This window comes from Gelidibacter japonicus (assembly GCF_010725055.1).
Lineage (GTDB): Bacteria > Bacteroidota > Bacteroidia > Flavobacteriales > Flavobacteriaceae > Gelidibacter > Gelidibacter japonicus.
Map to the genome: position 1 here is coordinate 173,015 of NZ_BJKB01000005.1, position 114,726 is coordinate 287,740.

General features: G+C 39.1%; 99 protein-coding genes (1 of these 99 running past the window's edge). 61 read left to right on the top strand and 38 right to left on the bottom strand.

All coding sequences use genetic code 11. The features are described from left to right. Window positions 1-606 carry the 5' portion of a WD40/YVTN/BNR-like repeat-containing protein gene (locus G6N06_RS07325; protein WP_163515413.1) on the bottom strand. Its footprint begins 441 nt before the window's first position, so the window shows 606 of its 1,047 coding nt (coding positions 1-606); it begins with the start codon at window positions 604-606; its stop codon lies off the left edge, out of view. 154 nt (window positions 607-760) lie between these two features. Here G6N06_RS07325 and G6N06_RS07330 point away from each other — a divergent pair, with 154 nt between their 5' ends. The 3 genes from G6N06_RS07330 to G6N06_RS07340 all read left to right on the top strand — a co-directional run bounded on the left by G6N06_RS07330 (window position 761) and on the right by G6N06_RS07340 (window position 7,817). Beyond that, a complete protein-coding gene (locus G6N06_RS07330) occupies window positions 761-1,972 on the top strand; it encodes an RsmB/NOP family class I SAM-dependent RNA methyltransferase (RefSeq protein ID WP_163515414.1) in 1,212 nt (403 codons plus the stop codon). A 233-nt stretch (window positions 1,973-2,205) separates the two neighbouring features. Next, complete coding sequence (gene purL, locus G6N06_RS07335) at window positions 2,206-5,922, top strand: phosphoribosylformylglycinamidine synthase (RefSeq protein ID WP_163515415.1); 3,717 nt, start codon at window positions 2,206-2,208, stop codon at window positions 5,920-5,922. Between the two features lie 122 nt (window positions 5,923-6,044). Beyond that, window positions 6,045-7,817 (top strand): AMP-dependent synthetase/ligase, encoded by a 1,773-nt coding sequence (locus G6N06_RS07340; protein WP_163515416.1) that lies wholly within the window; start codon window positions 6,045-6,047, stop codon window positions 7,815-7,817. Between the two features lie 31 nt (window positions 7,818-7,848). Here the strand turns inward: G6N06_RS07340 and G6N06_RS07345 are convergent, their stop codons facing one another. Further along, window positions 7,849-9,783, bottom strand: a complete 1,935-nt coding sequence (locus G6N06_RS07345) for an LTA synthase family protein (RefSeq protein ID WP_163515418.1) — start codon at window positions 9,781-9,783, stop codon at window positions 7,849-7,851. A gap of 185 nt (window positions 9,784-9,968) precedes the next feature. Here G6N06_RS07345 and G6N06_RS07350 point away from each other — a divergent pair, with 185 nt between their 5' ends. The 10 genes from G6N06_RS07350 (at window position 9,969) to G6N06_RS07395 (ending at window position 21,954) form a co-directional block, all read left to right on the top strand. After that, entirely contained in the window at window positions 9,969-10,421 is a 453-nt protein-coding gene (locus tag G6N06_RS07350) for a MarR family winged helix-turn-helix transcriptional regulator (RefSeq protein WP_163515419.1), read from the top strand. Between the two features lie 4 nt (window positions 10,422-10,425). Beyond that, on the top strand, window positions 10,426-12,819 hold the full coding sequence (locus G6N06_RS07355) for a 3-hydroxyacyl-CoA dehydrogenase/enoyl-CoA hydratase family protein (protein ID WP_163515421.1): 2,394 nt from the start codon (window positions 10,426-10,428) through the stop codon (window positions 12,817-12,819). A gap of 113 nt (window positions 12,820-12,932) precedes the next feature. Then, window positions 12,933-13,289, top strand: coding sequence for a four helix bundle protein (locus G6N06_RS07360; protein WP_163515422.1), 357 nt, complete (start codon window positions 12,933-12,935; stop codon window positions 13,287-13,289). A gap of 30 nt (window positions 13,290-13,319) precedes the next feature. Next, on the top strand, window positions 13,320-14,513 hold the full coding sequence (locus G6N06_RS07365) for an acetyl-CoA C-acyltransferase (RefSeq protein WP_163515423.1): 1,194 nt from the start codon (window positions 13,320-13,322) through the stop codon (window positions 14,511-14,513). Between the two features lie 81 nt (window positions 14,514-14,594). After that, window positions 14,595-14,918 (top strand): four helix bundle protein, encoded by a 324-nt coding sequence (locus G6N06_RS07370; RefSeq protein ID WP_308469748.1) that lies wholly within the window; start codon window positions 14,595-14,597, stop codon window positions 14,916-14,918. Window positions 14,919-14,971: 53 nt separating this feature from the next. Next, the gene (locus tag G6N06_RS07375) at window positions 14,972-16,777 is read left to right on the top strand and encodes an acyl-CoA dehydrogenase FadE (RefSeq protein ID WP_163515425.1); all 1,806 of its coding nucleotides are present in this window, start codon (window positions 14,972-14,974) and stop codon (window positions 16,775-16,777) included. Window positions 16,778-17,075: 298 nt separating this feature from the next. Next, the gene (locus G6N06_RS07380; RefSeq protein ID WP_163515426.1) at window positions 17,076-18,377 is read left to right on the top strand and encodes a DUF6265 family protein; all 1,302 of its coding nucleotides are present in this window, start codon (window positions 17,076-17,078) and stop codon (window positions 18,375-18,377) included. 39 nt (window positions 18,378-18,416) lie between these two features. Continuing rightward, window positions 18,417-19,754 carry a M28 family peptidase gene (locus tag G6N06_RS07385; RefSeq protein WP_163515427.1) on the top strand — a complete coding sequence of 446 codons (1,338 nt, stop codon included), beginning with the start codon at window positions 18,417-18,419 and terminating at the stop codon, window positions 19,752-19,754. Between the two features lie 3 nt (window positions 19,755-19,757). Further along, window positions 19,758-21,380, top strand: coding sequence for a M1 family metallopeptidase (locus G6N06_RS07390; RefSeq protein WP_163515428.1), 1,623 nt, complete (start codon window positions 19,758-19,760; stop codon window positions 21,378-21,380). Window position 21,381: 1 nt separating this feature from the next. Further along, the gene (locus G6N06_RS07395) at window positions 21,382-21,954 is read left to right on the top strand and encodes a YdeI/OmpD-associated family protein (RefSeq protein ID WP_163515430.1); all 573 of its coding nucleotides are present in this window, start codon (window positions 21,382-21,384) and stop codon (window positions 21,952-21,954) included. A 118-nt stretch (window positions 21,955-22,072) separates the two neighbouring features. On the opposite strand, the gene G6N06_RS07400 is transcribed toward G6N06_RS07395, so the two are convergent. Next, complete coding sequence (locus G6N06_RS07400) at window positions 22,073-23,539, bottom strand: magnesium chelatase (protein WP_163515432.1); 1,467 nt, start codon at window positions 23,537-23,539, stop codon at window positions 22,073-22,075. A 143-nt stretch (window positions 23,540-23,682) separates the two neighbouring features. Continuing rightward, on the bottom strand, window positions 23,683-24,810 hold the full coding sequence (locus G6N06_RS07405) for a vWA domain-containing protein (protein WP_163515434.1): 1,128 nt from the start codon (window positions 24,808-24,810) through the stop codon (window positions 23,683-23,685). A 163-nt stretch (window positions 24,811-24,973) separates the two neighbouring features. On the opposite strand from G6N06_RS07405, the gene G6N06_RS07410 reads away from it, so the two are divergent. Next, window positions 24,974-26,920 carry a S9 family peptidase gene (locus G6N06_RS07410; protein ID WP_163515436.1) on the top strand — a complete coding sequence of 649 codons (1,947 nt, stop codon included), beginning with the start codon at window positions 24,974-24,976 and terminating at the stop codon, window positions 26,918-26,920. 121 nt (window positions 26,921-27,041) lie between these two features. Here G6N06_RS07410 and G6N06_RS07415 read toward each other — a convergent pair whose 3' ends face one another. Continuing rightward, entirely contained in the window at window positions 27,042-27,677 is a 636-nt protein-coding gene (locus G6N06_RS07415; RefSeq protein ID WP_240338004.1) for a Crp/Fnr family transcriptional regulator, read from the bottom strand. A 145-nt stretch (window positions 27,678-27,822) separates the two neighbouring features. Between G6N06_RS07415 and G6N06_RS07420 the strand changes: the two genes are divergently transcribed. The 12 genes from G6N06_RS07420 to G6N06_RS07475 all read left to right on the top strand — a co-directional run bounded on the left by G6N06_RS07420 (window position 27,823) and on the right by G6N06_RS07475 (window position 40,008). Beyond that, window positions 27,823-30,198 carry a heavy metal translocating P-type ATPase gene (locus G6N06_RS07420; protein ID WP_163515440.1) on the top strand — a complete coding sequence of 792 codons (2,376 nt, stop codon included), beginning with the start codon at window positions 27,823-27,825 and terminating at the stop codon, window positions 30,196-30,198. A gap of 357 nt (window positions 30,199-30,555) precedes the next feature. Beyond that, window positions 30,556-30,741, top strand: coding sequence for a cbb3-type cytochrome oxidase assembly protein CcoS (gene ccoS, locus G6N06_RS07425; protein WP_163515443.1), 186 nt, complete (start codon window positions 30,556-30,558; stop codon window positions 30,739-30,741). 19 nt (window positions 30,742-30,760) lie between these two features. Next, window positions 30,761-32,944: a cytochrome-c oxidase, cbb3-type subunit I gene (gene ccoN, locus G6N06_RS07430; protein ID WP_163515445.1), complete on the top strand. Its 2,184-nt coding sequence runs from the start codon at window positions 30,761-30,763 to the stop codon at window positions 32,942-32,944. 5 nt (window positions 32,945-32,949) lie between these two features. Continuing rightward, window positions 32,950-33,135: a CcoQ/FixQ family Cbb3-type cytochrome c oxidase assembly chaperone gene (locus G6N06_RS07435; protein WP_163515447.1), complete on the top strand. Its 186-nt coding sequence runs from the start codon at window positions 32,950-32,952 to the stop codon at window positions 33,133-33,135. Next, the gene (locus G6N06_RS07440) at window positions 33,132-34,010 is read left to right on the top strand and encodes a cbb3-type cytochrome c oxidase N-terminal domain-containing protein (RefSeq protein ID WP_163515449.1); all 879 of its coding nucleotides are present in this window, start codon (window positions 33,132-33,134) and stop codon (window positions 34,008-34,010) included. Before G6N06_RS07435 ends, G6N06_RS07440 begins: the two co-directional genes overlap by 4 nt. 64 nt (window positions 34,011-34,074) lie before the next feature. Further along, window positions 34,075-35,499 (top strand): cytochrome c oxidase accessory protein CcoG, encoded by a 1,425-nt coding sequence (gene ccoG / locus G6N06_RS07445; protein WP_163515450.1) that lies wholly within the window; start codon window positions 34,075-34,077, stop codon window positions 35,497-35,499. A gap of 121 nt (window positions 35,500-35,620) precedes the next feature. Continuing rightward, window positions 35,621-36,067 carry a FixH family protein gene (locus G6N06_RS07450; RefSeq protein ID WP_163515452.1) on the top strand — a complete coding sequence of 149 codons (447 nt, stop codon included), beginning with the start codon at window positions 35,621-35,623 and terminating at the stop codon, window positions 36,065-36,067. Next, entirely contained in the window at window positions 36,068-36,769 is a 702-nt protein-coding gene (locus G6N06_RS07455) for a sulfite exporter TauE/SafE family protein (RefSeq protein ID WP_163515454.1), read from the top strand. A 77-nt stretch (window positions 36,770-36,846) separates the two neighbouring features. Then, window positions 36,847-37,281, top strand: a complete 435-nt coding sequence (locus G6N06_RS07460) for an RrF2 family transcriptional regulator (RefSeq protein WP_163515456.1) — start codon at window positions 36,847-36,849, stop codon at window positions 37,279-37,281. 102 nt (window positions 37,282-37,383) lie between these two features. Further along, window positions 37,384-38,115 (top strand): iron-sulfur cluster repair di-iron protein, encoded by a 732-nt coding sequence (gene ric / locus G6N06_RS07465; RefSeq protein ID WP_163515458.1) that lies wholly within the window; start codon window positions 37,384-37,386, stop codon window positions 38,113-38,115. Between the two features lie 251 nt (window positions 38,116-38,366). Further along, complete coding sequence (locus tag G6N06_RS07470) at window positions 38,367-39,575, top strand: hypothetical protein (RefSeq protein ID WP_163515460.1); 1,209 nt, start codon at window positions 38,367-38,369, stop codon at window positions 39,573-39,575. Further along, complete coding sequence (locus G6N06_RS07475; protein ID WP_163515462.1) at window positions 39,547-40,008, top strand: hemerythrin domain-containing protein; 462 nt, start codon at window positions 39,547-39,549, stop codon at window positions 40,006-40,008. The genes G6N06_RS07470 and G6N06_RS07475 overlap by 29 nt, the downstream gene beginning before the upstream one ends. A gap of 1 nt (window position 40,009) precedes the next feature. On the opposite strand, the gene G6N06_RS07480 is transcribed toward G6N06_RS07475, so the two are convergent. From G6N06_RS07480 to hemN, 17 genes are all read right to left on the bottom strand, one after another. After that, entirely contained in the window at window positions 40,010-42,007 is a 1,998-nt protein-coding gene (locus tag G6N06_RS07480; RefSeq protein ID WP_163515464.1) for a TonB-dependent receptor plug domain-containing protein, read from the bottom strand. Between the two features lie 130 nt (window positions 42,008-42,137). Continuing rightward, window positions 42,138-42,983, bottom strand: a complete 846-nt coding sequence (locus tag G6N06_RS07485) for a hypothetical protein (protein ID WP_163515466.1) — start codon at window positions 42,981-42,983, stop codon at window positions 42,138-42,140. A gap of 98 nt (window positions 42,984-43,081) precedes the next feature. Beyond that, complete coding sequence (locus tag G6N06_RS07490) at window positions 43,082-43,477, bottom strand: hypothetical protein (RefSeq protein ID WP_163515467.1); 396 nt, start codon at window positions 43,475-43,477, stop codon at window positions 43,082-43,084. A gap of 71 nt (window positions 43,478-43,548) precedes the next feature. Next, the gene (locus G6N06_RS07495; RefSeq protein WP_163515469.1) at window positions 43,549-44,331 is read right to left on the bottom strand and encodes an ABC transporter permease; all 783 of its coding nucleotides are present in this window, start codon (window positions 44,329-44,331) and stop codon (window positions 43,549-43,551) included. Next, window positions 44,324-45,031 (bottom strand): ABC transporter ATP-binding protein, encoded by a 708-nt coding sequence (locus G6N06_RS07500; protein ID WP_163515471.1) that lies wholly within the window; start codon window positions 45,029-45,031, stop codon window positions 44,324-44,326. The genes G6N06_RS07495 and G6N06_RS07500 overlap by 8 nt, the downstream gene beginning before the upstream one ends. After that, complete coding sequence (locus G6N06_RS07505; protein ID WP_163515593.1) at window positions 45,018-46,232, bottom strand: nitrous oxide reductase family maturation protein NosD; 1,215 nt, start codon at window positions 46,230-46,232, stop codon at window positions 45,018-45,020. Before G6N06_RS07505 ends, G6N06_RS07500 begins: the two co-directional genes overlap by 14 nt. Before the next feature lie 189 nt (window positions 46,233-46,421). Further along, window positions 46,422-46,862, bottom strand: a complete 441-nt coding sequence (locus G6N06_RS07510) for a nitrous oxide reductase accessory protein NosL (RefSeq protein ID WP_163515472.1) — start codon at window positions 46,860-46,862, stop codon at window positions 46,422-46,424. A 110-nt stretch (window positions 46,863-46,972) separates the two neighbouring features. Then, on the bottom strand, window positions 46,973-47,587 hold the full coding sequence (locus G6N06_RS07515; RefSeq protein WP_163515474.1) for a hypothetical protein: 615 nt from the start codon (window positions 47,585-47,587) through the stop codon (window positions 46,973-46,975). Between the two features lie 141 nt (window positions 47,588-47,728). Then, window positions 47,729-49,696 carry a Sec-dependent nitrous-oxide reductase gene (gene nosZ / locus G6N06_RS07520; protein ID WP_163515475.1) on the bottom strand — a complete coding sequence of 656 codons (1,968 nt, stop codon included), beginning with the start codon at window positions 49,694-49,696 and terminating at the stop codon, window positions 47,729-47,731. 33 nt (window positions 49,697-49,729) lie between these two features. Further along, the gene (locus G6N06_RS07525; RefSeq protein WP_163515477.1) at window positions 49,730-50,299 is read right to left on the bottom strand and encodes a fasciclin domain-containing protein; all 570 of its coding nucleotides are present in this window, start codon (window positions 50,297-50,299) and stop codon (window positions 49,730-49,732) included. Between the two features lie 65 nt (window positions 50,300-50,364). After that, window positions 50,365-50,853 (bottom strand): c-type cytochrome, encoded by a 489-nt coding sequence (locus G6N06_RS07530; RefSeq protein ID WP_163515479.1) that lies wholly within the window; start codon window positions 50,851-50,853, stop codon window positions 50,365-50,367. Between the two features lie 351 nt (window positions 50,854-51,204). Next, a complete protein-coding gene (locus G6N06_RS07535) occupies window positions 51,205-52,464 on the bottom strand; it encodes an alginate export family protein (protein ID WP_163515481.1) in 1,260 nt (419 codons plus the stop codon). 57 nt (window positions 52,465-52,521) lie between these two features. Further along, entirely contained in the window at window positions 52,522-53,244 is a 723-nt protein-coding gene (locus G6N06_RS07540) for an SCO family protein (protein ID WP_163515483.1), read from the bottom strand. 5 nt (window positions 53,245-53,249) lie between these two features. Next, complete coding sequence (locus G6N06_RS07545; RefSeq protein ID WP_163515486.1) at window positions 53,250-54,026, bottom strand: formylglycine-generating enzyme family protein; 777 nt, start codon at window positions 54,024-54,026, stop codon at window positions 53,250-53,252. A 128-nt stretch (window positions 54,027-54,154) separates the two neighbouring features. Further along, on the bottom strand, window positions 54,155-55,600 hold the full coding sequence (gene nirK / locus G6N06_RS07550; RefSeq protein ID WP_163515488.1) for a copper-containing nitrite reductase: 1,446 nt from the start codon (window positions 55,598-55,600) through the stop codon (window positions 54,155-54,157). A gap of 181 nt (window positions 55,601-55,781) precedes the next feature. Further along, entirely contained in the window at window positions 55,782-56,612 is an 831-nt protein-coding gene (locus G6N06_RS07555; RefSeq protein ID WP_163515490.1) for a universal stress protein, read from the bottom strand. A gap of 107 nt (window positions 56,613-56,719) precedes the next feature. Continuing rightward, complete coding sequence (gene hemN / locus G6N06_RS07560) at window positions 56,720-58,084, bottom strand: oxygen-independent coproporphyrinogen III oxidase (protein ID WP_163515492.1); 1,365 nt, start codon at window positions 58,082-58,084, stop codon at window positions 56,720-56,722. A gap of 233 nt (window positions 58,085-58,317) precedes the next feature. Between hemN and G6N06_RS07565 the strand changes: the two genes are divergently transcribed. From G6N06_RS07565 to G6N06_RS07595, 7 genes are all read left to right on the top strand, one after another. Further along, on the top strand, window positions 58,318-58,899 hold the full coding sequence (locus G6N06_RS07565) for a superoxide dismutase family protein (protein WP_163515494.1): 582 nt from the start codon (window positions 58,318-58,320) through the stop codon (window positions 58,897-58,899). Between the two features lie 88 nt (window positions 58,900-58,987). After that, window positions 58,988-59,518 carry an RNA polymerase sigma factor gene (locus tag G6N06_RS07570; protein ID WP_163515496.1) on the top strand — a complete coding sequence of 177 codons (531 nt, stop codon included), beginning with the start codon at window positions 58,988-58,990 and terminating at the stop codon, window positions 59,516-59,518. Between the two features lies 1 nt (window position 59,519). Then, a complete protein-coding gene (locus G6N06_RS07575) occupies window positions 59,520-60,335 on the top strand; it encodes an anti-sigma factor (RefSeq protein WP_163515498.1) in 816 nt (271 codons plus the stop codon). 300 nt (window positions 60,336-60,635) lie between these two features. Continuing rightward, window positions 60,636-60,875: a hypothetical protein gene (locus G6N06_RS07580; RefSeq protein ID WP_163515500.1), complete on the top strand. Its 240-nt coding sequence runs from the start codon at window positions 60,636-60,638 to the stop codon at window positions 60,873-60,875. A 689-nt stretch (window positions 60,876-61,564) separates the two neighbouring features. Continuing rightward, the gene (locus G6N06_RS07585; RefSeq protein ID WP_240338005.1) at window positions 61,565-62,860 is read left to right on the top strand and encodes an alkaline phosphatase family protein; all 1,296 of its coding nucleotides are present in this window, start codon (window positions 61,565-61,567) and stop codon (window positions 62,858-62,860) included. Window positions 62,861-62,931: 71 nt separating this feature from the next. After that, on the top strand, window positions 62,932-63,225 hold the full coding sequence (locus tag G6N06_RS07590) for a cupin domain-containing protein (protein ID WP_240338006.1): 294 nt from the start codon (window positions 62,932-62,934) through the stop codon (window positions 63,223-63,225). A gap of 47 nt (window positions 63,226-63,272) precedes the next feature. After that, complete coding sequence (locus G6N06_RS07595) at window positions 63,273-63,725, top strand: nucleoside deaminase (protein ID WP_163515502.1); 453 nt, start codon at window positions 63,273-63,275, stop codon at window positions 63,723-63,725. A 102-nt stretch (window positions 63,726-63,827) separates the two neighbouring features. Here the strand turns inward: G6N06_RS07595 and G6N06_RS07600 are convergent, their stop codons facing one another. After that, window positions 63,828-65,387, bottom strand: a complete 1,560-nt coding sequence (locus tag G6N06_RS07600) for a serine hydrolase (RefSeq protein WP_163515504.1) — start codon at window positions 65,385-65,387, stop codon at window positions 63,828-63,830. A gap of 169 nt (window positions 65,388-65,556) precedes the next feature. Here G6N06_RS07600 and tnpA point away from each other — a divergent pair, with 169 nt between their 5' ends. Next, on the top strand, window positions 65,557-66,009 hold the full coding sequence (gene tnpA / locus G6N06_RS07605; RefSeq protein WP_163515506.1) for an IS200/IS605 family transposase: 453 nt from the start codon (window positions 65,557-65,559) through the stop codon (window positions 66,007-66,009). An 844-nt stretch (window positions 66,010-66,853) separates the two neighbouring features. Here the strand turns inward: tnpA and G6N06_RS07610 are convergent. From G6N06_RS07610 to G6N06_RS07620, 3 genes are all read right to left on the bottom strand, one after another. After that, entirely contained in the window at window positions 66,854-68,182 is a 1,329-nt protein-coding gene (locus tag G6N06_RS07610) for a DUF4374 domain-containing protein (protein ID WP_163515508.1), read from the bottom strand. A 4-nt stretch (window positions 68,183-68,186) separates the two neighbouring features. Further along, window positions 68,187-70,526: a TonB-dependent receptor gene (locus G6N06_RS07615; protein WP_163515510.1), complete on the bottom strand. Its 2,340-nt coding sequence runs from the start codon at window positions 70,524-70,526 to the stop codon at window positions 68,187-68,189. A gap of 199 nt (window positions 70,527-70,725) precedes the next feature. Beyond that, window positions 70,726-71,268 (bottom strand): hypothetical protein, encoded by a 543-nt coding sequence (locus G6N06_RS07620; protein WP_163515511.1) that lies wholly within the window; start codon window positions 71,266-71,268, stop codon window positions 70,726-70,728. A gap of 249 nt (window positions 71,269-71,517) precedes the next feature. Here G6N06_RS07620 and G6N06_RS07625 point away from each other — a divergent pair, with 249 nt between their 5' ends. The 8 genes from G6N06_RS07625 (at window position 71,518) to G6N06_RS07655 (ending at window position 79,485) form a co-directional block, all read left to right on the top strand. Beyond that, complete coding sequence (locus G6N06_RS07625) at window positions 71,518-72,537, top strand: cytochrome-c peroxidase (RefSeq protein ID WP_163515513.1); 1,020 nt, start codon at window positions 71,518-71,520, stop codon at window positions 72,535-72,537. Window positions 72,538-72,828: 291 nt separating this feature from the next. Continuing rightward, on the top strand, window positions 72,829-74,310 hold the full coding sequence (locus G6N06_RS07630; protein WP_163515515.1) for a potassium/proton antiporter: 1,482 nt from the start codon (window positions 72,829-72,831) through the stop codon (window positions 74,308-74,310). Window positions 74,311-74,730: 420 nt separating this feature from the next. Continuing rightward, on the top strand, window positions 74,731-75,441 hold the full coding sequence (locus G6N06_RS07635) for a DUF4488 domain-containing protein (protein ID WP_163515517.1): 711 nt from the start codon (window positions 74,731-74,733) through the stop codon (window positions 75,439-75,441). Window positions 75,442-76,183: 742 nt separating this feature from the next. Further along, entirely contained in the window at window positions 76,184-76,867 is a 684-nt protein-coding gene (locus G6N06_RS07640; RefSeq protein ID WP_262890104.1) for a PDDEXK nuclease domain-containing protein, read from the top strand. A gap of 16 nt (window positions 76,868-76,883) precedes the next feature. Next, window positions 76,884-77,180, top strand: a complete 297-nt coding sequence (locus tag G6N06_RS20015) for a PDDEXK nuclease domain-containing protein (RefSeq protein ID WP_262890105.1) — start codon at window positions 76,884-76,886, stop codon at window positions 77,178-77,180. Then, complete coding sequence (locus G6N06_RS07645; protein WP_163515519.1) at window positions 77,173-77,736, top strand: GIY-YIG nuclease family protein; 564 nt, start codon at window positions 77,173-77,175, stop codon at window positions 77,734-77,736. Before G6N06_RS20015 ends, G6N06_RS07645 begins: the two co-directional genes overlap by 8 nt. Before the next feature lie 486 nt (window positions 77,737-78,222). Further along, a complete protein-coding gene (locus G6N06_RS07650; RefSeq protein ID WP_163515521.1) occupies window positions 78,223-78,609 on the top strand; it encodes a hypothetical protein in 387 nt (128 codons plus the stop codon). Window positions 78,610-78,636: 27 nt separating this feature from the next. After that, the gene (locus G6N06_RS07655; protein WP_163515523.1) at window positions 78,637-79,485 is read left to right on the top strand and encodes an SMP-30/gluconolactonase/LRE family protein; all 849 of its coding nucleotides are present in this window, start codon (window positions 78,637-78,639) and stop codon (window positions 79,483-79,485) included. A 236-nt stretch (window positions 79,486-79,721) separates the two neighbouring features. Here the strand turns inward: G6N06_RS07655 and G6N06_RS07660 are convergent, their stop codons facing one another. The 4 genes from G6N06_RS07660 to G6N06_RS07675 all read right to left on the bottom strand — a co-directional run bounded on the left by G6N06_RS07660 (window position 79,722) and on the right by G6N06_RS07675 (window position 84,563). Then, window positions 79,722-81,956 carry a TonB-dependent receptor gene (locus G6N06_RS07660; protein ID WP_205334739.1) on the bottom strand — a complete coding sequence of 745 codons (2,235 nt, stop codon included), beginning with the start codon at window positions 81,954-81,956 and terminating at the stop codon, window positions 79,722-79,724. A gap of 12 nt (window positions 81,957-81,968) precedes the next feature. Beyond that, window positions 81,969-83,258, bottom strand: a complete 1,290-nt coding sequence (locus G6N06_RS07665) for a tetratricopeptide repeat protein (protein ID WP_163515525.1) — start codon at window positions 83,256-83,258, stop codon at window positions 81,969-81,971. An 87-nt stretch (window positions 83,259-83,345) separates the two neighbouring features. Then, window positions 83,346-83,894, bottom strand: a complete 549-nt coding sequence (locus G6N06_RS07670) for a DUF4331 family protein (RefSeq protein ID WP_163515527.1) — start codon at window positions 83,892-83,894, stop codon at window positions 83,346-83,348. Window positions 83,895-83,912: 18 nt separating this feature from the next. Next, window positions 83,913-84,563: a DUF4331 family protein gene (locus G6N06_RS07675; RefSeq protein ID WP_163515529.1), complete on the bottom strand. Its 651-nt coding sequence runs from the start codon at window positions 84,561-84,563 to the stop codon at window positions 83,913-83,915. A 215-nt stretch (window positions 84,564-84,778) separates the two neighbouring features. Here G6N06_RS07675 and G6N06_RS07680 point away from each other — a divergent pair, with 215 nt between their 5' ends. After that, window positions 84,779-85,951, top strand: a complete 1,173-nt coding sequence (locus G6N06_RS07680; RefSeq protein WP_163515531.1) for an LETM1-related biofilm-associated protein — start codon at window positions 84,779-84,781, stop codon at window positions 85,949-85,951. Here G6N06_RS07680 and G6N06_RS07685 read toward each other — a convergent pair whose 3' ends face one another. From G6N06_RS07685 to G6N06_RS07700, 4 genes are all read right to left on the bottom strand, one after another. Continuing rightward, window positions 85,952-86,707 (bottom strand): LytR/AlgR family response regulator transcription factor, encoded by a 756-nt coding sequence (locus G6N06_RS07685; protein WP_163515533.1) that lies wholly within the window; start codon window positions 86,705-86,707, stop codon window positions 85,952-85,954. A 152-nt stretch (window positions 86,708-86,859) separates the two neighbouring features. Further along, window positions 86,860-87,174, bottom strand: coding sequence for a 2TM domain-containing protein (locus tag G6N06_RS07690; RefSeq protein WP_163515535.1), 315 nt, complete (start codon window positions 87,172-87,174; stop codon window positions 86,860-86,862). Continuing rightward, window positions 87,174-88,493 (bottom strand): 2TM domain-containing protein, encoded by a 1,320-nt coding sequence (locus G6N06_RS07695; RefSeq protein WP_240338008.1) that lies wholly within the window; start codon window positions 88,491-88,493, stop codon window positions 87,174-87,176. The genes G6N06_RS07690 and G6N06_RS07695 overlap by 1 nt, the downstream gene beginning before the upstream one ends. Before the next feature lie 34 nt (window positions 88,494-88,527). Further along, on the bottom strand, window positions 88,528-89,151 hold the full coding sequence (locus G6N06_RS07700) for a tetratricopeptide repeat protein (RefSeq protein WP_163515537.1): 624 nt from the start codon (window positions 89,149-89,151) through the stop codon (window positions 88,528-88,530). Window positions 89,152-89,543: 392 nt separating this feature from the next. On the opposite strand from G6N06_RS07700, the gene G6N06_RS07705 reads away from it, so the two are divergent. From G6N06_RS07705 to G6N06_RS07725, 5 genes are all read left to right on the top strand, one after another. After that, window positions 89,544-90,248 (top strand): esterase family protein, encoded by a 705-nt coding sequence (locus G6N06_RS07705; protein ID WP_163515538.1) that lies wholly within the window; start codon window positions 89,544-89,546, stop codon window positions 90,246-90,248. Between the two features lie 73 nt (window positions 90,249-90,321). Then, window positions 90,322-91,284: an ATP-grasp domain-containing protein gene (locus G6N06_RS07710; RefSeq protein WP_163515540.1), complete on the top strand. Its 963-nt coding sequence runs from the start codon at window positions 90,322-90,324 to the stop codon at window positions 91,282-91,284. 66 nt (window positions 91,285-91,350) lie between these two features. After that, window positions 91,351-92,445: a carboxylate-amine ligase gene (locus G6N06_RS07715; protein WP_163515542.1), complete on the top strand. Its 1,095-nt coding sequence runs from the start codon at window positions 91,351-91,353 to the stop codon at window positions 92,443-92,445. Between the two features lie 10 nt (window positions 92,446-92,455). Further along, complete coding sequence (locus G6N06_RS07720; protein WP_163515544.1) at window positions 92,456-93,274, top strand: type 1 glutamine amidotransferase; 819 nt, start codon at window positions 92,456-92,458, stop codon at window positions 93,272-93,274. 6 nt (window positions 93,275-93,280) lie between these two features. After that, complete coding sequence (locus G6N06_RS07725) at window positions 93,281-94,480, top strand: hypothetical protein (RefSeq protein ID WP_163515545.1); 1,200 nt, start codon at window positions 93,281-93,283, stop codon at window positions 94,478-94,480. Between the two features lie 298 nt (window positions 94,481-94,778). On the opposite strand, the gene G6N06_RS07730 is transcribed toward G6N06_RS07725, so the two are convergent. From G6N06_RS07730 to G6N06_RS07740, 3 genes are all read right to left on the bottom strand, one after another. After that, window positions 94,779-95,981 carry an ATP-grasp domain-containing protein gene (locus G6N06_RS07730; RefSeq protein ID WP_163515547.1) on the bottom strand — a complete coding sequence of 401 codons (1,203 nt, stop codon included), beginning with the start codon at window positions 95,979-95,981 and terminating at the stop codon, window positions 94,779-94,781. 124 nt (window positions 95,982-96,105) lie between these two features. Then, window positions 96,106-97,518 (bottom strand): leucyl aminopeptidase family protein, encoded by a 1,413-nt coding sequence (locus G6N06_RS07735; RefSeq protein ID WP_163515550.1) that lies wholly within the window; start codon window positions 97,516-97,518, stop codon window positions 96,106-96,108. Between the two features lie 5 nt (window positions 97,519-97,523). Further along, complete coding sequence (locus G6N06_RS07740; RefSeq protein WP_163515552.1) at window positions 97,524-98,294, bottom strand: alpha/beta hydrolase; 771 nt, start codon at window positions 98,292-98,294, stop codon at window positions 97,524-97,526. A gap of 231 nt (window positions 98,295-98,525) precedes the next feature. On the opposite strand from G6N06_RS07740, the gene G6N06_RS07745 reads away from it, so the two are divergent. The 13 genes from G6N06_RS07745 (at window position 98,526) to G6N06_RS07805 (ending at window position 113,095) form a co-directional block, all read left to right on the top strand. After that, entirely contained in the window at window positions 98,526-99,500 is a 975-nt protein-coding gene (locus tag G6N06_RS07745) for an NAD(P)H-quinone oxidoreductase (RefSeq protein ID WP_163515554.1), read from the top strand. Between the two features lie 62 nt (window positions 99,501-99,562). Beyond that, the gene (locus G6N06_RS07750) at window positions 99,563-99,985 is read left to right on the top strand and encodes a PH domain-containing protein (RefSeq protein WP_163515556.1); all 423 of its coding nucleotides are present in this window, start codon (window positions 99,563-99,565) and stop codon (window positions 99,983-99,985) included. A gap of 184 nt (window positions 99,986-100,169) precedes the next feature. Further along, window positions 100,170-102,404, top strand: a complete 2,235-nt coding sequence (locus G6N06_RS07755) for a S41 family peptidase (protein ID WP_163515558.1) — start codon at window positions 100,170-100,172, stop codon at window positions 102,402-102,404. Between the two features lie 200 nt (window positions 102,405-102,604). Then, on the top strand, window positions 102,605-103,153 hold the full coding sequence (locus G6N06_RS07760; protein ID WP_163515560.1) for a DUF5655 domain-containing protein: 549 nt from the start codon (window positions 102,605-102,607) through the stop codon (window positions 103,151-103,153). 7 nt (window positions 103,154-103,160) lie between these two features. Then, the gene (locus G6N06_RS07765) at window positions 103,161-103,649 is read left to right on the top strand and encodes a DUF4199 domain-containing protein (RefSeq protein WP_163515562.1); all 489 of its coding nucleotides are present in this window, start codon (window positions 103,161-103,163) and stop codon (window positions 103,647-103,649) included. A gap of 15 nt (window positions 103,650-103,664) precedes the next feature. Then, a complete protein-coding gene (locus tag G6N06_RS07770) occupies window positions 103,665-103,997 on the top strand; it encodes a hypothetical protein (protein WP_163515564.1) in 333 nt (110 codons plus the stop codon). Between the two features lie 113 nt (window positions 103,998-104,110). Then, window positions 104,111-104,566 (top strand): DUF420 domain-containing protein, encoded by a 456-nt coding sequence (locus tag G6N06_RS07775; RefSeq protein ID WP_163515566.1) that lies wholly within the window; start codon window positions 104,111-104,113, stop codon window positions 104,564-104,566. A gap of 95 nt (window positions 104,567-104,661) precedes the next feature. Beyond that, window positions 104,662-105,282 (top strand): arsenate-mycothiol transferase ArsC, encoded by a 621-nt coding sequence (locus G6N06_RS07780; protein ID WP_163515568.1) that lies wholly within the window; start codon window positions 104,662-104,664, stop codon window positions 105,280-105,282. Between the two features lie 51 nt (window positions 105,283-105,333). Continuing rightward, on the top strand, window positions 105,334-106,383 hold the full coding sequence (locus G6N06_RS07785; RefSeq protein WP_205334740.1) for an ArsO family NAD(P)H-dependent flavin-containing monooxygenase: 1,050 nt from the start codon (window positions 105,334-105,336) through the stop codon (window positions 106,381-106,383). 518 nt (window positions 106,384-106,901) lie between these two features. Further along, window positions 106,902-107,099, top strand: coding sequence for a helix-turn-helix domain-containing protein (locus G6N06_RS07790; RefSeq protein ID WP_163515569.1), 198 nt, complete (start codon window positions 106,902-106,904; stop codon window positions 107,097-107,099). Window positions 107,100-107,103: 4 nt separating this feature from the next. Next, window positions 107,104-108,120: a restriction endonuclease subunit M gene (locus G6N06_RS07795; protein ID WP_163515571.1), complete on the top strand. Its 1,017-nt coding sequence runs from the start codon at window positions 107,104-107,106 to the stop codon at window positions 108,118-108,120. Further along, complete coding sequence (locus tag G6N06_RS07800) at window positions 108,117-112,088, top strand: Eco57I restriction-modification methylase domain-containing protein (RefSeq protein WP_163515572.1); 3,972 nt, start codon at window positions 108,117-108,119, stop codon at window positions 112,086-112,088. Before G6N06_RS07795 ends, G6N06_RS07800 begins: the two co-directional genes overlap by 4 nt. Before the next feature lie 11 nt (window positions 112,089-112,099). Continuing rightward, window positions 112,100-113,095 carry a DUF3644 domain-containing protein gene (locus tag G6N06_RS07805; protein WP_163515574.1) on the top strand — a complete coding sequence of 332 codons (996 nt, stop codon included), beginning with the start codon at window positions 112,100-112,102 and terminating at the stop codon, window positions 113,093-113,095. A gap of 169 nt (window positions 113,096-113,264) precedes the next feature. Here G6N06_RS07805 and ltrA read toward each other — a convergent pair. Continuing rightward, window positions 113,265-114,726: group II intron reverse transcriptase/maturase (gene ltrA / locus G6N06_RS07810; protein WP_443093408.1), on the bottom strand; the 1,462-nt coding region annotated here is incomplete at its 5' end.

A 114,726-nucleotide genomic window follows, 5' to 3' on the forward strand; every position in this document is an offset into this window, starting at 1 on the left:
CCCACCAGTAGCTACCCAAGTCTTGTTGCCTACGATAGCAATATTGGTATTGCTTGCTGCAAACGCAGCCTCACCTTCCATGCTTTTCGGCAAGACTTCACAAGGAAGTTTATTCCAAGTTTCGCCACCATCTCGGGTGATGATGATACTCATACATCCATCAATAGGGTCTCCTATGGCAATACCCTCTTCTGAATTCCAAAAGCTCAAGGCATCATAAAACACCTTTTCATGTTCCTCTTTATATACCACTTCCATTTCACCGTTCTCGCCTGTCTTAAATAATAATGCAGGATTCTCTACACTTAGCATGAAAAAATCATTGGATGTCCTTGCCACCGCTCTAAATTGCAGATTTAAAGTGTCATAATTTTGGGTTGCCGTTGCCCATTCTTCTGTTTGAGGGTTATACAATCCAAAAACGCCGTTGTTAGCGGCAAAAGCCAAACTTTTGTCCGAAGCAACATCAATCGCTCTGATACTTAAGATACTGTCTTTAAAAATCTCTTCAATCTCAACTGAGGAGATATCAGGCTTTATAGGTGTTTCTTTTTGTTTACAAGATAAAATTGTTGTTAACAATAATAGACTGGTCAATATTCGCATGGTCTCATTTTTTGCCGAAAGATAATCGATTTAGAATCAAAAATATAAAATAGTCGCGCAGTCGTAGCATTTTAACGTAACTTTGCAGTCGCAATTTTTATAGAAAAGCTTGCAGTCGTTCAATCTAACGACAAACAATTAACAAAATTAAACAATGAGATTACACAGAAATATATCTTTTGCAGTTATAGATGGACTGATGTTGATATTTAATGAGGGCCAATATGCGGATAAGGTCATCCAGCAACTTTTAAAACGTGACAAACGTTGGGGTGCCCGGGATCGCGCCTTTGTTGCAGAAACCACTTATGACATTGTAAGATGGAAGCGTTTATATGCCGAAATAGCAGAAGTGAAGGAACCTTTTGATAGAGATAATATTTGGAGATTGTTTGCCGTTTGGGCAACCCTAAGAGGAATTAAACTTCCTGATTGGCCTTATTTTGAGAACACGCCTACCAGAAAAATAAAGGGACGGTTTGATGAACTTTCCAAAATCAGAAAGTTCAAGGAATCCATTCCCGATTGGTTGGACGAAATGGGCGAAAAAGAATTGGGCAACGACCTATGGACCAAGGAAATCAGTGCTTTAAACGAACAGGCAGATGTCATTTTAAGAGTCAACACCCTAAAAACGACCAAAGAAGCGTTACAGGCCGTATTGTTTGATTTGGACATTGAAACCGATTTTATTCCAAACTATCCCGATGCCTTAAAATTAAAAGAACGCGCCAACGTGTTTCAAACGGAGGCTTTTAAAGATGGACATTTTGAAGTTCAGGATGCCTCATCACAATTGGTAGCAAAGTTTTTAAACGTAGAACCCGGAATGCGCGTGGTGGATGCCTGTGCAGGTGCCGGAGGAAAAGCATTGCACATTGCCGCTTTAATGGAAAATAAGGGTCAGGTAATTGCACTCGACATTTACAATAACAAACTCAACGAACTCAAAAGAAGAGCCAAACGTAACGGTGTATTTAATGTAGAAACAAGAGTTATCGATTCGACCAAAGTCATCAAGAAGCTTTATGACACAGCCGATCGTGTGCTGATAGACGCACCCTGTTCAGGTTTGGGCGTATTGAGAAGAAATCCGGATGCCAAATGGAAACTGCAACCTGAGTTCATTGATCAAATTAAGATAACCCAACAGGAGATCCTACAACAATATTCAAGAATGGTCAAATCGGGCGGGCAAATGGTCTATGCAACCTGTTCCATATTGCCTTCTGAAAACCAGGATCAGGTGAAAGCCTTTTTAGCTTCAGAAGCCGGACAGGATTTTACGTTTGTAAAAGAAGAAAAACTATTGGCACACACCTCTGGCTTTGATGGTTTCTATATGGCGCTCTTACAAAAGAAATAAAAATAAAAAGAGTTAAGGGTCTTTGGCAAAATCATAACGCAAATTGCTATGACTCTGATATTTGATTTGAAGAATAGACCTGAGACTAATCGTGGGATTTTATTATTTCTATACGTAGTAAAAGTCTCTTATATTTATATCTGATTATTAAATAATTTCCTTAAAAAAGATTAATTTTGCACTTTCAAAATACAAACTGTCTGCCCAAAAAGTCAGGCATAAACTAAGACATAATGATTCATTTCTTCGGAAACCAAAACAGCAAGGTATTTGCTGTTCAAGCCACAAAAGAATTAACAACAGAAACCATCGATAAATTGGTGTGGTTATTTGGCAACCAGCCTAAAATTGAACAAGCATCTCTCGATGCTTTTTTTGTTGGCCCCCGTGCTGCCATGATCACTCCCTGGAGTACGAATGCTGTTGAAATCACGCAGAACATGGGTATTTCCGACATCATCCGTATTGAAGAATTTCAGTCTGTAACCGAAGATTTCACAGACTTTGACCCAATGATCTCTGAAAAATATAAAGGGATTGACCAGAAGTCATTCACCATTCATATCCAACCGGAGCCTATCATCGATATCGATGATATTTCGGCGTACAACCAACAAGAAGGCTTGGCTTTGAATGATGAAGAAATCGACTATTTAGAAGGGATTTCAAAAAAGATCGGCAGAAAGCTGACCGACTCGGAAGTCTTCGGATTCTCACAAGTCAATAGCGAACATTGTCGCCATAAGATTTTCAATGGCACTTTTGTGATTGATGGCGATGAAAAGGAGCACTCCCTATTCAAGATGATTCGTGAAACTTCGAATAGAAACCCGAATACGATTGTTTCAGCCTACAAAGACAACGTCGCTTTTGTAAAAGGTCCGGTCGTTGAACAATTTGCACCAAAAACTGCTGACAAACCTGATTTTTATAAAACCTCAGACTTTGAATCCGTTATTTCCTTAAAAGCAGAAACGCATAATTTTCCAACTACGGTAGAGCCTTTTAACGGGGCTGCTACAGGTTCAGGGGGAGAAATCAGGGATCGATTGGCTGGTGGGAAAGGCTCTTTGCCATTAGCGGGAACTGCGGTTTATATGACGGCTTATTCACGATTGGAGGCAGATCGCTCTTGGGAACAAAAAATGAAAGCCCGTCCGTGGTTGTACCAAACCCCAATGGATATTTTAATTAAGGCCAGTAACGGCGCTTCAGACTTTGGCAACAAATTTGGCCAACCGTTGATTTGTGGTTCCGTATTGACTTTTGAACATGATGAAAGTTCAGATGTCACAATGGGTGCAGTCGAAGGATCACCACGTAAACTGGGTTATGATAAAGTCATCATGCAAGCTGGAGGTATAGGTTACGGAAAAGCAGATCAAGCCTTAAAAGACATACCCAAAATTGGTGATAAAGTCGTCATCCTTGGTGGTGAAAATTACCGAATTGGGATGGGTGGTGCTGCCGTATCATCCGCTGATACCGGCGAATTCTCAACAGGTATCGAATTAAATGCCGTACAACGTTCCAATCCGGAAATGCAAAAGCGTGCCGCCAATGCCGTGCGTGGCATGGTTGAAAGTGAAGAAAACTTTATCGTTTCCATTCATGATCATGGTGCAGGTGGTCATTTAAATTGTTTAAGTGAACTGGTTGAAGATACTGGCGGACTGATCGATTTAGATAAATTACCAGTTGGTGACCCAACACTTTCTGCAAAGGAAATTATCGGCAATGAATCCCAAGAACGCATGGGCTTGGTCATTGCTGAAAAACATCTGGAAACACTTCAAAAAATAGCCGACCGCGAGCGTTCACCAATGTACACGGTTGGAGATGTTACCGGAAACCACCGTTTTACTTTTGAATCCAAAACCACAGGCCAAAAACCAATGGACTTGGAAATTAATGACATGTTTGGAAGCTCTCCAAAAACAATCATGACGGATAAAACGATCCACAGAAATTACGACGCGATCACTTATAAAAAGGATAAATTTTACGATTATTTAGACCAATTATTACAATTGGAAGCCGTTGCCTGTAAAGATTGGTTGACCAATAAAGTGGACCGTTGCGTGGGTGGTAAGGTTGCCAAACAACAGTGTGCCGGACCGCTTCAATTACCACTTAATAATGTTGCTGTTATGGCCTTGGATTATCAAGGAAAAGAAGGCGTCGCCACTTCCGTAGGTCATTCCCCTATTTCGGGCTTGATCGATCCAATCGCAGGAAGCAGAAATGGGATTACTGAAGCACTTACAAATATAATTTGGGCACCATTGAAGGATGGCCTGCAAAGTGTTTCACTTTCAGCCAACTGGATGTGGCCTTGTAAAAATGAAGGTGAGGATGCCCGACTTTACACCGCAGTAAAAGCCGTTTCTGAATTTTCCATTGACTTGGGCATCAATGTTCCTACAGGAAAGGATTCACTTTCCATGAAGCAGAAATATCCAAAAGAAGAAGTGATTTCTCCTGGCACCGTCATTATTTCGGCAGCTGCACACTGTAACGACATTAATAAGGTTGTCGAACCTGTCTTAAGGAGAAATTCAGGAAACATCTATTATATCAACCTGTCTCAAGATGGATTTAAATTGGGCGGTAGCTCTTTTGCGCAAATCCTGAATAAAATTGGTAACGAAACTCCAACGGTACAGAATGCAACTTATGTGAAAACTGTTTTCAATACGATTCAAGCCTTAATTAAGGATGAACACATTACTGCAGGACATGATGTGGCTTCTGGAGGATTGGTTACCACCTTATTGGAAATGTGTTTTGCCGATAACAATTTAGGGGCAGAATATGATCTGACTGACATCGGAGAAAAGGATTCTTTCAAATTACTTTTTGCTGAAAATGCAGGAATCGTTTTTCAGACCAAACCAGATACCGATCGTTATGCAGAAAAGATATTAACCGATGCAGATATTGAATTTTTCAAGATTGGAAAGGTTGTGGAAGGCGATTTCCTAAATATTATCAATGGAAGCGATGTGTTTAGCATGACGATATCGAAGTTGCGTGATATGTGGTACAAAACCTCTTTCCTACTCGATCAAAAGCAAACCGCAAACGGATTGGCAGAAGCTCGCTTTGATAATTATAAGAATCAGCCATTACGTTATAAATTTCCAGAGCATTTCACAGGAAAATTGGAAGGTACTGTCAAGTCGCGACTTGATCCTGCTACACGCCCCAAAGCAGCCATTTTAAGAGAAAAAGGCTCCAACTCAGAGCGTGAGATGGCAAACGCCATGTACCTGGCAGGATTTGATGTCAAAGACGTGCATATGACCGATTTGATTTCGGGACGTGAAACCTTGGAAGACATTCAGTTTATTGGTGCCGTTGGAGGATTTTCAAACTCGGATGTTTTAGGTTCTGCGAAGGGATGGGCCGGTGCATTTTTATACAACGAAAAAGCCAATCTCGCCTTAAAGAATTTCTTCAGAAGAGAAGACACGCTGTCAGTAGGCATTTGCAATGGCGCACAGTTATGGATGGAATTGGGCTTGGTAAATCCAGAACATGAAACTCATGGAAAACTGACCTATAATACCTCCAATAAACATGAAAGCAGTTTTGGATCTGTGAAAATACAAGAAAACAATTCGGTGATGCTGTCCAGTCTGGCCGGGAGCACCCTTGGTGTTTGGATTTCACACGGCGAAGGCAAATTCAAGCTTCCGCTCTCCGAAGAACACTATAACATCGTGGCCAAATATGGTTATGAGGCCTATCCAGCCAATCCAAATGGTTCCGATTTTAATACCGCAATGATGTGCGATAAAACTGGACGCCATTTAGTGACCATGCCGCATATTGAGCGTTCAATATTTCAATGGAACTGGCCGTATTATCCTGAATACCGAAAAGATGAAGCCTCTCCATGGTTGGAAGCTTTTGTCAATGCACGAAAATGGATTGAAAATCAATAGAAATCAGTTGTCACATTATGAATATAAAGGGGGTTCTCTTATTAAAAGCCCCTTTTTTTATGTCCTCATTTGAATATCCTATTTATTTTCATACTTTGCATATCCTAAACTTAGTAAGACTAATGACTGACGTTACGAGAATTTTTGATTTTCCTAGATATCAATTAAAACACTATAACCTTGAGAAGGCGTTTACAACAAAGTACGACGGCTTATGGACCTCAATTTCCACTCAAGAATATATTGAACAAGCCAATGCCATAAGTAGAGGCTTGTTGCGCTTAGGGGTTCAGCCTAATGATAAAATAGCGGTTATCTCCTCCAATAATAGAACAGAATGGAACGTAATGGATATTGGTATTTTGCAAATAGGGGCGCAAAACACACCTATTTATCCTACAATTTCTGAATCCGATTACGAATATATCCTCAACCATTCCGGATCAATAATCTGTTTTGTTTCAGATGAAGAAGTGTTGGCAAAAATCAATGCCATTAAATCAAAAACCAAACTGAAAGCTGTTTACACCTTCGATGATATCAAAGCTGAAAAAAGTTGGAAAGAGATCTTAGAATTAGGTAAAGACGAGAGCAATCAACGTGAGGTGGAAGCACGAATGGAGGCAGTGAAACCACACGATTTAGCCACTTTAATCTATACTTCCGGAACAACGGGAAAACCAAAGGGGGTTATGCTTTCGCACAACAACTTGGTCTCAAATGTGTTGGACAGCAAGAAACGCGTCCCTTTTGAATACGGAAAATCGAAGGCTTTAAGTTTTTTGCCTGTTTGCCATGTGTTTGAACGTATGATTTTATACCTGTACCAATACTGTGGCGTGGAAATATATTTTGCTGAATCCATTGAGAAAATGAGTGAAAACCTTCAAGAAGTCAAACCGAATGTTATGACAGCGGTACCGCGACTTTATGAAAAGGTCTATGATAAAATTGTTGCCAAAGGAGGTGAATTGACCGGCATCAAAAAGAAATTATTTTTCTGGGCCATTGATCTCGGACTCAAATATGAGCCTTATGGCGCTAACGGATGGTGGTATGAATTGCAACTCAAACTTGCAAGAAAACTTATTTTCAGCAAATGGAAAGAGGGTCTTGGAGGTCAATTGGATATGATGGTTTCTGGAAGTGCAGCATTGCAACCTCGATTGACACGAACTTTTGCCGCTGCCGAAATGCCAATCATGGAAGGTTACGGATTGACAGAAACCTCCCCGGTAATTTCAGTAAACGACATGAGAAACAAGGGTTTTAAAGTAGGTACAGTTGGAAAAATCATCGATAATGTGGAGGTGAAAATTGCAGAGGACGGAGAAATTCTGGTGAAAGGTCCAAACATCATGTTGGGCTATTATAACGAACCTGAGCAAACGAAATCTGTCATGTCCGGCGATTATTTCCACACTGGTGACATTGGTGAAATTGATGAAGACGGCTTTTTGAAAATTACAGATCGAAAGAAAGAAATGTTCAAAACCTCGGGAGGAAAATATGTGGCTCCTGCCCTATTGGAAAACGAATTAAAGCAATCGCGATTTATTGAACAGATCATGATTATAGGTGAAGGTGAAAAAATGCCGGCTGCACTGATCCAGCCAAATTTTGAATTTATTAAAGAGTGGATCAAGCATAAAGATAAAAATGTTCCATTGGATAATAAATCCATAATAAAATCAGAAGTCGTTTTGGCGCGAATCCAAAAGGAAATTGATAATGCCAATGAGCATTTTGGGAAATGGGAACAAATTAAGAAATTTGAACTGACTCCTGATATATGGTCCATTGAAGGAGGTCAACTAACTCCAACCATGAAAATGAAACGAAAAGTGATCAAGGAAATGTACAAAGATCTAATTGAGAAAATATATAGACCGTAAACCAAGGAGCTTCTTAAAACGAAGCTCTTTTTTATTGCTCCAAGCTCAACTTCTTATCCACAATACGTTCAAAATAGTCTTCCAAAAATGCTTTGCAGGCTTTCTCGGTTTCATCCATTTCAGGTGTTCTATTGGCAATCAAATTGTTTTCGAGACTTTTATCGTTAATATCATAAAACCCTGTAGCATTCTTGCCGTTAAAAGTACAGATGTAGTTGCCTCTTAACATGTGGTATTGCGATGCATTATGGTTAATCGCAAAAGGCACAACACCATCGTCAGAAACGAGGCTCCTTCCCCAACTTCTAAAAGGCTTATCGTAGCCTATGAGATCCATTAAGGTGGGATAAATATCTATTTGTTGCGCCAATTCATTATCTACACCTATTAAACTACCATCCGATTTATAAAACAGAATCGGTACCGCACGCCTATTGATGACCTTGTTATACTCATCATAATACACTTGGTTAGGATGATCGGCAGTAATGACAAATATGGTATTGTCAAACCACGGCTCCTTCTTAGCAGCATTGAAAAATTGCTTGAACGCATAATCTGTATAGCCAACAGGTTCGTGCATTTTAATATGTCCCTTTGGAAATTTACCATCATATTTTTTAGGAATTTTAAAAGGTTCATGTGACGATACTGTAAAAACGGTGCTAAAAAATGGCTGCTGTTTATGATCTAAAGTAGATTTCATGTACTGCAAAAAGGGTTCATCCCAAATGCCCCAACTGCCATCAAAATCATCATCGTTGCCGTACTCTTCCATCCCATAATAATGATCGAATCCCAAAATATTACTAAAGCCTAAAAATCCCATCGACCCGTTGGGTGCACCATGAAAAAAAGATGTATCATAATCCAAATCGTTCAAAACAGAGACCAAACTCTGAATCTTTTGATTGGAATAACTTGAAGATGTAAACGCATCAACAAATGATGGAATCCCGGATAAAACAGAGGACATTCCATGAATGGACTTTGCACCATTGGCAAAGGCATTCGGAAAAATAAGACTGTGTTGCGCCAAAGAATCTAAAAATGGCGTGTAGCTTACATAGTTTTCCACTCCGATGTCCTTATTAAAAGCTCCCAAATATTCCCTACCCATACTTTCTGTGATGATCACGACAATATTCGGTTTTGTGGGCGGATTATTTTTATAGTGCTTAATAGGCTTAATATAAAATTGAATTTCTTCATCGGAAATATCATAATCTACTTTCTTAAAGCTATTGTTACCAAAGGTCCTGATAAATGCAAATGTGGTATTGAGCACCAAATCTGCCTGTTCCATTTTTTTGACATGCTTACTGGCATCCACCAAATTGATGGGACGCGTGCTTTTTTTGAAATCGCCTCCTCTGATACCGCCCACAATCAAAGTAGCAATGACCACAAAGCCAATCAAAGAAGACATATAATAAGTTACGGTTGACAATCGGTGGGCCGATGGTTTCATTTTGACGCGTTTATATAGATAGATCCATAACATGCTCACTAAAACAAAAAGGAGATACACGTGCCAATAACTCACCATAAACCTGAAAAACATTGCCGTTTTATTGGCTTCATTTTCTACGACCTCCAACACCGACAAGGTCGTTCTGGCGAAATTAAATTTATAGTAAATAAAATCCACATAATTGAAGGCATAACCAATCAAATTGGTAACAAAATAAACATAGAACAATAATTTTTGATACCAGGAAGAAACGGTTAAACGAAGTGGTAAAAGTGACAGTACAATAAACAGACTATTGACATACAATATAGCCGCCGTATCAAATGCCAAGCCATAATAAGACAGTTTAAAAAACTCGCCAACAGAATGGACTTCCAAAACATCGTAGTTATAGAAGAAGAACAAGACCCTTGCAATAAAATAAAAGACATAAGCTAAAAACAGACGGTAAAGTAGAATTATATATTCTTGTTTCCTAAAGAACAACTTCATGCAAAACAAATGTAATGTTAATAATTGCGCAAAAGTACAAATAACTGTTTAACCAAGTTCGATTCGGAAGATTTAAAAGACTTCATAAATGAATTGGAATCTGATATTTAATTCATAAAAAATATTTTTAATTTATTATGCGTGCATAGTAAATTTTTGTATATTTGGAATCCTTATGAATTACAATGAAAGATAAAACCATTGATTATGTTCTTAGAACCACTTGGTTAGCGGTTACTAAAATGTACAACGAAGAAGCTTCAAAGTTTGACAGTACAATGGCGACAGGCTTCGCACTACTAAGCATCGATCCAGAAAAAGGAACGCCTTCAACCGCCATGGGTCCGAAAATGGGCATGGAAGCCACAAGCCTATCCAGAACCTTAAAGTCGATGGAAGCTCGTGGTTTGATTGAGCGGCGTCCCAATCCTGATGACGGACGTGGTGTTCTGATTTTTCTAACCGATTTTGGAAAGAAAAAACGAGCTTACTCTAAAGAAAAAGTACTGACTTTTAATGAGGCCATACGTAAAAACACCTCAGAAGAACAGTTGCAGCATTTTTATGAGGTGGCTGAAATCATCAATAATATGATCTCCAATAAAAATATATACAACCAAAAAGAAAATAGTTTATAATAATATGAGCAAACGTAGAATAAAAAAAGTAGCCATTATAGGCTCTGGGATTATGGGAAGCGGTATTGCATGTCACTTTGCCAATATAGGTGTTGACGTATTACTTCTTGATATTGTTCCTAGAGAATTGAATGATGCTGAAAAAGCTAAAGGACTGACCTTAGAGGACAAAGCCGTTAGAAACAGAATTGTTAACGATTCTTTGACTGCTTCCCTAAAATCGAAGCCCTCTCCTATTTATCATCAATCGTTCGCCAGCAGGATTACGACTGGTAACCTTGAGGATGACATTGCCAAAGTAAAAGATGTCGATTGGATCATGGAGGTTGTTGTTGAGCGCTTGGACATTAAGAAACAGGTCTTTGAAAAACTTGAAAATCACAGGACTCCTGGAACTTTGATTACCTCAAACACCTCAGGGATTCCGATTCATTTTATGAGTGAAGGCCGAAGTGAAGATTTCCAAAAGCATTTCTGTGGAACTCACTTTTTTAATCCTGCACGCTACTTGAAATTATTTGAAATTATTCCTGGACCAAAAACATCTCAAGAAGTATTGGATTTCTTGAATAATTATGGTGAAAAATTCCTTGGAAAAACTTCAGTTATCGCAAAAGATACGCCGGCCTTTATCGGAAATCGTATTGGGATTTTTGGAATCCAAAGCCTCTTCCACCAAGTTAAGGAAATGGATTTGACGGTTGAAGAAGTTGATAAGTTGACTGGGCCTGTTATTGGACGTCCTAAATCGGCCACCTTCAGGACCGTTGACGTCGTTGGTTTGGATACTTTGGTACATGTTGCCAATGGTATTTATGAAAACTGTCCTGATGATGAAGCTCACGAGCTTTTTAAACTTCCAGATTTTATCAATAAAATGGTGGAAAACAAATGGTTTGGAAGTAAAACCGGACAAGGCTTTTATAAAAAGGAAGGGAAGGACATTAGGACCTTGGATTTAAACACCCTTGAATATAGAGATCGAAAATCGGCACGATTTGCCACCTTAGAGTTGACTAAAACCGTTGACAAGGTCATTGATCGTTTTCCGATTTTAATTTCAGGAAAAGATAAAGCCGGAGAGTTTTACAGAAAGAATTTTGCAGCGATGTTTGCTTATGTTTCTAACAGAATTCCAGAAATAACAGACGAGCTTTATAAAATAGATGATGCCATGAAAGCCGGATTTGGCTGGGAACATGGTCCTTTTCAAATTTGGGACGCCGTTGGTGTCGAAAAAGGTATCGAATTGATGAAAGCCGAAGGTTTAAAACCTGCTGCTTGGGTGAATGAGATGTTGGAATCTGGAAACAAATCGTTTTACACTGTTAAAGAAGGAAATACGTTCTTTTACGATATTCCATCCAAAAAACAAGAAAAAGTACCAGGACAAGATGCGTTTATCATCTTGGATAACATACGTAAGTCCAAAGAAGTTTACAAGAACTCAGGTGTTGTTGTTGAAGATTTAGGAGACGGTATCTTGAATGTCGAATTCCAATCTAAAATGAACACGATTGGTGGCGATGTGCTTTCTGGGTTGAACAAAGCGATTGACCTTGCTGAAAAAGATTTCGCAGGATTGGTAGTAGGAAATCAAGCGGCAAACTTCTCGGTTGGTGCCAATATTGGCATGATTTTCATGATGGCAGCCGAACAAGAGTACGACGAGCTTAATACGGCCATCAAATATTTCCAGGATACGATGATGCGCATGCGTTATTCGGCAATCCCAACGGTTGCTGCACCTCACGGGATGGCTCTTGGTGGTGGTTGTGAATTATCCATGCACGCAGATAAAGTAGTTGCTGCTGCCGAAACCTATATCGGACTGGTAGAGTTTGGTGTTGGGGTGATTCCCGGTGGAGGCGGCTCTAAAGAAATGGCGCTCCGTGCCCAAGATACGTTTAGAAAAGGTGATGTTGAGTTGAACACACTTCAAGAGTATTTCTTGACTGTTGCGATGGCCAAAGTATCCACTTCTGCTTATGAAGCTTTCGACTTAGGAATTCTTCAAAAAGGAAAAGATATTGTCGTTGTGAATAAAGACAGACAATTGGCGACTGCCAAAGCACACGCTCAACTTATGGCCGATGCTGGGTATACACAACCTGTTAAACGAAACGATATTAAAGTGCTTGGCAAACAAGCCTTAGGGATGTTTATGGTTGGAACAGACGCCATGGAAGACAGCAATTACATCAGTGAACACGATCGAAAAATCGCAAATAAATTAGCTTATGTCATGGCTGGAGGCGATTTATCAGAACCAACGTTGGTCAATGAGCAATATTTATTGGATTTGGAACGTGAAGCATTTTTGTCACTTTGTACAGAGAGAAAAACTTTGGAAAGAATTCAACATATGTTGAAGACGGGCAAACCTTTACGGAATTAAGTACAAAGTATTAAGTACAAAGACGGTTAATCATGACATATGGTTTATGGAATACCTAATGCATTTAAATAGAACTAAATTCACTTAATACTAACATCTTAATACCAATAAACATGCACAGATTCGAAGAGCTAAAAATATGGCAAAAAGCAATGGATATTACTGAAAACTGCTATCGAGCCACTGAGAATTTCCCTGAAGAAGAGAAATATGGATTGACTTCTCAGCTTAGAAAAAGTGCAATTTCTATTCCTTCAAATATCGCTGAAGGAGCAGGAAGAAACACAAATGGAGAATTTATGCAGTTTCTTGGAATTGCTAATGGATCATCATTTGAATTACTAACACAATTATACTTGTCTAAAAGATTAGATTTAATAACAGAAGATAAAGTAAGACCAATTATTAATGAGGTACTTGAAGTTAGTAAAATGAATTATTCTCTTCAAAGAACACTCAAAAAGTCTTAATACTTAATACTTAAAATCTTAATACAAATTATGAGCAAACAAGCTTACATAGTAAAAGCATACAGAACCGCAGTTGGGAAAGCACCTAAAGGCGTGTTCCGATTTAAAAGAGCCGATGAATTGGGTGCTGAAACCATTCAGCACATGATGAAAGATTTACCAAATCTTGATGTGAAACGAATAGATGACGTCATGGTGGGCAACGCCATGCCAGAAGGCTCGCAAGGCTTGAACATGGCACGTTTTATTTCGTTGATTGGCTTGGACAGTGTTGATGTACCGGGAGTGACGGTCAATCGATTTTGTTCTTCGGGATTAGAAACCATTGCCATGGCGACTGCAAAAATTCAATCTGGAATGGCCGAATGTATCATTGCAGGAGGTGCTGAAAGTATGAGTTCGGTTCCAATGACCGGATTCAAACCAGAACTGAACTATGACATCGTTAAATCTGGTCATGAAAGCTATTACTGGGGCATGGGAAATACGGCAGAAGCAGTCGCCAAACAGTTTAAAGTATCTCGTGAAGACCAAGATGAATTCGCCTACCATTCACATATGAAGGCTTTAAAAGCACAGGCAGAAAATCGTTTTCAGGATCAGATTGTACCTATCACGGTGGATCAGACTTACGTAGATCCTAACGGTAAAAAAGCAACCAAATCTTACACAGTCACAAAAGATGAAGGTCCAAGGGCAGGAACGAGCATAGAAGTGCTGGCAAAGTTACGTCCGGTATTTGCTGCAAACGGCAGTGTTACGGCAGGGAACTCATCACAAATGAGTGACGGTGCAGCCTTCGTAATGATTATGAGCGAAGCAATGGTCAAGGAATTGAATCTTGAGCCAATTGCGCGCTTAGTCAATTATGCCGCTGTGGGTGTCGAACCTCGCATTATGGGTATCGGTCCGGTAAAAGCCATTCCAAAAGCATTAAAATTGGCAGGTTTGGAGCAGAAAGATTTGGAATTGATCGAATTAAACGAGGCTTTTGCATCGCAATCCATAGCAGTGATCAGAGAACTCAATTTGAATCCAGACATCGTCAATGTCAACGGTGGCGCCATCGCCTTGGGCCATCCACTAGGATGTACTGGTGCAAAATTATCGGTGCAGCTGTTTGATGAGATGCGCAAACGCAATATGCAAGGCAAATATGGAGCAGTCACGATGTGCGTTGGTACAGGACAAGGGGCTTGTGGGGTGTTTGAATTCCTCCATTGATGAGATAATAGAATATAGAAAAGAGAAAATAGATTACAGAATTTCAGAATGGGGTTTAGAAAACGTCATAATTATAAAAACTTGAAAATTTGGCTATTAGCTTTAGAGATAGCAAATGATATTTCTGATTTATTGATAGAGTTCCCAAAACATGAACGTTATGATCTAACTTCTCAATTGAGTAGGTGCTCCGTATCAATACCAAGCAATATTGCCGAAGGCTCTGCGAAAACTGATAAATCATTTAGCAATTATCTCGATATTTCCTTAGGGTCTTCCTTTGAATTAGGAACTCAATTATTGATAGCAAAACACAGAAAATATATAAACGAACAAAATTTAAAAATGCTCGAAGAAAAAATAGAAGAATTCCAAAGAATGACAATGGATTCCAAAATGGACTAAATAAATAGTCTATTTTCTATACTCTATTTTCTCTCTTCTTAAACAAGAAAAATATGGAAACACAACAAGAAAAAGAAATACTAAGAGGTGGACAGTTCATCGTCAAGGAAACCAAATGCGAAGATGTCTTCACACCAGAAGATTTTAATGAAGAGCAAAAAATGATGCGTGACTCCGTCAAGGAGTTTAATGATCGAGAGATTATTCCGCATAAAGATCGTTTTGAAGCCAAGGATTATGCCTTGACTGAAGAAGTCATGCGTAAGGCAGGTGAAATGGGCTTTTTGAGCGTGTCAGTTCCTGAAGCTTATGGCGGAATGGGAATGAGCTTTGTCTCAACCATGATTGTTTGTGAATACATTTCCAGTGGAACAGGATCTTTCAGTACGGCTTTCGGAGCACATACAGGAATTGGAACGATGCCAATTACCCTTTATGGAACGGAAGAGCAAAAACAGAAATACGTTCCTAAATTAGCGAGCGGCGAATGGTTTGGAGCTTATGCACTTACTGAGCCGGGCGCTGGTTCTGATGCCAATTCAGGTAAAACTACAGCGACACTTTCTGAAGATGGTAAATCTTACAAAATCAACGGACAAAAAATGTGGATCTCCAACGCGGGGTTCTGTAGCTTGTTCATTGTTTTTGCTCGTATAGAAAATGATAAAAATATCACAGGTTTTATAGTTGAACAAGATCCTTCTAATGGCATTACCTTAGGTGAGGAGGAAAATAAATTAGGAATCCACGCCTCTTCAACAAGACAAGTGTTTTTTAACGACACGGTTGTCCCTGTAGAAAACATGTTGGCTGGTCGTGGTGAAGGCTTTAAAATCGCCATGAATGCCTTAAATATTGGACGTATCAAATTGGCTGCAGCCTGTTTGGATTCACAAAGAAGAATTACAACAACTGCTGTTGAATACGCCAATGAACGCAAACAATTCAACACTCGAATCTCAGACTTTGGTGCCATTAAAATGAAGTTGGCCGAAATGGCTACCAGTACTTATGCTGGTGAATCAGCTTCATACCGAGCTGCCAAAAACATAGAAGACCGCATTGCCATGCGTCAAGCAGCTGGCAACTCTCATCAGGAAGCCGAATTGAAAGGTGTTGAAGAATATGCTATTGAATGTTCTATTTTAAAGGTTGCTGTTTCTGAAGATCTTCAAAACTGTGCTGACGAAGGCATCCAAATTTTTGGTGGGATGGGCTTCTCTAAAGACACGCCTATGGAAGCTGCCTGGAGAGATGCACGTATCGCGAGAATCTATGAGGGAACCAACGAAATCAACAGAATGCTTTCTGTGGGTATGTTGGTCAAAAAAGCAATGAAAGGTCACGTGGACTTATTGGGCCCAGCTCAAGCTGTCGCTGACGAACTATTGGGTATCCCTTCTTTTGACACCCCCGATTACTCTGAGTTGTTTGCAGAAGAAAAAGAAATGATTGCCAAACTCAAGAAGGTTTTCTTGATGGTGGCAGGAGCCGCCGTTCAAAAATTTGGTCCGGATTTAGAAGGTCACCAACAATTATTGTTGGCTGCTTCAGACATTCTTATTGAGATTTACATGGCTGAATCGACTATTTTAAGAGCTGAGAAAAACGCTAAACGTTTTGGTGAAAAAGATCAAGAAATTCAAATCGCCATGGCGAAATTGTATTTGTACAATGCGGTGTCTATTGTTGAGAAAAATGGAAAAGAAAGCATCATTTCATTTGCAGAAGGCGATGAGCAACGTATGCTGTTGATGGGCTTGAGACGTTTTGTAAAATACACCAACTACCCAGATATTGTAGATTTGCGTAACACCATTGCGGAAAAAGTTAAAGCGGAGAACAAGTATAATTTATAATTAACTTTCCAGATTGCAAACTGAGACATCAGTGCGGAACGGCCCGATACACATATTGTTTCTGAAATTTTGACTAACTCAAATTTGATTAACAAAGAAAAGCCAATTCATTAATTTGAATTGGCTTTTTGATTTCCACCCATCAGTGGGTTTTAATACCTCGAAGTTATCGATTGATAATCATCTCATTTTGACTGTTCTTCCTTTTCTTCATTAAACTTATAGGAAACACGAATGGCCTGAAAATTTAATACCCAATTTACATTCAAAAATTATATCTTTATAAAAATAAGCCTCTATGAAATCGAGATTTTCAATCCTGTTCGCGTTAAGTACATTTTTAAGCTTTGCACAACCCAACACTGACGTTTTTTTATTTGACTTGAATACTGAAAAAGACGGATTTAAATTATCCAACTTTGAAAACATTTCAAATAATGAGGGCTACGACAATCAACCGTCCTTTATGGATAATGAAACGATTTTATACGCTGGAACGCGGAATGCACAAACTGACATCGTCAAATACGACCTCAAATATGGTTCAAAAACTTGGATTTGCTTTACGGAAGGCGGCGAATATTCCCCATTAAAAATCCCTAACCAAAATGCCGTTTCCGCCATCCGATTGGATCCTGACGGTAAACAACGCCTCTATAGGTATGATTTAAAAAACAGTACGAATACTGTTTTGTTAGATACTTTAGTGGTTGGCTACCACCTTTGGTTTGACAAAAACACTATTATTTCTTCTGTTTTAGAGTCAGGTTTTCTGTCTCTATATAGCTCTGACTTAAAAACAGGCCAAAACAAACGGATTACGACACATGTAGGCAGATCTTTACATCATATTCCAAATTCGGACTTGATCAGTTTTATTTCTAAAAACACAGATGGTACTTCAGAAATCAAATCTTTAAATCCCAAAACTGGCGTCATAAAATACATAGCTCCCACCCTTTCTGGCGTTGAAGATATGTGTTGGTTGGCAGATGGGAGTGTTATCATGGCCAAAGGAGATGTACTTTTCAAATTGAATCCCAATAATAAATTAGGCTGGATTGAAATAGTTTCTTTAAAATCCTATGGTATTAACAATCTCAGCCGTTTAACAGTAAGTCCTAATGGAAACAAATTAGCCATTGTTGGAGAGTTTACAACCTCAGCCACAAACCCATTAAATAATACATCTGCAATACTGGAACCCAAACTTGAGAACATCAAATGGATTGCTGGCAATTGGAAAGGAGAAGCTTTTGGTGGACAAACGGAAGAAAACTGGAGCGAACCTTCTGCCGGTTCAATGATGGCCACCTTTAAATTGATTGATAAAGACAAAGTAGTTTTTTATGAGATTGAAATCATTCGTGAGGTAGAAAACACGCTCATCCTACAACTCAAACATTTTGGGAGCGATCTTAAAGGTTGGGAGGAAAAGGATAAAACTATCGATTTTTCACTTAAGGAAATCACGGAAAATAAAGTCGTCTTTGAAGGCATGATTTTTGAAAAAATAAGTGCCAATGAAATGAATATCTATGTCGATATCAAACAAGACAATGACAGCGTGGAAACTGTAAAATTTAATTATAAAAAATAAAGTCAATTATCTTAGTTAATCATCAGAAAATAAAATGCCATGAAGACGTTACTAAAACCCATAATTCTATTCTTTTTTTGTTATCATCTTTCAGCACAAACCGACCAGAAAATATATGACATTATCGATGCCGTATCTGCCGACCGGATTAAAAATGACGTGCAAACTCTCGTCAATTTTGGCACCAGAAACACGTTTAGTGACACCGTTTCTGATACTCGTGGGATTGGAGCCGCCAGACGTTGGATTAAACGAGAGTTTGAAACCATTTCCAAAGATTGTAATAACTGTTTGAACGTGTTCTATCAAAAAGATTTTGTCACCAAAGAAGGCAATAATCGCGTGCCTCATGATGCTTGGGTGGTCAATGTGGTTGCCGTTCAAAAAGGAACCAAATATCCAAACCGATACATTATAATGAGTGGTGATATCGATTCACGCGGCAGTGACACCATGGATTTTACCGTAGATGCTCCGGGGGCCAACGACAATGCTTCGGGAATGGCAGGGGCCATTGAGGCGGCTCGTGTACTTTCCAAATATAAATTTGAAAGCAGCATTGTTTATGTTGGGCTTTCAGGTGAAGAACAAGGTCTTTTTGGTGGTGCAGGATTGGCCGCATATGCCAAGGAAAAAGGCTGGGAAATTATTGGTGTGCTTAATAATGATATGATAGGAAATATTGAAGGTGTTGATGGTGTGATTGACAACCGAACCTTTAGAATATTTTCAGAGCCTGTGCCTCCAACCGAAACCGACCGGGAACGTCAAATGCGTCGTTTTTACGGTGGTGAAGTCGATGGAATTTCACGCCAATTGGCACGTTATGTCCACAAAACCACCAAAACCTATATGCCAGAAATGAATCCGATGATGGTGTACAGGCTCGACCGTTTTGGTCGTGGTGGCCATCATCGTCCGTTCAACGATTTAGGATTTCCTGGCATCCGGATCATGGAAGCTCATGAGAATTACACCCAGCAACATCAAGATATCCGCACCGAAAACGGCGTCAATTATGGCGACACCTTTGAACACGTCAATTTCCCGTACGCCGCTAAATTGACCGCAGTCAATGCCATCAATATGGCCAGTTTGGCGTCTGCTCCACCTCCACCTAAATCCGTGGCCATTGGTGGGATTGTAGAAGCTTCGGCAAAATTAAAATGGGACAAAGTGGAAGGCGCCAAAGGCTATAAAATTTACTGGAGAGATACAACCTCACCAACTTGGGACCATTCCAGATATGTTGGAGATATTGACGAGTTTACACTGAAAGGCATTGTCATTGACAATTCGTATTTTGGTGTTGCTTCAGTAGGAAAAGATGGTTATGAAAGCGTGGTGGTTTTTCCAAACTCAATCTTAAGAAATTAGTCAATGAACAAATCCCTTTTTTTCCTTTTAATTATTGTATCATTTCAAACCCTAAACGGTCAGAACAATAGCTTCACAAAGCAAGACAGTCTAAGAGGCTCCATAACTCCTGAACGTGCCTGGTGGGATTTGACCTATTATCATTTGGACATTTCTGTTGATCCGAGTACCAAATCCATAAAAGGAAAAAACTCGGTGCATTATAAGGTATTAAAACCCAATTCCGTGCTCCAAATCGACTTACAAGCACCATTAATGATCACCAAAGTAACTCAAAACGGAGAAGAGTTAAGCGTAGATCATCAAGGCAACGCGCACTTTATCAAACTAAAGAGTGATCAAAAAAAGGGTAGCCTCCAAAGTTTAGATGTTTATTATGAAGGGCAACCCAAAGAAGCCAAAAGAGCTCCTTGGGACGGCGGATTTTCTTGGAAAAAGGATGACAACGGTAATGATTTTGTGGCCACCTCTTGTCAAGGACTTGGCGCAAGCGTTTGGTGGCCCAACAAAGACCATATGTATGATGAAGTAGACAGTATGCTCATCAGTGTTAGGGTTCCAAAGGCTTTGATGGAGGTTTCCAACGGACAATTGCGCGGCGTTGAAGACCATAAAGATGGCACAAATACCTATCATTGGTTTGTCAACAATCCGATCAATAATTACGGTGTCAATGTCAATATTGGTGATTATGTCCATTTTTCTGAAGATTATAATGGTGAAAAGGGCATCTTGAAAATGGATTATTATGTCCTGAAATACAATCTCGAAAAAGCCAAGCAACAATTTAAGGACGCCCCAAGAATGATGGAAGCCTTTGAACATTGGTTTGGGCCCTATCCGTTTTATGAAGATGGATATAAGTTAGTGGAAGTCCCCTATTTGGGAATGGAGCACCAAAGTTCCGTCACTTACGGCAACGGATTTGAAAATGGCTATTTAGGTCGGGATCTCTCTGGCACGGGATGGGGTTTGAAATTCGATTTTATCATCATCCACGAATCCGCCCACGAGTGGTTTGCCAATAACATCACTTACAAGGATATTGCCGATATGTGGATCCACGAGAGTTTTACGGCCTATGCCGAAAGTATATTTGTAGAGTATTTTTATGGGAAAAAGGCTGGGGCAGAATATGTCATCGGTACACGACGCGGGATTCAAAACGATGCGCCCATTATTGGCCCGTATGATGTCAATCAATCAGGTTCTGGAGACATGTATTACAAAGGTGCGAATATGTTGCATACTTTAAGGCAATGGATCAACAATGATGACCAATGGCAACAAATTTTAAGAGGTCTGAACGAAACGTTTTATCATCAAACGGTCACTACAGAACAAATCGAAAATTATATCTCCAAAACTTCTGGAATTGATCTGTCTGCTTTTTTTAATCAATATTTGAGGGATGTCAGAATCCCAACATTGGAATATCGGATAAAAGACCAACAATTGAAATACCGATGGATCAATACCGTCTCAGGTTTTAATATGCCAGTTCACGTTGCCATTAACGGTAAAGACTTGTGGTTAGCCCCAACAACAGATTGGTCTGCGGCACAAATAGAAGGAAATGAACTTCAAATTGATGTTGATTTTTATGTGAAATCCAAAAAACTGTAACTTGAACTTCGAGGAACTTTATTTTAAATCAGACCACGAATGGCGGGAATGGCTCCATGAAAATCACTCTTCCTGTAAAGGTGTATATCTAATTTTCTACAAGGTAGACCATGAAAATGGTTCCATGCGTTGGGAAGAAGCTGTAAAAGTGGCGCTGTGCTATGGTTGGATTGACTCCACCGCAAAGAGTTTGGGAAATGGCAAACGCCGTCAGTATTTTACACAACGAAATGCTAAAAGCGTTTGGAGTGCCTTAAACAAAAGGCATATTAAAGAATTGATAGCCCATAATTTAATGCATGACAGTGGATTGAAGAGCATCGAAATTGCAAAACAAAACGGTAGTTGGACCGCGTTGGATGCGGTTGAAAATGGCATTATTCCTGAGGATCTTCAGGATGCATTTAACAAAAACGCCAAAGCTTTTCAGAACTATCAAAACTTTGCACCTTCTTACCGAAAAAACTATTTGTATTGGTTAAATCAGGCGAAAAGAGAAACCACTCGCAAAGCAAGAATAATTGAAATTATTAATCTATCCGAAAAGAACGTAAAATCCAGAGGAACGCGCTGAATCCCTTCCATTAAAAACAAAAAAAACACGCATCAAAACTCTGATTTGATGCGCGTTATATTCGGTATTAAAGTATTAAAAACGACCTTATCCGATGTTCAAAAGTGACAGACTCCTTTTAAATCCCACTTATAAAACTCCCATAAGGATCCTTGAATTGCATCCCTTCTGAAAATCGGAATTTATTTAATTGTTTGAATTCTACTAAGGCCCAAAGCACAAATTCCTTTACAAAATAACTTTCCCCCTTGGTTAAGTTGGGTTGATGTTCAATCAACAACTCATCCAATGGTGTAATGGCATCTAAACGACTTTTGTAGTCTTTATCACTTAAATCATCCAAAAGTTCAAATCCGTCCTTTTGATTGAAAAACCAAGAGACAATCTCATCATAAGGAGTTTCAGCATCCTCTTTCTTAAGTTTTTCAATTTTTGGGAAAAACTCCTCGAACAAACTTCTAACGCCCTCGCCAATTAAATTATAAGCGACAACGGCAGCACCTTCCTGTTCACCTTCATAAACCAATTCTATCTTACCGGTTATCGAAGGAATGATCCCTACAAAATCACTTAAGCGCACCATTGTTTTGCCGTCACCCGCTAATAAAGCGCGACGTTCTGCTGTACTCATTAAATTCTCTAAAGCGGTAATACTCAAACGGGCACTCACCCCACTTTTAGAATCAATAAAATCACTTTCCCGAGCCTCAAAAACAATCTGCTCCAATAGATCCCGAGCTAAATCAGGAATTGCAACCATATCATTCTGCCCTTCTACTACTTTCGCTTCTTGCTCAGTAATCAATCGGGCCGTTTCTATATCTATTGGGTAATGGGTCAAGATTTGTGAGCCAATTCTATCTTTTAAAGGTGTTACAATACTTCCTCTATTGGTATAGTCTTCAGGGTTTGCAGTAAACAAAAACTGAATATCCAAAGGCAATCTCAACTTAAAGCCTCTAATTTGGATATCGCCTTCCTGCAAAATATTGAATAGAGCCACTTGTATCCTTGCCTGTAAATCGGGCAATTCGTTAATCACAAAAATACAACGGTTGGCGCGCGGAATCATTCCGTAGTGGATCACGCGATCATCGGCATAACTCAATTTTAAATTCGCCGCCTTGATTGGGTCCACGTCACCAATAAGATCGGCGACCGTCACGTCAGGCGTTGCCAGTTTCTCGGCAAATCGTTCACTTCTGTGTAACCATCCGATAGGTGTATCATCGCCTTTTTCCTTGATCAATTCCTTGGCATATCGAGAAATGGGATGTAAAGGGTCATCATTAATTTCAGAACCTTCCACCACAGGAATATAGTCATCCAAGAGGTTTAGCATCAAACGCGCCAACCTAGTTTTAGCTTGTCCGCGCAATCCTAATAGGTTAATATTATGACGTGAAAGTATGGCACGTTCCAATTCTGGAATCACCGTATTCTCATAGCCATGGACGCCTTCAAATGTGGTTTCCTTATTCTTAATTTTCTGAATTAAATTATCACGCAATTCGTCTTTAATCGATTTGCTTTGGTAATTGGCTTTTTTCAATTCGCCTAATGTTGTTATAGTGTCTATTTTCATATATATTCTTCTCCTTAAAAAAGTTCTTATTTTCAATATTTTAGAACTGTTATATCATAATTATTACCTTTCAAACCTACACGGTTTTAGAAACCTTGCAGGTTGAGGGTTGCTTGTGCTTCGGGCTACCAACTTCCCACTTTCTATCCTCTAATCCGCTTTTTCCTGTTGGTTTCATAATCCTCAAAAATCATCTCACCCAATCCTTTCAGTCCGGTGTAAAACGCTTTTCCTTGGTTGGCTTTTGTAAATTCCGTTACAAAACGCATCAGATAAGGATCTTGTGCAATCATGAATGTGGTGATTGGAATATGCAATCTTCTGGCCTGTTGCGCCATGGCATAACATTTATTCATGATATACGGATTTAATCCCGCACTATCCTTGTAATACTGACCATCTGGAAGTCGCAAACAACTTGGTTTTCCATCGGTAATCATAAAGATCTGCTTATTGGTATTTCGCTTTCTTCGCAATAAATCCATTGCCAATTGTAATCCGGCAACAGTATTGGTATGATAAGGTCCCACTTTCAAATACGGTAAGTCCTTAATTTCTATTTGCCATGCATCATTGCCAAAAACCAAGATATCTAGAGTATCTTTTGGATATCGGGTGGTAATCAATTCGGCTAAAGCCATTGCTACCTTTTTTGCAGGTGTGATCCGGTCTTCACCATATAATATCATACTGTGACTGATATCAATCATCAATACCGTACTCATTTGCGATTTGTGCAATGTATCCTCTACCACTAAATCATCTTCGGTTAAATGGAAATCACCCAATCCATGATTGATCTGCGCATTTTTTAAACTTTCGGTTATCGATACCTTATCCAAAGAATCACCAAATTGATAATCCCTGAAGTCGCCCGTATGCTCATCACCTATTCCAGGGCTTTTACTTTTATGGTTGCCCTGTCCGCTACGTTTGATCTGTCCGAAAATATGATCAAGTGCTTGCTGCCTGATGGCGCGTTCTGTTTTTGAGGTAATGGCCATCCCGCCATTTCCGTCCGGATCGATTTCTTCTCTTATATAACCTTTCCTCTTAAGGTCTTCGATAAAATCATCAATGGTATATTCTGGCGTGGTCAGCTTATATTCTTTATCCAATTCTCTCAACCAATCAATGGCCTCATCAAAATCTCCAGAAGTATGGGTAATCAATTCTTTGAAAATCTCGAAAAGCTTATCAAAAGGTGATTGAAAAGGCGCTTCATAGGTCTTGAAGACGAAACCTTTGCGTATTGGGTTTGTATTTGTCATAGCATGATAAAAATACGATATTTTAATCGACTGATAAATCTATTAACATCTATTTTATGAATCAACTTATGCCTTTTTATTATCTTTAAACCAACGCGTTGAAACAGCGATGTAAATTCTGATAACAGGTGTATTCGCTACAACCAACTAAAACACTAAAATCATGAAACATTTAATTTTTGCAATTACCCTTCTTCTCTGCATTTCATGCAAAGATCAAAAAGAGGAGAAAAAAGAAGATACTGCCATCAAAGTTGAGCAGTACACCATTGAACAATTTATGGATAACGAAGCCGTAACTGGTGGCAGTTTTTCTTTTGACAATTCCAAGCTCCTGATTTCAAGTAACCAATCGGGAATCTTCAATGTTTACACGGTGCCCATCACAGGAGGCAACTACACTCCGATCACTGCTTCCGACAGCACGTCCTATTTTGCAGAATCATTTTTTCCCCATGATGACCGCATGTTACTGTCCGCAGACGGCAATGGCGATGAAATCGACCATATTTATTTACGCGATACTACAGGAACCATTAAAGATCTGACCCCTGAGAAAGGTGCAAAATCGCAATTCTATGGTTGGGCGGATGACGGTAAATCCTTTTACTATGGATCCAACAAAATGAATCCAAAATTTTTCGATGTCTATGAAATGGATGTTTCTAATTTCAACTCTAAAATGATCTATCAAAATAATGATGGCTTGAATTTTAATGGCATTTCAAAAGATAAAAATTATATCGCCTTGGCGCAATCCTTAAACACCAATGACAGCGATTTATATGTCTATAATGTAAAAACAAGACAAAAAACGAAGGTCAACAGCAATCAAAGCGGCAATTCTGCACAGGATTTCTTAAATGATAATCTTTATTATACTACCGATGATGGAGGAGAATTTTCCTATTTGATGAAATATGATCTTAGAACCGAGGAGAAATCTAAGGTTCTTGAAAAATCATGGGATATTGCGGGTGCAGGTTTCACCAAAAACGGCACCTATATGGTCGTTTATGTGAATGAAGATGGGAAAAATGTCATTGAAGTAATAGATGTCGCTACAAACACGCCAATCGATTTACCTGATTTTGGAGATCAAAGTATAACCAGCGTTGGTTTCAGTGATGACGAACAATGGATGCGTTTGTATGTTGGAGGCTCCAATATGCCATCCAATCTCTATACCTATAATTTTAAAACAAAAGAACAATATCAACTGACCAATGTCCTTAACGATGAGATTCATCCAGAAGATTTAGTGACCGCCAAGGTTATTCGCTATAAATCTTTTGATGGTGTAGAGATTCCCGCAATTTATTACCTTCCTCATCAAGCTTCAAAGGACAACAAGGTTCCTGCAATGGTTTGGGTGCACGGAGGACCAGGAGGGCAGTCACGACAAGGATTCAATTCGTTTATTCAATATATGGTCAATCATGGTTATGCGGTTTTAGCCGTCAATAATCGTGGCAGCAGCGGGTACGGTAAAACTTTTTATCAAATGGACGACTTGAATCACGGTGAAAAGGATTTACAGGACTGTGTGGAAGGCAAGAACTGGCTGGCCAGCCAACCGGAAATTGATGGTGATAAAATTGGAATTATTGGAGGGTCTTACGGTGGTTATATGACCATGGCAGCATTGACCTACGCTCCAGAAGAGTTTGATGTAGGCGTCAATTTATTTGGGGTGACCAATTGGATCAGGACTTTAAAAAGCATTCCACCTTATTGGGAATCTATGAGAAAATCACTGTACTTAGAATTAGGTGATCCATTTACAGAAGATTCTGTGCGGCTCAAACGTATTTCGCCATTATTCCATACAGATAAAGTCACCAAGCCATTGATTGTGTTGCAGGGCGCTCAAGACCCGAGGGTATTACAGGTAGAATCTGATGAAATTGTCGCAGGAGTCCGAAAAAATGGGGTTCCAGTGGAATACGTTCTCTTTGAGGATGAAGGACACGGTTTTATCAAAAAAGAAAATCAAATTGAAGCTTATAGTAGGGTACTTCAGTTTTTAGATAAATATTTGAAGAATGCCAATGCGCTTCTCGATGGCGAAATGAAAGCTACTGAAATTAAAGCTAAAAACGCGTCTTAGTGATACGGAACATTTAGAAATTTTCAAAACAGCCCTAAAGCATTCGAAAGCTTTGGGGTTTGTTTTTTAAACCAATTAAGTCCATTGGTCAAATGATCCTAAAAAACAATGAGAGTCTACCTCATTCAACACGCTCCAACTCCTTGAGTTTTTCAATTTTAATTCTTTTGCCTGAAGTAGAAATCAGACCTTCTTTTTTAAATTGGGATAAAATCCGGATGGCAGATTCAGTTGCTGTTCCGACGATGCTCGCATAGTCTTCACGGGATAGCTTGACATTCAAATAGCCGTCTTCAGTCTCACCGAAGGTTTTGCTTACATAAGTCAAAGCCTCGGCCAAACGTTGCCTGACCGACTTTTGGGCCATATTGATAAGGTCCCCTTCGGCTTCCCTTAAATCCTGGGCCAAATTCTGCAACACATTAAATGAAAATTCTTGGTTGGATTTAATATTGCCCAGTATCTGATCCTTTGGGACATAGCAAAGTTCTACATCATTAAGAGCCACCGCACTCAAATGGGTGCGTTCTTCACTGATAACTGAACGCTGGCCAATTAACTTGCCCTTACCCATCAATTTGACAGTATGATCCTTGCCATTGGCACTCAACTTGATCATTTTACAGATGCCCTCTCTCACACAATATACACCTGAGAGCAATTCGTTTTCGCCAAAAATGACTTCACCCTTCTTAAAATACAGTGTTCTCTTGCATGCAGCCACATCTCTGAGTTCTTCTTTTGTCAAAGTTTTCATCGAATTCAATTGACGTGCAATGCATTGCTCGCATCTACTCATACCTAAATTTATTGACCCCCAAAATTAAGAAAAACATGACAATTATCATAGTTTAAATGATAATCATTTCCGACCTTTGCAAAAGGTATAAATGAGCATAATTATGGAATCTTCAACTTGTTTCCACTGTGGAGATCTTTCTGATTCTTCCACAATTTTTTTTGACGACAAATCATTCTGTTGCCAAGGTTGCAAGACGGTTTATGAAATCTTCTCTGAAAATGATCTCACCTGTTACTATGACCTGCAATCTGCTCCCGGGACCACGCCAAAAGACATTCAGGGAAAATATGACTTTCTTTCCCAACAGAACATTATTGACAAATTGGTGGAGTTTGATGACGGCAAGTCACAAATAGCCACACTTTATATTCCACAAATCCATTGTAGTTCCTGCATTTGGATTCTTGAAAATCTAAATAAGCTCAATAGTCATATTTCATCTTCGCAGGTTGACTTTGGCAAGAAAACGGTGCGACTTCAATTCAACTCTCAAAATTACAGCTTAAAAGAAGCGGTCATTTTGCTAAGTTCCATCGGATATGAGCCTTATATTAGCCTGGAGGATTTCTCAACAGGAAAAAGCCAGGTGAACCGCTCCTTAATATACAAACTAGGGATCGCAGGATTTGCATTTGGCAATGTCATGTTTCTATCATTTCCTGAGTATTTTGAAGTGAAAGAGTTTTGGCTCGACCAATACAAGCCTTTTTTTAGATGGTTGATGTTTGCCTTTTCCCTTCCAGTGGTTTTTTATTCTTCACAAGATTATTATATCTCTGCCTACAAAGGCTTGCGCGCCAAAGTTTTGAATATTGACGTCCCCATTGCACTGGGAATCATCGTGCTTTTTTTACGAAGCACTTGGGATATTGTTTTTGATTTGGGCTCAGGCTTTTTTGATAGTTTAACCGGCTTGTTGTTTTTCTTATTGCTGGGTAAATTCTTTCAACAAAAAACCTATTCGTTCCTTTCTTTTGAACGCGACTATAAATCCTATTTCCCAATTGCCATTACCAAGATTTCTAAAAATGGTGAGGAACATCCCATTCAAGTGTATGATATCAAAAAGGGCGACCGATTATTGATTAGAAACGAAGAATTGATACCGGTAGATGGTGTACTCATCAAAGGAAAAGCAAAAATAGATTATAGTTTCGTTACAGGAGAATCGGACCCTGTGAGCAAGGTCTCGGGAGACAAACTTTTTGCCGGTGGCAAACAGGCTTCCGGAAGTATAGAAATGGAAGCTTTAAAAAGTGTTGAACAGAGTTATTTGACACAGTTGTGGGGCAATGATGTGTTCAATAAGGACAAAGCCGACGGATTTACAACCTTGACCAACTTAATCAGTAAACGATTTACCATTGTCGTTCTGAGCATCGCCTTTATTTCTACGGCATTCTGGCTGTTTGTTGATGCCAGCAAAGCCTTGAATGTGTTTACCTCTGTTTTGATTATTGCCTGTCCTTGTGCCATAGCCTTGGCAGCACCATTTACACTTGGCAATATACTTCGCATTTTTGGCAAGCATAAATTCTACCTAAAAAATGCCACCGTTATTGAACAGTTGGCAGCGATAGACACCATCATATTTGATAAAACCGGTACTATTACTTCCAATAAGCAAAGCACGGCGACTTATGAAGGAGATGCACTTTCTTCGTCCGAAGAGGTATTATTAAAAAACACGTTAAGAGGGTCCAACCATCCCTTGAGCCGAACACTTTACGACCTATTGGAAGAAAATGACATTATCATGCTCGATCAATTTGAAGAGCATGTGGGACAAGGTATTCAAGGGGTACACCAACAGGACAGTATCAAAATTGGGTCTGCAAATTTTGTTGGAAAGACCAACGATACTGCGGTTCTTAACACTTCAGTCCATATCAGTACCAACGACGCCTATAAAGGAAAGTTCACCTTTTACAATAGCTACCGAAAAGGATTGTCGCAATTGTTCAACAAACTCAAAAAAAATTACGATTTAGCAATACTCTCCGGTGACAACGAGGGCGAAATGGAAAATTTAAAAAAACTGCTTCCAGCAAGGACCAAATTGCTTTTCAACCAAAAACCAGATGATAAATTAGAATACATTAAGCACCATCAGAGTGAAGGGGCCAAAGTCTTAATGATTGGCGATGGACTGAATGATTCCGGCGCGCTGGCCCAAAGCAATGTAGGCATTGCGATTTCAGAAAATGTCAATGTCTTCTCTCCTGCATGTGATGCTATTTTGGATGCAGTCAAATTCAATAATCTTAGCGATTTTATTAACTTGTCAAAATCGGCCATCAAAATCGTAAAGTGGAGCTTTGTGTTGTCATTTATGTACAACGTGGTAGGGGTCTCTTTTGCCGTAACCGGACGACTAGAACCTGTTGTTGCAGCCATATTGATGCCTTTAAGTTCCATAAGTATCGTGGTTTATACGACAATCGCTACAAATGTAACGGCGCGGAGATTAAAATAAATAACAACACAGGAATCCATTTTCTTGTCTATGAATAAAAACTTTAGGTCTTAAATGATTAAACAAAAAAGTCCACCTACATAATAGGGAAGTACACAAAAAAGTAGTTTTACGCCCGGCAGGTTAAGCTTTGGTCTATCTCAATTCCGATGTCAATCGTTACAATCACCAAAACCTTATGCACTTGGCCTTTAATTTTCGGATGTTATCAATAAACTGTGTGAATTAACAAGGTGATAAAAATAGAAAGTTTATAAAAATATTCCGATATTCGTATTTCAAATCATTAAAACATGATAATTATCATAAAATAACAAAATGGTCAAATGTATTTTTGAACCATAACTTCTATAAGGTATGAGCGTTATATATTTATTACTGAGTCTTAGTATTTTAGTAGCCGTCATCTTTTTTGTTGCCTTCATTTTCGCCGTAAAAAACGGACAGTATGATGATAGCTACACACCATCCGTACGTATGCTTTTTGAAGATGAATTAGTAAAAGAAAAACCAAAAACATTAAAAAAATCAAAAACTAACTAACCAAGAATAATTTTTTACTATGGAAATGCAACAATTCTATTACGATAACAAAGTCGTTAAGAAATTCCTCTATGCCACCTTGTTCTGGGGTCTTATTGGTATGATCGTCGGACTCTTTTTAGCTTTTCTATTCCTTTTTCCAAATCTGACCGATGGCATTTCATGGCTGAGTTTTGGACGGTTAAGACCATTACATACCAATGCGGTTATTTTCGCCTTTGTAGGTAATGCTATTTTTGCTGGGGTGTATTACTCATCACAAAGGTTACTAAAAGCCAGGATGTTCAGTGATGCCTTAAGCAATATTAACTTTTGGGGCTGGCAATTAATCATTGCTGCAGCGGCAATTACTTTGCCTTTGGGTTTTTCCACCTCAAAAGAATACGCAGAATTGGAATGGCCAATTGATATTGCCATTGCTTTTGTATGGGTTGTTTTTGGCTGGAACCTTATTGGGACGATACTAAAAAGAAGACAACGCCATTTGTATGTAGCCATTTGGTTCTATATTGCCACTTTTGTTACAGTTGCCGTACTCCATATATTCAATAGCTTGGAACTGCCTGTCAGTGCTTTCAAAAGTTACTCTGTTTATGCCGGTGTTCAGGATGCCTTGGTACAGTGGTGGTATGGGCATAACGCTGTAGCATTTTTCTTGACCACACCGTTTTTGGGACTTATGTACTATTTCGTTCCAAAGGCAGCCAACAGGCCTGTTTATTCCTATAGACTTTCCATAGTCCACTTCTGGTCCCTGATATTTATTTATATCTGGGCAGGACCGCATCACTTATTATATACAGCGTTACCTGAATGGGCTCAGAACTTAGGTGTGGCGTTCTCAGTCATGTTGTTAATGCCTTCTTGGGGAGGGATGATCAACGGACTCTTAACATTGCGAGGAGCCTGGGACAAGGTAAGAACGGATCCTGTTCTTAAATTCATGGTTGTTGCCATTACCGGATATGGGATGGCCACCTTTGAAGGTCCGATGTTATCACTCAAAAACGTAAATGCCATTGCTCATTATACAGATTGGATTATTGCCCATGTCCACGTAGGTGCTTTGGCCTGGAATGGATTCTTAGCCTTTGGAATGGTCTATTGGCTGATCCCTCGCTTGACCAAATCGAAACTATATTCCACTGGAATGGCGAATCTTCATTTCTGGATCGGGACCCTAGGAATCATCATGTATGCTTTGCCATTGTACGTAGCCGGGTTTACCCAGGCGAGTATGTGGAAACAATTTAATCCTGATGGTAGTTTGGTTTACGGTAACTTCCTGGAAACCGTTACTGAAATTATGCCAATGTATTGGATGCGTGCCATTGGGGGTACTTTATACCTGACCGGAATGATCGTCATGATCTATAATATTGTTCAAACGGTTAGAAAAGGTAGTGCTGTTACGGACGAGTTGGCAGAAGCTCCTGCACTACAACGTGTCTCCAAGGGAATGGTTGCTGGTGAACATTGGCACAGCTGGTTAGAGCGTAGACCAATACAGTTGACAATTGGTGCGACAATAGCGATTTTAATTGGTGGTATTGTGCAAATCATACCAACCATTATGATAGATTCCAACATCCCAACCATTACCAGTGTGAAGCCTTACACTCCACTCGAACTTGAAGGAAGGGATCTATATATCCGCGAAGGTTGCGTTGGATGTCACTCTCAAATGATTAGGCCATTTAGGGACGAAGTTGAACGCTATGGCGAATTCTCAAAAGCTGGCGAATATGTCTATGACCATCCGTTCTTATGGGGAAGTAAACGTACCGGACCTGACTTACACAGAATTGGTGGCAAATACTCTGACAGTTGGCACTTCAATCATATGTATGACCCACAGAGTACCTCCTCAGGATCCATCATGCCTGGTTATAAATGGCTGATTACTGATAAATTGGACAAATCCGTCACTGAGAGAAAGATGAGGACGATGATGGCCTTGGGAGTGCCATATACTGACGAAGATGTAGCCAATGCACAACAAAGCATGACGGAGCAGGGAACACAGATTGAGCAAAACCTTTATGGTGATCCAGCGTTTGCAGAGGCTTACGAAAGAGATAAAGAAAATAGCGGTCCTGATTTTGTTGAAATGCGCGATCGGGAAATTGTGGCAATTATCGCCTATTTACAACGTCTCGGCACGGATATTAAAGTCAAAGATTTAGAAACAACACAAAACTAGTCATTATGCTGAAATATATAAAAAACCATATGGACAGTATTTCAGGTATTGAAATATATCCAATGATCTCCTTACTTATATTTTTCATTTTTTTCGTAGCACTTTTTTGGTGGGTCATTACGGCCAAAAAAGATTATATCGATAGAATGAGCAACATACCTTTAGACAACGAAAACGAAATACAATTATGAGAAATTTAATTCCAGCATACGTTAGGGTGCCCCTATTATTCTTTATCATTTGGGGTATTATAGAATTGTTTGTGGGAACACCGCACGAACCAGCATTTATGAACAATCCAATGGTTTTATTGTTCTTGTTGTTAGTGTTGCTTCTCATTTTAGGTATTGAAGCTATTATTGCCGCTCTCGAGAATGTGATGTTTCAAAGTTTGGACGAAGCTGCGAAAGCCCGATATTTAACTACCAAAACATCAACTCCGAAAATTGTGGAATGGGTCAAAAAAACCTATAAAAAGATGTTAGGTTCCAAACCAATTGAAAAAGAAGGAGAAATTATTCTTGACCACGACTATGATGGTATCAGAGAATTAGACAATGATCTTCCTCCATGGTGGCGTTATGGTTTTTACGCTTCAATTGTATTCGCAGCAATCTATCTCTTACGTTATCATGTCTTTGACGGTCCAAACCAATATGACGAGTTACAAACTACTCTGGAAATCGCTAAAACAGAATTGGAAGAGTACAAAAAGACAGCCAAAGATTTGGTCGATTTTGAATCTGTAACGGTTTTAACCGATGCGGCAGATTTAGCAAACGGAAAAATTGTTTACGACGCTTATTGCGTGGCATGCCATATGCCTGATGGTGGTGGTGGAATTGGCCCTAACCTGACGGATGAATACTGGATTCTGGGCGGTGGCATCAAGAATATTTTCCACACCGTAAGTGAAGGTGGACGTAGTGGAAAAGGAATGGTACCATGGAAATCGACATTAACACCAATTGAAATGGCACAGGTATCAAGTTACATCCTGACATTCCAAGGGACAACCCCTGCAAACCCTAAAGAGCCAGAAGGAGATCTCTGGGTCGATGAATAGATAAATTTACTTGGTTCTTTATTTTTAAAAACTGATCATATCCTTAGTGATAAAATTATAAAACGTGGAAACACCGCAAAACGAAAGCTTTAGAGACTCAATAGGCACACTTACAGAAGAAGGTAAACGTAAATGGGTGTTTCCCAAAAAACCAAGCGGTAAATTTTACGATTATCGAAAATGGGTGAGCTACATTCTCTTAGCCTTCTTTTTGACGGCCCCATTTATTAAAATTAACGGTAACCAGTTCTTAATGTTCAATATTTTAGAACGCCGTTTTAATATTTTCGGTTTTCCTTTTTGGCCCCAGGACTTTCATCTTTTCGTCATATCAATGTTAATTGGTGTGATTTTCATTGCCCTGTTTACCGTAGCTTTTGGACGTATTTTCTGCGGATGGATTTGTCCACAGACTATTTTTATGGAAATGGTCTTCAGGCGGATTGAATACGCCATTGAAGGCGATAGAGGTGCACAGATGCGTTTGGACCGACAAGAATGGAATGCAGAAAAGATCAGGAAACGTGGATTTAAATGGTTCTTGTTCCTAACAATTTCATTTATCATTGCCAACGTGTTTTTAGCGTTTTTGATAGGGAGTGACAAGCTGATGGTCTATATTGCTGAAGGGCCTGTGGCTCACGCCAGTACATTGATTCCATTGCTTATTTTTACGGGTGTTTTTTACTTTGTATTTGCCTGGTTCCGGGAGCAAGTATGTATTATCGCCTGTCCTTACGGAAGATTACAAGGTGTTCTATTGGATAATAAATCGATCGTTGTTGCCTATGATCACAAACGAGGTGAAGGGGAAAATGGGAGAAAAAAATTCCGAAAAAACGAAGACAGGGAAGCACTTGGTTATGGAGACTGTATTGATTGTTTTCAATGTGTAAATGTGTGTCCAACAGGTATCGATATTAGAAATGGAACCCAATTGGAATGTATCAATTGCACGGCTTGTATTGACGAATGCGATCATATTATGGAGAGCATCAATCTGCCAAAGGGTCTGATCAGATATGCCAGTGAAGAAAATATTGAAAAGAAAAAGAAATTTGAATTTACACCACGTCTAAAAGGTTACTCTGCTGTATTGGTAATCTTGACAGGTTTGCTCATAGGCATGTTGCTTTTAAGAAATGAAGTAGAGGCCCGAGTTTTAAGGCTTCCTGGTCAGTTGTACGAACAGAAAGAGAACAATATAATCAGTAACGTTTTTACTTATAAACTGATCAATAAGACCACGAGAGACATTCAGGACATCAACTTTAAATTGAGAGGGTATAACGGAGTTGTCAAGGTGGTATCTGGCGATGATCGATTTAGCGTCCCGAAACAAGGATTGGCGGAAGGGACCATGTTTATTGAAATTGATAAAAGTGAATTAAAATCGGACAAGAACAAAGTAATGATTGAAGTTTACAGTGATGACGATTTGATTGAAACAACATCGGTCAACTTTTTGGGACCGAGAAGTTATAATTAGATTCCTAAAAAAGAATGAGGTAATCCGAAGGTTTGCCCCGGAAATGATGGGACCTGTGGGTTTGAGAAACTAGATATTAACAAGTTAAAAAAGAGATGCCTGCCTCTGCAGGCATAGGATTATGAAAATAAATTGGGGTACAGGTATTGTGTTGGCGTTTATAGGTTTTATAAGCTTTATAATGTATTTTGTTATTTCCTTGACCGTCAACAAAAAGTATGAACATGATTTGGTGGTTGAGAACTATTACAGTCAGGAACTGGAGTTTGAAAACGACATGAACAAACAAAAAAATGCACAACATCTAAAGGAAGATGTCACATGGAAACGGTCACCTGAAGGTATTCAACTCTCTTTTCCAAAAGATATGGATCCGTCGGAAATTACAGGTAAAGTGTTCCTATATAGACCATCTAATAAACAATTAGACTTTGAAGTTGCGATTTCATTGTCTGACCATAATTTGCTCATACCTGACAAACGTTTATTAGGTGGTCGTTGGAACCTTAAAGTAGATTGGCAATATAACGGAAATTTGTATCTATACAAAAAAGATATCGTCTATTAAATGCTGTGGTCTGCGGTCATACTTGGTCTTCTTGGAAGTTTTCATTGCGTGGGCATGTGCGGACCGATTGCCTTTATGCTTCCGGTGGATCGCCAGAACTCCACCAAAAAAGTATTTCAGATTTTCACCTATCATTTTGGAAGGATTTTAGCCTATAGTATTATCGGTCTGTTCTTCGGATTGGTTGGAAAAAGCCTTTATATTTTTGGATTGCAACAGCAACTCTCCATAGGAATCGGTATTTTGATGATTATAGTAGTGCTAATTCCAACCAAAATCTTCAATAAATACAATTTTTCAAAACCCATTTATAAACTGATTTCTAAGGTAAAGACAGGTTTAGGACAAGCTTTTAAGAGAAAAACGGCAGACACCTTTCTGATTATTGGATTTCTCAATGGATTTCTGCCTTGTGGTCTGGTTTATATGGCCGTTTTTGCCTCATTGGCAATGGACGGCGCACTCAAAGGAAGTTTATATATGGCCTTGTTTGGAATGGGCACTATCCCATTAATGACTTCAGCTATTTACCTTGGTAAATTTCTAAATAGCAAAGTTAAACAACGCATTCAAAAAGCAGTTCCGGTATTCGTGGTCATTATAGGCATATTGTTTATTCTCAGGGGCATGGGCTTGGGAATTCCATACATCTCCCCTGCTCCAGTTGTTGAAATGGTCCAAGGCAGTATTGATTGTAACTAAAAACTAAACAATTTTAATACGGATAATTTTGTCCGATTTAAAATATAATGTATATTTGCTGAACTAAAATAACTCATATGTTTTCAAAAGCTTGCGAATACGGTATCAAAGCATCTATTTATATAGCCTTGAACTCTTATGATGGCAATCGGGTCAGTTTAAAGGAAATTGCAAAAGAAATTGCTTCACCAGAAGCATTCACCGCAAAAATACTTCAGGACTTAGTAAGGAATAAAATTATAAATTCAGTAAAAGGTGCTTATGGTGGATTTGAAATTCCGAAAGAAGACATTTCCTCTATTAAGCTATCTCAAATTGTAACGGCCATCGACGGTGACGACATTTATCATGGCTGTGGTTTGGGTTTGAACGTATGCGATGAAAATCATCCTTGCCCGGTCCATGACCAATTTAAAACCATACGCAACGAATTGAAAGTAATGCTGGAAAGCACCAATCTTGAGCAATTGGCTTTGGATATCAAATCAGGAGCTTCATTTTTAAAGATTTAAAAAAAATTTATATATAAATAGGATAAAAGTATCCGAAAATAATAGTTGTCTAATTAATAATCACCCAAAAAAACCCTCGATTTAGAGGACGGGAATGAATTTATGAAAACATTACATAAAGACGCACAGAAACAGATCGGTCAATTTGTGGCAGACGATTTTAGAACCGCAGCAGTATTTTCAAACTACGGTATCGACTTTTGTTGTAAAGGAGATAGAACGGTTGAAGAAGTATGCAAAAAGAACAATATCGAAGTTGAGGAATTACTCGGTAAACTGCTGGAGATTCAAATTTCAAACAACCAACAATCCATTGATTATAAATCATGGCCGTTGGATTTATTGGCCGAATATATAGAAAAGAAACATCATCGCTATGTTGAAGAAAAGACGCCAGTACTACGTCAGTTCTTAGACAAACTTTGCAAGGTACACGGACAAAGACATCCAGAACTTTTAGAAATTACTGCACTTTTTATTGGTTGTGCTAAAGAAATGGCATCCCATATGAAGAAAGAAGAACTTATCCTCTTCCCTTTTATAAAACGTATGGTAAAGGCGCAAATGGAAGGTACCAAAATTGAATCCCCACAATTTACAACCGTTGAAAACCCAATTGCACTGATGAAACATGATCATGAACTCGAAGGCGATCGCTTCAGAAAAATCGTGGAACTTACAAATAATTATACGCCACCTGCTGATGCCTGCAACACCTACAGAGTAACTTTTGCCATGTTGGATGAATTTGAAAAAGATTTACATCTGCACATACATTTGGAAAATAACATCTTGTTCCCTAAGGCTATAGAGCTGGAACAGACCCTCAATTAGTTTTGGTTTTAATTGTTGATGAAACACTTCCTTTCCGTTTCTTACCCTGCTGTGGTTTTTGCATTTTTCATTTGAGAAAAACCAAACTTCACATAAAAGATACGATTGGAAGTGTTTTTGTTTAATATTTAAACGTTGTCTGCAAAACATTTTGTATAATCATCAAAGAATTCTTCTTTGTAAATTCTTTATTTGTAAAAAAAAAATCCTATCATAGTGGATTTATTTATGGAATAATGAAAACCTCTTAAATGCCAAAAAAACTCGTCCTTGTATGTCTGATAAACTTCCTGGTGGCTGCCTTGATGGGTTTGGTCTTAAGATACGTTTTTGTATCCCCCTACTTGCCTATCAATTTTAGATATGTCACTCATGCACACTCCCATGTAGCCATGTTGGGTTGGGTATATTTAATGCTATATGTATTAATTGTTCATCATTTCGTCCCTAGCAAAAAACCTGTTTTCAATTGGCTGTTTTGGGCGACAGAGATTTCGGTAGTTGGCATGATGGTCAGTTTCCCCATTCAAGGTTATGCTGCTATTTCCATTACTTTTTCAACCTTGCATATTTTTTGCAGCTACTATTTTGTCAGATTGATCTGGAAAAACCAACGGATTAAATCAAAACCAATCGAACGCTTACTGAAAGCGTCATTAATTTTTATGATGCTCTCCACGGTTGGGGTTTGGTGTTTGGGACCGGCAGCGGCGATTTTGGGCCAAACTTCAGCTTTTTTCCAAATAGCGATCCAATTTTTCTTGCATTTACAGTTTAATGGATGGTTTATGTTTGCTGTTCTGGCAGTATTTCTTTATCAATTCCCCATAACAGATACTCCCCTGTTTCAGCGCTTTTTCAAAACACTTATTGCTGCAACCCTACTCACGTTTGCTTTACCTGTAAGTTGGTACGCCTTTCACCCCATACTACTGTGGATTAACGGAATTGGTGTAGTCATACAACTTTTATCGGGATATTATTTCATTCTCTTGCTACAACCACATTGGAATCGGTTTTGGAGCAAGACGCCAAAAATAATTAAATGGATGTATGCTTTGGCCCTCATCTCTTTTATAATGAAAATAGCTTTGCAAACAAGCTCTATCTTCCCTGAAATCTCTAAAATGGCGTATCAGTACCACAATTTTGTTATCGGATTTATTCATTTAATGATGTTAGGTGTCATCACTGGATTCCTATTTGTGTTCCTTTTAAATTCTTCGTTGATTTCGATTAAAAGTAAGACTTTGTCCTTTGGTATCTATTGTTTTACCATTGGTTTCATTGCAACTGAGATTTTATTGCTTATTCAGGGACTTTTTTACTATTTTGCCCTTGGGATGATCCCAAATTACTATTGGCTGCTTTTTGTTAGCAGTATTCTTTTGCCCTTAGGTATTCTATTTTTTATAATAAATATTATTAATCATGAAACCAAAACCATTAAAACGACATAAAGCCCTCCAACCATTAAGCAGAGAACATCATCATGGACTGTTGCTTTCCTGGAAAATTAGAACTGGATTCAGCAAAAACATCGAAATAGAACGTATTAAAACCTATGCCGATTGGTTCTTTAATAACGAATTGATCCCACATTTTGAACTTGAAGAAGCCCATATCTTCCCGATTTTAAAAGCAGAAAACGAATTGGTAAAACGTGCGCTGGCTGAACACCGACGGTTAAAACGCCTCTTCAATGATGAAAAGGATATTGAAAGGTCCTTGCACAAGATTGAGGAGGAATTAGAGCAACACATCCGATTTGAAGAACGCATCCTTTTCCCAGAAATACAAAAAACGGCCACCGAAGCACAATTGGCACTCATTGAAGCTATTCATCATGAAGAAGGCTTTGTGGACAATGTAAACGACGAGTTTTGGATTTGATTTAATAGATGATATAAGACATATTAATATAAAAGTTTCGACCTTGCCGTGGGATATTATTCCAATCGGCATAGGTTGAATAATTTGTATCCAAAATATTTTCAATCCCATATTTCAAGACGAATTTATTGGCATTGAGGTTAAATTCATTTCCAAGATTTAAATTTAAAATCGCGTAGGCAGGTGTTTCGTCCTCGCCATAAAATCCACTGTATCGGGTTTGGTTGCCATTGCCCTGCAACTGTAAGGCGGCGTTGAATTTTGGTTTTGAATAGTTCACTTCCGCCAAATACGAAAACGGTTTAATCAATGGTAAATTCTCATTATTGCTACCACTTCCATAATTATAGCCCACGGTACCATTTAGAGAGAATGAATTCGAAAATTTATAAGATGAATTCAAATACACGTTAAATATTTTGGCGTGTGAGAGTGCCTCGTACATTTTTACCCCGCTAGCCCCAATAGTCATCGGACTTAAGCTATTATCTACACTTCCAATAATATAGTCTATGATATAAAAATATGAGGTCTCCAAACCTAAATGAAATCTATTCTCATGATAATTCGCTTTAAAATTAGCTTCAATGGCCTTTTCATTATTTAAGGTCGGATTGCCTATATAATCATAGTTATCAAAACTATTGAATAGGAAAAACCCATAGCCCTCACTTACTGAAGCGGCTCTTTCCCCATAACCTGCTCCAAGAGACACATCATAATGCTCTTTCTTAACCTGGTAATTCGTTGTAAAACTGGTCAACATTCTGTTCTTTGTAGCTCCAATTTCTGGGTAAAATATTTGAAGACTTTCCAAGCCTGTTTCTTTGGCAATTTCATTTTGATGAAATCCGATTCTCAAGGCTGCTGATAACGACATATCATCCTTAATAGCATACGTATCTTTAGCATAAATACCTGAGTACAAAGTTCGAATATCTGGCCATGTGTACATAAACATTGCAGATTGGTTAGGATCATTAGGATACATGGTCATTTCTGCCAAGGAACGGTTGTAGAATCCATTAAGATTGACCTCAAATGCATGTTTATTTATGTTTGTCGTTGCTTTACTATAAAAGCCATAGGTATCACTCCATCCGGGCATATCCATCCGAATAGGCACATCGGGACGCTTGGAATCGTCCATGACATGTGTGATGGTATTGAAATATAGTTTAGACTCCAACGACTGAATAAGGGTCGAATCATTCTCAAATTTGTGCGTTACTGACGTTATCAATGCTTCGGCAAGCGAAACGTCCATGGTGAGTGCAGGATACCCAACATCAGTTGCTTTATCATAAATAACGGCTGCCTCAAATGTATGATGGTCATTTAATTTATAGCCACTTTGCAACGAAATATTATATTTTTGAAATTGTGAATACAACACTTCCTGACTATTGCCTGCATCATAATTGTCAGACTTACGATAAATTCCATCAGCATGGAGATAAAACTTATTGCCGGAATACTCCAGATCCAAACCGCCCGTTTTATAATTCCCGTTGGTTTCGTAGCCCAAATCGATACTTGTTTTTAATCCGGATTGGTGGAACTTGGAATTCGACAATTGCAAATCAATTCCACCTCCGATAGTATGCCCGTTTTCCGAACCTGATTGGCCAGAGCCAATGCTTACTTTCTGCAAATTGGACACATCAACATACGAAGTTATTGGGTCCATTTTATCGGTACACGCCCCAAAAATCTGCATCCCATCTATGGTCACACTCAATCGCTCGCTATTCATATTGTTCATGGCGGGTTCCCAAGCGTAATTGCCGCGCTTGATCATGGTGATTTTACTTGATTTTTCCAAATAATCGTCAATACTCGATAAGGTTTTTTCTTGGCGATAATTACTTAATTTACGTCGTCCAACCAAAGTGATTTCATCTAATTTGGTCGTATCATTTTTAGTGTCAGGGGATTCCTGGGCGAAGATAAATCCGCCACAAAACACCCAAATCACAACTGTTATGAGCTTTTTCATTGTAGTAGTCTGGTTATAAAAAACTATCCCATCTGTCAGAATGAGAATAATCGATAATTTAGTATCGACTTCCCAACCTGACAGAGCGATATACTTAGATAGCTTTGTAAAAGTTATAAGATAGGTTGGGTTAAAATTCAAGCTCCAAATAGAGCGAACTTTTTGGATGTTCCTCAGTGACATTTTCACCTTTAAGGACCTCATCTAACGTATTCAACAGCTTAAGATTGAGTACCCAATAGCCCGTCATGGTTAAGGACAGATTTCCCTCATACATTTTATTTGCCAAATTATAGGTCAAATCGGTATTGTTCGGCGAACTGTGATTTCCCATTCCTGGCATGCGAGGATCCAAGGTTATTTTATAATCTTCAACAACAGGGAAAGACATCATCGTTTCCATTTTGAACAAACCCAATTTTAGTTTGTTGATGGCTATCTTAGGAGTTTGAGGTTCTATCATAGCAATAAGATAGCGTGTATCATCGGCACCCATAAAACTGGTCACGTTTTGATACTCGCTTTGCATCACGATAATATCTGAATCGACAGAATAATTAATGCCATCTATTGTATAATCAACTTTTAAAGACCATCCAGATCCATCAAGATTAGCCATTTGATAGATAATGAATCCCTCATACAGCGTTTTCTTGCCCAAAGATTTTAAAATATCCGATTTAGGAGATGAGTGTTTCATGGTAGGCATTTGCATCACGGGCATCCAAGATAATGAGGCGTTTTCAACATAGTTATTGGTCCCATTATCCTTGATTCGGATACTTATGGCATTATAACCGGTTTCAAATTTACCGGAAGTGTTGAACAATTCTACCGTATGCGTGGCGTTGGTCAGTTCTTGTATTTTTTTAAGATTTTCAACTTCATTGATAATGGTGTCTGAATCGTCATCAGATGAACATGACACCGTAAATAGAGCGATAAAAAGAATTGGGATGATATATTTTAGTTTCATTTTTTTGAGTTTTTTGTTTAAAAAAAGTTTTAAAGCTCCCTGCTCGCATGCAAAAACAAGCCAGAAAAGGAAAAAACAAGGTTGTTATACCTAAAAAATCAACTAAAGTTTGGTGGTGGCGTATCAATATCCTGATACTGAATAAGAATAGAAGGCGTATAGCCGAAAGATTTACGTTTTGAAACAACAAAAACCTCGCTTTGAGATTCTGTTACCTGTATTTGGAACAAACAGAATGCATCCAACGACATACGTCTGGTTTCTTGCACTGGTATGTCGGTATTGGAATCTGGTGTGCTTTCCACAATCTGTTTGGTCAATTGGCATTTGCCATTACACCCCTGTTGATTATCCTTTTGAATACAAAGATTTTTTGCGATGACTGCCTGATTTGCTAAAAAATCGCCAATTATCACCAAGGTATTGATATTATGTGCAAATAATATAAACACCAATACAAGGGCAGTAATTTTATGTGCGATGGTTGCAATCATAGTGCAAATTTACGTATCATATTTAAAGATATATATGATAATTATCACAATCCACTTCTAATTTTCAAACTTTAAAAATCCTTCTTCCTGGCTTTCACGGCGATTCTCAACACCGGTAAGACCACCCATAAAGTCAATGCTGAAAACGAAATTATCAATCCAAAATTAGTTCCAAAAAACTGCTTGAAGACGGCCCCGGTATAACCTAACAGAGCAGAAATGTCCAACTTAAGCAAAATTAGCGTGCGCGACAAATCGATGGGGTTTAACATGGTTCCAATCAAAGAGAGTTTGTCCAAAGGGTAATCCGCAAAAAGAATGAGCGACATTAAGAAGATGCCATCATAAATAATGGCCAGAAACAACCACAGCAATATGGCATAGCCAAAACCTTTGATTCTATTCTCATTGGACAATGCAATATTAAAGGCCAAAGCTGTAAATATGAGGGTAAGGAACGTACCTGTAATGAGCAGTAATGAAAAATCCCAAATGGCATTGGACATAAACAACCCGTAAAAAACAAACGGAATGCCCAGTCCTAAAATCAAGCTCATAGATAGCGAAATGGCCACCCCAAGATACTGACCCAAGAAAATCGATGATCGTTTTAATGGCTGTGCCAATAACAGCTCTGTAAACTCCTTGGAATTATAATAGTACATAACACCAAAAATAGTTCCTATGAGAGGTACCAAAACAATAATGACATTCATTAAGGTGATAACCGCTTTGGAAAGGTCGTTGTTCAAAAATAACAGCACCACGCCAAGTAATAAATAAAACCCAAAATAGACGTAGCTCCATCGGCTGCGCATTAAATCGTAAAAACTATATTTTAATATTTTAAGCATGGTTCTCAGTTAATATGGATGCGATAGCATGTTCGAAATCCGGTTGTTTGGTTTTATCTTTAAGTTCAGTAATGGTCCCTTTGAAGTAAATTTTACCTTCTAAAAGAAATACGATTTCATCTGAAATTTCTTCAACAAAACTCATTATATGCGAGGTAATCAAAATGGTTTTTCCTTTGTCTTTTTCTGCCTGGATCAATTTCTTTAATCGCAACAATGAAATAGGATCCAAACCTGAAGTAGGTTCATCCAATATGACCAAAGGGCTGTCAAACATAAAGGTCAATACCAGATTCACTTTTTGTTTGGTACCTCCGGAAAGGTTACCTAATTTCTTATCTAAAAAAGGCTCCAATTTAAACAGACTGATTAATTCCTGATCCAAGTCAGTCTTGCCTCTTAGATCTTTAATCATAGTAATTAATTCCTTTACCCTTAAGTTGTTGGGGAAATTGGCGATTTGGGGCAAATAATCAATTTTATGCCTGTAACCTGAGCCACTTTTTATATTCTTACCCAATACAGAGATTTCCCCTTTATTAGGAATGACCATCCCCAACAAGCACTTGATCAGGGTGGTTTTTCCAGATCCATTTGGACCTAAAACGGCAAATATCCCGCCTTCTCCAATTTCCAAATTGAGGCCACTTAAGACCTCATTTTTTCCAAATTTCTTATATAAATCCTTAATTTTTATCATGGTCTATGCGTTTCATTCTTGGATTTTCATCCATCAAATCGTCTGGGGTAAATACCGGAGAAACCTTTTCAGAAAAATCGATGATGTCAATAAACAGACTTCTCAATAGGATTATGGCTTCTGGGGTTCTATTGACTATATATGAAAAAAGTTTTACAGGTCGGTATGGCACATCGCCAATCCCATCTTTATCCAAATCGTATCCTGTGTAATTGCTCCAAAAATTATTGTCAAATTTATTATCGTGGATCCTTCCATTATAGGAAATATCGAACGAATTATATAGAAAATTGTTTGCAATAATCTGATTATCATAACAAGCACCCTTTACTATTAGGGCGTAACCGTTGCTTATAAAATCGTTGTTGGCGTATACCAACCGGTTACTCCCCTCAACGGTAATCCCCACCGTGTTTTCTTTGAAAACATTGTTTTTGAGGTTCACATCGTTTACTTCCTTTAACAGTAATCCGTATGAAGCGGTTCCCCAGTTTTTTGTAATGATATTATGTTCCACATCCATAAACTTAGAGAACATCAAAGCTATGCCGGCACCATTGGTTTCAAACTGATTATTCGTTACACTGTTATCGTTACTGAACATAAAATGAAGGCCGTAGCGCACATTGTTCTTGCTAAAATTGTCAATGATGGTTATTTGATCAGAGAATTCAAGATAAATCCCATCCCGAACATTCCGTACATCATTACCTCTTACTTCCACATTGCTACAGTACCACAGGTGAATGGCATTTCCAGAATTAAATTCGGTTACGGCTTCTCCTCTAACGGTGTTATTCAATACTTTTCCATTATTTGATTTTTGAAGATATATTCCGAAAAACAGTTTTTCCAACTCCAAATTCTGGATGGTAAAGCCTTCACTTCGGACAACTCTTACAGCGGCATAGTCGGTGGTATAGCTCACGCCAACATTTATAATCTTAAATCCGTCAAGTGTGACATTATCCGCGCCTATGGTTATGATTTCCCCTTTTTGTTCACCATCTATCGTTGGATGATCTTCGCCAATCAGGGTTATACTTTTATCGATTTTTAAATTCGCCTCCTTATAAATTCCTTTTTTCACAACAATGGTGTCGCCGTCAGACGCCTCTTGGATTGCTTCACGTATTGTTTTGACGGTACAAGAGGAACAGACAGTTATTGTTTTTGACCATAAATTAGTCAAGGAAAGCAATGCCGTTAAAAAGAAGATTATGTAGTGTTTATTTTTCAAAATGAAGTTAAAATTTATCAATATGAAGTCATTCTCTTTCAAGAGGATCAATAAATGATGCTTTATAAAATTAATGTAATTTTGAAATCAAAAAATAGACTTCAGCAAATCTCGGAGATTTTAAATCATTAAAGAACTGCTGAAGCCTTTTTATTTTCTAATTTTAAGGTGGTCCTGAATTTCTTTCCAGGAATAGATATCTCCAGTAAATTTTTCTTGAGCTTTCTTTCCCGCTTCTTCATTTGAGAATGCCGAAAGATTTTCTCCCATTGGACTTTGCAATTGTTCGCTGACCAAATAAGTAGCCTTCGTAGCATCGATTAGCTCACCTGGAGCATCAAGGTCTGCCACCAGATAATAAGCCATTTCTGTATCCTTAAACTCATCTTGTACGGAATGCACCATACATTCAATAGCATCATACTTATAGGCTCTACCTTTTGAAGTCACCAATTGAGAGGCGTGTTGCTTGTCTACAATAGTCATATCACAGAAATGACATGCATCCGAACCGTAATTTATTGGTTGGGGGCTCACAGTGCAAGACGCTAAAAAAAGACTTATTATACTTAAGAAAAAAAACTGTTTCATTTGTTTTAATTTTTAATATTGGATAATCAAATTTAAATTTATTCAAAAAAATCTACATATCAATTTCCTATCAGGTCTTACAATTGTTCCACAGTTAAGTTCAGCCCAAATTAAGACACTTTTTGGGATTCTTTTTTCCCAACAAAGAAGGCTACTACAGTAAGCAACATTCCCACAAATATCATATAAGCTCCAGTTGCTGGCCAAGAGTCCACATCAAAGTTCAGCATCTTTTGGTAGCCAATCAGTGGTGGCTTATAGGTCATTGGAGTACCATCCAAGTTTTCAAGCTTCATGATTGCTTTCGGATCGAGGTCAGTTCCGTATTCAATTAACCATAGGTTGAAATCATACATACCCATAACGCCAAGTATAGACATCAATATGAACCATCCGAGAAACCATTTGTAACTTACTTTTCCGAAGAAACCAAGCAAACCGATGATGACCCCAAGAGCCACCATAATCCCAATTACCATTGGAAATACTTGAAATTCCCACATATCTTCTACCTTAGGAATGGTTTTCATTCCGATGTAATGGTTAAGGCCGTCAATATTTTGGATATCAAACTCTTCTACCCCCTCAATACCTTGAATATAAATATCCATCCCAAGTGGATCTGGATATTGTGGTGCTCCTAACATGATATTCCACAATGGAAACTTGAATAGTCCTAACAACAAAAGCGATCCTATTATCATTATAATACCAGCTTTTTTCATAATAATTTTAAATTAAATTAACCATTCAGTTAATAGCATTTTTAAAAGAAAGGCGAGAGCGATAATTCAACTCTCGCCTCAGAATAAGGAAATAAACACTAAAACAAAATTTCCTTATTCTTATATTGTGGTCCTTTATAATTAATCTTCACCTAAAGACCAAGACAACTCAATATTTGAATCTGCCGGAGATACACGGACATAACCTTGCATTTCCTGGTGAAGCGCAGAACAGAAATCAGTACAATAGAACGGCCATACACCTACTTGTTTTGGTTCCCAAACCAAGGTCTCTGTAGCTCCTGGCATAATAAGCATTTCTGCGTTGTTAGCACCAATTACTGCGAAACCATGAGGGACGTCAAAGTCTTGTTCAAGGTTTGTGATATGGAAATACACCTTGTCTCCTACCTTAACACCTTCAATATTATCAGGGTTAAAATGGCTACGTATCATATTCATATAGATATGAACATTTTTTCCGTCACGCACAACCTTAGCGTCTGCAGGGGAAAGCGAAGCATATGGGTGTTTATTCTCTGCGAGTTTATAGATTTTTCTAGAGTTCTTTGCAATCAAATCTGCAGGAATAGCAGCGGCATAGTGTGGTTCTCCAATGGTTGGGAAATCCAGCAACAACTCCATCTTATCACCTGTAATATCAAACAATTGTGCCGATTGAGTCAACTCCGGACCTGTTGGTAGATATCTATCTTTTGTAATCTTGTTTAAGGCTACAAAGTATTTACCAAATGGTTTACGTGAATTACCTCCAGGGATCATTCCGTGACCTACAGAGTAAAACACTGGCTGACGATCTAAAACTTCCCAAGTTCCAACTTTCCATTTTACAACTTCAGAAGAAATAAAGAAGGTTGTATATGCATTCCCTTTTTCATCAAATTCAGTATGCAATGGTCCTAAACCTGGTTGCTTCACAACACCTGCAAGGATATCTTCAAAATTCAGGATTGGAATACCATAAGCTTCACCATCAAATTTCTTGTTTTCAATAGCATCAAGCATTTTGGTAAAACTGTGCACTGTTAAGTCGGCAGAAAGTTTTCCGTTACCAATAATGTATTCTCCTGTTGGGTCGACGTCACATCCGTGAGGCGATTTTGGAGTTGGTAAGAAATATACAGCTCCAGGAACATCCATTGGATTTACGGTCAATACTTCTTTCAACATTGTAGAAGTGGCTATATGTGTGTGCTCATCCATGATATTGTGTGCATAGTTGGCAGGAACCATTTTCCCACCACCATTGTTCACATATTCCTCAATCTTTTTCCAGTTAATGGCAGCAATGAAATCTTTATCATTTTGTGATGCGTTAACTTCCAAAAGTGAGTGGGCTTCTTCAGTATTATAAGTGGTAAAGAAGAACCAACCGTGACTCTTGTCGCGCCCAGGGTGAGAAAGATCATAGTTAAATCCAGGCATAATCAACTGGAACTTAATTCCCATTCTTCCCGTTTCTTGATCAACACTGATAAACGTTAAAGAGCCTTTAAAATTCCCTTTGTATTCATTGATCGGCATGTCTTTCTGTGGGATTGGCACAGAGAAACGTGTTCCCGCTACCACGTATTCAGTGTTTTCGGTAATAAACGATGAACTGTGGTTACCTGCACTGTTTGGGATTTCAATAATTTCCTCAGTTTTGAAATTCTGTAATCCAATTCTTGCAATACGAGGCGTGTTATTTCCATTGATAAAAATCCAACGGCCATCCAATTCACCATTTGTTTGTGAAATATCAGGGTGGTGAGAGTCATCCCAAGGCACAAAACCGTATGACGTATTCAACATTGGTTTGGTCTCCTCAGTATAACCATAGCCATTTTCAGGATTTTGGGAAAACACTGGAAGTACTTTTAACATTCGTCCTGATGGCAGTCCATAAACACTAAGTTGTCCACTAAAACCACCTGACATAAATGCATAGTATTCGTCAAGCTCACCAGGAGCAACATACACTCTTTCTGCCGCATTGGATGCAAGACCACCTTGGGCTTTGCTCGACTTTCTGTCGTTTCCATTGTTACATCCAACCAATCCGGCGGCTATAACTAAGGAAAATAAAATATTAATTGATTTTTTCATTGTCGTATTTATTTACATTAAATTGATTTATAGTTAATTTGCTGGTAATATTACTTTATCCACTACGTGAACAATTCCATTTCCGGCTGGAACGCTTGCCAAAATTTTGGCACCACCTACATATACATCTTCACCTTTTACCTCTACTGCAGCATCCTCACCACTAGCTTGTCCAACTTTCTTGAATTTCTTTAAGAAATCCTTCGAGTAATTACCAGGTGTTACGTGATGCTTAAGGATTAAAGCCAACTTTTCTTTGTTTTCAGGTTTCAAAAGATCCTCTACAGTCCCTGCAGGTAATGCGTCAAAGGCCGCATTGGTGGGTGCAAATACCATTAAAGGTCCAGCATTAACCAATGAGTTTTCCAAATCTGCTGCCTGGACAGCTGCTACCAATGTGGTATGGTCAGGCGATCCAATGGCTATTTGAAGTACGTTTGGTTGTGACTCATCATCTTCAATAAAGGCCTGTCCCTGGTTTTTTTGTTGGACATCACTTTGGGTAGATGGCTCAACTGATGTTCCGGTGGCGGTTTCATTCTTACATGCTGCAAAAACAAGTAATGCAGATGAGACAAAGAGCATTTTAAAAATTGTTTTCATACAAGATTGGTTTTTAGACCAAGAAGAAATTAAATTCTCCTAAAGTCGGTTGGTTGTTAAATATATTATAGAGTTCTAAAATATTCCACCATCTGTCTCGCCTGTTCTTCAGACATGTGTTGGTTTGCCATTGGCGAACCGTTAAATTCAAGTAGTAGATCATGGGCTAACGGATCATCCTTAGTCATCACCTCAGGGTTCAAGATCATATTCATTACCCATTCAGGAGTTCTTCTGTCCAAAACTCCTTTTGGAGATGGTCCGATGAATTTTTTGTCCACTTTGTGACATGCGGTACAGTTCATATTGAAAACTTCCTCTCCTTTAGCGGCCATTTCCATATCAATTGTTTCGCCAAGCTCCACATTTTTGATAGGACCAATGCCCTTATTGGTCAAGTCCACTCTTTGAGAAGCCGGTACACTGGATACAGGTTTTGCTTGCTCTACAGGTGCTGGTTTCCCATATGGATCATCTTTCTTTTTTTCTCCATCACCACATCCCATAAACAGCATTGCACTTAATACTGTCAAAATTGTTAGTGTTTTTTTCATTTGTTAAAAAATTTTAAGTTGTGATAAATTTTTTAGAACTATTTTTTTGGAAATAGCTCCGGTCCTTTTGAATTTATGCATCAAATTTAAGTCGATAATCTCTTATAAAACATGACAATAATCATATTTGGACAAATTCATCCTCTTTAGAAAGATAATTTCAAATAAAGTGGTTAAGAAAATGCGTTTTATATACCTTTTCTTTCGGATTCTGTTAAAAAACACCTTCGAAAAATAAAATGGGCCACAAAAAAAAATCCTTCAAGATCAAAATAATGAATGACTTGAAGGATGATTTAATACCTGATAATTGTGAATCCCATTTTTGGGAATTATTAGGATGAACAGAATTTAGTTATTTACTGTATGGCTGAATAATTTTGGTTTAAAAACAAACATGGCCCAAGCCCAATTTGTAGTATTGTTCCTATTGCCTCCCTTGAGGACCTCCATTGATTCTGATGCGAACATATGAGAATATCCCATTTGGAAGTCAATATTGGAAGCAATTTTATAACCAAATGAAAAATCAATTTCGGTTCCTAAATAGTGATCTTTATCATTGCCTAAATTATCGACCACATTGGCCGCGGACGAAAATAAATGCGGCACCAATTGCAAGGTTACTTTTTCCTTTTGATACTTTAATGGTACACTAATGTCCAATAATCCCACAGAGTTGATATGATTTCCAACATAAAAATAGTCCATCCATCCGTTAAATTTATGATTGGTACCAAATAGCGGATTGAAAGAATTTAACTTATCTGATGTTGTATCCATATCAGTTCCAGAAAGGAGTTCGGCGCCAAGGCCAAATGTAAATTCTGAATTTATTTGATAATGTAAATTACCGGCCAAGTTATAGGCACTTAAACTGCGATCCGCAATTTTTCCTGTTTGGAAATAAACGGAAGCATCGCCTTTTAACTTATTTTTTCCAAAGGACACAAAGGCACCAAGTGTTTGGTTATAATCGACTTCCTGTTTGCCATTTTTATAAAATGTAAAGCCAGTATTGAGTGCTAAGAGACTTAAATTTAAATCGTCAAAACTGGTATGGTACCATGCATATTGAAATGCTTTATAATTATTGACATCATAATCAGTTTTGAACAGTGTTTCATCTTCCTCATTCAGAGCAAGACCAAGGTCCAGTCGGTTCTTAGAATTGGGCTGGTAGGTGGCAATAAAGGCATCATGGCTTCTCCCCGCTTGTGCCCAATCTACATTCCCAAAAATTCGCGAATCATCATAAATGATTTCCTGACGGCCCATTTTAAATGAAAACTCTGAATCCAATTTAAATGAAGCCCACGCTTCGTGGATGGCGGTTCCGTTGACATCACTTGCAGCTAAGGTGCTGACCTCCCCCCAAGTTCTGACATTCTGTAAAGAAATATAGGCATTGAGCTTTTCACTGCCATATTTTAGATTGAGACGTGAACGTTGAGATACAAAGGTCGCCGCATCTGCCGCATCAGGAACCAAGGTCTTGAAGCCGTGCCTGTATTCCGCTCGTGGTCTTAATTGAAGATCAATACCAAATTCTTGGGCAAAAAATGTCTGGCTCAATGCGCCAAAGCACATCAAAAGGATTAGTTTTTTCATGAGTTGTGTTTATTAGAACCTATACTATTTTAGCGTGTCATCAAATAGCCTTTCAGCTTATTTAATTGACGCCACTGCTTTTTCAATATTCTCAATCGTAGCATCAGAATTGACCCCAAGCCCTTCTTGTTGAAAGACCATTTCTCCCTGATCATTAAAGACGGTGATAATGTTTGAGTGTGAGAAATCAATTGGCGAGATCTTCATGTAATTAACGGCTACAACTGCAGCGAATTCCCTAGTATTATCTTCTGAAGAACGCAAAAATAACCACGGATGCTTATCCATGAAATTTTCTTCCGCAAAGGCCTTCAAGCGTTCAGGAGTGTCAACATTAGGATCAATACTAACCAATATCATTTTTACATTTTCTTTGGTGCTTTTTGAAAGTCGCTCCTCAATGTTCCTCATATCAGCTACCAATCGCGGACAGGCAGCTTTACAAGAGGTGTAAATCATGACCGTGACCAACACATCACCTTTGAGATCTTCAAACTGGAGGTCTTCTCCATTTTGATTGGTCCAAGTGGATTTCAGGTTAAAAATTGACAGGTCTGAAATTTCATCTGATCTTCTCTCCGATTTATCTCCAGTTTCAACGGGTATTAAATCCATCTTACAAACTGGGCAACTGCCAGGTTCATCATAAGTTTTGTCACCTTCACATTCCATTGGGCAGTAATAGGCTATGGCGTCTTCGGATGATTTGGAGCTATCGTTTTTACAAGCAGTAAATCCAATAAAAATAATACTACAAAGTATAAAAAGTGTTTTTTTCATAATCATTATGGGGTTTCAATATCTTTGGCACATCTAAATCCGAGATTCTTTATCGCGAAATTGGCCTTAATACTACCTCTAAATGCATAGCGCATAAACGCTGCATAATTCATCAGATCAGTAGCACCTAAGGAGGCGCTTCCACAGAATAAATTATTGTCGCCATCTTTATCTTTTCTTGATTCACCGGAAAGCAGCACAGAATTAAAATCGGAAGTCCATTCCCAAACTAAGCCATGCAAATCATATACTCCCCAGTAGTTTTTGGGGTTTTGACCTATTTGATTTTCGTTGGATCGCGGTGCTTCATACCATGACAAAATCTTTTCGTTGTAAGATTTCTTGATACGGGCATCCTTGGTTGTTTCATCTGCCATGGCAGCATATTCCCACTCGTCCATGGTTGGCAGTCGTTTACCCTGACAATCGCAATAGGCCTTAGCTGCAAACCAACTGACATAGGTAACCGGGCTTTTTAAATCAGCCCCATCATTAAGTTCAAAATTATTCTTCCAATTTCGCAAGTACATGCCATCAGCGAAGATCTTTTTGGCATTGGATTTCTGCCATTCCGGAAATTTCCTCACAAATTCCATATACTGCTCATTGGTTACCGGGTATTTATCCAAATCAAAATCCTTAACCTCAACCACTGTAGAATCCCGACCGTATAAAGGGATGTATCGAGCCCCATTAATCCGCACCATATCTTCAGATTGCCCAAAACTAAACATGTGGACAAAAATCAAAACAAAGGACAATCTGAAGAATTTGGTACGCATAATTTATTGTTTTTTTAATTTATTGTTTGTGTTTCTCGTTTCCCGACTTCGCTTCGCTGCAGACGGGCAAGCTTGTTTCTAACGAGAATCACTTTTCTCCCGACAACTATCAGGATTCGACTCTCTAACTATTTTCTTTTCTCTTTTACTTTCTTGACCATTTCCGGGGTTACCACGGTTTTATTATTGCCCCAGCTGTTATAGACATAGGTCATGACGTTGGCAACTTCTTCTTGCGAAATCATTTGCGCGGTCATGATACTGTTGTATTTTTCACCATTTACGGTAATTTCTCCACTTAAACCGAAGAGTACCGCTTCAATAGCTCTGTCAACATCAGCATTTAAATAATCTGATTTTGCCAATGGAGGGAAAGCATTTGGAATACCTTGTCCCTCGGCTTGGTGACAAGCAATACAGGTTTGACCGTAAATTTGTTTTCCGAATTTCATTTGCTCTTCAAACGACTTAGCTGGAATATCAGATTCTTTGATCTCACTTGTTGTTGGCATTCTTTGGATTCCTGGACCTTCTGGTAGATAGATATTATCCATAAGCTCTCCAGAGTATATTTTTTCATTTTCATCACCGGTCACATTCAATAATCCCAAAGCACCTTTGTTGAAGGCTCTAAATATAGAGTGATCAACAAGGACGTATGAACCTGGAACATCTACCTTGAATTCAATCATGGCAGCACCTCCGGCAGGAATCAGGGTTGTTTGGACATTTTCGTTGACGAGACTTCCGCCCTCAACTGTCACTTTATCAAAAATTTCACCGATGATGTGGAAAGATGACACTAATCCAGGACCTCCGTTACCCATAAAAATTCGAACGGTCTCCCCTACTTTTGCGGTCAATGCGCCATCACCTGTCAAAGCACCAACGCTTCCGTTAAAGACAACATAGTCAGCTTTTTCATCCACAGCTTTCTGCATATCAAAAGGCTGCAAACCACGCTCGCCGTTAGCTCCAACAGTATAGAAATCGCCCTGCATGACATAGTATTCTTTATCTACTGGAGGCAAACCACCTTCAGGTTCTATCAGAATTAGTCCGTACATTCCGTTGGCAATGTGCATCCCCACAGGAGCTGTAGCACAATGATACACATACAATCCAGGAGCTAATACCTTAAAGGAAAATACTTTTTCGTGCCCTGGAGCCACAAAAGAAGACTCGGCACCCCCACCTGGACCATTGACTGCATGTAGGTCAATATTATGAGGCAATTTATTGTCTGGATGGTTTTGTAAATGGAATTCAATTTCATCTCCTACACGTGCTCTGATGAAGCTTCCCGGAACGGAACCTCCAAATGTCCAATAAACATAGCGCACCCCATTTGAAATTTCACCTTCAGCTTCAAGAATCTCCATTTTAACAATAAGCTTTTTAGCTTTACGTTTTCCAACTGGTTTTGGTACGTGTGGTGGTGCGGTCAATTCCGCAATCATCTCCTGACTCACTGGAATATCTTCAGCGGCCGTATATTTCTCTTTTTTCTCCTTGAAACAGCTAAATAAAAAAACTGTCGCGATTAATACTGTAAATTTAAGTTTTGATTTCATAATGTGGTTATAATTGGTTTACGGTTCAAAGTTATCGGTATTCACGTGCACAAAATATGATTTTTGTCATATTTCGGATATTTTTGTCCTAATTAAAAATGTCATGTAAACAACAGGCTTAACGCCTGTGTGTTACATGACATGAGATATCATCCATTGTCTTATATGCCATAAATATATTCTATATTTTAAATGTCATTACAGGAAGATTGGCTCTATTCGCCAAATCCTCAGAAATACTACCTTCAAAAAAATGAGCCAATCCTTTTCTTCCATGGGTTGGCATAACGATCAAGTCGGCTCCAAAGAGATTTGAAAAATTCATAATCCCTTGTTGTATGGTATAATCTGAGACATAATGGACCTTGTTTAAATTGTTCAAATTCCCTTCAGCTTTCATCAGGAAATTGGCCACATTTTGTTCCATTTCAGCCGTGCTTTTGAAATTCTCACCAGGCACATTCACATATAATAAATGGACATTAGAATTCTCCCCCAATGTTTTTAAAACACGTTTATAAACATCTACACTCTTATCGGTAAAATCAGATGGGAAAATAACAGTTTCAAAATTAAGATTGCTCGGCTTTTGCTTGATGACCAAAACCGGAAGCGTCGAATGCCGAACTACTTTTTCAGTGTTTGACCCTACAAAGACCTCAGTAAATCCACTGACCCCATGAGATCCCATCACTATCAAATCGGCATGGTGCTCTTCAGCTACCTCACTGATCTCACTGAACACCTTAGAGTGCTTGACCACTGGTGTGACTTTAATGCCCTTTAAATAGTCTTTACTTAAAAATTCATCAAACTTTTGTTGAGCAAGTTTTAAGAAAAACAAAATTTTGGGTTTCGGTCCATCATTTGAAGCTGTCAATATTGCATCGGACATTTCTAACATATGTAATGCAAAAATTTCAGCATTATTTTTTTTCGCCAAAATGGCTGCTGCCTCAAGGGCATATTCAGAATATTTGGAAAAATCTATTGGAACAATTATCTTTTTCATAGGTAGGTAGTATTCATTAAAATAATTAAAACTAAAAAGGTAACAATATTATATCAAAGTGACAAACAAAAGTCCCAATCGGTAGTTGATTTTGGACTTTATAATTTTTAAACGGTCATTGAAAAGAGTTGTGTCTCAGGTTTTTTCCGTTTTAAATGCAAATCAAAGGCCATGCATACATTTCTAACAAATGGTTTTCCCTTTTCCGTTATAGTCAATTGCCATTCTTTTCGCACTAATAAACCGTCTTGCTCCATTTCATTCAATTCCTCCAATACTTTTGGAAGGTCATCAAAGAATAGGTTATTTGGAGTCCAAGAAGTTTGAAAATGACACATTAAATTAAGAATATGTTTCCTGATAATAAGATCTTCAGAATTTAAAATATGACCTTTTACCACAGGGATTATCTTTTCATCAATCAAATGGTAATAATCTTCAATATTTTTGACATTTTGCGCAAACCCATACCAACTATCACTAATTGCCGACACCCCCAAACCAATCATGGCTTTGGTTTTGGAAGCCGTATACCCCATAAAATTACGATGCAGTTGATCTGTAACCATCGACTGGTATAACGAATCTGAATCTAAGGCAAAATGATCCATTCCAATTTCGTGGTATCCTGCTTCAAATAGTAAAGTCTTGCCCAATTCATATTGCTGTCTTTTGGCTTCTCCGGAAGGCAGATTGCTTTCATCAAAACCTCGTTGTCCATTTCCTTTTATCCAAGGTACATGGGCATAACTATAAAATGCAATCCTATCAGGTTTCAATAGTTTTGTTTTGGCTATGGATTCTTTGACGTGCTCCTCAGTTTGAAAAGGCAATCCAAATATAAGATCATGTCCAACGGAGGTATAACCAATCGCCTTGGCCTGTTCTGTCACCCGTTTAACATTCTCAAACGGCTGAATTCTATGAATGGCCTTTTGCACCGTTTCATTATAATCTTGGACTCCAAAACTGACACGTCTGAATCCGAGATCATAAAACGTTTTCAAATGCTGTTCGGTGGTATTATTAGGATGACCTTCAAAACTAAACTCATAATCATCAGCCAAAGTAGCACGCCTTAATATACAATTGATCAGTAAGCTCAGATGTGTTGGAGAAAAAAATGTGGGCGTCCCACCCCCAAAATGCATTTCTTTAATTTTGGGTTTTGATGGCAGTAAATCGCAGTATAAATCCCATTCTTTTACCAAAGCATTGATGTACGGAATTTCAACGCTATGCTGCTTCGTAATCCGCTTGTGGCAACCACAAAATGTACAAAGACTCTCGCAAAATGGCAGATGCACATACAAGCTAATCCCTTCATCTTCATTACTTTCATTAAATGCCTTTAGAAGTGAATCCTTCCAAGATTTCATAGAAAACGTGTCACCATCCCAATAAGGAACCGTTGGATAACTCGTATATCTTGGTCCAGCAACATTATATTTATCAATTAAAGACCTTTTCATTCTGGTTAGGTTAAATCAGGTTCAAAAGTATTTTAAAAACGTTATAAAAAATATGATATAAGTCATAAATTCATTTCGTTTTTAATTAATTTTAGAGAACCATTATTTTAGAATGTAGCGGCCAAGCAGAAGTAGAGTTTGGTTTTATTCATATATTTTACATTCATCATAGCTAAAAACACGTAAATAAACAGTAACTTTATTCATTAAATTAAACACTAAAAATTATAATCATGAAACGAATATCACTGATTCTCATAGCAGTTTTTGCTTTGACCATGACAACCTCCTGCAAAAATGAGAAAAAGGAAACAACAACTGAGGATACCTTGGAAACGCCTAAAGAAACCCCAGTAAAAGAAGTCATCAAATTGCAAGTTGCCCTGGAACCGAAAAGCGACAGCCAGGTGAAAGGCAACGCCGTTTTTACTGAAGAAGATGGTGTGGTCACTATGGTGACCGTGTTAAGCGGACTCACCGAAGGAGAGCATGCTATCCACCTCCACGAAAAAGCTGATTGTTCAGCAGCGGATGGAACTTCATCTGGAGGCCACTGGAACCCAACCAACCAACCTCACGGTAAATGGGGAAGTCCTGATGGCTATCACAAAGGCGATATTGGAAACCTTCAAGCGGATGCCAATGGAAATGCCACTATCACATTTACTACCGATGAGTGGTGTATTGGATGTGGAGACACCAATAAGGATATCATTGGTAAAGCCATCATCGTCCATGAAGGTGTTGATGATTTTGTAAGCCAACCAACAGGTAATGCCGGCGGACGCGTAAGTTGTGGTGGAATTATTCAATAATCCAATACCTTAAACAAACTTAAGCCACTTTTTTAAAGTGGCTTTTTTTCTCAATTTTAATTCCTTTAGGACTATCTAAAAACACTATATGCAATTAGAAATATTGATTTCAAAATTTCAGCAAAAAGACGAAAAAGCATTTGAAAAACTCTACCGTATGTATAGCGAAAGTATGCACGGCGTCATCTACAATATTGTGAGAGATCATGCACTTGCAGAAGAAGTAATGCAGGATGTTTTTATCAAAGCCTGGAACAATGCCAACAGTTATTCCGCCGAAAAAGGTAGATTTTTCACCTGGATCTTAAATATTGCCAGAAATGCTGCGATTGACAAAACACGGTCCAAAACATTTAAAAATTCCAGAAAAAACCTGGATGCTGAATATTTCGTAGATATTTTACAACACAGTGATAGTTTAGATGATCAGACCGATGCCATTGGCATCAAGAAGTTTGTAAGTCAACTTGCCAAAAAATGTATTGAAGTGATTGAGCTTTTGTACTTTCAGGGATTTACCCAAAAGGAAGCCTCAGAAACTCTCGACATACCTATTGGCACCATCAAAACACGAAACAGAAATTGCATTAAGGAATTAAGAACTATTGTACTCAACTAATATGGATATAAACGCTTATATAGCATCTGGGATTTTAGAGCTTTACGTGGCAGGCGCCCTCTCTGAGGATGAAAACAAAGAGGTGTATCAAATGATGCACAAATATCCAGAAGTCCGCCAAGAAGTATTGGACATAGAAGCTGCCATTGTTAAACTAACCGCTGCCACCTCTAATATTAAGAATGCTGACTTGCTCCAGGCGATCAAGGATAAATTAACTTTTAATGCACCAGACGCCCACACCAAGGTCATTTCAATTACCAAACCAAAATACAACTGGTTGACCTATACAGGTTGGGCTGCAGCCCTCATTATTGGCGCCGGATTGCTTTGGACCTTGAACCAAAATCAAGAGCTTGAATCCAATTTAAATACTGCCGAAATAGAAAATGCATATTTGGAAGAGCAGATTATAAACTCAAGATCAGTGCTAGCCGATTCAAAAAAACTGTTGAATTTCCTTCGAGATAAGGATATTATTTCAGTGCCATTAGGAGGCCAAGGTGAATTTGCAAACACCTACGCCAAGGTCTATTGGAACAAAAAGGACAACAGCATTTATTTAGATGCCCAAGGACTTCCTGAAGCGCCATCGGGCAAAGTGTACCAAGTATGGTCCTTAAAACTGAATCCGCTAACGCCAACAAGTTTGGGCACCATTGATGACTTCAATACCGATGACAACAAAATATTTGCCATTGCCAATGCCAACCAAAGTGAGGCCTTCGGAATTACTTTAGAACCAGAAGGCGGTAGTGAAACACCAACCATGGAACAGCTATATACTTTAGGAGTTGTACCAGCACCAGCACCATAAAAATAGATTATAATAATTTGAAAAAGCACCAGTATTTGTTGGTGCTTTTTTATGTGCCGCTGGCGTGAGCGTCCCGCTCGTACTCACAAATAACATGAACCCATATAACCCAAAAGTCCATTTTAAAATACGTAGTTTTATTAATAGGAAAGTATAGGGAAAGATGGTAATTTGGAGGTTGAAAATTTGATTCAATAAAGTGAAACAACTAAAGTTGCTCCAAATGAATGACACATTGAGGGCAGTTATGAACGCTCTTAGTGCTAATAAATGAAACTTGTAAAACATTTGCCGAAGCGAATGAAAAGAATACTAATCTTAATACCAATCATAATTTTATCAATGGGATTTTCTCTATTTAATAAAACACCGAATGAAGACAAATTTTGGAATTGGTTTTCTAAACATCAGGAAACTTATTACAACGAAATAGAAAATCTTGAAATTCGAGAAAAAATACTCATCAATTTATCGACTGAATTAAAGAAAGTTCATCAGGATTTAGTTTTTGAATTTAGCCAATCCACGAAAGTGGTATAAGAGAATTTACTATTTCAGCCGAGGGAATTAAGGAGGTATTTCCTATAGTTGAACAATTAGTAGAAAAAGCACCAAAAATTAAAAATTGGCATTTTAATGCCTTCCGACAAAGAATTCCTGGAGACGAATTTGAAATCCAATATGGTGATTTTAGAATAAGCTATTCAGACATTTATATCAGATATCAAGATGGTGAATATGGTAAACTTGGCATAGAATTAAATATTCGAGATTATGATGCTAGTGGACAATCTCAAAATGCAATATATATTTTATTGGACGGTCTCATAGGAGAATATGATATAACAATGGGAATTGATTGGATTGAATGGGTGAAATTGGACGAATCAAATATTGAAACGCTGAATCCAATAACGAACTTGAGAACATTATTGACCAAAAAAAATAGCAAAAAACGCTTTACGATAATCTGCTTAAACAATCAGCCCGAAAGAATCGTTCTGGCGGGTTATGTGGTTCTCGCCTAAATGGAAAATCCTACACCCAAAAAGCGTGGCAGGTTGCATCTTCCACAGGCCTAATCATTGTTTAGTACTTCAGGAACTGGTCGCTTCATGATATTTTGAAATGGAAGACTATAGATTAACCTTTTAAATTCTTTAAATTCGCATTTAACATTTATAATAAGGTTGTTCGCAAAATGCTAAATGCCTTTCCCAATTAATATAATGATGTTGAAAAAAATAGTTCTCTACGGTCTTCTTTCTGTACTGTTGTTAATAACAATAACATCCTGTGGATCCAGTTCAAACATTGGTACGTCCTACCCCACTGTCAATTCCGAAGCTTCACTTCATAAGCCCTATGTGCTCTTAATTTCCCTCGATGGTTTTCGTTGGGATTATGTAGAAAAGTACAAACCTCAGCATCTCAGTAATTTTATAAAGAATGGCGTCAGTGCAGAATCGTTGATATCGGCCTTCCCATCTAAAACATTTCCTAACCATTATTCCATTGCCACTGGGATGTATCCCGAAAATCATGGCATCCTGAGCAATATCTTTTATAGCAACAAAAAGAACAAGGTCTATAGCATCCGAAACCGAGAGACGGTTACTGACGGGGACTTTTACGGAGGCACGCCCATTTGGATGCTCGCCGATAGGAACAAAATGGTAACGGCAAGTTATTTCTTTGTGGGTTCTGATGTAGAAATCCGCGGCGTAAGACCGACATATTCCAAAGACTACGATGGCAAAATAAAAAATGAGACTCGTGTTTCCCAAGTTTTGGATTGGTTGGCCTTACCCAAAAAACAAAGACCGCATCTAATAACGATGTATTTTTCTGACATGGATGATACTGGACATAGATATGGACCCAATAATGAATCAGAAATAAAAAAAGCACTCTTTAACTTAGATGAAAATTTAGGCGATTTATTTGCTGGTGTAAAAGCAACAGGGCTTCCCGTAAATATCATCATTGTGTCTGACCATGGGATGGCAGCCATGTCAACGGCCAACCTTATACCCATAGAGACGATTCAAAATGACAGTTTATTTCTAGCAATCGACAATGGCTCAATGGTCAACATCCATCCGAAAGACGGCGTTGAAATTGATGCTGTATTCGAATATCTAAAACAAAACGAAGGCCATTATGAAGTTTATAAAACTGAAGACACCCCAGGTTTTGAATACCTTCCAAAAAATAAGGATTGGGGAGCCTTTCAACTCATTCCAGATCCCGGTTATTATTTTTCTAACGAAAAGAACATGATGCTTTTAAAGCAAAATAACATTTCCACTATTGGCGTACACGGCTTTGATAGTGAAAATAAAGATATGCATGGCATATTTTACGCCAATGGCCCTGCTTTTAAAAAGGAGTATACAATACCTTCATTTCAAAACATTGATATCTATCCGTTAATCTGTGAGATTTTAGGTTTTGAAATCCCTAACAATATTGATGGGACGATAAGCAACGTACAAGATGCTTTGAATCCTGATAATGATTGATTAAATTGTAGAGGTGAATCATCAAGGCAGTGATTACAAATTAAAAACAGAAATTTAAAAACAATAAAGACATGGAAAAAGCAACTCCACCTAAAGTGAAAACGCTGGCGGAAGGCAGTGAACTGATCGCCAAACAAATGCAGGCTGATGCTGGACAGCTAATGCCCGAGCATCTTGCCAATCTCGAATCGATTGTTTTTGTTCGGGAAGGCGAATGTGTCTTTAAAATGAACAATGAAGAACAAGTTCTAAAACAAGGGGACACGATTATTGTACCCCCAGAAGTCAGGCATCAAATTAAAGCCATAACCGATTTTAAGGGAGTCCATTTCATGCCGAAGGGAATCAAATTCAAATTCTTTTGATTCGTTTTATTTTGGGTTTTTAATCTCCCGACAATATCTGCAAGCCAATGGAGAACTCAGATTTAAAACAACATGAATTCTATATGCGAAAGTGTATCCGTCTTGCCAATATCGCCAAGCAACGTGGTGATAGTCCTGTTGGCTCCATCATTGTGCAAAATGAAAAAATTATAGGCGAAGGCATTGAAGGTGGAAAAACGCAAAAAGACATCACTTGTCATGCAGAAATTGAAGCTATTCGAGATGCGACAAAACGTATAGGAAAGCAAGATCTTTCAGATTGTATCATGTATACTACACACGAACCGTGCATCATGTGTTCCTATGTCATCCGACATTTGAAAATACCATTGATTGTAACGGGGCTAGCCACTGGAGAAATTGGAGGATTTAGTTCTAAGTTTCCTATTTTATTGGATGCCACCATTAAAAGGTGGACAGCACCTCCAACTTTAATAAATGGTGTATTGGACAAGGAATGCTCAGCTTTATATCACTAAAGAACGAAATACAAAGACCTGACTGCCTATAAATAATACTTTGGTCAAAAAAAGTTGGATGTACTCAATTAAACGCAGCTTAAATCTCCAAAATCCATGACTTTATTTCTGTTTAATAAATCGCTCCGTATGCGTGTAATTAGATGGATAGGCACCCACTTGCAAGGATAATGGACGTAAGGAAAACTCGAAATCCAAAGCCTCTACCTTGCCATCTTTGCCTAAATGAAATTGCATAAACTCTTCACGCTGGGCAGGATTTTTCCAAACCGCTCTAAACGTATCGTAATGCCAATGCTCAAGTTTGGCTTCCAAACCATCGGTATCCCAAAAATGTAATACCAGATCCTTACCTTGTTTTTTAACTTCTACTTTCCCGTATCCTACAGATCGGTAGGTGCCGAGATAGGCGTCCAAGTCTAAGCTGGGGTTTGTTTTCATCACTTGAGCCTGATGGATTTTCTCTCGGGCTTCCGCGGCTCGGGCAAAAGATCTTTTATAGCCTTGTAAGTAACGATCATTCCAATCGACATCACTTTTCCCTAAATAGGCATCCATCACCTGATACGCAACAGCATTCCCCAAGCTGTTAAAATTGTTTCCTACGACAATAATTCCCAATTCCAATTCCGGCATAAGGTACATGGCTGTATTGAAACCATCCGTTGCCCCGCCGTGGGTAAGGACACGTTTTCCGTGATAATCGGTAATAGTCCAACCAAATCCATAACTGCCTTGTGCGGCCATGGCATCTGATTGCGGACGGACCATTTGCGGTTTGTGGATTTCGTTCATCTGTTTCTCACTGATAATGGTTTTTCCTTTAAACTCTCCAGAAGCACCCAATTGCATCAACATCCATTTATTCAAGTCGTTTACTGAAGCATTGACACCACCCGCAGGTCCAGCATTGTCCCAATTTCTCCTTGAAATAGGCATTACTTTTCCTTCAATTTCCTGATGTGGATAGGCTTGATTATCGTTAGCCTTTATCTGAGTGATGCTTGTACTTGCAGAATTCATTTCAAGTGGCACAAATAGTCGTTCTTTTAAAAAGTCGTCCCACGTGCGTCCATCGGCATATTCAATTATCTGCCCCGCCAAGGAATACATAACGTTGTTGTAAACAAAAGATGAACGGAAAGGTTTTTCCAATTCCATATAGCGCATGTGATACAGAACGCTGTCTCGTGAACTATTGGTCATATACTGAAGCCTATTTCCTAATTTTCGACCCAATCCCACCCGGTGTATCAAAGCATCGCGAATCGTGATCTCCTGCGTTACCCACGGATCTTTTAACTGAAACCATGGTATGTGCTTGGTGATTTTATCATCCCAACCTATTTTTCCTTCATCTACCAAGATTGCCAGTGCTGCGGCAGTCATATTTTTACTCACCGAAGCAATACTGAAAATGGTATTGGCATCAACCTTCTCTCCGCTTCCCAAGCGTTTTTCTCCAAAACCTTTAGCATAAACCACTTCGCCATCTTTCACAATGCCCACTGCCATACCGGGGATTTTCCAATCCTGTCTGCTCGATTCCACCCATGCATCGAAATTCTTAGGTAGTGATTCTTGAGCCACGAGTGAAGTGAAAAATAAACTTACAAAAACGGATAGCGCTATCTGATAACGCTTAAAAAAAATAGTTGTCATGATCAATTGATTTTAAGCAAAGATACTGACAAGTTTACACATCTGCCACCGTGTGATTAACATCCAATAAATATCGTAAGTTAGTAATTTAATTAGCCCTGAAAGGGCGGCATATTACCCTAGGTGACAGCCTTGGGTAGCCCAACAAGGTCCATAATATTCAAAGCCTATGTCACAATCCTTAGTCAAAAACTATCTGCACATTGTATTCAGTACCAAGTACCGTCAAAAATTAATCGATGAATCTATTGAAGACGAACTCTATAAATATCTCGGTGGCACCTGCAACAATCTGGGGTGCCAAGCTATAAAGGTCGGCGGCCATCAAGATCATGTCCATATTCTATGCTTGTTGTCCAAAAATATAGCCTTGGCGACCTTTATGGGCAAACTGAAAGCCAATTCCTCAAAATGGATGAAAACACATGGTGAAGCCTATCGTAACTTTTATTGGCAGAACGGTTATGGAGCTTTCTCAGTAAAAACTTCAGAAGTAGATGTGGTCATTAATTATATTGCCAATCAGAAGGAGCATCACAGACGGAAGACTTTTCAGGACGAGTATCGTGCATTCCTTGATAGTAATCAGATGGAATATGATGAGCGCTATGTGTGGGACTAGATGAGAGGTGGAGCATTAATATAAATTGGAAGGTAAATGATGAATGTATATCGCCCTTTCAGGGCTTAATTTCTCATGACATTCATAACTCAAGACTTTCGCCTTGAGTTATGATATGGCGCCCTTTCAGGGCTGTATCCCTTATAGTTATACATTCTCACTTCTCAAGGTTACCGCCTTGAGTTATGACAGAACGCCCTTTCAGGCTACGTTATGTTCTCTGGATTATAATGGCGAAAATTATGCGAATCATAAGCTCTGAAAGAGCGAAACATATTAGCATAGGGCCTAGACTTATGCTAATAAAAATCACCGATTCGCCATATAGCCCTGAAAGAGCGGCATACACATTATTCCCCAAAACATTCATAACTCAAGATTGTTGTCTTGACTGATGACATGACGCCCCTTCAGGGCTGTATCCCTTATAGTTATAAATTCTCACTTCTCAAGGTTACCGCCTTGAGTTATGACAGGACGCCCTTTCAGGCTACATTATGTTCTCTGGATTATAATGGCGAAAATTATGCGAATCATAAGCTCTGAAAGAGCGAAACATATTAGCATAGGGCCTAGACCTATGCTAATAAAAATCACCGACTCGCCATATAGCCCTGAAAGGGCAGCATACACATTATTCCCCAAAACATTCATAACTCAAGATTGTCGTCTTGACTGATGACATGACGCCCCTTCAGGGCTGCATCCCGTTTTCTGAAAAACAATTGTGTACCTCTCGCATCTCGAGTGCTCTGAAAGAGCGAAACATATTAGCATAGTACGTAGACCTATGCTAATAAAAATCACCGACTCGCCATATAGCCCTGAAAGGGCGGCATACATATTATTCCCCGAGTTTATAAAACCGTGTTGGTCGGTATTTATTGGATATCTGCATCTCCTTTTTGAGTGCTCCTTGGCGATTGATGGAATAAACCCCATTGAAATTGGGAGCAATAGCATTAGGAACCACCATAAAAAGCCTATCGTCTACAATGTTGAACACATTCATCCGAGAGGCTGGATTGGAGGCTGGCACTTCCAATTTGACGTAATTTTCAGGGGAAACAGTATCAAATTCGTAATAGGACAGTTTTAAGCCATTCCTGGTTTCGACCTCTTCACTGGACTCAAATAAATAAGGGTCTTCGGATATGTGCAGATATAATTTATTATTATACGACATTATCGATTGCGCAATCCTACCCTCTCCAAACAACGATTCAATATCGATTTCCCAATTAGAATCAAAGTCGGTTTCTCCAGCCTTGATCCTAAAGATCTTTGAAGGGTTATGATTGTTAAACTGATTCCAGCCCCAAGAGCAGAAGTAAAGATTTCCATCCTCGTCCTTGGTCGTGGGATTATTTTCAGAAACAAAAAAGCCTACCGTTTTCACGCCGTTATATTGGATGATTTTTTCAAAACTAAAGGTCGGTATATCAATAACGGCCAAATAGAAGTTCTCTTCGTCTTCGGATATTAGATTAAAACTGGCCTCTTCTAAAAACACGACACTCACATATAATTTATCGTCTTTATAATCCATCACCAAAGAACCTGTTCTCACCAAGTTATTCCCATACTCATCTTCAAATTCCACATCTGGGCGAAACGCTTTGATAAAAGGTCGCAAATCCAAAGCCTCTCCCAATTGCATCGTCAAGGGATTGAAAGCCTGAATCGTTTGGCCGCCACTGTCTTCATTATAATAAAAGCCAAGCTGGTCATTTACCAAAGCCAATTTACGCGATGGAAAAAGATTGCCCTTACCAATATATATTTCGCTATCAATAAACACTTGGTCTGACGTATTGAGTGTGAGTCTAAAGAGTCCTGGCGTGGACGAATATCCTCTTTTATCCTTAGCCATACTGAAGATGAAATTCTTAAAAAACTGATGTCCTGAGGAGGTTGATGGATCAGAATTGACAAATATTTGATTGTCTTGAATGAGATCATATTGTTTTGCGGCATCCAATCCCTCCAAATTAAAACTAAAAAACCGCGTAATATCCGCCGTCGAGGCATCTTCCGTAGCTAGTATATAGTTATAAGAGGAATAGTCTGTTTTTGGATTTTTGTTCTCGTCGTCCAAATTGTTCACTTCACAAGCCACCATTCCCAAAAACAATAGACCAACACATGCTTTATATATCACTGAAGACTTCATACTCTTAAAAACTATAGGTTATTTTCATTCTAAAATGTCTGCCGGGGCTTTGCATTTTGAATTCGTTGTAAATATTCTCGTCAAAGGCATTTTTAAGCTCGACACTAAAAGATACACTTTGTTTTGAAAAATCGCGAACATAGATAAACCCCATATTGTGGGTATGCTGATTGGGAATAATTCGGCTGGTATTGATCTTTGAGGTTCCAAAAAGGCCTAAAAACCCATCCGGCTCAAATTGTTTTTCGATATAATCGAGATAATATTGATGTACATAAGAATAATCCCAAAAAAATGATAAATCGGTAGAAAGCTTCAACAACTCCTTGATATTATAGGAAGCACTGATATTTCCATAATAAAAGGGCATATTGGCAATCCTAGCATCTTTAAAATGTTGATTGTTTAAGTATTTATCTTTGGTCGATTGCAAACGAAAGTCATTCCAAGTCAAATTCCCAGACAATAGTAAATTGTCCACTGGCTCGTAATTGGCCTGCAACTCCACGCCCAAACCTTTCACATTATCAAGATTGAGATTGATGGCCTGATATTGGTTAAGATCTTTTAGACGAATCAGGTTCTGGGTATCGCGATAATAGGTGTTGATTTCAAATCCAAAGTCAGTAGCCGAATAAGAGTACCCTAAATTTAGGTTTTTACTTTCCTCTGGGGTCAATTCATAATTTGCTACAATAAAATTATTGTCACCAAACAATTCCTGCTGTTCTGGCAGTCTGAAAGTGTTTTCATAAGAGATCCGAACATAGCTTTTCTCATTGATATTGTATTTTAGGGCCTGTGAGAAACTCAAACCCGTATTGACCACTTCCTTATCCACAATGTTCTCTTCCAATGGATTGTCTGACGCATTATACCGACCGGCAAAATTGCCAAATAAAAACTTAAATTGCGTATTGGATTCCAATTTCCGATCGAAGAATTGGGCATTAAGGGCAAAATTGGTGATGAGCTTATCATAGGTCGTCCCGTTCAGATTTTGATCTCCTAGGTTGGACTTTCGCTTGTAATTGCTATAAACCGTATTATTTTCTATTTGAAAAAAATTCGTGATCAAATAGTTAAGATTGGTACGGGAGGTGAATTGCTCAAAGTTAGTGTGCATATAGCCATTCTGTAAGAGCATATTTCCCATCTCAGAAGACGAATTTGTAGTATGGGCAACCCCTTTCCAGTCATAATATACATTCTTTGCCAAGTCAAAAATTTCAAAATCAATATTGCTATAGACCAAAAACTGGTTGACGCTCAATTTGCTTTCGAAAAAATGATTCTTATATTTTAGGGAAGGAATAAAGTTACCGCGCTCCTGTCGGTAAACCTCTCCAAAAGGTCTGGCCCTGGAAAATGGGTCATTTTGAATATCTCTCTTTAGACCGTATGAATTGACTTTAAACTCAATCGACTCGGCCCATGATAATTGTCGTGCCTCTAAGGAAAACTCCAAGGAATGTTGATTAAATCCGTTGTGAAATAAGCGCTCTTGAATATAAGTCACTTGACCGCTATTGGGATCCTTATAAGGCAGGTTGTCAACTTTATAATTGTTTTTAGAATAGTTATAGAAACTATTGACACCGAGAAAAAGGTGCTCGTTCAATTTTATATTTGCGTTGGCCGTGGCGATATGGGTATTGAAAGATCCCGTTTCGTAAGACACTGTACCAGAAGTTTTTTTGCTGGTTTTAGGGACAATATTGATGGCACTGCCCAAAGCATCCACACCAATTTTTGTAGGCAACACGCCTTTGTAAATCTCTACGCGGCTAATGGCGTTGGTTGGCACCTTGGTCAAACCAAAATTGGAACCTAGATAATCGATAGGGATGTCATCATACAAAAACTTGACGGCATTGCCCGTAAATCCGCCAACGATAATATTGCTCGCAGATCCAAGACCCCCAACATTCCGTATTTTCACCCCAGGACTTTTATCGACCAAATCCTCAACAGAATTGGCACGCCTTGTATTGGCTTCCACCGAGATAATATTTGCTTTAATGGCGCTATTTTTCAATTTTTCGCTTAGGCTAAGCGTTCGCAGTTTTACCTCATCCAGATTATAAGTCATCATTTCGATGTGGAGGGTCACTTCTTGCACCTCACCTGCTCCAACTTGGACGTTTTTAATCTCAAATTGAAAGCCATCGTAAACGGGATAGATATTGTAAAAACCAGGAGGTAGATTATTAAAGGCAAATTCCCCTTCTTTGTTAGTCAGCGTGCGAGCGTTGGTTTCGACCAAACGAATTTCAACGTTTTCTATCTGGTCATCAAGTAAGTTGACAAGTTTCCCTCGAATCGTCCCGGTATCTTGAGCCATGGAAAACAGAGAGAAAAATAAAAAAAAGAAGCTTGTAAAATTCCTTAACATAGAAAGGTGGAGCGATTTAATTCTCCTGATTATTTTGTCCACCTCGGGCGCATTCTTAGTACCTCAAAATAATTAAGATAAATATTGAATGCGCCCGTGCAGACAATTAAAGCACCATAAAGACGCTTTTTATTGATTACTGTAATAGTTATTTAGGATCAAAAAACCCACAATAATAGGACTCACCATTAGCATCGGTCAGTTCTGGAGTTTTGGTTTTGTCAATTGGCTCTTTTACAAGCGTGAAATTGGCTTCAGATCCATTGCCCATTTTTGATTGGAAAGTCATCGTAACTTTGCCATCCACCTGCTTTGTTTTAATGTTTTCAGGGCTTAAACCAAAGTTGTAAGGAGGACTCATCGGGTTGGTTTGTACAATTTCGAAATCTTTGGAATCACCTTCCCAAGTCCAGTAATCCTGAGCATAAGGATCAAACAATGGTCGATCGGAATCACCTAAAATAAAATAGAATTTTGAATCGCTGTGAAATTCATAACCAGCAACAAGCTCCACTATACAAGCATCGCTGGCCGGTCTTCCACCTTCTTTCATAGTGATAAAATCCACATTGGTCAATCGCCATTCGCCTACTAAGCTGACCCTATCGTTCGCGCCATTATCGTCATCACTTGAACAAGAATAAAACACCAACCCAAAAACAAGGGCACTCAATAAAACTAATTTCTTCATAGAATTTGATTTTTTTAAATTTCCTGCAAATTTAAGCCTTATTTAGAATAAGACTAAATGGAATTGATAGTATTTCTAAAATATTTAAAACAGAGGTCAGAATCCAAAAATGACAATAGGTGAAAATAAAATCATAATATCGAAAAATAAACAATCTTCCTCTACTTAGCATGACGTTAAGTATGACAAAAGTCATTTGTTTATTCTATAATATTCTGTAATTTTAAAATCAACACTAAAATCATCATTATGAAAAAATATCTCTTAATCTTTATTCTCCCCGCATTTATGGCCTGTGGAAAGAAGCAAAAAGAAAAATCAGACGATAGGTATGAAGACCTGCATCCTATTGCCACAAATTTCTTCCAACCCATTTCTTCGCTTGACCTTGAAGAACCAGATGCCGATAAAGTAAATCTTGGGAAACATCTCTTTTTTGATACCCGACTTTCGGGAGAGGGAAATATCAGTTGTAACTCTTGTCATAACCTTAAAACATTTGGAGTTGACAACGAACGTTTTTCTCCAGGGGATGCACCCGGAACTGTAGGAGGCCGAAATTCGCCAACGGTTTTTCATGCGGCACTTCATAAAATGCAGTTTTGGGATGGAAGAGCTGCCGATGTTGAAGAACAGGCTGGAGGCCCAATTCTGAATCCGTTAGAACACAATATAAAAGATGAAACACAATTGGTCAACCGACTTAAGGCTGTTGAACTTTATCAGGATCTCTTTTCAAAAGCTTATGGGGATGAGGACCCTATTACCTTCAACAATTTAACCAATGCCATTGGAGCTTTTGAGCGGACCTTGATACCAGAAAGTAGATTCGATAAGTATTTGGAAGGGGATCAATCGGCGTTGAGCACAGATGAAAAGAAAGGATTGAAGGCCTTTATCGATTCTGGATGCATCACCTGCCACAGTGGTCCTGCCTTGGGTGGTCAGATGTTGCAGAAGTTTGGCCTGTTTCATGATTATTGGAAACATACGGAATCTGAAGTTGTCGATCTTGGACTCTATGATATCAGCGAAAGAGAATCAGAAAAATATTTCTTTAAAGTTCCAGGTTTGCGAAACATTGTCCATACCGCCCCGTATTTTCATGATGGATCTGTGCAGGATTTGGACGATTCGGTACGAATTATGGGGAAACTCCAACGGAATGTTGACCTATCGGATGAGGAGGTCAATGATATCGTTGCTTTTTTAGGTAGTCTTTCTTCTGATATTCCAGAGGATGTCAAACAATCCCCCTTTGAAATGTAAAGAAAATAAGAAGTCGAAATTTGAGAAAGCCAGTTGAAAAGCTGGCTTTTTTCTGTTGTTATACTTCAAAGCTGATCACTTCATTTATAATACATATAAAAAAGAATGAAGCAATATCAATTCTTAAAATCAAATACATCAGAGTATGCCTTTGAAGTATAAGGGATGCATACGGAATTATATTTTCAATCGAAACCAGTCTCTATATAAAATCCAACGGGTAATAAAGTTTATTTGATAAAAATAAAAAGAAGTATCTTCGCAAAAATCGAATGTAGGAAAGCATCAACTATGAGTTTGACCAGTGAAAATATATTATTAGTAGGTTCTTTATTGCTTTTTATAAGTATTATTGTTGGGAAAACGTCTTACAAATTTGGTGTTCCCACCTTATTATTGTTCTTGACCATAGGGATGTTGGCCGGTTCTGAAGGGATTGGCGGGATTCGCTTTGATAATCCAAAGAACGCACAGCTTATTGGTGTTATTTCGCTCAATTTCATTTTGTTTTCCGGGGGCCTGGACACCAATTGGAACACCATAAAACCCATTCTTAGGGAAGGTGTTGTTTTGGCAACCTTGGGCGTTTTGCTCACCGCTATTACCCTTGGGGTCTTTATTTACTACGTCACTGATTTCACCATTTACGAAAGCATGCTCTTAGGATCTATAGTGTCTTCAACAGATGCCGCAGCGGTGTTCTCAATTCTACGTTCAAAGAGCTTAGCGCTAAAGAAAAATATTAGGCCCACATTAGAATTGGAAAGTGGAAGTAATGACCCGATGGCCTATGTGCTGACTATTGCCTTTTTGACATTGGTCATCAATCAAGATCAGAGCGTTGCATCGGTCGTTCCTATGTTCTTACAGCAAATGATAGTCGGAACCATCGCAGGTTTTGGATTTGGCTATGCCAGTAAAATCATCATTAATCGCATCAATTTAGGCTTTGAAGGTCTTTATCCGGTTTTGGTTATTTCACTGATGTTCATCACTTTTTCGGCAACAGATTTTGTTGGTGGCAATGGTTTCCTGGCTATTTATATTTGTGCGGTTTACCTCGGAAATCAAGACATTATCCAAAAGAAAACCATTTTAAAAATGTATGATGGTTTAGCTTGGCTCATGCAAATTGTTCTGTTCCTCACCTTGGGGCTGTTGGTTTTCCCTTCCAAAATAGTACCGTATATTGGAGTAGGCATGCTCATCTCAGTGTTTCTGATCCTTATTGCTCGCCCAGTAGCCGTATTTGTAAGCTTGGTCTTCTTTAAAATGAAATTGAGAAGACGCTTCTATATTTCGTGGGTAGGCTTGCGCGGCGCGGTCCCTATTGTGTTTGCAACCTATCCCCTGTTGGCCGGAATTGAAAAGGCAGATATGATATTTAGTATTGTCTTTTTTATATCGGTGACCTCGGTTCTCATTCAAGGTACCTCATTGGGCGTTGTGGCAAAATGGCTGAGAGTAGGCATCCCGGAACAGGCAAAAAAAATCACACCAATAGACGAGCTTCTTTTGGATCTTCCGAAATCGGCACTACAGGAGTTCACAGTTTCGCCGGAATTTTCTCCAATAAATAAAAGAATTGTCGATTTGCATTTCCCTCCCGAAGCGTTTATCGTCATGATTAAACGCGGTGATCACTATATTCGTCCTGGCGGTTCTACGGTGATTAAAGCCAACGACGTTTTAATGGTGCTCGCCGATAACCCAGAAGATTATCAAAAAGTTGAAGAGTGTCTTTTCCATCCTAAATACGCTAAGACCTCATAATTAGACGTAAATAAAAGTGATTCAAGATGGGATCCTGCACCCATTATTTCTAATTACAGCACTGATTTCTTTTCAAACCTTTCTAGGATTTGTAGCTCCCTTAGTTTTTCATTAAAATTAATATACGGTCATGATCAATAGACCAATGGTTTGTCTTGCCACCAAAGAAAGACATTATTTCAGCCCATTAATACCGATGTTTTCCATTGACAACTTTTACAGTTGTGCTAAAGCATTGAAATAATGACCCTCACAAACGATTTTATACGCAATCACATTTGGATATTATCAGTATATTAGAGGATTGAATAGAGATTAATCTTCAATGTTTCCAAACTCTGAAGTATCAAAAGGTCTCTATCGTTTAAAAAGCAATTAAATAATATATGTCACCTAGGTGAAAAATAAAAATCTAAAGTCATGAGAAAAATAATTCCATCAGTGGTTTGCATGTTATTATCATTAGGGATTCACGCCCAAAGCATTATCGGGGCCTGGGAAAACCATTCCACTTCCGAAAATGGCGATCAAATTAAAAATGTAATGGTTTTTGTGGATGGATATCATGTATCAACGACATTTCACGCCACTACCGGAAAGTTTATTGAAACCCAAGGCGGTAGTTGGACCTTAGAAGGCAATATCCTGACAGAAACCATAGAATTTGACACCACTCATCCTGAACGCGTGGGTACTGAAATAACTTACAAAGTAAATGTCAGTAATAATGAACTGAAATTTGTTGACCAGAATCTGAAATGGACCCGAATAGATAATGGCCAACCGGGAGCCTTGCATGGCGCTTGGTTGATGTCTGGTCGTGTTGTAGATGGCAAGGCCCAAAAGCGGGATACCAGCGGTCCACGTAAAACGATGAAAATTCTATCTGGAACTCGATTCCAATGGATCGCCTACAATACAGAAACCAAACAATTTATGGGAACCGGCGGAGGCACCTACACCACCATAAATGGCGACTATACCGAAAACATCGAATTCTTTTCAAGAGACGATTCCCGAGTTGGTATGAGCTTAAAATTCAACTACGAACTAGTTGAAGGTCAATGGCACCACAAGGGTTTCTCAAGTAAAGGAGATCCTATCAATGAAATTTGGAGTTTGAGGGAGTAATTTTAGTTTTATCATTAATTTTCGCAATTGGCAGCTCAAAAATTTAAGAGCCACATTATTAGGTAATTTTCTTCCGGTCAACAGCATGAGGATGTTTGGATATGGACGGGTGTGAAAGCTTAAGAACCCAATGTTGTTTTGACTTCGGCACTGGTGATTATTACTATCATTTCTTGAGGTAGATATTTGAACCATTGGTTAAACGGTAGCGTGTTTTTATATCATGTTTAATTTATATCGATGGGTTGGGCGCATTGTTGGAGAAGCAATCTTTGATTTGCTCAATTCTGCCAATCTCTTTTTAACAAGTACGATTGAAGAAGATTTTATACACGACTAAAGTTGGAGGTTTTCTGTATATTAGAGGCTTTTATAAATGCCAGTAGATTTATCATAAATATCAATAATTGGAGTTTTTATTTGGTCACTTCTTAATTTAGAAAAAGAAAACAAAGTATTTTGCAACCAAGAAATCAAGAAATTTCTAAAGTACTGATTTTAAAATCAGTAAGAATTATTGAATCCTGTAAATTCAACAATGAAGGAAATTGAAAAACAAAGAAATGAGTCAAGTAAAATCTAAAAAACGTGTCACGGAAAGCGCAAGATTTTATTGATTCCCTAATTCGCCCAACGAAATAAATATGAGCCAAGAGTTATTTCTTAAAAACATGAGAATAAAAGTGTAATTAAAATTTATATCCCAATTCCGCACGCACTGCGTTCGCAATTCAATTCATATATGAGTCAGTTATCCAATAATTTCCTACTTGCTGTAAGGCAGATCATTATAAGCGCACAGGAAAAGGCTTTAAAAGCAGTCAATCAAGAGCGAGTGATGATGTACTGGCAAATTGGAAGGCACATTTTAGAAGAAGAGCAAGGAGGCAAAGAGCGCGCAGATTACGGTACTTTCCTAATAAAGAATTTGGCAGAAGTGCTGGAAAATGATTTTGGAAGTGGGTTTTCCATAAGACAATTAGAACTGTGCCGTCAGTTTTTTATCACTTTCCCAAATACGAACGCACTGCGTTCGCAATTGAACTGGACACAATACAAATTGTTACTTCGTATTGCGGACGAGGATAAACGCATTTACTATATAGAAGAAGCCTGCAATAACAATTGGAGTTCACGCCAATTGGAGCGACAAATCAACAGTCAGTTATATGAGCGTTTGCTGTTAAGCAATGATAAGGAGAAAGTACTGGCTGTAGCCAAAAAGGATGCTCAAGCTGAAAGTCCAAAAGAAATAATCAAAGATCCAATGGTGTTAGAGTTTTTGGGGCTTAAACCACAAGCTGCTTTCTATGAAAAAGACTTAGAAAACGCATTAATTTCCAATATGCAGTCTTTCTTGCTGGAGTTGGGCAATGGCTTTTCATTTGTCGCTCGTCAAAAGCGAATTCAGATAGAAGAACGATGAGTTTTTTGTAGATTTAGTGTTTTACAATCGCTTGCTTCGGTGCTTTGTAGTCATAGAAATTAAGACACACAAACTCACACATCAAGATTTGGGACAATTGCAGATGTATGTAAATTATTACGACCGCATCGAAAAATTAGATACAGAAAACCCTACCGTAGGCATTTTGCTTTGCACAGATAAAAACGACACTATGGTAGAATTTGCTTTACCGGAAAATAATACCCAAATCCTTGCTAGCAAATACCAGCTTTATTTACCTAAAAAGGAAGCGTTGAAAAAGGAATTCAAAAAAATAATTGACCATGAGTAAACAAGAGTTTTTTCCTGAAAAATCAGAAGCAACACCAACCATATATGCTTATAAATTATCTAATGATACCAGTCATAGGAATCAATTAAAAATAGGTTTTACCAATCGCACCGCCCAAGCACGTATTAGAGAACAAATTGGTGCCACCAGAGCCGAGTTTCAGATTGTAATTGAAGAAAATGCTATGCGCAATGACGGATCAGCTTTTACTGATTTTGACGTACATAATTATTTAAGAAAAAGAGGCTTTAAAAATCCTGATGGAGAATGGTTTGAATGTACAGAAGCTCATGTAAAAGTTGCACTTATTGCTTTAAAAAGCGGTGAGGAAAACGAAGAAAATCGCACGCTTAATTTCGCCATGCGACCAGAACATAAAAAAGCCGTAGAAGAAACTGCACACTATTTCAACAATTTTGATAGAACTGTAAGCACACGTACTCCTGAGTTTTTGTGGAATGCAAAAATGCGTTTTGGAAAAACTTTTACTGCTTATCAATTAGCCAAAGCCATGAACTGGAAAAAAGTGTTGGTCCTTACTTTTAAACAGGACTGAATGTCAAAGACTTTAAATTGCTTGTGAGTTTAGGCGTATTCAATAGCTCGTTGATGAATGACGCTGTATATAAGTTCAAGCGCTATGAAGATGCAAGTTTGGAATACACAGGAATTAATAGACATAAAGGACAAGCCGTTTGGGGGATATGACCCTGTGTTAAGTAGAGAAGATTATAACGAAATATTTGTAAATGAAGCATGAAGCCAATGCTCAGTTCAAGCAAGTGCCAATCCACGTTTCTACAATTATTTTGAGCCGGAAGCCAATGAACCCCAACATTGAAAATGAAAAGAAAAGCAGGATTGCACTACAACAACTATAATCTATGTTAGCGAAATTGATAACATGAAAGAAATCACATAAAACAAACCAAATTGAACACACAACATTTTGAACCATGAAAAATTTATTCATGTTTCTGACTTTCGTAAATGCAATTTCAATTAATTACTCCATATTTAAACCTATAATAACCACTCAAAAATGAAAATAAAATTTAAAAAAAGGCGACTCAGAACTTATTTGATCTTAGGGAGCATATGGGTAATCTTTGGGATTCCGGCCGTCATCTTTTTTCCAAACAACATTTTCAATTATGGGTATTTAATAATCGGGATTTTATATTTTGGAGTGTATCTTTTTGAAAATAAAAACCAATACCTCACCATTGAAAACGGAACGATCTCCAAAAATCATCTGATTCCAAAAAAAATAAATCTAAAGGACATCAAATCCATTAAACTATTTGCTGGAGATTATAAACTCAAAACCGATACTGATGAATTGGTCATCGATACAAAGCTTATTGAAGAAAAATCTTTAGCGGATTTAGAATTGGTGCTTAAAAAACTGAATTTAGAGATTACTTAAAATCACGATACATAAACAACATACAGAATGAAAATAATTATAAACCTAACGCTATTATTAGTCCTGACTACCTCATGCGCACAACAGTTAAAAAGTAGGGATTTTACTAAGGAAGGGAGTTTTACAAGTGGTGTTGAAGGACCAGCAACTGACTATGAAGGAAATATTTATGCCGTCAATTTTGAAGAACAGGGTACTATCGGGAAAGTCACTCCAAGTGGAGAAAGTTCCGTATTTGTGAAGCTGCCAAATGGCAGCATCGGCAATGGCATTCGGTTTGGCAAAAAGCATCAGATGTTTGTGGCGGATTATGTCAATCACAACATTCTGGAAATTGATTTGAGAAGAAAAAAAATCGAGGTCTTTGCCCACGAGCCAACCGCCAACCAACCCAATGACATCGCTATTGCCCCAAATGGCACTCTTTACGCCAGCGATCCGAATTGGTCAGACAATACCGGTAAACTATGGAAAGTAACCAAAGAAAACGGATTTGAATTACTCGAAGACAACATGGGAACCACCAACGGCATTGAAGTAAGTCCTGATGGCAAAAAACTCTATGTCAATGAATCCGTCCAAAGAAAAATATGGGTCTATGATATCCTTGATAATGGTTTTATAAAAAACAAACAGGAGTTTATTTCTTTTGACGATTTTGGAATGGACGGGATGCGTTTTGACGACAGCGGAAATTTGTATGTCTGTCGCTACGGGAAAGGAACCGTTGCGGTCTTATCATCTTCGGGAAAATTAGTGAGAGAGATAGAATTGACAGGCAAGAATCCCTCCAACATCACCTTCAGCAACGATTACCAAAAATGTTATGTCACCATGGCCGATAGGGGCAATATTGAAGTTGTAGAATTGCAATAGACACTTTGGCAAGTCCTGACTTTTTAGGCAAGGTTATCAATGTGATAGGTCTTGAAAATCATAGATTCGTTTAAACCAAGAAAGCACCTGACCATATTGCTATAGCCAGGCACTCTCCACTAACAAAAAACTCTAAAAAACTACCACAACTCACGTGGTATCATCGCAGAAAAGAACGGTGTTCCTTTCTACTAAAGTTAATTCCCTCAAATTAACAGCACTCAAAATCTTTCATTTTAAAATCTATAGGCAATCGTGCCTTTAATAAAAAACGGTGTTCCAGGTGTAAAATGGATTTCCTCTACCGATTGCGCTTCATTTTGAAGTCTTGATTCCGTGGCAAACTGGGTTTCATTCCAATCCACATCAAACAAGTTTTCAATGGCAAAACCTATAGTGATATTGTCAAAACTATAATTGGCATTAAAATCGGTGATAAAATAGCCTTCAGCCACTATGGAATTATCTTCATTTGCCGGTCGGTCATCGATAAATCGGTATCGCAACCCTCCAGAAAATCCTTTCCAATCATTGACGGACAAGCCTCCTGCCACCGTAAAGTTTGGCGCCAATGGAATATAGTTCTGGCCTTTCGGATCCTCAGTACTTCTGGCGTGGGTCAAGGTCAAATCGGTATCCAAGAACAACCAATCGTTAAACTGATACCTGAAGCCAAAATCCAATCCGTAACGTTCCGTTTTCCCGCTTGGTTCTACAATTCCGGCATCTCCAACATATACAAACTCTTGCTCTAAAAATAAATACCATAAAGTGGTATTGACGACTAAGTTTGGAAGTGGTTTCCAGATATCTCCCAAATCCACACCATACGCTCTTGGTAAAACATCTTTCCCCTGATTGCTCACCACCACGCGGGTATCATTGCTGTGAAAGCCGATTCCCGATTTTAAGAAGACTTGGTAATTGTCCTTCACATCCCAATAGAAATTCAATTTCGGACTCACTATTGTTTTTGTTTCAGACAGACTTTTGTATTCTGACTGTAATTGATCGGAGTATAAAAACTTAAAATAATCCAAGCGTAAGGCTGGAGCTATTCTGAATTTACCGAATTCAAACTCAGCATTTACAAAAGCGTTGACGTTTGTTTCATTCAAATCGCCCAATTGGATGTTTTCTAAAACCGTCTTTCTGTTCAAGGTGTGCGACAATTCGATATCACCCACTCGATCCTGTCTGAATCCCAAACCTGAAGTCAGCGTCAATGGCGTATCGCCCAAATTGGCATCATGAACAATGGTAGTGTTCAAACCAAAAATCTGACGGTCTTCCTTTTGCTTGATCTGATCGCCATTGATGGGATCTTCCAAAAAGAAGGTAAAGTTTGAATACAGCTCAAAAGCATAATGTGAGTAAAACGCATTGGTCTTAAACCTGGTGTTATTTGAGATGTATTTATTGAATTCCACATTCACATTGGTACGTTCCGTTTCGCCACCTTCGGTATCATCAATGGCACCAAATCTTGTGATGCTACCATCATCAACAGATCTTTGCGGAATTTGTCCAGAAGCGTCCCAACGACTTGTAAAATGTGACGCTGTTACCGATATCTTATCATTATTGGGCGAAAATGCGACGTACTTTCCAAAGATATTGACGCGGTCAAAGTTTTGGGGCGACACGTATGGGCCATCATTCGCCATATATTCTGCGGCGATGTAAGCATTTTGATTTTTTGTATTCTCCAAAAGATTGAACAATCCCAAAGTGCGTAGGCTATTGAATTGACCCGCCGTTACAGAGATTGAATTTTCTTTTAAATAATCTTTCGTTGAGAAATCAATATAGCCAGCAGTTGCAAAATTTCCATGATTGGCATAATATGGTCCTTTCCCAAAATCAATTTTATTCACGGTTTCTGGAATCAAAAAGTGCAGATCACTATAGCCCTGTCCGTGGGCATGAGACACCATATTTACTGGCATACCATCTACTGAAATGGAAATGTCCGTCCCGTGATCAATGTCAAAGCCCCTTAAAAAGATTTGTTCTGCCTTTCCTCCACCCGCATGCTGGCCAATGACCAGCCCTGGAATTTTTCGCAATGCCTCCTGAGACGAGTTGAGCGGATTGGTATTCAAATCCAACCGACTGATTGTACTTACAGGATTCAGCTCTTCAGTCAGTACCATCTCATCCAGTTGAAAAACTTTCTCTTCAAGAACAGTGGTAATGATCTCGTTAAAATTGGAAGTGTTCAATACAATGACTTTTGTTGCGTAGCCCAGCAATCCTATTTTAAGACTATCTCCTTTTGTATTATTATCAATAATGAACAACCCATTTTCAGAGCTGTGCGCATGACTTTTACTGTTGAAATTATAAATATAAGCGGCTTCCAACGGTTGGTTTTTGGCATCTGTAATTTTTCCTTTAATCTGTTGTGCTTGGGTCATAGCTATGCCACCCAACACCGCTAATAGTGTTGTTAATTTTATGAGGTTCATATCTATTTTCTTTTATAGTTGGCTTACTTTTTCTGCCATTAGTGGTCCCAATTCATATGTACTGTCCATTAAATCTGGTTTTAACCCTTTTACTTCATCAAGATAGCCTGAGGCTTTTAAAATCTCTGCGCTGTGGTACAACGCCAAAGGCTCTGAGGTAAATCCCAACACGTGATTTCTGGTCAGATTAAGTGCCTCTTCCAACTGTCCGTTTTTAAAGTAAGACCAGGCCAATAAATCATAGGAATGTGGCGTAGGACGGTTTTCTATTTCACTTTTTGAAATAGCAATAGCCTCTTTCAAGTTCTGATTTTCCTGAGTGTACAATAGTACATTGTATTGATTATACATATCGCCGTAGGCCTTATTTTTAACCGCCTCTATATATAATGCCAGTTGTTCATCTTTGGCCGCCATATCACCTTTGAATTCATGAATTTCAGATTTCAACAAATAATAATCTGGTGCATGATAATCTCTCATCACCGAATTTAAAATACGTAAGGCTTCGTCAGGATTTTTTTCATGGGAATAGACAATCCACGCAATGCCCTTTTTAGCATAGGCATCGTTTGGATCCAATTCCAAAGCCATTAAATAATGAGCATAGGAATCGTCAATTCTACCCGCATGACCATAAAAATCAGCTAAGTTGGTATAAGACCATTGTTTGATCCCTTTCATATTTGACGACTCTGCAACAGTTTTGGCTTTTTCCAAATAAGTAATGGCCGCATCCAAATTACCTATATGATCACTCCATTTGGCCAGTCGGATCAAATAATCAAAGTCCGACATGTTTTCAAATTTCGCCAGATAGGCTTTGGCCATTTTATAGTTTCCCAATTCTAAATGCACATCAAATAGCATTTTTTGCGTGCCTTTAAGATTATCACCATTCATTTCTGCTTTGTTTAACAATTGTAAGGCTTCCTTGAATTTGTGTTGGGATATATAGTTGGCCGCTAAACTTTTCATCGCGCCAGACGATTCATGGTTTTTTGATTCGTTGAGTTGGATTAGGTTCTCTTCAGCTAACTTTAGATAATCGATTTTTCCTGTAGCGGCAAACATCGAAGCATAAGCATGTGCAATTTGGCTGGAGTAAGAATAGGGGTTATGGGCTTCTTCTGTTTTCGCGGTCCAAAAGGCATATTCCTTTTCTGCATCCATCAAATTTTTATTTTCTGCAAGTTCCAGATAGTCGTTGTAATCTGAAACATTGGTGACTTTATTAGGAGATGTATTGCAACTGCTTAATATCACCAGAAAGCACATTGCCAAGATATATTTTGAGTTCATGAGATTGTTTTTTGTGAGTTTTTTGTCTTTGGTTTTTTTAAATAACCCTGAAATAACTTGGGGAGATTATTTCAGGGGATGTTGATTCTACATATGTGGCGCTGCCAAATATGGAAATGAACTTAAGAATGGTTTGTCATTCGCATCCACATGATCACTTGTTACAGGACCATTGTCCGTACCCATTGGGCCACCAAAGATCAATAGTAATTCAACATCAATCACGTCATCGGCCAAAGCACGACCGGTCAGCACATTGGTGCCATCAAAAAAGGTGGTTGTTCCATCTAAAGAAACTGTCAAAACATCGGTGGCTAAAGCTCCTGTAAAGGTTGCTGCGTCCATACCCAATGCATTGGTGGTATAACCAGGATTCAATGCCAACAATCTACTTTCAAAACTTGATTGGTAGGCAGCACCCTGATTGGAAGGCACAGTAACATTAAAAGCATCCTTTTGGCCCATGGAAACAAATACCGTGTTGATTGCTGGCCTTGCCATTTGATCTTCTTGGATATAATTCCCAGAGAAGTCAGGTCCTGAAGGTTCTTTAGAGTCGTCGTCATTACTACAGTTATATGCAGTAAGAGAAATTAATACTGCGATTGCAGCTATTTTTATATTATTGAATTTCATAATTAAGTTTTTTAGAGTTTATTGTTTTCTTTTTGTTTCAACCCATGAGTTGATGTTTCCCGAACCACCAATCATTGTTTTTGGTACTTCCACTACCACTGACAACACGTTGGTGCCTTTAAATTTATCTGTTCCTGGATCGTTAAAGCCTGTAGCAGTGCCTGCCAAAATAGCGTTGAACTGGTCAAAGTCAAAAAAGAATGGATCATCACGCGGACCAGCAAAAAAGCTCTTCCCTGCATTGGTTGCCACCACAGCATTAGCACCTGCTGCTGTAATCCCTACACTTGAGGACATACCTGAAGTACGCACAGTACTCATCAAACCTGCTTGAGCCGGTGCTACGGGACCGAAGAAATACATTTTGCCGTCTTTTGGAATGGCCTGGATGACTAAATCCTCAACCGCGTCACCATCGGTATCAATGTTGATTTCAATCATCGTGTTCTCATCAAACTTGGCATTTTGTGTTGCTGTAGGCGATAAAAGACCTTGAACGTTCGCAACAAATACGATGTTGTTGTTATCTTGCCCCTGAAAGGCATAAAAATCGGTAATGTCATTCGTTCCACCGGTAACTGCAGGAGCGTCAATATGATCTGCTGCAATTGCGAAGAAGCCCGCTACCGTAATAACTGCTACTCCTACTAAAATTTTTGTTTTTTTCATAATTTGAGAATTTTTGTTAATTATTTATGTCTCTGTGCATACCTACGGAAAAATGAAAAAGACGGTTTTGTAAAAACTCAATTAAAGTGAAAAAAAATAAGATTAGACCTTTTAGTAGAAGAAGAAAACCTGTTTTTTCATTGGTAGGGATGGCCAAAAAAATAATACTGAGCTCAATAAATTAAGTATCTTTGCAGCCTAATTGATTGACGACTATGAATCCTTCTGCATCAGGCTGGATAAAAAAACTGCTCAACGAAGTTTCTACAGAAGAAACGTTCGTGAATAAACCTCTTGAATTGTTCTATCAAGAACTCAAGTTTTGTGGTTTTATCTATGGGAGTAATGTTGGTATTGTAAGTGATGTGGTTCCTAAAAATGACCTCACTGATGAGGAGTTGTGCAAAGCCAATCTTATTTTGGCGTTCTTTTATTTTTACGAAAACAACCCTTCCGAGGAAAAATTCATTGACAGTGTCATCAATTTCTATAGTGCCATTACGGTAAGTAAAACCTCGATTTTTGATGCCATCCTTGGTAAAAAGAAGTCTGCCGCACTTTTGGAAGAACTGATCCATAAGCGCATTCATATTGATGACAATATCTTTACCAAAAACTTTAATTATTTTATTATCAATGCACTTCTGTTCGTTGATTTGCTGGCGTATGAAAAGTTTTTAGAAACCAAAACTGTTTCAGATCAGTATTTACAGACAATTGAAAGTGCTATAGAAACTATTGTGATTGAAGTTTTTGAATCCAAGCATCAAAAGAGCAAGTATGATGATAGTTTGACCAAGTTATTCATGGCCTCAAGACGCTACCACAATGACGATCCTATGGATTATGGCGATGCGATCAATGCACTTAAAACATCATTAGAAAAACAATATACCATTGACCTGGCTTGTATGGCATCTTGGACAGATAAAACTGTTGACCAAAGCGAGAATAAGTTCTTGACCCAATTTTGCAGTCATTTAGACCTTGATCCATCCGTTTTAAAACAATCCATTCAGGATATTGATAACTTTTATTCACGTAATGACAACCGTATTGCCACTTTAGGCTCCAAGAATTTTGTTCAGAGTTTTTATGACAATTCCAGTAAGATGGTCATCAAGCTCATTAGCAGAAACAGCAAGCGTCTGGTTAAGGAACTTAGGGAAAGTAAAGAATTAATGGTGTTGTTGACCCAGTCTACCCAAAGAGATCTGACCGATGAAGAGCATAGAAAAATTCAAGAGCAATTGTTGGATATTTTTAAGTCCATTCCCAGTTTAGCCATATTTATGTTGCCCGGAGGTGCTATCTTATTGCCTTTGTTTATCAAGTTTATTCCAAAGCTACTGCCATCGGCGTTTGATGACAATCGCATTGACAATTAATTATTCGAGCCACTCCCTAAAGTTCTTGACCCGTTCTCTTGCCACAATGATGTCGTGTTCAGTGAAATTCTTTAATTTGATCTGGATCCTTGAATTGGTATAACTGATCATGTCCTTGATGGCATCAATATTCACGAAGAATTTTCGACTGACCCGAAAAAACACATTCGGCTCTAAATCGGGCTCCAATTGTTCCAAACTGACATCCAAAAGATAATTTCTTCCGTCGCTGGTATAGGCATAGGTACCTTTATTCTCGCTGTAAAAACACTCAATATCCTCAGCGGCGATCAACTTCAAATGCTGTCCAATTTTAACCGAAAACCGCTTTTTATAGGCCCGATCCAACGGATTGACCAACATTTTACGGATGTCGTCAAAATCAAGTACCACCGATTTCTGTATCGGCAGGCGTGTCTCATATTTTGTGACTGCCCTTGCGAGATCCTCTTCATCAATCGGTTTCAACAAGTAATCAATACTATTGAGCTTGAAGGCCTGCAATGCATAGGCATCATAAGCGGTTGTGAAGATGACCGCAGAATTGATTTTTATAGCTTCAAAAATCTCAAAAGACAGGCCATCACTTAATTGAATATCCAAAAAAATCAAATCGGGATGCGCGTTTTCTGAAAACCAAGCAATGGATTCCTCAACAGAATGCAATAAGGTATTCGCTTCTATCTGTAAGTTGGCCAACATACGCTGCAAACGACGTGCGGATGGTTTTTCGTCTTCTATGATGATTACGTTCATTTTGTATTAGGTATTAGGCATTAGGGATGAGGGATTAGGGATGAGGCATTAGGGATTCCCGATTAGGTATTGATTATGTTGCTAATTGTGGAATCTTGAATCTATATTCTTGATTCTTGATTCTATATTCTTAAATCCCGAATCTCAAACCCTCATTCCCACTTACTTTTGCGTTCCTTTTCCATCAGTTCTTTTATTTTTCGCTCTTCCCAGTTTTTTCCTAAGACGATATATGGCATAAAAACCGACAGACCATGTGCCAAAAGTCCGATGCCCCAAAAAAACAGGGTGGTGAAGTTCTGCCACTGAAAATAACTTTCGCCTGGGTCCAATCGCTGCACATTCACTACTACAATCATCAAATTAATCACAACATAAACCAAGAGGTGACTGTAAAACCCAGTGATTCTTTGCACGCGTTTCTTTGCGCGCTCATAGCGTTCCTTTTCAAAATAATTCATTTCCATTAGTTCCATGTTTTAGTCTGCTGTTCTTTTTCCAAGATTTCCTTTATTTTTCGTTCTTCCCATTCTTTTCCGTAGCCAAATACACCAAAGGCATGAAAGATGACGCCCATCCCCCAGCCCAACATTGGGAACCAGAACCATTGATAGTCCCATGAGGTTTTGTAGTTTATAAATATTAAAAATGGGATGACTACGCAATAGGACACTAAATTCCCAAAAAATCCTTTAATGTCTTCCACTCTCTTTTTTGCCCGTTGATAGGCATCTTGTTCGTTATATAATAGTTTTGTTTCCATGATTGAAATTTGTTTGGTTAAGATGGGTATTTTCACCTTAAAGAAGGCATTTGATTCGTCAATCAACACCTTGCGTTTGGTTAAAATATCATATCTATTGACAATATTTTGGAGCCCTACCCCTTTTCTGGTTTGAAGGACTTCTTTTTTCTGTAAATTATTCTGCACCACCAAATAGTTATCTTCCACCGTGATTTTGATGTGCAAGGGTTTTGATTCGCTCACGGTATTATGCTTAATGGTGTTTTCCAAAAGCAATTGCAAGGACAAGGGGACCACCTTGGCATCTTCATTGTTGAAATGTTCTGGAATTTCAAAAGTAACACTGTTTTCAAAACGCATTTTCAACAAGTTCATATAGGTTTTGGCAAACTCTAGTTCCTCAGCAACCGTAACCAATTCCTTATCCTTTTGTTCTAAAACATATCTGTAGATCTTGGATAACGACACCGTAAAACGTTGGGCGTTATCAGGATTTTCCTCAATCAACGAGGTCAATACATTCAAACTATTGAACAAAAAATGAGGATCTATTTGATTTTTTAAGCTTTCAAATTGCGCACTGGCCGTATTGGCTATAACTTTCTGTTCCTTTATCTTATTTTGTTGATACCGATTATAGAAATAAACAAAATGAAAAATGATAACAATGGTCAGGGTAATCCATAGCCCAAAGCTGAAGTTCCTCCAGTGTTGCGTTTGAAGAAAGTCAATCAGCGAAACCCCTTTATAAAGGTAATATTGAAAGCCATTCAAAATAAACAACCCAGCCATCGTTAGGATTACCGAACCGGTAATACCCACAAGAATACGTTTTAGGCCATCCTCCTTGTTCCATTTTAACTTTTCGAGATAGGCGAAATAATAATAATTTGAATATCCCAAAAGAAATGCATAGAGCTGATAAAAACCAAAGTCAACTAAGAATTCATTGATCGTTTTATAATCAAATCCGTTTGACAAAAAATTTCCGATCACATATACAGCACAACCTATAATAAAAGTGAGGAGTATATTTTTCATGGATTTGCCCATCATAATCTCGGTCTATGGTGTATTAGTCGTTGCAGGATTTCAATACGGATTCGGCATGCTTTTGCCCCCAGTTAGGATAAAAAGCAGTTTCAGGCTTAAAGTTAGCAAAAAGTTCAATGGCTTTTTCCACATCTTTACAAAATGGTTTGGTATCCTGCCCAAAATATTTTGCGCTTCCCATATTCCATTCGGCTCTAGCAAGGACCACCATTGGGTTCTCTGGCGCCATGGCAAAAGCTTTTTCATAAAGATCCGATATCTTAGCAGAATACTTCATCCCATAGGTCATCCCGTCAAAGGCCACCCAATTGGTCAAGACTTGTGCCTGCATGACCAACAAATCGGCGTTGTACTTTTCGATGGCCATGGCATCATTGAGAAAGTTTTGCGCTTTCTCCAATTGCGCTTTTAATTTATCGGCGTCCTTTTCTTCCCAAGATTTCAAACTGTTCATTTGGGCAATATAATAATTTGGCAACCAAGCATTAGGTTCAGCTGCAGCAATACGTTCAAAAAGCTGCTCAGCCTCGTCCCATTGATTGTTTTTCCAAAGCTCAAAAGCTTTTTCCATGCCTTTGTCATAAGAACTTTGCGCAGATAAAATTCCTGTCACAAATAATACGGTAATAATAATTAGATGTTTCATTTTATTGGATATTGGTTTATGGAAGCAAATATCCATTTACTCTTTAAATCCTTAAAATCTGTAGGTCTGAACTGTCATATTTGAAGGATGAATTGTAAATTAATGACTGCCAAAGCATTCACATCTAAATTGGACTAGGCTAAACCATAGACTCATTATGAAATTAATCCACTTTTAATCTTAAAAAAGATTCCAAAAAATTAAGATTCCTCCGTATTCTTTAAGATTTTCACAAAAATTTAAGATTCCTATTGGATGCTATTGTATTTATAATTAAAAAAAGTATATTGTTGTACTTGTTTAAATATAAAGAAGCCAACACAACTTCTACACTGTAAGAAGCATCCGTTCACATTTTTCAGCTTTAGCCTAACCTATTAAAAAATAAGATATTGAAAGAACAACATCACAAATGGTATTCGCCAACCCTCAGTAAAGACATAGAAATGCTTGTTTTTGGGCATTCAGGGTATCCTGTCATACTTTTCCCTACAACTATGGGCAAACACAATGAATGTAAGGACATGAAACTTGTGGAATCCGTCCGATGGTTTGTTGAGCAGGGCAAAGTACAGATTTACTGTCCAGATGGCATCAACGAACTGAGTTGGTATAACAAACAAATCCATCCCGCACAACGGGCAAAAAACCATAATTGGTACGATCAGTTTATATTGAATGAGGTGGTCAATTCAATTTGTCATCAGAAAGGTATGCCAAAAGTGGCGGTCGCAGGTCCGAGTTTTGGCGGTTATCAGGCGTCAAATTTCGCATTTAAACATCCTGAGAAAGTCAGCCATATGTTCAGTATGAGTGGGGCATTCGATATCAAATCGTTTGTAGGCAACCACTATGACGACAATGTATTTTTTAACAACCCTATAGATTACCTTCCGGGGAACAACCATCCCGATTTATGGAAAATGAAAATCATTCTTGGAGTTGGCGAATGGGATATCTGCCTGGAAGCCAATGATCAAATGGCCAAAATTCTGCACGACAAGAATATTCCTTTTTGGTACGACGTACGCAAATGGGCAAAACATGACTGGCCTCTATGGCGACAAATGTTTCCGGAATACCTTTCAAAGCTTTAAAAACTAAAAACAAACAACCAAAACAACTATTAAATAAATTTTCTCTGTTGAGGAAATGATAAAACTTAAATTTATGAAAAAAATAGGCATCCTATTCGGACAAGAAAATACCTTCCCACAAGCATTTATTGATCGCGTCAATGAAAAGAAAGTCAAGGGAATTGTAGCGGAAGCGGTTTCCATAGATATGGTAGAACAGGCTAAACCCACAGATTATGCGGTTATTATAGACCGGATTTCGCAGGACGTTCCATTTTATCGGGCTTTCTTGAAAAACGCGGCCATTTCAGGAACCGCAGTTATCAACAACCCTTTTTGGTGGAGTGCCGACGAAAAGTTTTTCAATAATGCCTTGGCAGAAAAAATAGGTGTTCCTGTTCCGAAAACCTTCATATTGCCAACCTCGCATCGTCCACCGGACACCGATGAGAACTCTTTCCGCAATATGAAATTTCCTTTTGCTTGGGAACATATGTTTGATACCATTGGCTTTCCAGCCTATATGAAACCTCATGATGGCGGTGGCTGGAAGAGTGTGTATCGGGTTGAAAACCCTCAGGATCTCTGGAAGAAACATGCCGAAACAGAGAATTTGGTCATGATGCTGCAGGAAGAAATCAATTTTACGGAATATTTTAGATGTTATGTCTTGAATACGGACAACGTCCATATCATGCAGTACGAGCCAAGAAATCCGCACCATTTGCGCTATGTCATTGACGGACCTCCTGTGAAACAAGAGATTTTGGACTTGGTCAAAAAATACTGTATCCGTCTGAATAAGGCATTAGGCTACGATTTTAACACGGTAGAGTTCGCTATACGCGACGGTATTCCATATGCTATTGATTTCTGCAACCCAGCACCAGATGCGGATATCAACTCGGTAGGCCAGGAAAACTTCGACTGGATTGTCGAAAATGCTGCCAATATGGCCATTGAAAAAGCCAAACAATATAAGAAAGACAAGATGAACCTTACCTGGGGTACATTTGTTAAAGATCAGATTACAGGTAAAAAGACTGTTTTCAAATAGAAACTCAATTACCTTTCGGGCCGAAATTTTGGGCCGAAAGATGATCATAAAAAACCAACCGATAATATGAAATTCACATTAGGCATTGAAGAGGAATATCAGGTCATCTGTCCAAAAACTCGTGAACTCATTTCCCATGATCAACAAATTGTTTCCCAAGCGGCAAAAATCTTAAATGACCAGGTCAAGGCAGAAATGCACCAAGCAGTAGTGGAAGTTGGCACCAATATCTGTCAGGATATTCATGAGGCCAGAGAGGACCTTACCCATTTGCGTAAATCCATTTCTGAAATTGCCAACTCTTTGGGTTTCAAGATTGGTGCTGCGGGAACACATCCATTTACAAAATGGCAGACCCAGCTGATAACGCCCAACCCGCGTTATGATGAGATTGTCAACGAACTTCAAGATACGGCACGTTCTAACTTAATTTTTGGGCTCCATGTACATGTGGGGATTGAAGAAAAGCAATTGTCCTTACATTTAACCAACGCCATGCGTTATTTTTTACCGCATGTATATGCCTTATCAACCAATTCGCCGTTTTGGGAAGGCCGCAATACGGGTTTCAAATCGTTTCGTTCAAAAGTTTTTGATAAATTTCCGAGAACAGGAATTCCAGGAGTCTTCCAAACTGTTGCCGAATATGAGCATTATATAGATATCTTAATCAAAACGAAATGTATTGATAATCCAAAGAAAATATGGTGGGACATTCGTATGCATCCGTTCTTCCCAACCTTGGAAGTACGTATTTGTGATGTCCCCATGACCATTGAGGAAACCCTGAGCATTGCCGCATTGATCCAGGCCTTGGTTGCCAAACTTTATAAGTTAAGGACCCAGAATCTTAACTTTATGCTCTACCACCGCGCCTTGATCAATGAGAACAAATGGCGGGCCAGCCGATACGGACTTGATGGCAGTATGATCGACTTTGGCAAGGAATGTGAAGTAAACACAAAAGATTTAATGCTCGAATTGCTTGATTTCGTAGATGATGTTGTGGATGAGCTCGGTTCCCGAAAGGAAATAGAACACGTTAAGACCATGATCAAAAACGGTACAGGAGCCGACAGACAGCTTGCCGTTTTCGAAGAGACCAAGGATTTGACTAAAGTGGTGGACTATGTTATTGAGCAGACCCTTTTAGGAACTTAGAAAAAATTACATGCTTAAAGAAAAATTTAAAGTAGCCATTCTTGATATGAACAACAACCAACCCAATCAGGGTTTGCGTTGTATTGCCGATATCGTAAGTGGTTTTAAAGATGAAGTGGATTATACCATATTCAACGTCAGAGGTGCAGAGGAAATACCTGACACCTCTTTTGATATTTATATATCGAGTGGTGGACCTGACAGTCCGCTGGAAGATGGACCATGGCGTATTCCGTATCTGAATTTAGTACAGGACCTGTGGGATTTTAATAAGACCTCACAGCACCAAAAGAAATATATGTTTTTTATCTGCTATTCGTTTCAGGTGGTGTGCGACTATTTTAAATTAGGAGAAATGAAACCAAGACGGAGCACTTCCTTTGGTGTTTTACCCATTCACAAAACAAAAAAAGGTCTGAAAGATCCGCTTTTGGAAGGTTTGGACGATCCGTTTTATGCGGTGGATTCTCGCGATTGGCAGTTGGTACAACCCCGTTTGGAGGTTTTTAAGGAACAAGGCGCTTCCATATTAAGTCTCGAAAAAATACGAAGCCATGTGAGTTATGAACGTGCCATTATGGCGGTTCGTTTCTCAAAGGAATTTGTAGGCACACAATTCCATCCCGAAGCTGACCCCGTTGGTATGAGGGCACATTTTCTCGCAGATGCCAATAAATACAAGGTCATAGCCAATTTTGGTGAAGAAAAGTATGATGATATGATGGAAAAAATGGATGATCCAGACAAAATCATCAAAACCCATAAAATCATTCTACCGAAGTTTATAGAACGTGCCATGAAACAACTCTCATCTCAATTAATCTCATAATTTATCATGATTGCCACCTTACGCAAGGCGTTTAACGCTCAATTTTCTGAAGAAAAATATGCCGGTATGCTGGCAGACATCGTCGCTCAATTTGACTATACCCCAAAATTCAAGATCGCTGAGACTCCTGTATTTATTCCCAAGGAGTTGAAAAAGAAATTGGTGGAAGCTTGTGAGGACATCATGAAAGTCATTGATCAGCCCAATTTTAAGGAACTGACCGAAGGCGCATTTTTTAAGGATAGTATGAGAGTACCCAATGAAGATGAGCATTCCAAGTTCATTCAATTGGATTTTGGCGTGTGTTTGGATGAAAATGGCAAGTTAACGCCAAAGCTGATAGAACTTCAAGGCTTTCCTTCTCTTTACTTTTTTCAAGAATTGGTAGGCAGTATGTACCGCAAGCATTATGACGGTATCCCGGAAGAGTTCTCACAACACCTCAACGGATTGAGCTCTGATGACTATATCGAATTGTTACGCACTGAGATTGTTGGCGATACCGATCCGAAGCAGGTCATTCTTCTGGAGATCGAACCAGAAAAACAGGCTACGGCCATCGACTTTTACGCCACCGAGGCTTTATTGGGCATCAAAGTATTGTGCATTTCCAAACTGATCAAAAGAGGAAAACAATTATTTTATGTGGATGACAAGGGTTCCGAGATTCAAGTGTTGAAGATTTATAACCGTATTATTTTTGACGAATTGGACCAGCGTCCTGATTTAATTCGCCAATTTGATTTCAAAGACGAAGTAAACATTGAATGGATTGGACATCCGAATTGGTTTTTCAGGATCAGCAAGTACACGATGCCATTGTTAAAAGGCGATTATGTGCCAAAATCCTACTACTTGGATAAACTTGAAACCATTCCCAACGATTTAGAGAATTATGTTCTAAAACCACTCTATTCTTTTGCGGGTGCAGGTGTGCAGATCCATGTGGATAAAGCGATGATTGATGCGGTAAAAGATAAATCGAATTATCTGTTGCAGGAGAAAGTGGCCTATGCACCCGTAATAGAAACGATGGATGACCCTGCAAAATGTGAAATCCGAATGATGTTGCTCCATAATAGCAAAACCAATAAAACTCAAATTGTGAGTAACCTGATGCGACTGAGCAAAGGTGAAATGGTAGGGGTCAAATACAATAAGGATAAGACTTGGGTTGGAGGTAGTACGGGGTTCTTTGAGCCTTGATTTGATGGAACGCGGACCTGCCCGACTTTGTCATTCAGGCGGGTTGCACTAATTATCACGAATTAAATAATTCCACTAATTTTTCACAAAGCAGCAAAAACTTTTCTTGTACCCACTATGTCATAGTGATTATTTCCCGCAGATTTCACAGATTTACGCAGAACACTCCTTTATAAACCATTAAAAGTATCTATGGCAAACTTCGGGGTTATTGTGGAACTCTTTCGAACTACTAATCCCTAACCCGCCCGTACCGAAAAGGCACGTTCGGGCGGGTCCCTAAAACCTAATCCCTTCATCACAGGCTCTTATCCGGTGCCGGAATACTCGCATGAAAATCTGATGCGATGCGCTGGGTGTAACTATCCAGCAACTCCATAACTCGGTCGCTACTGTCAGACACCACAATCATTCCGATATGCCATTTTTTATCCATGCGCCAAACAATCTCCGGATCGTTAAAGCTTGATGTGTCAGGGTGTTCAAATTTGCTTAGAGACACCACAATACCGGCATGTTGGTTCCTGACCTTTGGCAGTTTATAGATTTCCTTTCTTAAGGTGGCCGATTCAATTCGTGCCCATTCGCCCCAAAGATTGATGCCCGAAGCAAACTCTACCATTTCGGCCAAATTGGCCCCGCCCACTCGTGAAGAGGTTTCCAGAAAAAACAGTTCCCCCGTTTCCTTGGATGCAATAAACTCGGTATGTGAAGCCCCAAACTGCATTCCAAAAGCTTTCATGACCTCAGCATTCATTTTGTTCAGGGCCTTATCAATTTTAGACCCTATTTCGCAGGTGGCCGATCTGAAGACGCCACCACCGTGAGCGACCTCAAATGGCGTGTCCAAATATTTGCTCGCACGAGAAAAAATAACTTTACTGTCAACAATCAAACTGTCCACATGATACACATCACCAGGCGCGAATTTCTCAATCAAGTAATTATCGCGCTCATCTTTGAGCACATCGATAATCTGCCATAGCTCCTCCTTATTATTGACTTTACGAATCCCGGTTGCTGAGGCTTCCAATCGCGGTTTCAACAACCATGGCGGACTCACCCGATCGGTATAGGCATTGATATCCACATCGTGGAACAAGGCCGTAAATTCGGGTACATTGATACCTTCGGCCAATGCTTTGGTACGCATCGCCAACTTATCTCTAAAATAGTGCGAAGTGGTACGTCCCATCCCCGGCATTCTAAAGTGCTCACGTAAGAGAGCGACTTTCTCCACATCGAAATCGTCCAAAGCCACAAAACGGTCAAACTTGATTGTTCTGAATTTATAGGCTATCCCTTTGGTTACATCACTTTGATTCCAGTTTTCGACATAAAACACGTCATCAATGGCTTCCCAAGGCCAAACCTCATGTTCCAACTGCTTTTTGGTCAAGAGATAGACATTGTTTCCTTCCGCCTTACAGCTTTTAATGAAATCGGCGCCTTTATGGTATGTAGTGACGCATAAAAAATTGAGTGGTCGTTTATTTGACATGTTTTAATGGAGTTTGGCTAGCGGAGCTTTAAGCATCTCAATCCGAAAAAGGATTTATGAACTAAAAGAGTGAAGCTATATGTTGTTTATATCTAAATTCTGATACAAAATACAAAATAAAGGCTTAATTCCCAGCAAACTCCTTAATATAATTTGTAATCAGTTGCACCCCGTACCCACTGGCGCTTTTCATCTTGGAATACGGTGAATCGCCGAAGGAAACGCCCGCAATATCCAAGTGCACCCATGCTTTGTGACCGTCAGTAAAAGCTTCCAGAAATTTAGCAGCAGTTATTGCACCTGCCACCGGCTTTCCGCTATAATTACGCAAGTCGGCAATATCACTGTGCAGATCAGCCTCATAATCGGCAAACAATGGCAATGGCCACACCCGTTCGTTGGTATCAAAACCTATTTTTGAAAGTCCTTGTGACATTTCCGTATTGTTGGTAAACATACCCGCGGCAGTATAGCCAAAAGTTTGCACTACACTCCCGGTCAAGGTAGCCAGATCAATCACCTGTTTTGGCTGAAAGGCTTTTATGATATAGCTCAAGCCATCGGCCAATACCAATCGGCCTTCGGCATCGGTATCGATAATTTCTATGGTCTTTCCTGAATAACTGTCAATGACATCACCAGGCCTGTAACTATTGCTGTCCACCGCATTTTCCGCGGAAGCGACAACACCTACAATATTGATGTTAAGCTTTAGTTTTGCTACCAGTTCCACAACGCCCAATACCACAGCGGCGCCGCCCATATCACTTTTCATATAGTGCAGATTGGTTGAAGGTTTGATAGACAGACCACCTGTATCAAAGGTAATCCCCTTGCCTACCAAGCCAATATCCACTGCACTGTCCTTTTTTGGCATGTATTCTGTCACGATCACCACTGGCGGATTGACACTCCCCTGACCCACGGCCATGACGGCATGAAATCCTTGTGCCTTCAATTCCTTTTCGTGCAGAACGGTGCATTTATAATCGGAAGCCTTCGCCGAATCTTCAGCCCATTGCCCCAAGAACTTTGGTGTTTTCTGATTGGCCGGTGCATCCACCAAGGTTTTAATTCGGTTGATGGTTTCTGCAATAGCCTGTGCTTCTTGAAGAGTAGCGGTGATATCCTTGTCGCTTACCATCTCAAAAGTAATGGCCTTAGTCTCTTCCTTTTTACTTTTAAAAGTTCCGATCTCATAGGCCGACATTTCGAGTCCGATGATAGCCTTTTGGAGTTCAGCCTCCGACAAATCTGCGGTCACCACTTGAACAGGGGCTTTCCAGTATTTTTTATGATCAAAGCTGAGTTTTCTAAACGCCTCATCCACTTTTACGGCATCCTTTTCTTCCCCAAGGCCCAAGAGATAGACGCGATTCCCTTCAGTGCCATACAGCATCTGAACGGTAGCGAACTCGCCATTAAAATCGGGGTCTTTGATGGTGATAAATTGTTGAAGATGTTCCAATTGGCCTTTTCTACAAGGGACAATGACATCATATTGCGTATTAACTTTTGAAACCTGTTTAAAAATCATAGTATTTAATTAAAATAGAGCCATTTAACGGCTCTTGGAAATTCATGTTTCCAATATTTTTCGGCATGAACGCCAATCTCATTGATTGAAAATTTAAAATCGATGTCATGATTGTTCACCATTTTTTCCCTAAAAATAGCTTCCAGTCGCTTCGCATTTGGTAGGTGCTCTTCGCTTTCCATACCGCCAGAATAGAGGTAAATCTTCGATTTCCGTAAAGGCTTAAACGAAATGGTCTGGTTGAAAATGGTTTTTGAGATCCACAGACTTGGTGAAAAAATCATCATTTTTCCAAACACACCCGGATTTTGCAGTCCTGCATACAAGCTGATCAAACCACCCAAGGAACTGCCCCCAATGCCCGTATTTTCAAAATCGGTGAGTGTTCTGTAATTCTTGTTGATATAGGGAATCAATTTCTCGATAATGAACTGGATATAGAAATTCCCTTTTCCTTCGCCATAGCGCGGATGGTAATAAGGCAGATATTCATTGATGCGTTCGTGATTGCCATGGTCAATGGCGATAATAATGATATCGCTATGTCCCTCTTGTGCAAGCTTTTCCAAAGACTGATCGATGGCCCAATCGCCAAACGGTGCCATGGGATTGAACAAATTCTGTCCATCCTGCAGATAAAGTACGGGATAGTGCTTATCTGTTGTATAATAGTCGTGGGGCAATAAGGCTGAAATCTTGCGCGTGGCCTTCAAATGCGGGATCTCATATGCTTCTTCAATTACCTTTATTATGGGTCTAAACTCCGTCACTGTCATTCCATTTGATTTAGGAAAAACGAAAATACATGTTTATCATTTTATAAAACAATAAATAATGACTTTATATTAACAAAGATGTGACCAATTTGAGTTGGCATGCCCTCTGGAAAGGTCAAATGGACCTCGACCATTTCATCAATTAAATCGGTTGTACGAACAAACGGCTTAGGCCAATACGCCTCACTTCTAAATATATTATCTTTATGGACTTCCAATAAAAAAGACAACATGAAAGCCATACATATTACCACATCTGGCGGACCCGAAGTATTGCGCTTGCAGGACCGTCCAAAACCAAAACCGGAAGCCCATCAGGTGTTGATCAAAGTTAAGGCTGCAGGTGTCAATCGGAGTGATATCAGCACCCGAGAAAACATGGCGGCCTATGGCCATGGCGCAATAGGAAATTTGATCCCAGGCCTGGAAGTTTCAGGTGACATAGTCGATATCGGCATGGCGGTAAATGATTGGCAGACTGGTGATAAGGTCTGCGCCCTGATCCCCAACGGTGGCTATGCCGAATATGTTGCCGTAAACAGTTCGCACTGCCTCCCCATACCGGAAGGTATCAGTTTAATAGAAGCAGCGGCCATTCCGGAGACTGTTTTTACGGTGTGGTTCAATGTCTTTCATCTAGGGCAACTGAAGCCTGGTGAAAAATTATTGATTCACGGCGGCACCAGTGGTATTGGCACCATAGGCTTACAAATGGCCAGAGCCTTGGGTTCGAAAGTTTATAGCACTGTGGGCAGTTCTGAAAAGATGGCATTTTTAAATGGCTTGGACCTTGGAATGGTGATCAATTATAAAAAGCAAGCCTTTGAAACGCTTTTAAAAGATGAAAAAATAGATGTCATCTTGGACATGGTTGGTGGCGACTACACGCAAAAGAATCTTGATATTTTAAATGACAAGGGCCGTCTCATCAATATCAACGGCATGAAAAGTATGGATGCCCAAATTGACCTGTTCACGGTGATGAAAAAGAATCTCACCTTGACCGGAAGCCTTTTAAAGCCTCAATCGGACCAGGTCAAAACCATGATTGCCAAAGCGGTGGAACAGACCATTTGGCCGCTTTTTGGTTCTAAACAAATTGAACCTATCGTTTATAAAACATTTCCATTACAGGAAGTGTCAGAAGCCCATCGTCTGATGGAAAGCAGCACCCATATTGGCAAAATCCTATTGACGATGGATTGAACCATTTTTAGGGTAAGACGTATAATTTTAACAACGCATCAAAATATTAAAGGACATATCGCATGAAAACATATAAAGCCAAGAGAAAAGGATTGATCAATTATCTCCTGATTGGTACGGTGCTATTGCCCATAGCCCTCTTCTTTCTCGATAAGGATACCTTTATCAAAAACCCATTTATTCTTTTGCCCTTACTGAGTCCGTTGGCTCTGATAGTTTGGATTTATTTTGATACGCTTTATAAAATTGAAAAGAACCAATTAATTTACCGTTCCGGATTTTTAAGAGGACGTATCGATATTTCCAAAATCAAAGAAATCGTGGTTGGAAAAACGATGTGGAGCGGCATTAAACCAGCGATGGCCACAAACGGATTGATCATTAAGTTCAACAGCTATGACGAAATCTATATCGCGCCAAAAAACAATGACGAATTGATTGCCGACTTGTTGGAACTCAATCCGGGAATTAAAATCGCCGAATAGCTTCAATAGGATCAATATCCAGAAAAACAATCATGGTCGCGTTACTTTGCAATTTTTCTCTAATCAAATAATTCATCTCGGCAGATTTCACAAAGTAGTTTTGTATTTTTAAGGGTTCGTGATGAGGCACATGTCGGCATTTTAGCAAACACAACGCTTCAAACACCTGAAAATCCAAGCCATAATGAAGCATACTACTTTAATTATACTCGCCGTTATTTCTATGAGCTGCCTCTCTCAGACAGAAAAGAAATACAATTTAGATTTCGAAACATACAACCCACGTTATTTATTTGCCAAAGATTGGATGGATTGGGGCGATCATTCATTAGAGGTAGACACGCTCACAGTTCATTCCGGTAACTATTCAGGAAAAATCAAATCAAGAGACAATGGCACTTATGGTGTTATTGCTTATGAAATTCCAGCCAATTATACTGGAGACTCTATAACCCTTGAAGGCTATATGAAAATTAGAAATGTGGAAAATGGCTATGCTGGATTATTATTAAGGATAGATGGTAACAACACACCTTTAGCCGGTGAAAATATGGAGAACCGGAACATTAACGACACTAAAGATTGGCAGAAATATTCGATTACCTTAGCCTATCCCAAAGAAGCGGAAACTATTTTAGTTGCAGGAATCATGACTGGTTCAGGGGAAGCATGGTTTGATGATTTTGTTTTGACAATTGACGGTCAAGATGTTCAAACCCTTAAGGAAAAAGAAAAACCGGTTTATAAGGCTACTTTAGATGAAGAATTTGATTCAGGTTCAAATATCGAAATATCAAATCTCAATGATTCGCTGATCACAAATTTAGAATTGTTAGGTAAAGTCTGGGGCTTCTTAAAATACAATCACCCAGAAATCGGTAAAGGAAATTACAATTGGGATTTTGAACTTTTCAGGATGCTTCCAGAATATATGAGTTCAAAAAACACGAACGAAAGAGACCAGTTATTACTTAAATGGATCTCTAAATATGGCGCCATAGAGACATGTACAACATGCCAAGAGACTTCAAAAGACGCTGTTTTAATACCAGATCTGTCCTGGCTCAATGAGTTTGGGCTCAACACTGAATTAAAAAACAAATTACAGGAGATCTATCAAAACAGGTTTCAAGGACATCACTATTATATAGGAAAGGCTTATACGGGGAATGCTGAATTTTTGAATGAAGACGAGTATTACGCGATGGCCTTTGAGGATGACGGATTTAAACTACTGACGTTGTATCGCTATTGGAATATGATCCAATATTTTTTTCCATATAAGCACTTGACGGATAAAGATTGGAACCGAGTATTAAAGGAATATATTCCAATCTTTGTCAATGCGAAAAACAAATTAGACTATGAATTGGCGTGCATTCAACTCATTGGTGAGATCAATGACTCCCATGGCTTCACTTATGTAGGTTTTAATAACGTACAGAATAGAAGGGGCATGTTTTATCCACCACTCAAAGTAGAATTCATTGAAGAGCAACTCGTCGTGACCGAGTATTACAATCCCGAATTAAAATCCGTAGCAAAACTCAAGATCGGAGATGTCATCACCGCCATAGATCATAAACCCATACAAGCTATTATTGATAGCGTTGGTGCTTATTATCCAGCTTCAAATAGAACAGCGAAATTGAGAAATATTTCCCGAGATATTTTACGCTCCAACAATAAAGACATCAGCGTGGATTATATTTCAAATCACCAAAAACATCAACATCGTTTGCCGCTTTATAAACAGGAAGATTTAAACATGAGATGGTATCGATGGACTACTGACAAATCTTATAAATTTATTGCACCAGATATTGGTTATGTCAGCTTAGAGTTCATCAAGAAAGAGGACATACCTGAAATAAAAGAGGTTTTTAAGGACACCAAAGGTATAATCATAGATATTCGGAACTATCCGTCGGTATTTGTCCCTTTTTCATTAGGCTCCTATTTCGTTTCATCAATAACGCCCTTCGTGAAATTCAGTAATTTTAATAGTGATCATGTCGGCGAATTTACTTTCACACCGCCATTGGAGATTCCCAAAGGTGATATAACCTACAACGGTAAATTAGTGGTTTTGGTAAATGAAACCACACAAAGCCAGGCCGAATATACAACCATGGCATTTAGAGCTGGAGCAAACACCACTGTTGTAGGCAGCACCACCGCTGGAGCAGATGGCGACGTATCCTCTATATATTTACCTGGTGGGTTACTCACCAATATTTCAGGCATAGGTGTTTATTATCCTGATGGCACAGAGACCCAAAGAGTCGGTATCGTTCCAGATGTCGAAATTAAACCAACCATAGAAGGCATAAAACAGGGCAGAGATGAGTTATTGGAGAAAGCCATCGAACTCATAAATCAAGAACCAAGGCGTAAACCCACTGGTGGAAATGAATAACAACTTTTAAAGAGGATGATATCCGATTGGTTAGGACTTAGTCAACACCTACTTAATAAATTCTCTTCACTAACTAAAATGACATGACAGATTTTTAAAAATAGTTTTGTACTTTTATTGATAGAAAATATCCTGACCTTGATCAGGCTTGGTTCAAGTCGATCGATCTTATTAAGGTCATATAAAACATACTCTTGCCTATGGATCCAGCCCAAACAATGATTGACAATCTACACAAAAACACAGGCAAGACCTTGGAACAATGGATCGACATTGTAAAACAGCAGCACCTGACCAAGCACAATGCCATCATTACGTTTTTAAAGAAAGAACACGACTTCACATACGGTTTTGCGAATTTGGTGGCCCACAAAGCGAACAAATCGGATGCAGGATCCGTAGCAAATCAAGATGATTTAATCAGCAATCAGTATCAAGGAAAGGAACACTTAAAACCGATTTACGACAAGCTAATTTCCACCATACAAAGCTTTGGGAATGACATTGACATTGCACCCAAAAAAGCCTATGTCAGTTTAAGGCGCAAAAAGCAGTTTGCCACGCTCAACCCCGCTACCAAGACCCGATTTGAAATCGGCCTTAATTTAAAAGGCCAGGCCCCAAAAGGGAAATTAGAAGCTGAAAAATCCAATGCCATGTGCTCCCACAAAATAAAGTTGACAGAGCTCAAAGACATTGATCAGGAAGTGGTAAATTGGCTTCAAACCGCTTACGAAAATGCAAAATAACCGACCGATGAAAACAAGAACAATTGAAATTAAATGGGCCATTATCTTTTCTGTTGTTGGCTTACTTTGGATGCTGATGGAAAAACTGACCGGCCTTCATAGCACGCATATTGACAAGCACATGTACCTCACCAACCTGTTTGCCATTCCGGCAATTATAATGATGGTATTGGCCCTGAAAGATAAAAAACGTAACTTTTATAAGGGACAGATGAGCTATAAACAAGGTTTTGTGTCGGGGTTGATCATCTCCGTGTTTATCGCCTTATTGAGTCCATTGACCCAGTGGATCACTTCCACCATCATCACACCTGAATATTTTCCAAACGTCATTGCCTATTCCGTGGAAACAGGCTATCACAAATCTGTAGCAGAGGCTGAGGCCTATTTCAATCTTAAAAACTATATCATTCAAAGTAGTATTAGCGCATTGATCATGGGAATCATCACCACTGCGGTCATCATGGTTTTTCTTCAGACAAAGAGCAAAAAATAAGTTATTCGCAAAAAAATGAAAACAAATCAATCACCCGCAAACAATCCCAATAAAAGACTCATCGGTATTTTACTTGGCGCAGGCCTACTTCTGATGGTGCCATTAATGCTGCAATTGACCATAGGTACGGGAGTGGACGGCAAAGGCTTTAACTGGAAGCTGGACGACTTTATAGTATTTGGAATCATGGTCTTCAGCGGTGGATTGTTAAGTGAATTCGTATTGAGAAAAGTAAGGAGCAAGAGAAACAGATTTCTTCTTTGTGGCATTATTCTATTGATCTTTCTATTGGTTTGGATCGACCTTGCCGTGGGTATTTTTAATATTCCGGGGTTTTCTGGAAGATGAGCCACAAGGGTGAACATTGTGGTACATCTGCATGATTATAATGATTCTGCGATATATTTTATCTCATTTTTGTTTAAGTTAGCGTCTCTATTAAACAGAAACCAAAAGCAGGCATGACTACCACCTTTATCATTACCCTTGGCATCCTTATCCTTTCCGTATTAGCCCCTTTTATTTCACTTTATGCCGTCTCCTTCATCAAGAAAAAGGACTATCCCACCCACATTAAAATTCAAAAGCGCCTCTTTTGGACCTGTGTGATTGCCGTGCTCATTCTGGAGATTCAGATTCGAGTGGCAGGAGGTTCGGGGAGTTTGGTGGCCAATAGCGAATATACCCATACCCCATTTTTCAAGACGGTGCTGGTGGCCCATATCATCGGAGCCGTATTGACCTATATCATTTGGGGCATTACCATTTTCACCTCCAATAAAAAATGGAAAAAGCGAAAAACCTTGCCAGGCAGTTTTTCGATCACCCATAAAAGACTCGGCTATGTCACCATTATCGGCCTGTTTTATACGGCCATTACCGCATTGATTGTTTACACCTTTGCGTTTTTCCTATGATCTTAGTGCAGCAACAAATGAACTTTTTACACCAATTGATTCACCCTCAACTGCCCTCTCTAAACTAAAATCGCATTCCACCAAATAAAATCACTATGACCTTCCCAAAAATAGAACACCTCATTACTCAATTAAAGCCAGAAACAATAACCGCAGCACGAAAAACCCTCTTACAACCTTTGGTGGCCTATATTCAGTCGAAAGTCGATCGGGATCAGGTAGTGAACCTACATTTTATCTGCACCCACAATTCGCGAAGGAGCCATTTATCGCAAGTCTGGGCGCAGGCTATGGCCCATTATTTTCAGTTGAAACAGGTGTTCTGCTATTCGGGTGGCACAGAAAGCACCGCCCTGTTCCCCATGGTGGCGGAGACCTTGCGGAAGTCTGGGTTTCAGATCGCGCAACTTTCCGAAGGCAAGAATCCCATCTACAGCATCAAATATGCCGCCAACGCCCATCCCATTATGGGTTTTTCAAAACGCCTGGAGGACGATTTTAATCCCAAGTCTGACTTTGCCGCCATCATGACCTGCGATTCCGCCAACGAGGCCTGTCCGTTCGTACCCGGTTCTGAGGCACGCATCCCCATCACCTATGCCGATCCGAAGGCTTTTGATAATACGCCACAACAGGCCGAAAAATATCAGGAGCGCAGTATGCAGATTGCCACCGAAATGTTTTATGTATTTTCACAAATCGGCAGCAACCCATGAGAGCATCCCAAAACCGAAGCGCGTCCATAATTTATAAAACCGATATCTACAGTGAAAAGTTACGATCTCATCATCATTGGCGGCGGACAAGCAGGACTTTCTGTGGCGTATTTTTTAAGACGGAGCGGTTTGGATTATCTCATTTTGGACGATCAAAACGAAGCGGGTGGCGCCTGGCTGCATTATTGGGAGAGCCTGAAACTATTCTCACCCACCGATTACAGTTCCCTGTCCGGGTGGCAGATGCCAGACACCAAGGATGACTACCCGATTAGGGATGAATTTATCGCCTATCTCAAAGCCTACGAGGCCCGTTATGAGTTTCCGGTGCAACGCAACACCCAAGTGGTACAGGTGACCAAGGAAGATGATCTTTTTAAGCTTGAAACCAACCAAGGGAACTTCTATGCCAAGGCCGTGGTCAGTGCTACGGGAACGGCTAAAAATCCGCACCTCCCCCACTATCCCAATCAGAAGGCCTACCATGGCATGCAACTGCATACGGCGGACTATCGCAATGCCGATGCTTTTAGAGATCAAAAAGTCATGGTCATAGGCGGCGGGAACTCCGGCGCCCAGATCCTTTCGGAAGTGTCCAAAGTGGCGGACACAACCTGGGTCACTTTGGATCCCCCGCGGTTTCTTCCCGAAGATATCGATGGCCGCTACCTCTTCCATCAAGCCAATGCCAGTTTTTTTGACAAGACCACCGACTCGTTTAATCGGCGGGTATCCTTAAGTGATATCGTTCTTGTAGAAAGTGTGGTCGATGGCTTAGAGCGTGATGTGTACCACGATATCAGACCCTTTGCCTCGTTTTATAAAGACGGGGTGGTTTGGGACAATGGCAAGAAGGAAGCTTTTGATGCCGTGATTTGGTGTACCGGATTTAAACCCAATCTCAACCATTTGGAAGCTTTGGAGGTGGTGGAAAATCATCAGATTGCCACCAAAGGCACCCGTTCCGTAAAAGAACCTCAGCTTTGGCTGGTGGGCTATGGTTATTGGACTGGCTTTGCCTCTGGCACCATCTATGGCGTAGGGAAAACGGCGCGGGACACGGCGCGGGAGATTAAGGCGTATTTTAAAAGGCGATCTTGATTTTAGGATGTCTTCTTTAATTACCGATGTAGCGAGATTATGGATGGTTTTCAACGCACTTTCTCCGCTTGTGTTTGACAATGGTTTGGGTTCTTTAAATGCGATTTTCGGGAAGGGTTGTGAGCCGATTTTGGGAGAGAACTAAGGAGAATAGGTTTTTGAGGGTGAAATATACGTAGTTCTACTTATTGGAAAATTAGGGGAAAGGTGGTAGATTGGGGGTTGGGAATTTTAACAATAAATTAGATAAACTAAAAGTTGCTCCTGTTGGCACACTGAGGGCAGATATGAGTCCTTTTAGTGCTTATAAATACAAGTTGTATGCCATGCTGAAAAAGCCAACGCGCAAATAGGCACATTTGGTTTTTATCGACCCACAAGCCAAACGCAAAAAACCAAAAGAGCCTATTTTTTTGCCAACGCTCGGACGGACTAGCAAGGAAACGAACGAAAAGTATATTGAAAAATGAGATAAATGGAAAATTTGGGCTATTTTAGCGACTTAAATTTATACGGACATGAACCGAATAAAGGAAGTGCTTGAAGAGAAAGGAATCAAGCAAACTTGGCTAGCTTACAAGCTCGGAAAGAGTTACAACATGGTGAACGGATATGTGCAAAACAGGCAACAACCAAGACTTGAAATCCTTTTTGAAATAGCGAATATTCTAGAAATTGATGTGAAGGAACTTTTGAAGTCCAATAAAGAAAATTGAACAGGTGCGAACAGGAATTGACATATTAGAAAATGAATTGATTGCTCAGTACCCTGACGTACTCGAAATATTACTTCGTGACCACACCACTCAAAAAAATATATTTTGGGCTACTAATAACTACGAACATCTCGGAGCGCCATACAATTCTGATGCCTACATACTTCCAGAGTTAATTACAGGAGAAAACGGCAATATCATCATGCCGCGAGTTCATAAAGATAAGGTTTTGCAACAATCCAGATCCAAGGAAATGGCTGAAGTGTTTACCCCTTCATGGATTTGCAATACTCAAAACAATCTTATCGATAATGCTTGGTTTGGAAAAGAAGGAGTTTTCAATCAAGAAAAAGCCTTGTCTGATGGAACAAAAGGTTGGGAAGTAAACACGGATAAAATCACCTTCCCAAAAGGCAAAACTTGGAATGGCTATGTGAGAGATACTCGCCTCGAAATTGCTTGCGGAGAAGCTCCTTATATCACAAGCCGATATGATAGTACGACAGGAGAATTCATTCCAATTCAAAATAGAATTGGCATTTTAGACCGTAAACTGAGAGTGATAAACGAAAATGTTGACTCATCGGGGGAATGGCTAAAAGCAGCACAATCGGCTTACAAAAACACCTATGCTTTTGAATGGCAAGGCGATAGCTTGTTACTCGCAAGAGAGTCCATGCTTGCCACATTCATTGAAAACTACACAGTAAAATTTGACAAAGAGCCATTACTAAAATCTATTCAATATATAGCCTACATTATTTCTTGGAATGTATGGCAAATGGACGGACTGAAAGGCGTAATTCCAAACAGCTGTGGTCATAAAACTGAGACAAGCGTAAATCTTTTTGGAGAAACTGAGACCAAACACACTTTTTGCGAAGGTTGCGAAAAAGGTAATATCCGTAAACATAACGGCACTTATGCTTTAATAAAGGATTGGTCTAACAAGGATTCGAAAACAGGTAAAACGAGCAGAAAAATCAGGTTCATTGACCTTTTAAATCATCGCGGAAAATGAAATTTACATCATCATTAAAACTAAAGTTAATCTACGTTTTCCGCATCAATGATGCTGCCCATAACGGTTGTTTGAAAATTGGAGAAGCAACTTCTGATAATGAGAATATTTGGGGACTTGAACCGAACAGCAAAGCACTTAATAAAGCAGCCAAAAAGCGTATAGACCAATACACCCGAACAGCGGGAATTGCTTATGACTTGCTTTATACCGAACTGACAATCTTTAATGATAAAAATGGACTAATGGCTTTTTCAGACCATGAAGTGCATAATGTGCTTACTCGTTCAGGTGTAAAAAAGAAAATATTTGATTCCAAAAACAAAGCCAATGAATGGTTTGTCACAGACCTTGAAACGGTAAAAAAAGCAATCGCAGCCGTAAAAGAAGGCAAAGATTCACTTCATGCCAGTGAGGTTTCAGAAAGGCAAAACCCAATTGTATTTAGACCTGAACAAAAAGAGGCGATTGAAAAGACCATTAAGCAGTTCAAAAAAAGCAACGAAATGCTATGGTTTGCAAAAATGCGTTTCGGTAAAACACTTTCAGCTCTTCAAGTTGTAAAGGAACATGAATTTACCCGAACACTTATTCTAACACACCGCCCTGTGGTGGATAAGGGTTGGTTTGAAGACTTTGGGAAAATATTCTACGATTCTCCACAGTATTCGTATGGTTCTAAAAATCAAGGAAATCAGTTTGCGACTCTGGAGAGAGAATGTAAAAAAGGAAATTCCAAGTACATCTATTTTGCATCCATGCAAGACCTTAGAGGTTCGGAATTGGTAGGTGGTAACTTCAATAAAAATGATGAAATCTTTGGAACAACTTGGGACTTCGTCATTGTAGATGAAGCGCATGAAGGCACACAAACCGAGCTAGGAACAAACGTACTTAGAGAGCTTAAAAAAGAAAATACAAAGGTGCTTCACCTTTCTGGAACCCCTTTCAATTTGCTAGACAATTACCAAGAAGATGAAATCTATACTTGGGATTATGTGATGGAACAAAAAGCAAAAGCAGATTGGGATAAAATTCACTTTGGCGACCCAAACCCTTATGCATCACTTCCAAAACTCAATATTTTTACTTACGACCTTGGGAAATTACTGCACGGTTATATTGACGAAGAAGTAGCGTTTAATTTCCGTGAGTTTTTTCGAGTGAACGAAACAGGAAGTTTTCTTCATGAGAAAGACGTGTTTTCATTCCTAAACCTAATTTGTAAATCCGATTCTGAAAGTAATTACCCCTATTCCACGGAAGAATATCGCGATAATTTCCGGCATTCGCTTTGGATGGTACCAGGTGTAAGAGAAGCCAAAGCACTGAGCGCTATGCTTAAAACACACCCTGTCTTTGGCCAATTTGACATTGTAAATGTGGCAGGTGACGGTGATGAAGAGGAAGCCAACGAAGAAGCGCTTAAAAAAGTAGAAAAAGCCATTGGCGCCAATCCGCATGAAAACTACACCATTACGCTTTCGTGCGGACGTTTAACTACGGGCGTTTCTGTAAAAGCTTGGACGGCAGTTTTTATGCTTTCAGGCTCACACAATACTTCGGCTTCTGCCTATATGCAAACCATTTTCAGAGTGCAAACACCTGCCACCATTAACGGTAAAGTAAAGGAAGAGTGCTTTGTTTTTGACTTTGCGCCTGATCGTACGCTGAAAGTCATTGCCGAAACAGCTAAAGTTTCAGCCAAGGCAGGAAAGACCACAGGCGAAGACCGCAAGATTATGGGTGAGTTCTTAAACTTCTGCCCCATCATTGCCTTTGACGGTTCTCGCATGAGGGACTATGACGTAAATGGCATGCTGGAACAGCTCAAGAAGGTTTATATCGAGCGGGTGATGAACAATGGCTTTGAAGACCAGCATCTTTACAACCGTGACCAATTGATGCAATTGGATGATGTGGAGGTAGAAGAATTCAATGGACTCAAAAAAGTGATTGGCAGCACCAAAGCCATGCCCAAAAGCAAGGACATAGAAATAAACAAACAAGGTTTTACAGAAGAAGATTACGAACAAATAGAACAAGCCCAAAAGAAGAAGAAAAAAGAACTCAGTCCACAAGAAAACGAGCTTTTGGAGCGCTACAAAGAACAAAAGAAAATGCGCGACACCGCAGTCTCTATTCTTCGTGGCATTTCTATTCGCATGCCTTTATTGATTTACGGTGCGGATGTAAAAAATGAAGAAACAGAAATATCCATAGACAACTTTACAGATTTGGTGGACAATCAATCTTGGGAGGAATTTATGCCCAAAGGCGTTGACAAAGCCACATTTAGGAAGTTCAAAAAGTACTACGAGCCAGATGTTTTTCGTGCAGCGGGCAAACGCATAAGAGCTTTGGCTCGAGCCACCGACCATGTGACCATTGAAGAACGTATTGAACGCATTACCCACATTTTTGGTACCTTCAGAAACCCCGACAAAGAAACCGTATTGACACCATGGCGAGTAGTGAACATGCACTTGGGTGACTGTTTGGGCGGTTATGTCTTTTTGGATGAAGCCCATGAAAAAACAATCGCACATCCGAATTTTACATCACAAGGTCAAGTAACCGAAGAGGTTTTTGCCACAGATGCTCGTATTTTAGAAATCAATTCTAAATCGGGTCTCTATCCTTTGTATGTGGCGTATTCCATTTTCAGAAACCGTATCAAGGAGAAGTATCCTGACAAGGACCCCAACACACTCACAGTCGCACAACAGCAGGAATTATGGGATAAAACAGTAGCAGAAAATGTATTTGTACTCTGTAAAACCCCTATGGCAAAAAGCATTACCAAACGCACCTTGGTAGGTTTTAGAACTGCCAATGTAAACACGCACTATTTTGAAGACATGGTGCGACAAATTACTCAACGTCCCGAAAAGTTTATTGCAAAAATCAAAAAAGGACAATCTTATTGGAAAGCTAATAACAACAACGACATGAAATTTAACGCAATCGTAGGCAATCCGCCTTATCAGGAAACTACAGAAGGTACAAGTGACAAGCCTATCTATCACCTTTTCATGGATATTGCTCATCAAATATCCGACAAAGTCACTTTCATAACTCCAGGCCGCTTTTTGTTCAATGCAGGTAAAACACCAAAGGATTGGAACAGCAAAATCCTCAATGACAAGCACTTTAAAGTAGTTTGGTACGAGAGTGATAGTACAAAAGTTTTTCCCAATGTGGATATCAAAGGTGGTGTTGCGGTTACCTTTAGAGATAAGAAACAAGTATTCGGCAATATTGGAGTATTTACATCGTACCCAGAATTAAGCTCCATTGCAGACAAAGTAAATTCAGACAACGGCTTTTCTCCTATTAGCAATCATATCTACTCTCAAAATAAGTTCAAACTAAATGTGCTTTTCAATGACTTCCCTGAATACAAGAAAATAATAGGAAGTAACGGGAGCGAAAAGAGGTTGACCACTTCAATTTTCGGACAACTTGAAGTCTTTACTGAAAACAGAGTAGGCAAAAATGATATAAATGTTTTAGGCTTAATAAAAAATAATCGCTTTTATCGTTTTATCAGTTCAAAATACCTTGAGAAGCACGAAACACTTGATAAATATAAAGTCCTTTTACCGAAAAGTAATGGAACAGGTCAACTTGGCGAAGTTTTGTCTACTCCATTAGTTGGGGATCCTAATACAGGATATACCCAATCATTTATTGGTATTGGTGCGTTTGATTCAGCTGAAATTGCGAGTGCCTGTTTAAAGTATATTCAAACTAAATTCACAAGAGCTTTATTGGGAATTTTGAAGGTAACTCAAGATAATAGTAAAGATGTTTGGAAGTTTGTTCCCGTTCAAGACTTCACAACCAACTCAGACATCGATTGGACAAAATCCATTTCTGAAATAGACCAGCAGTTGTACAAAAAGTACCAATTGAGTTCGGAAGAAGTGGCGTTTATAGAAAGTATGATAAAATCAATGGCGTAAAATTTACCACTATGTCAAGAAAAGCCAGATGTCAGCATTTACTCGAAAAATCCGTTCATGCGGCATTATCGGCTATTGAGATATACAACAAACCTGATTTTAAATACAGAGAAGAAAGTTTTTCAATTCTTATGGTAAATGCTTGGGAGTTGCTATTAAAAGCTCGCATCCTTCAGCGGAATAAAAACAAGTTAGAAAGCATTTACATCATTGACCCAAACAAGACTCGCAAAGACGGTACACCTTATAAAAAGCCAAAATTCAAAACTAGTCGCTCGGGAAACTACCTGACAATTGACGTAACCAACGCCATGAAGGAATTGAAACTTCCCGAACGGCTGAAAGAAAATTTAGGCTTGCTCATTGAAATTCGGGACAATGCCATTCACTTTATGAACGACAGCAAGTTGTTTGAAAAGAAGTTTTTAGAAATCGGCACTTCATCCTTGAAAAGCTATGTAAACATGGTCAACAAATGGTTTGACTATGATTTGAGCCAATACAATTTTTACCTAATGCCCATTTCGTTTTTCCACAATCACGAAATGCAAAGTTTTTCAATCAACAAGGAAGACAAGCAACACCAAAACCTGTTGAAGTTCATAGCAGCCAAAGAGAAGTCCTTTCCTTCTGACGAAACGCAAGAACACAATATTTCGCTGATACTTGAAACCAAATGGGTAAAATCAAAATCCGTTGATACCTTGACATCATTCAAGTATGACCCAGACGACCCAAACGCCATTTCGTACAAAGAAGATTCGGAAGAAGTATTTAGAAAGAAATATCCTTGGAGTTGGACAAACCATCTAAAGCCAAAGCTTCAAGCTCGTTACAATAATTTCAAGATGGATCAGAAGTTTTGGAAATTGAAGAAAACTTTTGAGAGTAATAAAAAATACTCGGATGAACGACATTTAGATTGGAATAACCCAAAAGGAACGAAAATGAAATTTTACAGCACTGAGATTCTTAAAGAATTTGACAAGCACTATGATAAAAAATAGCCCAAATATGCCAACGCTTCAAAGCCACACACATTGCCAAGCCGCTCTAGCCAACCGCACCAGCCAAAGCTTGTCAAAGAGTGTGTCTTCGCCTACGCACGGACGAAAAGAAAGCACGGGCATACAATCGAGTAGACGGGTGACGACCTACCGGTCGCCACTGCGCCTCTCACACCACCGTACGTACGGGTCTCGTATACGGCGGTTCGCAAAAAGATGGGTTGAGTTCTAAGTAAACATCGGTCAATGATTGATACCCTCTCATTTTTAAGCGTTTTAAAGTAATGGTCGTCCCTAAAATAGGACTCTGTGCGGTTGCCCAACCACCTTTTCGAGTTCTGCTCCATGCATAGGCATGGTCTTGGTCAATGCCCAGTCGTATGAGGTTTTTCCTCTTCCGTTCGGGTTTCTTCCAATCGTGCCAGATGCAGTAGCGTATTCGATTTCTGAGCCAGCCATCAATATCGCGCAATTTGCCTGCTATACGTGTTCCCCGAAAATAGTTCAGCCATCCTCGTTGGATCTCCTTTAGCTTGGCAATGCGATGTCCCAGCTTGACTCCAGTGGTTTTTTGGGTAATGCTTTTGAGCTTTCCCTTTAGTTTCTTCCATGCCTTTTCTGCCACTACCAACTGATATTGGTTCTTGGTTCCTTTCTTGTACACAGGCACAAACCCAAATCCCAAAATAGTGAAGTCCACGGGTTTTCTAATCCCACTTTTCTCCCTATTAATGGTAAGCTTGAGCTTGGTTCTTAAGAATTTAACAAGAGCCTGAGACGTGGCTTTCGCCTGACTGTCTGATTTGCAATAGATACTAAAATCATCGGCATATCTCACAAATTTGAGATCCCTTGTTGTCATTTCCCTGTCCAACTCGTGGAGCAGGATATTTGACAGTAAAGGACTTAAGGGAGATCCTTGCGGAACTCCCTTTCTACGCTTTTGCATTTTACCGTTGATCTGTATCGGTGCACGCAGCCATTTACGAATGAGTCGCATCACAGTCTTGCACTTCACTTTTTTGAACAGCAGATTCAGGAGCAGGCAGTGGTCAACTTCGTCAAAGAAGTTTTTCAGGTCAATATCCACAATGTGGTTCAGTCCCTGATGGATGTAGTCCCGTGATTGTCCGACAGCTTGTCGGGCGTTCTTATTGGGACGGAATCCAAAACTGCTTGCATTGAATTCGGGTTCAAATAGCGGCGACAACACTTGCGATACGGCTTGTTGCATCACTCTGTCAGTGGTGGTGGGAACGCCCAACAACCGGGTTCTCCCGTTGTCCTTGGGGATCTCAATCCCCAGAATCGGTTGTGGCAAGTAGCGGTCCGTCGTAATCTCCTGAAGCAATTGTGTCTTTAGGAAAGGAAAATCCTCCTTGAGCTGCATAGTTTTTATACCATCGATTCCCGCACTGCCTTTATTGGCAATGACGTGTTCCAACGCTTTTTGAAGATTGTAGGGATGTACTACTCGTCCAATCATTTTTTTGTTTGTTGTACTTTTTTGTAACCTGTCCTTGTTCTCTGGGGCTATGGCTCGCACCATTCCTTCAAAGATTAAGAACCTCTTTACGTTCTGTCCTTCCTTGCTTGTGAGACCTCTACCTTTTTGGTGATAGCTCGTTGCC

Bases quoted from the DNA above. Each gene is read 5' to 3' on its own strand.
- G6N06_RS07620 (WP_163515511.1), bottom strand. From the start codon at position 71,268: ATGAAGAAATTAGTTTTATTGAGTGCCCTTGTTTTTGGGTTGGTGTTT.
- hemN (WP_163515492.1), bottom strand. From the start codon at position 58,084: ATGAAAAGGTCTTTAATTGATAAATATAATGTTGCTGGACCAAGATAT.
- G6N06_RS07585 (WP_240338005.1), top strand. From the start codon at position 61,565: ATGATGTTGAAAAAAATAGTTCTCTACGGTCTTCTTTCTGTACTGTTG.
- G6N06_RS07535 (WP_163515481.1), bottom strand. From the start codon at position 52,464: ATGAAAAAACTAATCCTTTTGATGTGCTTTGGCGCATTGAGCCAGACA.
- ccoS (WP_163515443.1), top strand. From the start codon at position 30,556: ATGAGCGTTATATATTTATTACTGAGTCTTAGTATTTTAGTAGCCGTC.
- G6N06_RS07740 (WP_163515552.1), bottom strand. From the start codon at position 98,294: ATGACAGTGACGGAGTTTAGACCCATAATAAAGGTAATTGAAGAAGCA.
- G6N06_RS07570 (WP_163515496.1), top strand. From the start codon at position 58,988: ATGCAATTAGAAATATTGATTTCAAAATTTCAGCAAAAAGACGAAAAA.
- G6N06_RS07485 (WP_163515466.1), bottom strand. From the start codon at position 42,983: ATGAAACTAAAATATATCATCCCAATTCTTTTTATCGCTCTATTTACG.
- G6N06_RS07415 (WP_240338004.1), bottom strand. From the start codon at position 27,677: ATGAAAACTTTGACAAAAGAAGAACTCAGAGATGTGGCTGCATGCAAG.
- G6N06_RS07515 (WP_163515474.1), bottom strand. From the start codon at position 47,587: ATGAAAAAAGCTGGTATTATAATGATAATAGGATCGCTTTTGTTGTTA.
- G6N06_RS07340 (WP_163515416.1), top strand. From the start codon at position 6,045: ATGACTGACGTTACGAGAATTTTTGATTTTCCTAGATATCAATTAAAA.
- G6N06_RS07755 (WP_163515558.1), top strand. From the start codon at position 100,170: ATGAAGCATACTACTTTAATTATACTCGCCGTTATTTCTATGAGCTGC.
- G6N06_RS07490 (WP_163515467.1), bottom strand. From the start codon at position 43,477: ATGATTGCAACCATCGCACATAAAATTACTGCCCTTGTATTGGTGTTT.
- G6N06_RS07770 (WP_163515564.1), top strand. From the start codon at position 103,665: ATGAAAACAAATCAATCACCCGCAAACAATCCCAATAAAAGACTCATC.
- G6N06_RS07435 (WP_163515447.1), top strand. From the start codon at position 32,950: ATGCTGAAATATATAAAAAACCATATGGACAGTATTTCAGGTATTGAA.
- G6N06_RS07495 (WP_163515469.1), bottom strand. From the start codon at position 44,331: ATGCTTAAAATATTAAAATATAGTTTTTACGATTTAATGCGCAGCCGA.
- G6N06_RS07640 (WP_262890104.1), top strand. From the start codon at position 76,184: ATGAGTCAGTTATCCAATAATTTCCTACTTGCTGTAAGGCAGATCATT.
- G6N06_RS07765 (WP_163515562.1), top strand. From the start codon at position 103,161: ATGAAAACAAGAACAATTGAAATTAAATGGGCCATTATCTTTTCTGTT.
- G6N06_RS07630 (WP_163515515.1), top strand. From the start codon at position 72,829: ATGAGTTTGACCAGTGAAAATATATTATTAGTAGGTTCTTTATTGCTT.
- G6N06_RS07460 (WP_163515456.1), top strand. From the start codon at position 36,847: ATGTTTTCAAAAGCTTGCGAATACGGTATCAAAGCATCTATTTATATA.
- G6N06_RS07655 (WP_163515523.1), top strand. From the start codon at position 78,637: ATGAAAATAATTATAAACCTAACGCTATTATTAGTCCTGACTACCTCA.
- G6N06_RS07735 (WP_163515550.1), bottom strand. From the start codon at position 97,518: ATGATTTTTAAACAGGTTTCAAAAGTTAATACGCAATATGATGTCATT.
- G6N06_RS07525 (WP_163515477.1), bottom strand. From the start codon at position 50,299: ATGAAAACAATTTTTAAAATGCTCTTTGTCTCATCTGCATTACTTGTT.
- G6N06_RS07680 (WP_163515531.1), top strand. From the start codon at position 84,779: ATGAATCCTTCTGCATCAGGCTGGATAAAAAAACTGCTCAACGAAGTT.
- tnpA (WP_163515506.1), top strand. From the start codon at position 65,557: ATGTCACAATCCTTAGTCAAAAACTATCTGCACATTGTATTCAGTACC.
- G6N06_RS07545 (WP_163515486.1), bottom strand. From the start codon at position 54,026: ATGCGTACCAAATTCTTCAGATTGTCCTTTGTTTTGATTTTTGTCCAC.
- G6N06_RS07580 (WP_163515500.1), top strand. From the start codon at position 60,636: ATGAAAAGAATACTAATCTTAATACCAATCATAATTTTATCAATGGGA.
- G6N06_RS07380 (WP_163515426.1), top strand. From the start codon at position 17,076: ATGAAATCGAGATTTTCAATCCTGTTCGCGTTAAGTACATTTTTAAGC.
- G6N06_RS07650 (WP_163515521.1), top strand. From the start codon at position 78,223: ATGAAAATAAAATTTAAAAAAAGGCGACTCAGAACTTATTTGATCTTA.
- G6N06_RS07645 (WP_163515519.1), top strand. From the start codon at position 77,173: ATGAGTAAACAAGAGTTTTTTCCTGAAAAATCAGAAGCAACACCAACC.
- G6N06_RS07390 (WP_163515428.1), top strand. From the start codon at position 19,758: ATGAACAAATCCCTTTTTTTCCTTTTAATTATTGTATCATTTCAAACC.
- G6N06_RS07350 (WP_163515419.1), top strand. From the start codon at position 9,969: ATGAAAGATAAAACCATTGATTATGTTCTTAGAACCACTTGGTTAGCG.
- G6N06_RS07730 (WP_163515547.1), bottom strand. From the start codon at position 95,981: ATGTCAAATAAACGACCACTCAATTTTTTATGCGTCACTACATACCAT.
- G6N06_RS07725 (WP_163515545.1), top strand. From the start codon at position 93,281: ATGATTGCCACCTTACGCAAGGCGTTTAACGCTCAATTTTCTGAAGAA.
- G6N06_RS07715 (WP_163515542.1), top strand. From the start codon at position 91,351: ATGAAATTCACATTAGGCATTGAAGAGGAATATCAGGTCATCTGTCCA.
- G6N06_RS07530 (WP_163515479.1), bottom strand. From the start codon at position 50,853: ATGAAAAAAACACTAACAATTTTGACAGTATTAAGTGCAATGCTGTTT.
- G6N06_RS07565 (WP_163515494.1), top strand. From the start codon at position 58,318: ATGAAACGAATATCACTGATTCTCATAGCAGTTTTTGCTTTGACCATG.
- G6N06_RS07405 (WP_163515434.1), bottom strand. From the start codon at position 24,810: ATGACAAATACAAACCCAATACGCAAAGGTTTCGTCTTCAAGACCTAT.
- G6N06_RS07670 (WP_163515527.1), bottom strand. From the start codon at position 83,894: ATGAAATTCAATAATATAAAAATAGCTGCAATCGCAGTATTAATTTCT.
- G6N06_RS07575 (WP_163515498.1), top strand. From the start codon at position 59,520: ATGGATATAAACGCTTATATAGCATCTGGGATTTTAGAGCTTTACGTG.
- G6N06_RS07615 (WP_163515510.1), bottom strand. From the start codon at position 70,526: ATGGCTCAAGATACCGGGACGATTCGAGGGAAACTTGTCAACTTACTT.
- G6N06_RS07510 (WP_163515472.1), bottom strand. From the start codon at position 46,862: ATGAAACAGTTTTTTTTCTTAAGTATAATAAGTCTTTTTTTAGCGTCT.
- G6N06_RS07450 (WP_163515452.1), top strand. From the start codon at position 35,621: ATGAAAATAAATTGGGGTACAGGTATTGTGTTGGCGTTTATAGGTTTT.
- G6N06_RS07375 (WP_163515425.1), top strand. From the start codon at position 14,972: ATGGAAACACAACAAGAAAAAGAAATACTAAGAGGTGGACAGTTCATC.
- G6N06_RS07685 (WP_163515533.1), bottom strand. From the start codon at position 86,707: ATGAACGTAATCATCATAGAAGACGAAAAACCATCCGCACGTCGTTTG.
- G6N06_RS07710 (WP_163515540.1), top strand. From the start codon at position 90,322: ATGAAAAAAATAGGCATCCTATTCGGACAAGAAAATACCTTCCCACAA.
- G6N06_RS07690 (WP_163515535.1), bottom strand. From the start codon at position 87,174: ATGGAAATGAATTATTTTGAAAAGGAACGCTATGAGCGCGCAAAGAAA.
- G6N06_RS07540 (WP_163515483.1), bottom strand. From the start codon at position 53,244: ATGAAAAAAACACTTTTTATACTTTGTAGTATTATTTTTATTGGATTT.
- G6N06_RS07800 (WP_163515572.1), top strand. From the start codon at position 108,117: ATGAAATTTACATCATCATTAAAACTAAAGTTAATCTACGTTTTCCGC.
- G6N06_RS07500 (WP_163515471.1), bottom strand. From the start codon at position 45,031: ATGATAAAAATTAAGGATTTATATAAGAAATTTGGAAAAAATGAGGTC.
- G6N06_RS07480 (WP_163515464.1), bottom strand. From the start codon at position 42,007: ATGAAAAAGCTCATAACAGTTGTGATTTGGGTGTTTTGTGGCGGATTT.
- G6N06_RS07720 (WP_163515544.1), top strand. From the start codon at position 92,456: ATGCTTAAAGAAAAATTTAAAGTAGCCATTCTTGATATGAACAACAAC.
- G6N06_RS07455 (WP_163515454.1), top strand. From the start codon at position 36,068: ATGCTGTGGTCTGCGGTCATACTTGGTCTTCTTGGAAGTTTTCATTGC.
- G6N06_RS07365 (WP_163515423.1), top strand. From the start codon at position 13,320: ATGAGCAAACAAGCTTACATAGTAAAAGCATACAGAACCGCAGTTGGG.
- G6N06_RS07595 (WP_163515502.1), top strand. From the start codon at position 63,273: ATGGAGAACTCAGATTTAAAACAACATGAATTCTATATGCGAAAGTGT.
- G6N06_RS07400 (WP_163515432.1), bottom strand. From the start codon at position 23,539: ATGAAAATAGACACTATAACAACATTAGGCGAATTGAAAAAAGCCAAT.
- G6N06_RS07440 (WP_163515449.1), top strand. From the start codon at position 33,132: ATGAGAAATTTAATTCCAGCATACGTTAGGGTGCCCCTATTATTCTTT.
- G6N06_RS07475 (WP_163515462.1), top strand. From the start codon at position 39,547: ATGAAACCAAAACCATTAAAACGACATAAAGCCCTCCAACCATTAAGC.
- G6N06_RS07660 (WP_205334739.1), bottom strand. From the start codon at position 81,956: ATGAACCTCATAAAATTAACAACACTATTAGCGGTGTTGGGTGGCATA.
- G6N06_RS07700 (WP_163515537.1), bottom strand. From the start codon at position 89,151: ATGAAACATCTAATTATTATTACCGTATTATTTGTGACAGGAATTTTA.
- G6N06_RS07600 (WP_163515504.1), bottom strand. From the start codon at position 65,387: ATGACAACTATTTTTTTTAAGCGTTATCAGATAGCGCTATCCGTTTTT.
- G6N06_RS07665 (WP_163515525.1), bottom strand. From the start codon at position 83,258: ATGAACTCAAAATATATCTTGGCAATGTGCTTTCTGGTGATATTAAGC.
- G6N06_RS07625 (WP_163515513.1), top strand. From the start codon at position 71,518: ATGAAAAAATATCTCTTAATCTTTATTCTCCCCGCATTTATGGCCTGT.
- G6N06_RS07695 (WP_240338008.1), bottom strand. From the start codon at position 88,493: ATGAAAAATATACTCCTCACTTTTATTATAGGTTGTGCTGTATATGTG.
- G6N06_RS07760 (WP_163515560.1), top strand. From the start codon at position 102,605: ATGGATCCAGCCCAAACAATGATTGACAATCTACACAAAAACACAGGC.
- ric (WP_163515458.1), top strand. From the start codon at position 37,384: ATGAAAACATTACATAAAGACGCACAGAAACAGATCGGTCAATTTGTG.
- G6N06_RS07360 (WP_163515422.1), top strand. From the start codon at position 12,933: ATGCACAGATTCGAAGAGCTAAAAATATGGCAAAAAGCAATGGATATT.
- G6N06_RS07790 (WP_163515569.1), top strand. From the start codon at position 106,902: ATGAACCGAATAAAGGAAGTGCTTGAAGAGAAAGGAATCAAGCAAACT.
- G6N06_RS07555 (WP_163515490.1), bottom strand. From the start codon at position 56,612: ATGAAAAAGATAATTGTTCCAATAGATTTTTCCAAATATTCTGAATAT.
- G6N06_RS07675 (WP_163515529.1), bottom strand. From the start codon at position 84,563: ATGAAAAAAACAAAAATTTTAGTAGGAGTAGCAGTTATTACGGTAGCG.
- G6N06_RS07410 (WP_163515436.1), top strand. From the start codon at position 24,974: ATGAAACATTTAATTTTTGCAATTACCCTTCTTCTCTGCATTTCATGC.
- G6N06_RS07420 (WP_163515440.1), top strand. From the start codon at position 27,823: ATGGAATCTTCAACTTGTTTCCACTGTGGAGATCTTTCTGATTCTTCC.
- G6N06_RS07745 (WP_163515554.1), top strand. From the start codon at position 98,526: ATGAAAGCCATACATATTACCACATCTGGCGGACCCGAAGTATTGCGC.
- G6N06_RS07635 (WP_163515517.1), top strand. From the start codon at position 74,731: ATGAGAAAAATAATTCCATCAGTGGTTTGCATGTTATTATCATTAGGG.
- nosZ (WP_163515475.1), bottom strand. From the start codon at position 49,696: ATGAAAAAATCAATTAATATTTTATTTTCCTTAGTTATAGCCGCCGGA.
- G6N06_RS07775 (WP_163515566.1), top strand. From the start codon at position 104,111: ATGACTACCACCTTTATCATTACCCTTGGCATCCTTATCCTTTCCGTA.
- purL (WP_163515415.1), top strand. From the start codon at position 2,206: ATGATTCATTTCTTCGGAAACCAAAACAGCAAGGTATTTGCTGTTCAA.
- G6N06_RS07385 (WP_163515427.1), top strand. From the start codon at position 18,417: ATGAAGACGTTACTAAAACCCATAATTCTATTCTTTTTTTGTTATCAT.
- G6N06_RS07805 (WP_163515574.1), top strand. From the start codon at position 112,100: ATGTCAAGAAAAGCCAGATGTCAGCATTTACTCGAAAAATCCGTTCAT.
- G6N06_RS07345 (WP_163515418.1), bottom strand. From the start codon at position 9,783: ATGAAGTTGTTCTTTAGGAAACAAGAATATATAATTCTACTTTACCGT.
- nirK (WP_163515488.1), bottom strand. From the start codon at position 55,600: ATGAAATCAAAACTTAAATTTACAGTATTAATCGCGACAGTTTTTTTA.
- ccoN (WP_163515445.1), top strand. From the start codon at position 30,761: ATGGAAATGCAACAATTCTATTACGATAACAAAGTCGTTAAGAAATTC.
- G6N06_RS07610 (WP_163515508.1), bottom strand. From the start codon at position 68,182: ATGAAGTCTTCAGTGATATATAAAGCATGTGTTGGTCTATTGTTTTTG.
- G6N06_RS07590 (WP_240338006.1), top strand. From the start codon at position 62,932: ATGGAAAAAGCAACTCCACCTAAAGTGAAAACGCTGGCGGAAGGCAGT.
- G6N06_RS07470 (WP_163515460.1), top strand. From the start codon at position 38,367: ATGCCAAAAAAACTCGTCCTTGTATGTCTGATAAACTTCCTGGTGGCT.
- G6N06_RS07780 (WP_163515568.1), top strand. From the start codon at position 104,662: ATGACCTTCCCAAAAATAGAACACCTCATTACTCAATTAAAGCCAGAA.
- G6N06_RS07330 (WP_163515414.1), top strand. From the start codon at position 761: ATGAGATTACACAGAAATATATCTTTTGCAGTTATAGATGGACTGATG.
- G6N06_RS07750 (WP_163515556.1), top strand. From the start codon at position 99,563: ATGAAAACATATAAAGCCAAGAGAAAAGGATTGATCAATTATCTCCTG.
- G6N06_RS07355 (WP_163515421.1), top strand. From the start codon at position 10,426: ATGAGCAAACGTAGAATAAAAAAAGTAGCCATTATAGGCTCTGGGATT.